The organism is Gemmiger sp. An50, assembly GCF_002161595.1.
GTDB lineage: Bacteria > Bacillota > Clostridia > Oscillospirales > Ruminococcaceae > Allofournierella.
Window position 1 is genome coordinate 1 of sequence record NZ_NFID01000017.1, and the last position, 100,698, is coordinate 100,698.

Genomic DNA, 100,698 nt, shown 5'->3' on the forward strand with positions numbered 1-100,698 from the left:
CTGGGCGCCGAGAACGTTTACATCGTGTACCGCCGCGGCATGGAAGAGCTGCCCGCCCGTAAGGAAGAGGTGGAGCATGCCGAGGAAGAGGGCATCATCTTCAAGCTGCTCACCAACCCCGTACGCGTTCTGGGCGACGAGAACGGCTGCGTAGCCGGTATGGAATGCGTGGAGATGGAGCTGGGCGAGCCCGATGACAGCGGCCGCCGCCGTCCCGTGGAGAAGAAGGACAGCAACTTCGTGCTGGATGTGGACACCATGATCATGTCCATCGGTACCAGCCCGAACCCGCTGATCCGCTCCACCACTCCCGGCCTGGAGACCAACCGCCACGGCTGCATTGTGACCAACGGCGACGACGGTCTGACCAGCCGCGAGGGCGTGTACGCCGGCGGTGACGCCGTGACCGGTGCTGCTACTGTTATCCTGGCCATGGGCGCTGGCAAACATGCGGCAAAAGCCATTGACAAATACATTAAAAACAAGTAAGAGCGGCGGTTGTATGAAAACCGTAAATCTTTTTTCTTCGCTTTGCTTTTGGCAAAGCGAGGCCCGCTCCGGGGCGTTTTTGCCTGCGCAAAAACGCTGATCCCTCCGCTAAGCATGCTGCCAAGGCCATCGACGAGTACATCAAGAGCAAGAACAAGTAAGATATCCCCAAAAAAGCCATTGTAATAGAAGCCAAAGGCCCCGCGGTTCCAGTTGGAACCCAGGGCCTTTGGCGTTTGTTTTATTAGAAAAGAAGGTTCAGCGGTTCAAAAACCACACCGCACCGTTCAGGTAGCCTGCAAAGAGCAGCCACAGCAGGTAGGGCACCTGTAACCAGGAGGCAGCGGGGCTTACGGAGTAAAACCGCAGTGTCATGAGAAGCACTACCAGGAAGAGTGCGACCAGGCAGATCAGCGCCCCCAGCGGATTGTTCCAGCCAAAGAACAGGATGCTCCAGAAGAAATTCAGAATCAGCTGGAAGCCCCAAAGCCGAAGCGTGGGCACCCGGTCCTGAGGGCTTTTGTTCCAGACCAGCGCCATGCCGATGCCCATCAGAATGTACAGAATGGTCCAGGTGATGGGAAATACGTAGCCGGGAGGGGTGAGGGCGGATTTGAGCAAAGTGGGATAGACATTTTCCAGCCCATACCGGGTGAGTGTGCTGGAAAGCCAGCCAGTGCCAAGGGCAATGGCCGGAAAAAGTGCGAAGGGAAGGGCGCGGGAAAGCCGCTGTTTCATAACGATACCGCCTTTCAGTGGAGGATGTCCGGGCAGAATGCAGCGCCGGTATTCCTAGTATATGCGGAAAAATCCCCCGGGGCGATCTTGCTTTTGGAGGTTACTTTTATCATACAGCGTTTGGGCGAAAAGAGCGGTTGTGCGAACAACGGGGCAAAAGAAAACGTGCCGCTCTGTGGGAAAAGCAGCACGTTTTGAAAATGTTATTTTCCGGAAACCGAGTCCATCAGCTGGAACACCTCTTCCGGGGTCTCGGTGAAGTCGTTCTCGATCATGGTGCGCACCAGGCCGTAGATCAGAAACGCCATGCCGTTGCGGTGGTAGCGCAGGCTGGGCGGAGTACCCTCGTCTGGTCCCAGTACCTCCAGAAACATCTCCTCCAATACGCCCAGCATCTGTTTTTGCCGCAGGCTGCGCAGCAGGGGCCGCTGGCCGTAGATGTAGATGATCAGATACCGGCCGGGGGAGTCCAGCAGGTCCCGCCGGTCCGGCAGGGAAGATGCGTAGCGAATCCAGCGGGAGCGCAGATAATACCCGACTACTTCTTCAATGGAATCAAAATTCCGGTAAAAGGCATTGCGGGAAACTCCGGCCTGGCGGCACAAAAGACTCACCGAAAGGTCGGCATCCAGCAACAGAAGGTCCACCGCCGCGTTGGCGATGGAATCCTTGGTCTGCTGGCAGATTTCACTGTTGCGAGCATTGGGCATAATTGGCCTCCATAAGCATAGCAAGCTCCGGGCCAACCTGGTGGTTTGCCCTGCTTGTCTATTCTATAACGTAACAACTGTTACGTCAAGTGTTGAAAAGTTGTTTATCTTGTTAAAGTATTGGGGAAAAATGGAAATTATGCGGCAGAGACTTAAAAAAGAGACAAGTCTGTAAAGAAGCGGTAAGCTAAAAGTCAAAACGGTTCGGTGGTTTTGCAGCAGAAAAAGAGCCAGGTTGACAGCCGCAGGCCCATAGGGCATACTTAAAGCAAACAGCCGGGCGTGTTTCCCGGCAAATCATCAGCCGCCAAAAGCTGGGCGGCGGAATGGAGCGTATCATCATGACAAAACGTGTGTTGGACCTGCTTCCGGCAGAGCTTGCCTCTCTGACCGCAAAGGAGTTGCTGCAGGCAGTGGCAGGCAGCGAGGGCCGAGTGCTTGCAGCCGAGACCATCGGCATCACCCCGCCGCTGCTCAGCGATGTGACCAATGCGGAGTTCGCCGCCTCCATGGGTGCGGACCTGCTGCTTTTGAATATGTTCGATGTATGGGAGCCCCGCATCGTGGGCCTGCCTGAGACCCGCCCCGAAGACGTGGTGCGCCGGGTGAAGGAGCTCACCGGCCGGATGATCGGCATCAATCTGGAGCCGGTGGACCCGGCCGTGTGCGCCCAGAATGGGGAGAGCATCTGGGCGATGAGCCGCGGCCGTTACGCCACAGCGGAGAACGCCCAGCGAGCCATGGAGATGGGGGTGGACCTGATCGTGCTCACCGGCAACCCGGGCAATGGAGTGAGCAACGAAGCCATTGTGCATTCGCTGGAAAGCATCCGCGCCCAGGTGGGCGACGGCATCGTGCTGGCGGCGGGTAAGATGCATGCCTCCGGCGTTGTGGGCGAGGGCGGCGAGAACATCATCACCAAAGCGGATGTGGAAGCCTTCAGCAAGGCAGGGGCGGACATCATCCTGCTGCCTGCACCCGGCACCGTGCCCGGCATCACCACCGAGTATGTGCGCGGTCTGGTCAGCTATGCCCACAGCCTGGGCTGCCTGACCATCACCGCCATCGGCACCTCCCAGGAGGGAGCAGACACCGCCACCATCCGCCAGATTGCTCTGGAGTGCAAGATGACCGGCACCGATATCCACCACATCGGCGATTCCGGCTATGTGGGTATGGCCCTGCCGGAGAATATCATGGCCTACAGTGTGGCCATTCGAGGCATCCGCCACACCTACCGGCGCATGGCGGCCTCGCTGGCCCGCAAGCCCAGGAACTGAACAGGAGAAGGGAAGGTGAAACAGCCCGTTGAAGATCGAAAAGCTGCCCTATTTCATTGATCTGTACGAGACCCGCAGCTATACAAAGACCGCCCGTAACAATTATATCTCCCAGACTTCGGTGACCCAGTTCATCAACAGTCTGGAAGAGGAGCTGCAGGTCAAGCTTTTTGACCGCACAACTCTGCCCATCCAGCCCACCGCCGCCGGGACCCGCTTTTACCAGGATGCCAAGGCACTGCTGCGGCAGTACCAGCGCATCAAAGAGGGACTGGCGGTCCTGGACCGGAACGCGGCGCTGCCGGTGCGCCTTTGCTATACCTCCAAGATTGATCTGCAGATTCTGCTGCCCTTTGTGACCGGCTTCAAGACCCGGCACCCGGACGTAGCCGTGGATGTGGAGCAGGCCACCTTCAAGGAGGCTTCCAAGGCGCTTTGGGTCCGCCGGTGCGATGCGGTTATAGGCATCGACTTTGAACCGGAATATACCGGTCAACTGGAATCGCTGACCATGTATCAGGGTGGGTATCAGGCGCTGGTGCCCGAGGGGCATCCGCTGTTCGGCCGGGACGCCATCCGGACCGACGAGCTGTATCACTATCCGCTGGTGATGCTGTCGCCCCATGTGATCGGCCGCTCTTATGAGGGGATGCTGGAGCACGCCCGGCAGGACGGCTACTACCCCAACATCCAGCGCACCGCCAATGATATGGATGGAGAGCTGTTTCTCATTCTCACCGAGGGCCTCATCGGTTTTGTGCCGGACAATTATTTCCCTCAGGAGTATGCCGGGCGGATGCGGCGCATTCCCATTGAAGGCTCGCACCACCGGTTCCAGCTGGAAATGAAATACCGCTCGGGCGAGAACCCCTCGCTTGACCTGTTTGTGGAGGAGCTTGCCGCCTATTTGAAAAGCGAATAACCCATTGCGTTTTTGTCTTTGTAACCGGTGAGAATGTGGTGTTAAAATAAAAACAAATCGAACGCCCGGGTCATTCGGGCGGCAAACACTTATATTCTCAAGGAGGCAGATTCTTATGGGCAAACTGTTACTGACCGGTGTGGACGGCAATCTGGGCGGCTATGCGGCGGAGGTTCTTCTCACGCTGGAAGAGCCCTCTCAGCTGATTTTCTGCGGCTACAGCCAGCAGACACTGGACAAATACGCCGCCATGGGCGTTGAGACCCGTGTGACCAACTTCAACAGCCCGGACGGCCTGGCCGAGGCCTTCGCCGGTGCTGAGCGTCTGGCGCTGATCTCCATGCCCTTCGTGGGCGCCAAGCGGCAGAATGCCCACAAGAACGTGGTGGACGCTGCCAAGCAGGCCGGTGTGAAGCAGATTGTTTACACCTCTCTGGTGAACGCGGGCGACGAGACCAACCCCAGCGTGGAAAAGAAGGACCACATCTACACCGAGGAGTACATCAAGCAGGCCGGTCTGGATTACATCTTCCTGCGCAACTCCCAGTACGCCGAGGCCATGATCACCAACTACTTCACCTATGTGAAGCTGGACGGCGTGCTCAAGAACAGCCAGGGCGACGGCAAGATGGCTTACATCTCCCGCAAGGACTGCGCCAAGGCTGTTGCTTATGCGCTGCATCGCGGTGCGGAATACAGCCACGCCACGCTGGACATCAACGGTCCCGAGCTGATGACCATTTCCCAGTTCATCGAATACGGCAACCAGGCCACCGGCAACAGCGTGCGTTATCAGGAGATCACCGACGAAGAGAACTACCAGATCTTCGACGCCATGGGCGTACCCCGCACCACCGACGGTGTGTTCAAAAAGGACAGCGAGGCTCCCTTCTCCTCGGACGGCATGGTCACCTTTGCCCAGGCCATCCGGGAAGGCAAGATGGACACCTTCACCGACGACTACAAGAAGCTGACCGGCCAGGACCCCATGACGGTGCTGTACATGTTCCAGCATTCCGATGAGTTCCAGATCGGCGAGCGTCATTCCAAGGACAACTGATCGGTTCCCAATAACCACAAATGCCCCGGCTCTTTGCGAAGAGCCGGGGCATTTTTTATGGAAATGCGGGTTTATTCTTCAAATAGATCCAGCAGATAGCCGTAGCCTTCCGCTTCCATCTTTGCGTAGGGGACAAAGCGCAGTGATGCGCTGTTGATGCAGTACCGTACCCCGTTGGGAGACTCGGGGTCCCCGGTGAACACGTGGCCCAGATGAGAGTCGCCGGAGCGGCTGCGCACCTCGGTGCGGTGCATGCCGTGGCTGTCGTCCGGCAGCTCCACCACAGCGGGCTCCTCAATGGGCTTGGAAAAAGCGGGCCAGCCGCAGCCGCTCTCAAATTTGTCGGTGGAGGAGAACAGCGGCTCGCCGGTGACCACGTCCACATAAATGCCCTTTTCAAACTGGTCCCAGAATTCGTTGGCAAAGGGGTGCTCGGTGCCGTTTTGCTGGGTGACTCGGTACTGCTCGCTGGTCAGCTTGTCCCGAATGGCTTCCGCCGCGGGTTTCTGGTAATCGCCCGGGTCGATGCGCAGGCTGGAAAACAGCTTCATCTCCGCAAGGGGGATGTGACAGTAGCCGTTGGGGTTCTTTGCCAGATAGTCCTGATGATATTCCTCAGCAGGGTAGAAGTTCACCAGCGGGCCGATCTCCACCTTGAACTGTCGGCTCCGGCTGCGCTCAATCTCCGCGATGCGCTCCACCGTTTCCTTGGCCTTGTCGTTTGTGTAGTAAACGCCGGTCTGGTACTGGGTGCCCACATCGTTGCCCTGCCGGTTTTCCACGGTGGGATCGATCACATAGAAGTAGGCCAGCAGCAGTGCGTCCAGGCTTACCTGCTCCGGGTCATATTCCACCCGAACCGTTTCCCGGAATCCGGTTTTGCCGGTGGATACGATGGGGTAGTTAGCTTCGGCTTCGCCGGAGCCGTTGGCGTAGCCGCTCTGGGCATCAATCACGCCGGGAATGGACTGCATCAGCTGTTCGATGCCCCAGAAGCAGCCCCCGGCCAGATAAATTACGTTTTCGGTGGATTCCATCTTCATAACCTCCTGTTCTGATTCGCTTTGCGGCGAACCGATTTCACTGCTTGCGGGTTGCGGCGCGGTGTCCATCGGACGGCTGCAGCCACTCAGCAGGATTGCTGCGGCAAGCAGGCTTGCCAATAACGTTCGGTGCATGGTAGAGTCTCCTTTCCTTCCGGTACGGCCGGGAGCGGAATGCACCGGCCGCAGTGCCGGGATGAATGGCTTAATTATACTATGCTGATAGGAAAAATAAAGACCCTTTCCGTGCTCTCCAGGGCAAAATCTGCGCTGAAAAGCAGGAAAAGGGGAGGTGTGTTTTCACGGGCCCCAGAAGCCTTGCAGCTGATCGGCCAGCTGGTCCGGGCCGTAGAGCCAGCGGCAGTGAGCCCAGTGGCTGGGGAAGAGATGGCGGTATTCCGCCCGGGAAAAGCGGCTGTCGATGAGCAGCACCACGCCCTTGTCCTTCGGGGTGCGGATGACCCGCCCCGCCGCCTGCAGCACCTTGTTGAAGCCCGGGTACTGGTAGGCGTAGGCAAAGCCGCTGCCCCGGCTCTCTTCAAAGTAATCCCGCAGGATTTCCTGCCGGGGATTCACCTGGGGCAGCCCCACGCCCACGATGGCAGTGCCGATCAGCCGCTCGCCCGCCAGGTCCACGCCCTCGCCGAACACGCCGCCCATCACACCGAAGCCCAGAAGAGTCTCGGTGGCGTCCGGCTGGAAGGCGTCCAGAAAATCCTTACGGGCCTGCTCATCCATGCCCGGCTGCTGCACCAGGGTTCGAACGCCGGGAAACAGTTCCTCGAAGCGCTCCAGTACCTGGGTCAGATAGCTGTAGCTGGGGAAAAAGGCCATGTAATTGCCGGTACGGCCCCGGCACATTTCGTAGAGATACTGGGCTACTGGTTCGATGCTCTGTTGCCGGTCCTTGTAGCGGGTGCTCACGTCCGCGGCACAGAACAGGCCCAGGTTTTCGGTGGGGAAGGGGCTGGGCAGCGCGGCGCAGCGGGCTTCGGCGCAGCCCAGAATGTCCCGGTAATAATCCATGGGGGACAGGGTGGCGCTGAACAGCACCGCGCCCCGCCCGCTGGAAAAGCTCTGGTCCAGAAAGGCGCTGGGGTCCAGGCAGAGCTGACTGATGCGCACGTCGGTGCCGAAGGCTGCCATCTGGGTCACATAGTGGTCATCGTACCGTTCGGCCACCCGCAGGTATCCCCGCAGCTCGAAGTAAAGAGCCAGGATCAGGTCATGAGCGGTGCCTTCCCGGTGCTCAGTGAGCCATTCCTCCATGGGGCCGGTGACCCGGCTGATTACCCGGTTCAACCCGGTGCGGGCTTCCTTTTCAAAGAAGGTGCGGTTTTCCGCCTCGTCGCACTGACGGCGCAGCTCCACGAATTCGTCATTCAGTTTGCCCAGAGCGGTTTTCAGCTTGCTTTTGCCCTTGCCCAGGGCCTTGCGGGCCTCCAATACTTGGCTTTTTAAAAGGCTGGCCGAGTGCATCTCCCGGGCCCGGTCCGGCAGGTTGTGGGCCTCGTCCACCAGGAACAGATAGTCGCCGCCGCTCTCAAAAAAGCGCTTCAGGCTGACCACCGGGTCGAACAGGTAGTTGTAATCTCCCACGATCACATCGCACCAGAGCGAGAGGTCCAGCCCCAGCTCGAAGGGGCAGACGGTGAAGCGCCGGGCCAGGTTCTCCAGAGCGGCGCGGGTGAACTCGTTTTCGTCCAGCGCCTGCCACAGGGCATCCCGGATGCGGTCGTAGTAGCCGTTGGCGTAGGGGCAGGCCTCGGGAGTGCATTCCCGCTGCTCCAGCAGGCAGATGGTGTCCTTGGCGGTGAGAGTAATGCTTTTCAGCGAAAGGCAGGGCTGGCTTTTGCGCAGCAAGGCCAGCGCATCCTCCGCCGCCTGCCGGGTGGTGGTGCGGGCGGTGAGATAAAATACCCGCTCGCCGCAGCCCTCGCCCATGGCCTTGAGAGCGGGAAACAGGGTGCTCATGGTTTTGCCGATGCCGGTGGGCGCCTGGCAGAGCAGACGGCCCTTGTCCCGCAGGGTCCGGTACACCGCCCCTGCCAGAGCGTACTGGCCCGCCCGGTATTCCTCAAAGGGGAACCGCAGCGTTTGCAGCGCCTCGCCTCGGGTCACCTGCCAGGCGGCGGCCCGCTTGGCCCAGGGGGCATACCGGGCCAGCAGATCCAGCACAAAGTCCTCCAGCTGGCGGGCGGTGAATTCCCGGCGGAAATCCACCACCACCTCGTCGTCTACCTGAAAATAGGTCAGCCGCACCGCGATGGCATCCAGCCCGTGCTGCCGGGCGTAGATGGCCGCGTATACCTGCCCCTGGGCCCAGTGCACCGGGTTCATGTCCTCGTGGATCTGGTCGGTGGGAGTGGTCACAGTCTTGATCTCATCCACCACGGTCAGGCCGTCCTCATCGGTGAAGATGCCATCCGCCCGGCCATCCACCAGATAGTCCACCTCTTCCACAGTGTATTCCTGCTTCAGGTAGACCTCGGCCTCGTAGCCGGGCCCGGCCTGCTTTTGCAGCCGCCGGTGGATGCGCGCGCCCTCATTGGCACGGTCAAAGCCGGTGAACCGGCTGTCGATGCTGCCGGTCTGCAATAGAAACTCCACCAGCTGCCGCACCGATAGATGGATTTGTTCCATGGAAAAAGCCCCTCCTGCGATACACATTGAAACCATTGTATCACAAAAGGGGCGCTCGGTCACGCAAACAGGGTTTTGGTCAGCTGTGCGGCGATTTCGTCCAGCTGGGAGAAATCCGCCGCTGTGCGGTAGTAGCCCTCCAGCTCGTCGTGGCTAGCCTTGGCCTGCCGCTGGGCCTCGCTGGCAAGCTCCAGCAGCTCGGCTGCCGCTTTTCGGTCAAACCGCAGCCGGGCACGCAGGCTGCGCAACCCACCCTTTTCCAGAAAACGGGTGCAGTGTATGTTCTGCCGGTTTGTCAGATCCATGGGATGCCAGGAATTTCCGGTCAAAAAGGCAAGGCGCAGCTCCGGGATAAACAGATGGTCGATCACGTTCTCCCGCAGCGGGCAGGGGCAGGTGATGATGGCATAGCCCCGTTCCAGCGCGATCTGGCGCAGTAGGGCCAGCGCCAGCGGGGCCGCCGCACCCTGCTCGTCGTGCAGTACGATGCATTCGCTGGCCAGGGTCTCCACCGTGTTCAAAAAGACCATCCGACCCTTGGGGGTTACGGCGCTCAGCAGACGGATGCTCTCGCTGCCGGAGTGGCCGGTGCGGGGCAACCTGCGGGAACCCAGCCGCCGGGCCCAGCCCAGAAGCTTTTCCTCGTTCACCAGCGGTGCAACCAGACGGCGGCTGTCCTCCAAAAGGGCGGCGGCTGCCCGGATGGACCGGCCTGCCTGTTCCTGCAAAGCGGAGCAGCGGCGGAACAGGGCCACGATCTCGCCCCGGTGGGTGGTCAGGTAATCCGTGTCCAGCACATGGTGCAGGTCCACCACCTGCTGCACCGCGCCGGGATAAGCAGGCTCCACCACATGGGGGGCGGTGGCGTCAATGATGGCCGCCCGGGGCTTGGAGAAGATCACCCCGTCCAGACTGTCCGGGTCGGAGGAGCAGTGAATGCGCTCCACCGGCAGGGGGCTGGCCTGGGCCAGACGGTTCATCAGGGTGCTTTTGCCGCAGCCGGGGCCCGCTTTGATCAGATACAGAGGTACCTGTTCCTGGGTGTCCAGCCAGTCAAAGTACCCTTGGAACCCCTTCGGCCCCAGAGCGCCCATAAAGAAATCCGCGTTGTTTGCCATGGTATTTGAAAGTTTTTTCATCCCGCAACACCTCACTTTTGGCCCATCCTATGCGGAGCGGTGTGAGGGTGTGCGGCGGGCGGTGTTGCAAAGTGACTGACGGACTGGTATAATCAGAAGAAATGATTTGTCGAACCAGCCCGAAACCGGCCGGTTTTCAACATGAGGTGGATTTATGGATCGAAAAGCAACGAATATTGTGGCATATCTCACGCTGGTGGGCTGGTTTCTGGCCTACTTTGTGGGCGACCGGTATAATTCCCGGTTCCATCTGAATCAGGCACTGGTGCTGAACCTGTTTTTCCTGGTGCTGCGGGTAGTCTCCTCGGTGGCAAGCTGGGTTCTGGGCTGGATTCCGCTGGTGGGCTGGATCGTGATGCTGGCGTTGAATCTGGTAAGCCTGCTGGGTCTGGTGCTCTGGATTCTGGGCCTGGTCTACGCCGTACAGGACAAGGAGCAGCCGGTTCCCCTGGTGGGCTACATCCGTCTGCTGCGCTGATACGGGCGAAAAAATTCCGCAAATTTCCACTTGACAAGCAGCCGGGCGGGGTGCTATTATAATACCCGCCGAAACGCCGGGGATTTGTGACCGGCAATTTAATATGCGAAAAACCGCAGGGCTATAAATTTTCCTGTTTCTGATTCACAAACAGGGGATTGTAGCCCTGTTTTTTTGTGCCAAGGAGGAACCGGAATGACCGAACGAATCAACCAGAACCCCATGGGCAGCCGGCCGGTACTGCCGTTGCTGGTGAGCATGTCGCTGCCGCCCATTTTATCCATGCTGAGCCAGTCGCTGTACAACGTGGTGGACAGCATCTTCGTCGCCCGCCTGAGCAGCGATGCCCTCACCGCCGTTTCGCTGGCCTATCCGCTGCAGAATCTGGTGCTGGCGGTAGCGGTGGGCTACGGCGTGGGCTCCAATGCCTTTGTTGCCCGTAGCCTGGGCCAGGGGGATCAGCGCAGCGTGGACAAAGCCGCCTCTATGGGTATGGTGTTCACCGGCATTCACGCGCTGGCGTTTTTGCTGATCGGCCTGTTTGGCAGTGAGCCCTTCCTGCGGCTGTTCACCACCGATGAGCAGGTGCTGGCCATGAGCCTGGTGTACACCCGCATCGTTATCTGTCTTGCTTTCGGCAGCCTGTTCCACATCTACATTGAGAAACTGCTGCAGTCGGTGGGCAACATGTTCGTGCCCATGATTTTGCAGGGCGTGGGCGCAATTGTGAACATCGTGCTGGACCCCATCCTGATCTTCGGCCTGCTGGGTGCGCCCCGCATGGGCGTGGCGGGTGCTGCGGTGGCCACCGTGGCCGGGCAGATGACCGCCTGCACCATGGCGATGATCTATTTCTTCCGGGCCAAAACCGGTATGCATATTACCCGCAAGGACATGAAGGTGGACTGGAACATCGCCTGCAAGATCTACGGCGTGGGCGTGCCCTCCTGCCTGATGACCGCCATGCCCAGCCTGCTGGTGGGTGTGCTGAACGCTCTGCTGGTGGAGCTGCACGCGCTGGCCGTGGCAGTGTTCGGCCTGTACTTCAAGCTGCAGACCTTTGTGTACATGCCTGCCAACGGTCTGATCCAGGGGATGCGCCCCATCGTGAGCTACAACTACGGCGCGCGTCAGAAGCACCGGATGCATTCCACCATCCGCTGGAGCCTGACTCTCACCGCCGCGATCATGGCGCTGGGCACCCTGATCGCCTGGCTGCTGCCGGAACAGATCATGGCCCTCTTCGACGCGGACAGCGCCATGGTGGCCATCGGTGTGCCCATGCTGCGCATCACCAGTCTGGGCTTCCTGGTCTCCACCTTCGGTACCGTGCTGGCCGGATGTTTTGAGGCTTTGGGCAAGGGAATGCAGTCGCTGGCGGTGTCGCTCATCCGGCAGCTGGTGGTCATTCCGCCGCTGGCACTGGTGTTTTCCCGCTTCTGGGAGCTGAATGGCGTGTGGGCGTCTTTCCCGGTGGCCGAGACTCTGGCCGCGCTGGCTGCGGTGGTGCTCTACCGAAGCATGATGCGCCGCATCGACGGGACCATGGAATAAAAAAGAAAGAGATGGAAAAAGCGCCCGCGCGGCTGCCGGTCCGGCAGCTTGTGTGGGCGCTTTTGTGCGCGTTAAAATCAGTGCTTGGCAGGCAGAATCTCCAGCCAGTAGCCGTCCGGGTCCTGGATGAAGTAGATGCCCATGGCTTTGTTCTCAAAGCAGATGCAGCCCATCTCCTTGTGCAGGACGTGGGCGGCCTCGAAATCGTCGGTGCGGAAGGCCAGGTGGAACTCGCAGTCGCCCAGGTTGTAGGGGCGGTCCATGTCCCGCATCCAGGTGAGCTCCAGTTGGAAGTCGCTCTCCTCGTTGGCCAGGTAGACGATGATGAAGGAATCGTCCTTGGCAGTGATGCGCCGCACTTCCTTCAGGCCCAGAGCCTTTTCGTAGAACTCCATTGAGCGGCCCAGGTCATAGACGTTGTAGTTTTCGTGGATCATTTTGAATTTCATTGCAAAAATTCCTTTCTGGAATGGATTGATAAAAGTGGGTGCCGCCTTAGCCCTGCCACACCTCTTCCGCGCGAATGCGGGCAAGATAGGGCGCAAGCTCCGGCCGCTTCAGGTAGGCCAGCATCCCGGCCCGGTTGTCGAAGCAATGCATGGGGAACACATTGTCGCAGCGGCAGGCCTTTAAAAAGTCCACGAAACCCCACCAGGCGTTTTCCTCCTGCCGGGGGTCCAGCGGAACAAAAGCCGCGTCGAAAAAGCGGCCCCGGATGCGGTCCAGCTCCTCGTGGAAAGCCTTGTCGTGCCAGGCGTTCTGCTGGTCCGGTTCGCCCTCCCAGTGCCACCAGTTCAGATCGCCCGCATGGTAGAACCATAACCCCTCGGCCCGCACCAGAAAGGCGCAGCCCTCATCGGTGGAGCGCAGGGTCTCAATGTGAAGGCCCTGCCAGTCGTACCGGCTGCGGGGCGCGGCGGGCAGCACATTGGCCGAGCGCCGGGCGGGAATGTTCTCGTCCAGCACATAAAATACGTTGGGATGGCTCTCGTTCAGCTCCCACACAGCGGGGGAGTAGTGGTCGTGGTGCCGGTGGGAGGAAAAGACGAACAAGGTCTTTTCTGCATCCAGCGGGGGCAGCGGGCCCTGGAAGTAGTCAAACAGCAGCAGAGTGTGGTCCAGCTCCACCAGAAAGCAGCTGTGGCAGATGTGAGTGATCTTCATAAAATCTCCTTGGGGATGAATGTTGCGCTCCGGCTTACAGCAGCTGACGGCGCAGTTCCTCGCCGCTCAGAGGGCTGAGCAGGGCAGGCGGAACGTCCAGAATGGTCTTGCAGCCGGTCTGCCCGGCGGTGTGCATCCGGTGTACCGCACGGGCGCAGGCTGCCAGCACGCTGGCGGTGAATTCCGGATTGGAGTCCAGCTTCAGGCTGTATTCCACCGTGGCGGTGTGTTCCTCATTCCAGCCGGTCAGGCCGCTGCGCAGTACGCTGCCGCCATGGGGCAGACCGCTGTGCTCAGCGCGCAGCTGCTCCAGGCTCACAAAGGTGACGGTGGTGTCGTAGTCCGCAAAATAGTTGGGCATGGTCTTGATCTCCTGCTCAATGCGAGCAAGATCTGCCCCGGGCTTCGCGGCCACATAGCATTCCCGAGTGTGCTTTTGCCGGGTGGTCAGGGTGGGCCGCTGACCGGCGCGTACCTGCTCCAAAGCCTCGGGCACCGGTACGGTGTACTGGCGGGCATCCTCCACGCCCTCAATGCGGCGGATGGCGTCGGAGTGGCCCTGGCTCACGCCCTTGCCCCAGAAGGTATAGGTGCCGCCCTGGGGCAGGATGGCCTCGGCGTATACCCGGTTCAGCGAGAACAGGCCCGGGTCCCAGCCGCCGCTGATCAGGGCAGTGGTGCCCGCAGCTTTTGCGGCGGCGTCCACCGCGGCAAAGTGCTCGGGAATTTTGGCATGGGTGTCAAAGCTGTCCACCAGATTGAACCAGCGGGCCAGCTCAGGGGTCTGTACCGGCAGGTCGGTGGCGCTGCCGCCGCACAGAATCATCACGTCGATCTTACCGGCCCAGTCGGCCGCGTCGCTTGCCGCTACCACCGGTACGCCCTCAGTCAGGGGAGAAATGCTGGCCGGGTCCCGCCGGGTGAAGATCGCCGCCAGCTCCAGGTCCGGGTTCTGGCGCACCGCGCACTCGGTGCCCCGGCCCAGATTGCCGTAACCAAAAATACCAATCCGAATCGCCATAAGTAAGCTCCCTCCATTGGTTTTTTATAAAATATTTGTTCTATTATAGCATGAATGAAAGGCGATTGAGAAGTGAGAGAAAGCGGGAACAAAAAAGAACTGCATTGGGAAAAGAAACGCCCTGGGTGCCAGAGTGCGGCACACAGGGCGTTTTGAAATAGGGCAGATGCAATTTGTTATGATCACAGCGGCTGAAAGCGGCTGTCCTCGCTGTACAGCAGAGAAAACCGCTGCTCGCTCAGGCTGCGGGCGCCGGTTGCGGGGGAAGCATCCGCCACAGCAGGTGAGGTCTGCCCGTTCTGCGTGATGCGTTTCTGCAGCAGTGCCACCAGCGCGTCGAAGCTGCCCGGTTCCGGGGTGGTGCTCTCTGCTGCGGTTTCGCTGTCGGTTTCTTCCCCAGCGGCATTTTCTTCTGGCAGCTGGTCCGGAATGGCTTCGGCGGGTACATCCAGCAGCAGCCAGGTGGTATTCCGGCCATAGATGGTGGCGGAGTAGTAATCGTATGCCAGCCCCTGGTTGGCGGCAGCCTGTTTCAGCGCAACCAGATAGGCGGCAGCTTCCTCCAGATTGACCTCAGGCGGCTCCCGGTCTGCGCTGTGAAAGCCTGTATACAGCACAGTAGGCAGGGGCAAATCATCGGCGAAAAACTCCATCCCCACCCGGAACAGAGGATTCTGTGACTCGAACACCTGGTCGTTGTTCTCCGGGTAGAAGGTGAGGGTGGTCTCATAAGGGGAGCGGCCCTTCAGATCTCGGCACAGCTGGCTGGTATCCAGCTGTCTGGCCAGTTCATTGCGCAGCCGGTTGAAAGTGTTCAGACCGCTGTCCACTGTCAGGGAGCGGTTGGTGTAGACCTGACCGCTGCTCAGGTAGGCGGAAAAGCCCACATCATCTTCACCAGTTTGGTACACCGGGCAGACGTAGCGATGCTTGCCGTCCGCGTAGGTGTAACGGGCGTTGCCCACCACATAACCCTCGCCGGGGTATGTGGCCTGCAATGCGTCGTTGATGGCGTGTACCGTCCACCGGGCGGAGAACGGGTTGCCCACCTGTTGGCCTACGATCAGTACCAGGCCGACGATGAGTACCAGCGCGACCAGAGCGGCGGCAATTCGGGTGAGGGGAGTGCGCCGGATTTGGGGCAGGTCAGGCCATTTGATCTTATTCATCCAAAGATTCCTCCTTTGGGTCGGATTTGCCCCGGCGAAGCCCGCCGAAGGCGAAGTGCAGCAGCTTTGCGATGAGCGCGCCCACCAGCAATGCTGCCAGATACAGCCCGGCCTGCATCAGAGAATTGCGGTCCGGGGTGATGAACAGGAGTACCAGGGCCATGGGAATGGCGCTGATGACGGCCGCAAACCAGACGCTGCGGCGCAGAAATACATAGCCCAGCGCGCCCAGTGCGGGCAGGCCCCAGGTCAGGAACGGCCCGTTTGCCAGGGCCAGGCACACCGCAAACCCGGCCACGGCCATCACGGCACTTTGGACCAGCAGTTTGCGCTGGATGCGCCCCAGCACTCGGGCGGCATCTGGTTCCGGCGGGGGCAGCTGCATGCCGCCGGAATCCAGATAGGCTTGGCAGGCAGGGCAGTGGGCCACATGCCCGCGCACCAGGGTTTCGCTGTCCTCACTGGCGACGCCGTCAGCCACCAGCGGGATCAGGTCCCTGCACACATCGCAGGAAATGTCTGACACGATGCCTTTGCTCATTGCATCGATCCCTCCTCTAGGTTCAGTTGTTCCCGCAGCCAGTTGCGGGTGCGAAAGTTCAGCATACGAGCGGAATTCTCAGTGATGCCGCATGCCTGGGCGATCTCGGCGAAGGAGTAACCCTGGGCCCGCATCAGAAGAACGGTGCGGGCGTTGGGCTTGCAGTCCTCCAGCAGCAGCCGGGCCCGGCGGGCCAGATCCCGGGTGTCGCATTCTTCCTCCAGACCCCGGGGGTCCGGCATATCCTGTTCCAGATACCCGGCCAGCATATCGTCGAAGGAAAGCGTGGGCCGTTTGCGGCGCAGTGCGTCCACCCACACGTTGCGGGCGATGGCGAACAGCCAGGTCTTCACGCTGCTGCGGCCCTCGAAGCGGCCGAAGGCGCGCACCGCCTTCAAAAAGGTCTCGCTGAGCAGGTCCTCCGCCCAGACAGGGTCGTGGGTGAGCCCGCAGAGATAGCGGTAGATGTCCGGGCTGTAAAGCTGATACAATTCTTCCAGGGCCTGCAAGCGCACCCCTCCTTTCCGTCTGTCCGGGGCAGTATCCCGGACCATGATGTAAAACAGCCGTTTCGCTCTATTAGACGGCGGGCACTGCCATCCGTTACAAAAAACACAAAAAAATTCCGCCGGGCCCCGAAAGCTCGGCGGAATGGGTTTATGCGGTGGGTTTTGTCTTACTGGTCAGCTGCTGCAGCAGCTGGGGCAAAAAGTAAGCGGCCTGCTTTGCCCACCAGGGCCAGTCGTGGCTCACATCCTCGCCCCAGTAGTCTACAAAGGCGGGCATGCGCCGGTCGGTCAGAGCCTGCGCCATGGCCCGGGTGTCGGCCAGAAAATCCTCCTCATAGGGGCCGCGGCCGCAGCACAGGAACAGGGGCGCCAGCCGGGTGGAGGGCAGACCTTCGGTGTGCAGCAGGGGCAGATACTCCAGCGGGCTGTTGCGCAGGGTCAGATCGTCGTGATAGGGACCAAACCAGGGGGCGGCGGAATAGCTGCCGGACAGGCAGATCGCGCCGCACACAAGCTCCGGCCGGCGCAGATACAGGTTCAGCGCGTGGCCCGCGCCCAGGCTGCAGCCCAGCAGAGCCACTCGTTCCCGGGTGCCGCCGTTCAAAGTCAATACCCGGGGAATCAGCTCGCCCGTCAGATAGTTGAACCAGCGCTCCTGCATCTCGCTGCGGGCCCGGCCCTCGCCGCTGCCCAGCCAGCTCTCGGCATCCACACTGTCGGCGCAGAACAGCTGAATTTTGCCCGCGTCGATCAGCGGGGCCAGCGCGGCCACCATGCCGTGGTCCTCCCAATCGTAAAAGCGGCCTCCCTCGCAGGCGAATGCCAGGCAGGGCAGGCCGGAATGGCCGAACACCTTGAACTCCATCTCACGCTTTAAAAAGCGGCTGGGTTCCTTGTAATACTGGATCTCCACGCAAAATCCCTCCCGAAGCGGTGAAGCTTCACCGCGAATTGCATTACCTTCATTATAGAATGGCAGGGCGGACCGGTCAAGCGGGCAGGAGAGCAGAACGCAAAAAAGCCGGTCATCCGAAGATGACCGGCAGTTTTTGCGTTGAAAAATCAAACAGCGCGGGTAACCTTGCCCGAGCGCAGGCAGCGGGTGCAGGCGTAGATGTACTTGGGAGAACCGTCTACAATAGCCTTAACACGCTTCACGTTCGCCTTCCAGGTGCGGTTAGACCGACGATGAGAGTGGGAAACCTGGATGCCGAAGGAAACGCCCTTGCCACAACAATTGCACTTTGCCATTTGCTGCACCTCCTCGATTTAATTTAAGTCGCTAGAATATAATAGCAAGCCGGAAGGGAAAAATCAAGGGTTTTTTAAAAATATCTTTGAAAAACTCTGAAAAAGTCCCATTTTGCTTGTGAACGGCCCCAAAAAACGCTATAATAAAAAGCAAACTGCCAGATATGCCCTGTGTTTGCGCCGGGCATCATGCAGTGTTTTCAGAATGTCTATTTTACCTTATTTTATATAAGGCGTCAAACCAAGGAAAAGGGAGAATTTTATGGGTCTGATCAGTCCTGCCCAGCTGCTTGTCTGGGTGATGCGCGGGCTTGCAATGCTGCTGGCCATTCCGGTGCACGAGTCCGCCCACGCCTGGGCCAGCGCCAAGCTTGGCGATCCCACCGCAAAAAATATGGGGCGGCTTTCGCTCAATCCCATGGCGCACTTCGACCTGCTGGGCGCAGTGTGCATGATCGTGGTGGGCATCGGCTGGGCCAAACCGGTGCCGGTGTACCCCCAGCGGTATAAAAATCCCAAAACGGGCATGGCCCTCAGCGCAGCGGCGGGGCCGATTTCCAACCTGCTGCTGGCGTATCTGTCTATGATGCTGTATAAGCTGGCATACTATTTCCTGCCGGCAGGTATGGCGGCGGAGCTGGTACTCTACTTCCTTTATTATATGGTAGCCATCAATGTGTCGCTGGCGGTGTTCAACCTGCTGCCGGTGCCGCCCTTCGACGGCAGCCGAATCCTGCTGCTGGTTCTGCCCCGGCGGCTGTATTTCCAGGTGATGCAGTACGAGCGTCAGATCTTCATCGGCATGTTCCTTCTGCTGATGTTTGGCGTGTTCGATACGCCCCTCTACTGGCTGAACAACGGCATGTGGAGCATCCTGAACCACGCTACCGCCTTCATCGACCGGGCAGTCTATATGGCTGCGGGCATCGCGGTGTAAGGAGGGACAGGTATGGAGACTTTGACCTTCCACCTGGAAGAATTCGACGGCCCGCTGGATGTGCTGCTCTATCTTGTGAGCAAAAACAAGATGAACATTTACGACATCCCCATTCTGGAGCTGATCGACCAGTACACCAGCCTGATCAACGGCTTGCAGGAAAACCGGATGGAGGTGGCTAGCGAGTTCATCGAGATGGCCGCCCGTCTGGTGCAGATGAAGAGCTTCTTGCTTCTGCCCCGCAGCGAGGAAGCGGAACGGATGAAGGAAGAGCTCACCGGCCAGCTGATCGAATACAGCGCCTGCAAGGAGGTGGCCCGCCAGCTGGGCGAACAGGCCGCCAGCCATTGCAGCTTTGTGCGCCCGCCCATGGAATTGGAGCAGGACAACACCTACCGCCTGACCCATGAAGCCGCCTTGCTGGCCCAGGCCATGGAGCTGCTTTTAGGCCGGGGCAAGCGCCGCAAGGCCGCGCCTAACCAGCAGAGCTTTGAACCGCTGGTCACTGCGCCCTTTGTATCGGTGGCAAGCCGGGTAGTGCACGTGCTGCGCAGCATCGTCACCGGCCGGGTGGCAAGCCTGCGGGCACTGTTTAATCGGGGCGGCAGCCGCAGCCAGACGGTGGCAACCTTTCTGGCGGTGCTGGAACTGATCCGTGCGGGGCGTATTGAGATCGACGATCAGGAAACCCTCACCGTGCGCCGGGGCCGGATGAAGAAACAGGAGAGTTGACAAAAGGCATGACACAAAAGGAAAAGGAATACAAGGCGGCTGTGGAGGCCATTTTGTTCGCCCATGGCGATGCCATCGGAGCGGACAAGATCGCCGAGGCGCTGGAGATCCCGAAGGATCAGACGGTGGCCATTCTGGAACAGCTGCAGAAGGAATACGAAAAGGCGGACCGGGGTCTGTGCATCCTGCCCCTGGGCGACAAGTGGCAGATGGCCACCAAAACCGCCGTGCAGGAGCCGGTCAAGCGGGTGCTGGACAACCGGCGCAACACGCCCCTTTCCCAGGCAGCGCTGGAGGTGCTGGCGATCATTGCCTACAACCAGCCGGTGTCCCGCGGATTTGTGGAGCAGGTGCGCGGCGTGGACTCCTCGTCCACCATCGCAAAGCTGATGGAAAAGGGCCTGGTGGAGGAGGCCGGACGGCTGGATCTGCCCGGCCGGCCCATCAGCCTGTGCACCACCGAGGTGTTTCTGCGCACCTTTGGTCTGGCCACTCTGGAACAGCTGCCCCCGCTGCACGAGGGCGACGGCGTCCAGCTGGAGATGGCGGGCGGAGCGGGCGAGGCCCAGGCCTGACGCATCAATACGCAACAATGGGTAAGGAGGCGAGCCGATGGCCGTTGCATGGCTGATCCTGAAGGGGATCGGGTGGCTTTTGCTGGTGATTTTGGCGCTGCTCATCGCTGCGCTTCTGGTTCCGGTGACTGCCGAGCTCTGCTATGAGCAGGGCAAATTCACCGCCGCACTTCGGGTGCTGGCGGTGCGAGTGAAGCTGTATCCCCGCCCGGAAAAACCGGCAAAGCCCAAAAAAAAGAAGAAGCCCCGAAAGCGCAAAAAGGGAAAACCTGCGGTAGCACAGTCGCAGCCCGCGCAAACGGTAATGAAGGAGACGGAGAAAAAAACGGCGGAACCGGCCGCGCCGCCTGCACAAAAGGCGCAAACAGAAGGGCCCGAATCGAAAAAGGCAGCGCCTCAGCCTGCCGCCCGGCCGGCCGGCAAAGCCACTGCCCGGCCGCCGCAGAAAAAGGCGGGCAAGGCGCAGCCGCAACCGGAAAAAACGCTGCAGGAAACCGTGGATTGGGTGCTCAGCTGGGTGCGCACCGGCGGGCAGATCCTGCGCCGCTTGCTGGAAGGGTTCAAGATCCACCACATACAAATCTATCTGCCCGTACACCGGGAGACCGCCGCATCCACTGCACTGGCGGTGGGCGCGGTGCACGCGGGCCTGGGCGCCAGTTTTGGCATGCTGCAAAATTTTCTGGACCTGCGCATGGAGCAGCTGGTCATCGAGCCGGATTACACCGGCGAGCACCAGGGGCAGGAACATTTCTCTTGTAAAATCACGTCGCATCTGATTATAATGGTAATAACAGGAGTCTGGGCGCTGCTTCGCCTGCGCAGGGAAAAGCTGATTTGACTGCCGCCCGGCCCATATCGGAACAAACGAAACACCCCGGCTTTGCAAAGGCCGGTTGCATCACAGGAGGAAAACGACTATGGCTGAACGTCCGCTTGAGGGTATGATGAGCGTCACCCTGGACAAGATCCGCGAGATGGTTGGCTCCAACACCATCATCGGCGAACCCATCACACTGGAGGGTACCACCATTCTGCCGGTGTCCAAGGTCACCTTTGGCTTTGCGTCCGGCGGTTCCGACTTCGGCGCCAAGACCACCAAGGAGCTGTTCGGCGGCGGAAGTGGCGCGGGTGTGTCGGTCACCCCGGTGGCCTTCCTGGTCATTAAGGACGGCAACGTGCGCACCATCCAGCTGGCGGACCACAACAGCACCGTGGACCGGGCGCTGAACATGGTGCCCGAGCTGGTGGACAAGCTCACCGGCCTGCTGAACAAGGGCGAGGCCGCAGCGGCCGACCCGGCACAGAAACAGTAAACCAAGCCGGGCGGCATGTTTCATCTGCCGCCCGCTTTTTCTGCAATCAACCAACAGAGAATATGAGGAACGGATTATGGCATTGGAACGAGTACAAAAGGTAATGGCCGAGCAGGGCATGTGCTCCCGCCGCGCAGCGGAGCAGATCATTTTGGAGGGCCGGGTGAAGGTGAACGGTCACCCGGTGAACCTGGGCGATAAGATGGACGTGAACCGGGACACCCTGAGCATCGACGGCCAGCGTGTGCGCCTGGAGAAAAAGCAGGAATATCACTACCTGATGCTGCACAAGCCCCGGGGCTTTGTGACCACCACCAGTGACGAGCGCGGCCGCAAGACCGTGATGGACCTGCTGGCCGACTACCAGGTGCGGGTATTCCCGGTGGGCCGTCTGGATAAGGACAGCGAGGGCCTGCTGCTGCTCACCAACGACGGCGGCTTTGCCAACCTGATGATGCACCCCTCCCACGGCGTGAGCAAGCTCTACCGGGTGACCGTGCGTCCCCGCGCGGAGGAAAGCCAGATCATCGCTCTGAGCAAGGGTGTCACCCTGGACGACGGCAGCGTCACCCAGCCCGCGGTGATCAACGTGGTGGTGGATGAGCCGGGCCGCACCGTGATGGAAATGACCATCAAGGAGGGTAAGAACCGGCAGATTCGCCGCATGTGCGAGGCGGTAGGTCTGGAGGTTATCCGCCTGCGCCGCAGCGCCATGGGCGCGGTAAAGCTGGGTATGCTCCAGCCCGGCCAGTACCGGGAGCTGACCAAGAGCGAGGTGGCCGCACTGCGCGCCGCCGCCCAGAAGGGCAAGGCCCGCTCTCAGACCCAGCGTGCCCAGGAGGCCGCTGAGCAGCGCCGTGAGCACCAGAAAAAGCGCAGCACCGCCCCCTCCCGGCCCAGCCGGCCCCGGCGCGGCTGATCGCACCCGAATCAAATGAAACAGGCCCCCGGCCCGCCGCATGTTGCGGCAGGCCGGGGGCCTTGCTGTGCTTAAAACCTTATTCGCCACAAACAGGCTGGCCCTTCAACAGGATGCTGCAATCCCGGTAGCTGGTGTGCAGCATCTGCTCGGCCATCTCGCTGAGGGGCTGGCCGTAGAACTCCTCGTAGACCTGTTTGATCTCCGGGTTCTCATGGCTGGTGCGCAGCTTCATGGAGCCGTCCCGCCGGTAAAGGGCGGCAATGCGCTGCATGCGGGTCTCGTCCGCGTCCCGCATGACATTTTTAGGCTGACCGCCGCCGCCGATGCAGCCGCCGGGGCAGGCCATGACCTCCACAAAATGGTACTGCTTGCCGCTTTCCTTCATACGCTGCAAAAAGGCGCGTGCGTTGGCGGTGCCGAAAACCACCGCGACCTGGAGCGTCTGATCGCCGATTTCCACCTGCGCCTCCCGCACGCCCTCGTAACCGCGAACCGGGGTCAGATTCAGCAGGCTCTGGGGAGCGCTTTCGCCGGTCAGGTAGGCATAGGCGGTGCGCAGGGCGGCTTCCATTACGCCGCCGGTGTTGCCGAAAATCACACCCGCGCCCGAAGCTTGACCCATCAGGGAGTCGTAGGCGGAATCCGCCAGTGCGTTCCAATCCACGCCTTCGGCCTTGGCCCAGCGGGCCAGCTCCCGGGTGGTGATCACCTGGTCGGTGTCCCGCAGGCCGGGAATGCCCAGATGGTCCGCAGCACCGTGCAGCTCCTGGCGGCGAATTTCAAACTTCTTGGCAGTGCAGGGGGTGAGGGCCACATGCACGATCTTTTCCGGGTCCAGCCCCATCTTTTTGGCAAAATAGGTTTTCACCGTGGGTCCCTGCATGCCGATGGGGCTTTTTACGGTGGACAGGTGGGGCAGCAGCTCGGGGGCGTACATCTCGGCAAAGTGGACCCAGCCGGGGCAGCAGCTGGTGAACTGGGGAAGGGGCCGGTCCTTTTCGGTGATGCGGCGGATCAGCTCGCTGGCTTCCTCTACAATGGTCAGATCGGCGGCAAAGTTGGTGTCCAGCACGTAGTCGGCGCCCAGAGCACGCAGCAGCGCCACCATCTTACCTTCCACAAAGGCGCCGGGCTCCATGCCGAATTCCTCGCCCAGCGCAGCGCGCACCGAGGGCGAGGTGCTGACCACCAGCACCCGGTCGGGGTCGGCGGCTGCTTGGCGGACCTGGGGGCATTCATCCCGCTCCACAATGCTGTCCACCGGGCAGACGTTGGCGCACTGGCCGCAGTAGATACAAATGGCTCGGTTGCCGGTGTCCTCCAGTGTGTAGCTGCCATGCACCCCCATCAGGTTGGTGCATGCTTCCTTGCACATGCCGCACCGGATGCAGGCCTGCTCATGGCGCAGGATGCTGGGATTGTCCTCTTCAATGGGGACGCGGACGGATAAGGGCAGGTGGTTCAGTTTCCTCACATTCCTTTCTTCTGCAATAGAGTATGTATTCTTCCTTCCAAAATCCAAAAACAGTTGGGGTCTCAATTATAGTAATTGTTATCATTAATATCAACTGACAAAGCAACCAAAATGTTTATCTATATTTTGGCAGGTTCGCCCACAGGCAGGCTGAAACCGAAACGGAAAACAAAAAAGCGACGCCCTTTTTTCGAAAAGAGCGCCGCGGAAAGAAAAAGCAGGATTCAATTCACAAGGCAAAGGGGCGAAGCAGGCGAGAGAAAAGCAACACACAGCGCCATGCACAAGGGCTGGTGCACCAGATAGACCGGAAGGCTTTTTCGTCCCAGCCAGTCAAGCAGCGGCAGCCGCAGCCGGGCGGCCTGCTTCACCTGCTCGATGGCAAACAGCAGCGGCCGGGCAAAGTAGCCTGCCAGGAAAAGAAAATACCAGGGCAGAATGGAAAAATAATCGCTGGAGAAAAAGCCCGGGAAGGGGAAACCCAACACCGTGAGCAGACGGGAGCGGTAAAGTGCGTCCGGCAACTGCCAGAGCCGCCATGTGCCAAGGCCCAGCCAGCCCTGGTTCACCGGCCAGAATACCACCAGCAGTACAAGATTCACCGCAAGGCCGGCCGCCGTCCACCGGCCGTTCAGCAGCCGATCCACCGGAATGGTGAGTAAGGTCGCGCAGCCCAGGAAGGTGAGCACCCCGCACCACACCGCTTGATCCGGCACCGCGATCAAGGTCACGGCGGTGATCAGCAGCCCGAAGCCGTTGAGCAGAAGGCCCCGGCGCAGTGCGTGCCGCCTGCCCCAGTGCCAGCATAGGCCGCTGATGAAGATGAAGGAGCAGCAGATGCACCGCTCCCATACCCGCACCGGCCACCGGGCAGGCCACAGCGGATCAAAGCCCCAGATCACGTATACATCAAATAAAAGATGATACAGCACCATGTTGGCCAGTGCCAGGCCCCGCAGCCCGTCGATCAGATGCCAGCGTTCCCTCGTCTGCATGAAAAATCCTCCCCAAAGCCGGAAAATCAACGCATTCATTGTAATATAAGGCGGCGGGCAAAACAAGGGCAGCCGGGTGCCGGACGATAAAAAACTTGCAATGAAGCGCCAAACCGAGTAGAATAATAGCATGTATATTTAAATGGGGAAATGTGTCCGCAGCCGGTTTCAGGCTGGGCAAACCCCGGCGATTTCAATAACGATCCTAAGGGAACGAGGTGCCTTTATCAATGGCTTTGAGCATGACCGGCTACGGCCGCGGCGAAGCAATCCTGAACGGACGGGACATCACCGTCGAGATCAAAAGCGTAAACTCCCGTTATTTTGAGTATTCCTCCCGCATCCCTCGCAGCTGTGCCTATCTGGACGACAAGCTGAAAAAGCTGCTCAGTGCGAGTATCAGCCGGGGCAAGGTGGAGCTGAGCCTGCAGATGCAGAGCGTGGGCAGCCAGGACGTGGCGGTGGAAGTGGATCTGCCGCTGGCCAAGAGCTATGCCGACGCGCTGGCCGCTCTGTCTGAGCAGCTGGGCGTGAAGAACGACGCCACCGCCGGGCTCATCGCCCGCTACCCGGACGTGCTGAGTGTGCACCATGCAGATGTGGACGAGGAGCAGCTGTGGCAGGATGTGAGCCAGGTGTGCACCATCGCGCTGGAAAACTTCGTGGCCATGCGGGCCGTGGAGGGCGAGAAGCTGAAGGCGGACGTGCTGGGCCGCCTTGCCACCATCGAGGCCAATGTGGGCAAGGTGGAGGAGGGCAGCGCCGAGCGGGTGCAGGCCTACACCCAGAAGCTGTACACCCGTCTGCAGACCATCCTGCAGGACCAGAACATCGACGAGGCACGCATCCTCACCGAGGCTGCGATCTTCGGCGACAAGACCGCCGTGGACGAAGAAACGGTGCGCCTGCGCAGCCACATCGCCCAGTACCGCGAGATTCTGGAAAGCGACGGCCCGGTGGGCCGCAAGCTGGACTTTTTGACCCAGGAGCTGAACCGGGAGACCAACACCATCGGCTCCAAGTGCCAGGACATCGCCATCACCCGCATCGTGGTGGATACCAAGGCCGAGATCGAGAAGATCCGCGAGCAGATCCAGAACATCGAATAAGGAGAGCCAAGCATGAAACTGATCAACATCGGCTTTGGCAACATGGTCAGCGCCAACCGGCTGATCGCCATTGTGAGCCCGGAATCCGCGCCCATCAAGCGCATCGTGCAGGAAGCGCGGGACAAGGGCTCGCTCATCGACGCAACCTACGGCCGCCGCACCCGCGCGGTCATCATCATGGACTCGGACCACGTAATCCTGTCTGCCGTGCAGCCGGAGACCGTGGCCAACCGCCTGAACGACAGCGACGACGTTGAGGACGAAATGGAGGACGAACTGGACAATGAATAAGGAACGCCATCTGATCGTGATTTCCGGGCCTTCCGGCTCCGGCAAGGATACGGTGGTCAAGCGGCTGATGGAGCTGCACCCGGAGATCGAGGTTTCGGTTTCCGCCACCACCCGCCCCATGCGCTCCGGCGAAAAGGAAGGGGTAAACTACTTCTACCTGACCCGCGAGGAGTTTGAACGCCGCATTCAGGCGGGCGAGATCCTGGAGTACGCGGAATACTGCGAAAACTACTACGGTACCCCCAAGTCCGAGGTGGACAGGCGCATTGAAAACGGCATCACCGTGATTCTGGTCATCGAGGTGATCGGCGCGGGCAACATCAAGAAGATTTATCCCAATGCGGTGACCATCTTTGTCCGTCCGCCCAGCTACGGCGAGCTGGAGGAGCGGCTGCGCGGCCGCGGCACCGAGACCGAGGAATCCATCAAAAAGCGCCTTGCCCGTGCGGTGGAGGAGATGGAATACGCGGTGGACTACAACGAGGTCGTGGTTAACGACACCGTGGACGAGTGCGCCGAGGAGATTTATAACCTGATTCAGAAATATCAGCAGGAAGAAGAGTGACCCGCCCCCGGCGGGCGGAAGGGAGCGCGGCGCGGTGCTGCAAACAGTCCAGGTGGCAGTAAGCGGCGCCACGTTTCATTTTGACAAGCTCTATACCTATCTGGTGCCCCCCACACTGGCCCATCCGGTGGTTCCGGGGGGCATGGTGCTGGTGCCCTTTGGCCGGGGAAACAAGCCCCGCATGGGCGTTGTGCTGGCTGTGGGCCAGCAGGAGGAGGCGGGCCGCTGCAAGGAGTTGTTCGACGCAGCGCCGGAAAATGCCCGCCTCACCGACGAGCTGCTGGGTCTGGTGCGCTTTTTGAAGGAGCGCACCTTCTGCACCTGGTACGAGGCGGTGAAGGCCATCATCCCCTATGGGGCACAATATAAACCGGTGGAAACCGAGAATGGCCCCCGACTGCAAAAGCAGCTGGTGCGTCACACCGAGCCGGAATATTCTCTTGTGGGCACTCTGCCCGAAAAACCAAAGCCCACCGCCAAGCAGCAGGCGGCGGTGGCGGCGCTGCAAAACGGCCCTCTGCCCCAAAACGCATTGGCTCAGCTGGGCCTGAGCCGCGCCGTGCTGGATAACCTGTGCGAAAAGGGCGTGCTGGAAAAGCGCCAGGTGGATAAGGTCCTGGACCTGTTCAGCCACATTCCCCAGACAAGCGACCCCATCCTCCTCAGCGAGGAGCAGCAGCAGGTGTACGACGGGCTTTGCGCCCAGATGGAGCAAGGCAAGCCCAGCGCCGCACTGCTGTACGGGGTGACCGCCAGCGGTAAAACGCTGGTGTTTTTAAAGCTGATTCAGCGCACGCTGGAGCGGGGCAAGACCGCCCTGGTACTGGTGCCGGAGATCAGCCTGACGCCTCAGATGATCCGCCGCCTGAAGCAGACCTTCGGCGGACGGGTGGCAGTGCAGCACTCGGCCCTCAACCACACCGAACGGCTTCTGCAATGGCAGATGATCCAGGCCGGTGGGGCCGACATCGTGGTGGGAACCCGCAGCGCGGTGTTTGCGCCGCTGAAAAACATCGGCCTCATCGTGCTGGACGAGGAGCAGGAGCACACCTACCGGTCGGAAAGCGCACCCCGCTTCGATGCCCGGGAGGTGGCCAAGCGCCGGGCTGTGGACCACGGCGCGCTGGTGCTGTTTGCCTCGGCCACTCCCAGTGTGGAGAGCTACCAGGCCGCACTGGAGGGGCGTTATACCCTGTATAAACTCACCCGGCGCTATGCGGGCCAGCCGCTGCCCGCGGTGGAAATGGTGGATATGCGCGCCGAGCTGGCTGCCGGAAACTCCGGCAGCATCAGCGCCGCGCTGGCCGGGCGCATCCGACAGACCCTGGCCCGGGGCGAGCAGGCAATTCTGCTGCTCAACCGGCGGGGGTACAAGACCGTGGGCATGTGCTCTGGCTGCGGGCAGGTGATCAAATGCTCCAGCTGCAGCGTCCCTATGGTGTATCATAAATCCGAAAACAAGCTGCTTTGCCACTATTGCGGCAAGGCGATTTCCCCGGTGCCTACCGTCTGCCCGGAATGCGGCGGAAAGGTGCGTTACACCGGCTTCGGCACCCAGCGGGTGGAGGAGGAGCTGGCCGAGCTGTTTCCCGATGCTCGGGTGCTTCGCATGGACCAGGACTCCACCAGCCAAAAGAACGCCCACGAGAACATGCTGGCCGCCTTCGCTCGGGGCGAATACGACATCATGCTGGGCACCCAGATGGTGGCCAAGGGCCTGGATTTTGAAAAGGTGACCCTGGTGGGCGTGCTGGGCATCGACTCGCTGCTCTTTTCCCAGGGGTTCCGGGCGGTGGAGAACGTGTTCTCGCTGGTGACCCAGGTGATCGGCCGCTCCGGCCGGGCCGGGGCCGCGGGCCGGGCGCTGATCCAGACCATGGACCCGGAGAATTCCACCCTGAATCTGGCGGCCGCTCAGAACTACGAGGCCTTTTTCGATCAGGAGATCATGTTCCGCAAGATCTGCCTGTACCCGCCCTTCTGCAGCGTCTGTATCGCTGCCTTCAGCGGCGCGGACGAAAACCGTACCATGCAGGCGGCCGCCCGCTTTGCCCGGCTGCTGGGCACCGAGGCAAGCGCCCATCCGGGCATGCCGCTGCGGATCTTGGGTCCCGCACCCATGAACATCGTCATGGTCAAGGACCGTTACCGCTATAAACTCACCATCAAATGCCGCAATGACCGGGCCTTCCGCCAGGTGCTGGGCCAGGTGCTGGCGGCTTACAGCGACGAGGGTCTGCCGTCCAAAGCGTCGGTGACGCTGGATTTCAATTCCGACGGCGACTGACCTCTCGGGCATCTTTCATCAACCAATCTCGCCGGCCTTCCCGCCGGCTCATTTTAAGGAGGATAAACTTCTATGGCTCTGCGTACCATTGTGCAGGACGGCGATCCCATTCTGAAAAAGGTCTGCCGCCCGGTGACCAATTTTGACGACCGTCTGGCGACTCTGCTGGACGACATGAAAGAAACCCTGATCGACGCAGGCGGTCTGGGCCTGGCCGGCCCCCAGGTGGGCGTGATGCGCCGCCTGTTCATCGCGCTGGATGAGCGCGATCTGCCTGAGGATGGCACCATGCCCGAGGGCTACGAGCCCAAGTTCATCGAGTGCATCAACCCGGAGATTCTGGAGGAGTCCGAGGATGAGGTGACCCTGTACGAGGGCTGCCTGTCCTTCCCGGGCCACAACGGCGCCATCAGCCGCCCCCGCAAGGTGAAGATCCGCGCCCAGGACCGCCACGGCGAGACCTTCGAGATGGAGGCCGAGGAGATGCTGGCCCGCTGTTTCTGCCATGAGACCAACCATCTGGACGGCATCACCATCATGGACCTGGCCGACCATTTCTATGAGGACGACTACCCGGACGAGATCGAAGAGGACGAGGAATAATGCGCATTCTGTTTATGGGCACGCCGGACATTGCCGCCGCCAGCCTGGCTGCCGTTCTGGAGGCGGAGCATGAGGTGTGCGGCGTGTTCACCCGCGAGGATAAGCCGGTGGGCCGCAAGCAGATTCTCACCGCCCCGCCGGTGAAGCAGCTGGCGCTGGAGCATAATCTACCGGTCTACCAGCCCAAGACCCTGCGCACCGAAGAGGTGCAGCAGCAGATCCGGGAGCTGGCTCCCGAGCTGATCGTGGTGGTGGCCTATGGCCGCATTCTGCCGCCGGAGGTGCTGTGCGTGCCGCCCAAGGGCTGCATCAACCTGCACGTTTCGCTGCTGCCCAAGTACCGGGGCGCCGCACCGGTGCAGTGGTCGGTGATCAACGGCGACAAGGAGACCGGCGTTTCCATTATGTATCTGGACGAGGGCCTGGACACTGGCGATATCCTGAACGTCGCCCCGGTGACCATCGGCCCCGAGGAAACCAGCGGCGAGCTGTTCGAGCGGATTACCGCCCAGGGTGCCAAAACACTGGTGGAGACCATTGCCTCCATCGCCGAGGGCACTGCCGTGCGCACCCCGCAGGACCACAGCAAGGCCACGCTGGCCCCGCCCCTGACCAAGGAGATGGCCCGCTTTGCCTTTGACCAGCCCGCTCAGAAGCTGCACGACCTGGTGCGGGGCATGAACCCCTGGCCGGTGGCCTACTTTGAGCAGGAAGGCAAAAAGATCAAGGTGCGCAAAAGCCATGTGGCCGCCGGAAGCGGCGCGCCCGGCACTGTGCTGAGCATCAAACCCCTCACCATCGCCTGCGCCGAGGGCGCGCTGGAGCTGGATGAGGTGGTGCCGGAGGGCTCCAAGCCCATGGCGGGCTCCGCCTGGGCGGCGGGCCGCCGCCTGAAAGCAGGCGACCGGCTGTAATTTCACCATTGGAGGAACACGTTTATGGATAAAGCCCGCCGCATCGCGGTTCAGGCACTGGTCCGCCAGGAGGAGAGCGGCTTTGCCAATCTGGTATTGAACGCAGTCCTGGAGCATCAGGACCTGGCCGGCCGGGACCGGGCCTTCGTGAGCGCCCTGTTTTACGGCGTCACCGAGCGGCTGCTCACCCTGGACTGGGCGCTGGCGAACTGCCTGAGCCGTCCGCTGACCAAGCTGGACCCCCAGGTGCGGGCCATCCTGCGCAGCGGTCTGTATCAGGCCCGCTACATGCAGGTGCCCCGCGCGGTGGCGGTGAACGAGTCGGTGAGCCTGTGCCGTGCGCTGAAAAAATCCAGCGCCGCCGGTCTTGTGAATGCGGTGCTGCGCAAGGCCGTGACCCAGGACCCGACCGCGGCTTCTTTCAAAACCGAGGCCGAGCGGCTGAGCATCCAGTATTCTGTGGGCCTGCCGGTGGTCAAACTGCTGCAAAAAAATTATCCCGAAGAATGCGAGCAGATTTTGCAGGCATTCTTTGAAGCACCTCGGGTGGCCCTGCGGTGCAACCCGCTGAAAACTACGCCCGCTCAGCTGACCAAACTGCTGGAAGCGGAAGGCGTGGAGGTGGAGCCCGGCTGGCTGGGGAACACCCTGCTGGCCAAGTTCACCGGCAGCCCGGCGGCCACCGAGGCCTTTCAGAAAGGGCTTTACCATGTGCAGGGTCAGGCCTCCCAGTTGGCGGCTTATAGTCTGCAGGCAAGACCCGGAGAAAAGGTGCTGGACCTGTGCGCCGCGCCGGGTGGCAAGACCCTGACCATCGGCGAGGACATGGAGAACACCGGCACCCTCATCAGTTGTGACGCGGTGGAAAGTCGCCTGCCGCTGATCGAAAAGGCCGCCGCCCGTGCGGGCCTGACCAATGTGAAGGTGCTGCACAACGACGCCTCGGTCTACCGGGAAGAGTTTGCCGGGGCGGATCGGGTCTTATGCGACGTGCCCTGCTCCGGCCTTGGCATCATCGCCAAAAAGCCGGACATCCGCTACAAAACTATGGAGGGTGTGGAGCAGCTGCACGAGCTGCAGGCGAAGATTCTGGCCACCGCCGCTCGTTATGTGAAACAGGGCGGCCGCATCGTGTATTCCACCTGCACCATCGACCCGCGGGAGAACCAGAACATCGTGCAGGCCTTCCTGGAACAAAACGCTGGTTTCCGGCTGGTGCCGCCCCCCTTCGTGCCTGAAGGTGCACGAGTGGAGAACGGCATGCTGACCCTTTTGCCGGGCAAGGCCGGGCCGGACGGATTTTTCATTGCCATTATGGAGAAGTTGTGAACCATGCAGAAAACCTGTATTTCATCCTATACCCTTGAGCAGCTGGCCGAACAGCTGAAAGCCATGGGCCAGCCCGCCTTCCGGGCAAAGCAGATCTTTCACTGGCTGCACCAGAAGCTGGTCACCGAGTTTTCGGCCATGACCGACCAGCCCAAGGCGCTGCTGGCGAAGCTGGAAGAGGAGTACTACATCGCGGCTCCCGTCATCCAGCGGCGGCAGCAGTCCAAGGACGGCACGGTGAAATATCTTTTCCGCCTGGCAGACGGCAACTGCATCGAGACGGTGGTAATGCGCTATAATTATGGTAACACCGTGTGCGTGTCCACCCAGGTGGGCTGCCGCATGGGCTGCCGGTTCTGCGCCTCTACCCAGGCGGGCCGGGTGCGCAACCTGGAAGCCGGAGAGATCGCGGCGGAAATCTACGCCGCCCAGAAAGACATCGGCGAGCGCATTTCCCACATCGTGCTCATGGGCATTGGCGAACCGCTGGACAACTTCGACAATGTGATGGATTTTCTCACCATCATTTCCAGCCCTGAGGGCGTGAACATCGGCATGCGGAACATCAGCCTGTCCACCTGCGGCATTGTGCCCCAGATCGACAAGCTGGCGGAAAAGAAGCTGCAGCTCACCCTGTCCATCTCGCTGCATGCGCCCAACAACGCTATGCGCAGCCAGATGATGCCGGTGAACGACGCATATCCGGTGGAGGAGCTCATCGCCGCCTGCCGCCGCTACCAGAAGGTCACCGGCCGGCGCATCAGCTTTGAATATTCCATGGTGCGGGGCGTGAACGACAGCCCTGCCACCGCCAAGGAGCTGGCAAAGCTCATCCGGGGCATGGGGGCCCATGTGAACCTGATCCCCATCAACCCGGTGGACGGCAGCCCCTACTCTGCCACCGACGCGGAGAACGTGAAGCGCTTCCAGAATATGCTCACCGATTTAGGGGTGAACGCCACCGTGCGCCGCCGCCTGGGCAGCGACATCAGCGCCGCCTGCGGCCAGCTGCGGCGGGAGGCAGCAAAGGAGGAACAGCCATGAAACTGGCCGGCAAAACCGATATCGGCAGCTGCCGCAATGAAAATCAGGACAATTACCGGGCCGCCCGCCTGCCAGACGACACCGTCTGGGCCGTTGTGTGTGACGGTATGGGCGGCGCGGCAGCGGGTCAGCTGGCGGCACAGATCGCCACCGACACCATGGAGTCCTGCTTTGAAAGCGGCCTGAAAAACCTGCCCAAGGGCCAGGAACGGGCCTTCCTGATGCACTGTGTCACTCAGGCCAACCGGGCCATTTACAATGAGGCCCAGGCCCACCCGGAAAACAAGGGGATGGGCACCACCGCCGTGTGCTGCCTGGTGCGGCACGATACCCTGCATGTGGCTCACGTGGGCGATTCCCGTGCCTACCTCTGCCGGGATGGGCAGATCAGCCAGCTCACCCGGGACCATTCCATGGTGCAGGAGCTGGTGGAAGCGGGGCGGCTGACCACCGAGGAGGCCGAGAACTACCCCCACAAAAACCTCATCACCAAGGCGCTGGGCGTGGAGCCCGGTGTGCAGGCGGATTATTCCAGCATGCCTGCTCAGCCCGGCGACGTGATCCTCATGTGCAGCGACGGGCTTTCCGGTGTGGTACCGGACGGCCAGCTGCTTGCCATCATCCAGCACAACCCGTTTTTCACGGTGCCGCGGCGGCTGGTGGAGCAGGCGCTCCAGGCAGGCGGGCAGGACAACATCACCGCCCTGCTGATCGAGGTAGAGCAAACGGAGGACTGAGATGGATCAACTGATAGGCAAAAAGCTGGACGGCCGCTACCTGCTGGAGGAGCTGGTGGGTGTGGGCGGCATGGCCAATGTTTATAAAGGTGTGGACCTGAAAAACCAGCGTGTGGTGGCAGTAAAGGTCCTGCGGGAGGAATTTCTGGAAAACCCGGAGCTGGTCTACCGGTTCAAGAATGAATCCAAGGCCATCTCCATTCTGGACCATCCGGGCATCGTGAAGGTGTTCGACGTGTCGGTCACCGACAAGCTCCAGTACATCGTGATGGAATACATCGACGGCATTACCCTGAAGGAGTACATGACCCGCCGGGGCGAGCCCCTCACCTGGAAAGAGGTGGTGCATTTCACCGAGCAGATTCTGGATGCATTGGACCATGCCCACCGGAAGGGCGTGGTCCACCGGGACATCAAGCCCCAGAACATCATGCTGCTGGCCGACGGCAAGGTCAAGATCATGGACTTCGGCATCGCCCGTTTCTCCCGCGCCGAGAGCCAGATGGTAAGCAATAAGGCCATCGGTTCGGTGCATTACATCAGCCCCGAGCAGGCCAAGGGCGACGTGACTGACGCAAAGGCAGACATCTATTCCGTGGGCATCATGCTGTACGAGATGCTGTCCGGCAAGCTGCCCTTTGAATCGGATGACGCGGTCTCGGTGGCCATCAAGCAGATTTCAGACAAGGCTGTCCCTCTGGGGCAGATCGCACCGGATGTGCCCCAGGCACTGCAGGACATCACCGCCCGGGCCATGGCGAAGGACCCGAACCGGCGATATCCCAGCGCCCGCGCCATGCTGGAGGACATTGAGGAATTCAAGCGCAACCCCAGCATCCGGTTTGAGTATGAGTATTTAACTGAGGATTCGCCGTCGAGGTATATTGACAAGGTGGTTAAACAAAGCAGATCCGGCTCCGGCCAGAACGATCCGCGGCGCACCGGTCAGCGTTCCACACGCACCGGCAGCCAGCAGACTTCCCGCAGCGGTCAGAGCCGCACCACGGGTACCCAAAGCCGGAAAAAGAAGAAAAAGCGCATCGGCCTGCTGCCGGTGCTGGCGGGTATGGCCACAGCCTTCGCTCTGGGCTCCGCCATCCTGTGCTTCATGATCTTCGCGAACTCCACCAACCCCCTGTTCAGCAGCAAGGAGGACGTGGAGCTGCCCGACTTCACCGGTATGAACTGGGAGGAAGTAAAAGCCCAGTACAACGACAAGCTCAGCCTGACCGCTGAAATGGTGAACAGCAGCGAGACCGAAGAAGGCATCATCATCAGCCAGTCTCCCCGCGGTCCCCGTACCGTGAAGGAGGGCCAGAAGGTCACCCTGAAGGTGAGCATCGGCACGCTGTATGTGAACATCCCGTCGGTAAACGGCTGGACTGCATCCGAAGCGGAAGAAGCTTTGAAGAACGAGGGCCTGCAGGTACGCCGGGTCAATGAGGCGGACGACACCGTGCCGGAGGGCAGCGTAATCCGCACCGATCCCGCCAACGGTGAGCAGGTGGCCAGCGGTTCCACCGTGACCATGTATGTGAGCCAGAAGAAGGTGGACCTGGAACGCTCGGTGCCCCAGCTGCTTGGTCTGACCGAGGCGGACGCCCAGAAGGCGCTGACCGCCAGCAATCTGCGCACCGGTACCCGTACCGAGGCTTACAGCAGCGAGTACGAGGCGGGCCGCGTGATTGGCCAGACCTATGAAGCGGGCAGCCTGGTCCGCATCAACACCACGGTGGGCTACACCGTGTCGCTGGGACCGGAGCCTACGCCGGAACCGACTCCTGAACCCACTCCGGAGCCCACTCCGGAACCCACGCCCAGCCCCACCCCGACCGCGACCCAGCCGCCGGTGGTGGTGACCCCGGGCGAGGACGACTCTAGTAAGGGCGATTCGGATAAGGGAAACTCGAATAAAGAAGACAGCAACAAGCAGGAACAGCAGGACGATTGATCCTGCGGCACGCTGCTCGTGAAGCAATGGGGCCGGGCCGTGGTATCAGCGGCCCGGCTCTTTCCAATAAGGAAAAGCAAAACTGGGAAAGGAATTCACTATGCCGGAAGGATACATCAAAAAAGGGATCGGCGGTTTTTACTATGTGCAGTGCGGCGACGAGCTGCTGGAATGCAAGGCAAAGGGCATCTTCCGCAAGCGGGGCATCACCCCGGTGGCGGGTGACCGGGTCACGGTGGAGGTGGAGAACGGCGGCAATGTGATTGCCGAGATCGCACCCCGCCGCAATGTGTTTGTACGGCCGCCCATTGCCAATCTGGATGTGCTGTTCATCGTGGCCAGCACCACCCAGCCGGTGCCCAGCACCCTGGTGCTGGATAAACTCACCGCCATCGCGGTGGACAAGGAGGTGCAGCCGGTGTTGGTGTTCACCAAGGGCGATTTGGCCAGCACCGAAAAGCTGACCGGGGCCTATGCGCTGTCCACCTTGCCGGTGGTGATCGTGGATCACGCCACCGGCGGCGGATTGGACGAGATCAAGAGCATGATCCAGGGCAAGCTCTGTGCCTTCTGCGGCAACTCCGGCGTGGGCAAGAGCACCCTGCTCAATGCCCTGCTGCCCGACCTTGCCCAGCAGACCGGCTCCATCAGCCAGAAGCTGGGCCGCGGCCGCCACACCACCCGCGAGGTGGAAATCTTCGAGGCCTTCGGCGGCTACGTGGCCGACACCCCGGGCTTCGCCAGCCTGGACACCGGCAAGGCCTGTTACATCCCCAAGGAAAACCTGCAATACGCCTTCCCGGAATTTGCGCCCTATGTGCATGAGTGCAAGTTCACCGGCTGCGCCCACCGGGCAGAGAAGGGATGCGCGGTGCTGGAAGCCCTCAAGGAGGGCAAGATCAGCCAGAGCCGTTACGACAGCTACGCCGCCATGTACGACGAAGTGAAGGATATCAAGGACTGGGAGCTGCGCTGAGATGGCTGAGAGAAAAGAAACAAGATGCGTGATCGTGTCGGCCGCGCCGCTGGCAGCCTCCATGAAAAAGCTGCTGCGGCCCGGCGACTATCTGATCGCCTGTGATGGAGGCTACCGGAGTACCCGGCAGCTACTGGAACGGGAACCGGATGTGATTCTGGGAGATTTCGACAGCGCACCCGAGCCGGAGGGGACCGGTGCTGTGGTGCTGCCCCGGGTCAAGGACGATACAGATACCCACTATGCCGCCAAGCTGGCAGTGGAAAAGGGCTTTTCCCAGGTGCTCATGCTGGGGGCGCTGGGCGGCCACCGGCTGGAGCACACGCTGGCCAACATCGGCACCGGCCTGTGGCTGGCAAAGCAGGGCGTACAGGTAACACTGGCCGACGAGGACAGTCTGCTTTGCTATCTGATGCCCGGCGAGACCATGGAGCTGCCCTACGAGCCGGAGGAATACTTTTCGGTGCTGCCGCTGGAGGGCAGAGCCGAGGGAGTGTGTGAGCGGGGTGCAAAATACACCCTGGAGGACGCCACCCTCACCACAGTGGATTTTCCGCTGGGGGTAAGTAATGAGACCCTGCCCGGCGGCGCAACCATCACGGTGCGAACGGGCGCTTTGCTGGTGATCCGCACCAAAAAGGACCACCAACTGGACCGCTGATGCACAAATCCCGGGGCGGATGGATATACTGAAGCAAAACCATCAGCCACAAGGGAGGGAAGCGGCAATGCAAGTGATCGTGGTCAAAAGCCCCAAATGCCTGGCAGGAGTTCTGCGGGCGCTGTTTAAGATCAAGAAGGAAAACTGAGTCCGACTCAAAGCAAAGGGCCCGCTGCCTGAAAAAACCAGGCGGCGGGCCCTTTGCCTGCAAAAAAGGGGTATGGCTTGCCCACCGCGCGCATATACATGGGACTAGAAACGCGCGAAAGGGGCGAAAAAATGGAATTGAAGGTATTCAGGGACTCGCTGTCCGCCATGGGGAGCCTGTGCGAGACCAAGGCAGAGCTTCCGGTGGAGGCGGAGATCCTTATTCCGGATTATCTGCCGCAGGTGTTCAAGATCATAAAATGCTTCGTCTACCTGGTGCCGCTGCAAAAACAGATCACAGCCGGCCGCCTGACTGTGGACGGCTACCTGCGGTGTGTGGTGTATTACCAGGCCGAGGAGGACCAAAGCCTGTGCCAGACCGAACAGAAGCTGCCCTTCACCCGGGCTATGGATCTGCCGGAGGGGGATTATTCCGGCTACAGCGTCCAGGTGGGCGGTCAGCTGGAATATCTGAACTGCCGGGCGGTGAACCAGCGCCGGGTGGATCTGCGGGGGGCTTATGCCCTCAGTGCCCGGGTGGCCTGCCGCACCGACCAGGAGGTGATCACCGCTCTGGCGGACTGCGGCATCGAGCAGCGGATGGAATCGGTGGAGGGCGTCAAGTGCCTGGCCAGCCTGGATAAGATGATTACCGCGGAGGAGCAGCTGCAGTTTGCCCAGCCGCCTCAGGCCATTCTGGACGTAGCCGGAGTGGGCCAGGTGGAGGATGTGAAGCTGATTTCCGGCAAGGCGGTGGTCAAAGGCGCCATCCAGGTGAACCTGTTGTATCGCACCGGCCCCGGCTATCAGATGGAACAGACCCAGCAGCGGGTAGCATTCAATCAAATTTTGGACCTGGAGGGCGTGCCGGAGGACAGCGAGTGCTTTGCATCCGCCGAGCTCACCGGCTGCACCGTGATGGCCGCGGCCCAGGAGGGCGGCCACACCATCACCGCCACCGCGGCGCTGCATCTGCGGGTGTGGCGCAAAAACGAGTGCTATCTGGTCAGCGACGCCTTCTCCACCCAGTTCGAGACCCAGGTGAGCAGCCAGCGTATCCTCACCGAGCAGCTGTTCCAGACCCTCGGACAGGAGTGTGAGGCCCAGACCGGCGGTGCGCTGCCGGACGAGGAGGCCCAGATCATCCACTGCTTTGTGCTGCCCGGCCTGCCGGAGCTCACCGCCGTGGGGCAGGGGGTCCAGCTGAGCGGCCGGGCCAGCGCCCATGTGTTCTGCATGAACTCGCTGGGCGAGATCGACTGCTACGACAAGAGCTTTGAATATACCCTGAGTCCGCCCTGGCCGGGCAGCCCGGAGGAATACCGCTGCGAGTGCTGGCCCACCGTCACCGACATCGACGTGCGAAAGAATGGGGCCGAGATGACCCTGAGCGCCCGCATCCGGCTGGACGGCTTGGTGTTCAAGCGCAGCTGGCAGACGGCGCTGGCGCAGGTGGAATGCGGCGAAGCGCTGGAGCAGCCGGAGCCGGACATCGCGCTGCGCATCTATTACGCGGCCCCCGGCGAGGACGTGTTCGAAATCGCCAAGCGGTACCATGTGTCACCGTCGGCCATGCTGAAAAGCAACCAGCTGGAGGACACCCGCATCACCCAGGCGGCCCGGCTGCTGGTGCCGGCCAGCATGTGAAAGGAGGGGAGGAATTCAATGGAAACCCAGGGCGTTTATAAGGACATCGCAGCCCGTACCGGCGGCGATATTTACATCGGCGTGGTGGGCCCGGTGCGCACCGGCAAGAGCACCTTCATCAAAAAATTTATGGAGGAGCTGGTGCTGCCTCAGCTCACCAGCCCGGCGGTGAAGAACCGGGCGCGGGACGAACTGCCCCAGTCCGCCGCAGGGCGCACCATCATGACCACCGAGCCCAAATTCATCCCGGAGGCCGCCGTCACCATCGAGCTGGAAGGAGGCGGCAGCTTCAAGACCCGGCTGATCGATTGTGTGGGCTACATGGTGGAGGGAGCCATGGGCCACGAGGAGGACGAAAAGCCCCGCATGGTGAAGAGCCCCTGGTTTGAGGAGGAGATTCCCTTCGATCAGGCGGCCCAGACCGGCACCCGCAAGGTGATCCGGGAGCATTCCACCATCGGACTGGTCATCACCACCGACGGCTCCATCAGCGACATTCCCCGGGAAAAATACCAGGCGGCGGAGGCTCAGGTCATCGCCGAGCTGGACGAGATCAACAAGCCCTTTGTAATTCTGCTCAACTGTGTGGACCCCCATAAGCCGGATGTGTACCAGCTGGCCCAGCAGATGGAGCAGGAATACGGCCACACCGTGATTCCGGTCAGTTGCCTGGACCTGGACCGGGCGGCCATCGGCAAGATTTTGCAGAGCGTGCTCTATGAGTTTGAGGTGAAGGAAATCGCCTTCGCCATGCCCAAGTGGATCACCATGCTGGAGCCGGACCACTGGCTGCAGCAGCAGGTCTACGCGGCGGCCCGGGAATACGCGGACTCGGTGGCCCAGATGAAGGACGTGGCTTGCCGGGAAGGCCCGGTGCAGTGTGAGGCGCTGAAAGCCTCCCGCATCCGTTCGCTGGAGCTGGCCACCGGCCGGGTGGTACTGGAGCTGGAGCTGCGGCCGGAGATTTTCTATCAGGTGCTGGGCGAGACCACCGGCCTGGAAATCTGCGACGAGGCCAGCCTGATGCCCTGCATCATCGGCCTTGCCCGTGCCAAGCGGGAATATGAGAAGATTCGCAGCGCGCTGGAACAGGTGGAGGCCACCGGCTACGGCATCGTGATGCCCACCATCAGCGAGCTGCGGCTGGAGGAGCCGGAGATCGTGCACCAGGGCGGCCGCTACGGGGTGCGGCTGCGGGCCAGCGCCCCGTCCATCCATCTGCTCAAAGCCACCATCAACACCGAGATTTCTCCCATCGTGGGCTCGGAAAAGCAGTCGGAGGAGCTGGTGGTCAGCCTGCTGCACGACTTCGAGCAGGACCCGCTGAAGATCTGGCAGTCCAACATCTTTGGCAAGAGCCTGCACGAGCTGGTAAACGAGGGGCTGCAGAACAAGCTGCTGCACATGCCCCAGGAGGCCCGCGCCCGCCTGCAGGAGACCCTGGAGCGGGTGATCAACGAGGGCTGTACCGGCCTGATCTGCATTATTTTGTAACAAAAAATCCCAAAGCAAAAAGCCGCCGTATCGGCAAAATACGGCGGCTTTTTTGTGTAAAAACGGTGCAAACTAACCCCAATGAGGCGGACCAGGCGCAAAAACATTGATTCTTTGGTGAAAATAGTGTAAAATTACAAGAAAACACAAGGGGTAGCACTGCGCCTTTTGCACCGCCCGGCCAAGGCGGCGCCGTGCCGGATGTCCGGCGTTTTATTTTCTCACGGCTGCAGCGCTATTCGGAACAATGGGGCATGGTGTCCTGTGGATCGCCGGCAGGGCACTATTTGTCGCGCCCGGAGTCCGGCTGAAAACAAAAACAAAGTTTGGTGATAGAATTTGTCAATGAAGATCGGTGCGATCCTGAGCAGATTCCGCAAGCAGATCCTGATGCTGTTCGACGTCTGCGCTCTTACGGTCTGCTATCTGGCGCCCTGGGTGCTGATCAGCGGCCGCGCGCCCTACGCGCAGTATTCCAGCCTGCTGGTGGCCAGCTGTTTCCTGTTTGTCTGCTGCTTCGAGATCGTCTATGGCCTGATGGGCATGTACGACAGCCTGTGGCGCTACGCCGAGGTGGTGGAGTTCTTCCGGCTGTGTACCGGCTCGGCCATCGCGATTTTCCTGTTCGTGGCCAGCTCGCTGCTCATCTTCCAGGGAACGGGCAGCCAGGTGCCCATTTCGGTCTACTTCCTCAGCGCCATGTTCTCGGCGGGCGTGACCATGTATTCCCGCCTGGTGTACCGGATGTACCGGAATGTGAAGCTGGGCAAAAAAGGCGGCCAGAAGGCCCGCCGTACCCTGCTTATCGGCGCAGGCGATGCGGCCAGCACCCTTCTGCATGAGCAGTTCAAAAAGCCCAGCCCGGACATGAACATCATCTGCTGCGTGGACGACGCGCCGGAAAAGCAGGGCCGATACATCATGGGCATCCAGATCATGGGCACCACCGAAGATATCCCCGAGATCGTGGAGCAGTGCGAGATCGAGAGCATCCTGCTGGCCATCCCCACCATGGACGAGGAAAACAAGCGTCGGGTGCTGTCCATCTGCAACAAGACCAAGTGCAACATCAAGATTCTGCCGGATATTGTGAAGATGATCACCGACGGTCAGGACCTTGCCTCCCGCATCCGTGACGTTAAAGTGGAAGACCTGCTGGGCCGGGAAGAGGTGCAGCTGTCGGTCCGGATCGCGGAATTTCTGCGGGGTAAGCGGGTCATGGTCACCGGCGGCGGCGGTTCCATCGGTTCCGAGCTGTGCCGTCAGATCGCGTCCTGCGAGCCCAAGGAGCTGCTTCTGGTGGACATCTACGAGAACAGTGCCTACGAGATTCAGCAGGAGCTTCGCCGCAAATACGGCGACAAGCTGGATTTGCAGGTGCAGATCGCCTCGGTGCGCGATTCCAAAAAGATGGATGCCCTGTTCGAGCACTACCGTCCCGAAATTGTATTTCATGCCGCCGCCCATAAGCATGTGCCCCTGATGGAGGACAGCCCGGAGGAAGCGGTAAAGAATAATGTGTTCGGCACCTTCAACGTGGCAAGCTCGGCGGACCGGTACGGGGCCGAGCGGTTCGTGCTGATCTCCACCGACAAGGCAGTGAACCCCACCAACGTGATGGGCGCCACCAAGCGTGTGTGCGAAATGATCGTGCAGGCCATGGCCCAGAGAAGCAAGACCCGGTTTGCGGCGGTGCGCTTCGGCAACGTGCTGGGTTCCAACGGTTCGGTGATTCCTCTGTTCAAGGACCAGATTGCCTGCGGCGGCCCGGTCACGGTGACCCACCCGGACATCGTCCGCTATTTCATGACCATTTCCGAGGCGGTAAGCCTGGTTCTGGAGGCTGGTTCCATGGCCACCGGCGGCGAGATCTTCGTGCTGGACATGGGCAAGCCCATGCGCATTCTGGATTTGGCCGAGAACCTAATCAAGCTTTCCGGCTTCATTCCATACAAGGACATTCAGATCGTGTTCACCGGCCTGCGCCCCGGCGAAAAGCTGTTTGAGGAGCTGCTGATGGACGAGGAGGGCCTGCGCAAGACCGAAAACCGGAAGATCTACATCGGCGCGCCCCTCAAGCTGAACAACCAGACCTTCTTCGATCACCTGATGACCCTGAAGCAGATTGCCTACACCAATAACAGCGACAACCTGGTGCAGGCGCTTATCGACATGGTGCCCACCTTCCACCACAAGACCAACTGTGGGCAGGAACCCGCCTGATGAAGCGAGACCAGCTAGGAGGAATGTTTCATGTATCGCAATGTGATCAAGCGTGTGATTGACTGGGTGCTGTCGCTCTGCGCCATCGTTGTGCTGTCGCCGCTGCTGGCCATACTGGCGCTGTGCATCAAGGCTTCGTCTCCGGGGCCGGTGCTTTTCTGCCAGAAGCGGGTGGGCAAAGGCAAGACCTACTTCCAGATCTACAAGTTCCGCAGTATGCGCACGGATACCCCCAAGGACATGCCCACGCATCTGTTGGAAAACCCGGACGCCTTCATCACACCCATTGGCCGCTTCCTGCGCAAGACCAGCCTGGACGAGCTGCCCCAGCTGTTCAATATTTTTAAAGGGGAAATGAGCATCATCGGTCCGCGCCCCGCCCTCTGGAACCAGGACGACCTGATCGCCGAGCGGGACAAATACGGCGCCAATGACTGCGTGCCCGGCCTGACCGGTTATGCCCAGATTCACGGCCGCGACGAGCTGCCCATCCCCAAGAAAGCGGAACTGGACGGCTACTACGTTCAGCATCTGAGCTTCGGGCTGGATGTGAAGATCTTCTTCGGCACCATCCGCAGCGTGCTGCACCACGAGGGCATCGTGGAAGGCAAGCAGCCCTGAGGTTACAAAAACAAAGAAAACCGCCGCTGTGCAAAACCAAATGCACGGCGGCGGTTTTATTATTTGTATTTCGTTCAAAAGGGGGTAGGTCAGCACTTGGTGGAACTGTCCGGCTCCTCCTGGCGGGCGGAATCGGTGGTCATCGTCTCCAGAAGCAGAGCGTAGATCTCGCTGCCCTTTTCGATGAAGGCGTTTTTCACCATTTCGGCGGTCAGCGGGTCCGGCAGGGTGAAGGAAAGGCCGAACACCTCGCTGCCCAGCTCGTTGATGGAGCAGTGCACCACATAGCCCTGATCGGTTTTGGTTACCTGGGTCTGGTGCTGGGCCGCTTTGCGTACCCACTGCTGTGCCCGAATCACTGCCCGGATGGCGGTTTCCCGCACGCTGCGGGGCAGCAGGTCGAAACCCAGCTCGTCGGTCACCGAAATGCCCTTGGGGGTGATGTGATAACCGCCATTCTCGTCCACGGTCACAAGGCCCTGATCCTCCAGGTCGGCCAGGCTTCCGGCCAGTTCAAAATAATTCACCAGCTGCTCGCCCAGCAGCGCGTTTTCTATATCCTGTCGGCATAAAGGCGCGGCGGTGCGGATCAGGTAGCACAAAAGGATGCTCACCTGGGATCGGTCGGTCAGGCCGCCCGGCTTTACGCCAAAGGTAAATGCATTTCCGGCCACAGCAAACACTTCCTTTTCTTAGGTGTACTGTTACTATTATAAAAGGATTTGTTCGCCCGCGCAAGGCCCGGCAGCTGCCTTGGCCTCGGATTCAAATTCCGTCTCGATGTGTTTGCGGCTGAAGGGGGTGGAATAGACCCAGCGGTCGATGTGGCCTTCGGTTTGGGTGTAGGGCAGGGCAAAGCGCAGCGGTTCGCTCAGCTCCCGGTTTACGATCACCAGCTTCAGCTTCATCTTGTCCGGTAAAATGCTCTTGATGTAAACGCTCACCGGCTGGCCCAGCCGCAGTCCCTCGGTGCGCTCGGCAAGGCCCGCCAGATTGGGGGCAATCTCGATGAATACGCCGTAATCCTCAATGCTCCGCACAATGCCCACCACCGTTTCACCCACGGCGAACCGGTCGGCGTTCTCCTGCCAGGTGCCCAGCAGCTCCCGCAGGCTCAGCACCAGCCGGCCCTGGTCGTCCCGGCTTCTGATCACGCAGAACAGGTCCTCTTCCAGCTGTACCCGGTCGGCCGGGCTCTGGATGCGTGAGACCGAAAGGCAGTCGATGGGCAAGAGCGCGCTGATGCCGCAGCCCACGTCGCAAAACGCCCCGAAGGGCTCGATGTGAGTCACCCGGCAGGGAAGGATGTCCCCCGGGCGAAGCCGGTCCAGATATTCCTCCCGGCAGCGTCGCTGAGCCAGCCGTCGGGAAAGCCGCCAGGCCCCGTCCCCTCCGGGGGCTTCCAGAATCACAAAGCAGGTGGGCCGCCCCACCCGGGTGAGCACCGCGATCTCCCGCACCTGGCCGGAGTCGATGCCGTCGGCGCAGTCGTCATGCTCCATATAGGCGGGCTGCCCGTTTAAATCCAGCCGCAGCCGCTGCTGGCGGTCGAAGGCAAGGGCTGTGGCCTGCAGTACCTCGCCCTGGGCTTGTGCCTGGGTCAGCTGGGCCGGGCTTAGTTCACACGCGGGGCGGCACAGCCCCTCCGGTTTATATTCCACCATGAATCCTCATCCTCATTTCTACTGGTTTCAGATTGCGGCCGCGGCCGCTTAAAAAAATATATGCACCCCTTGGGCGGGATATTTGCAAATTCCGCAAGATGGGGTATAATGTATTAGTTAATGGCTTGTATGCCCCAAAAACACAAAAGGAGGCCGCCTATGGACGTTCGCGTTGGGGATCAGATCCTCACCAAAAAGCCCCATCCCTGCGGAGCAAGCTGCTTCGACGTGCTGCGGGTGGGCATGGATTTCAAGATCCGCTGCACCGGCTGCGGCCGCGAGGTCATGGTACCCCGGGCCAAGATCGAAAAGAACATCAAAAAGATCCTGCGCGGCGAAGAGTAGCGGCGGGCGTTTCTTTTTTACTTTCACAAAAAGGAGAAACTGCCCATGCTGGATAAACTGCGCGATGTGCGCCTTCGTTACGACGAGGTGAACCGCCGATTGCAGGACCCCGCCACCGTCAGCGACAACAAGCTGTTCCGGGATCTGATGCGGGAATATAAGAATCTCACGCCTTTGATCGAGGCGATGGACGAATACGAGCAGGCCCAGGAGGCCTGCCGCGAGGCGAAGGAGCTGCTGGACGAAGGCGGTCTGGAGCCGGACTTTAAAGAAATGGTACAGCAGCAGCTGACCGAAAACAAGGAAAAGCTGGAGCCTCTGGAGCAAAAACTCAAGCTGCTTTTGCTGCCGAAGGACGAAAACGACGGAAAAAACGTGATCGTGGAGATTCGCGGCGGCGCGGGCGGCGAGGAAGCGGCCCTGTTTGCCCACAGTCTGTTCCGGATGTACAGCATGTATGCCGCCTCCAAGGGCTGGACCTACGAGGTGCTGAGCCTGAACGAGACCGAGCTGGGCGGCATCAAGGAGATTGTGTTCTCGCTGCAGGGCGAGGGCGCCTATAGCCGCCTGAAATTCGAGAGCGGTGTGCACCGGGTGCAGCGGGTGCCGGAAACCGAAACCCAGGGCCGCATCCACACCTCCACCGTTACCGTGGCAGTCATGCCCGAAGCGGAAGAGGTGGACTTGGAGCTGGACATGAACGATCTGAAGATCGACACCTTCCGTTCCTCCGGTGCGGGCGGCCAGCACATCAACAAGACCTCCAGCGCCATCCGGGTGACCCACCTGCCCACCGGCATGGTGGTGGAATGCCAGGACGAGCGCAGCCAGTACAAAAACAAGGATAAAGCCCTGAAGGTACTGCGCAGCCGCCTGCTGCAGCAAAAGCAGCAGGCCCAAAAGGACGCCATCGACGCGGACCGTCGCAGCCAGGTTGGCACCGGCGACCGCTCCGAGCGCATCCGCACCTATAACTTTCCCCAGGGGCGGCTCACCGATCACCGCATCGGGCTGACCCTGTACAAGCTGGACAGCATCATGGACGGCGCGTTGGACGAGGTTCTGGATGCGCTGATCACCGCCGACCAGGCGGAAAAGCTGAAAGCGGCAGAAAAGGAATGAGTTCCATGGAAACCTTATTGGAAAAAGCAACCGAAGCCTCCATCGCCAAGGCGGCGGAGCTTCTGAAACAGGGCGAGATCGTGGCGATCCCCACCGAAACGGTGTACGGCATCGCTGCCAGCGCCTTCGACGGCAATGCCGTCAAAAAGATTTTTGAAGCCAAGGGCCGCCCCCAGGACAACCCCCTCATCGTCCACATCGACCGGCTGGAAATGCTGGATGGTCTGGTGAGCCGGGTACCGAAGGGCGCCAAGAAACTGGCCGAAGCCTTCTGGCCCGGCCCGCTCACCATCATCATGCCCCGGGGCGATAAGGTGGCCGACGAGGTCTGTGCCGGGCTGGATACCGTGGCCATCCGTATGCCCAGCCATCCGGTGGCCCGGGCAGTCATCGCTGCCAGCGGTCTGCCTCTGGCAGCGCCCTCGGCAAACCTTTCCGGCAGCCCCAGCCCCACCTGTGCCCACTATGTGATGAGCGATATGGACGGCCGCCTGCCCCTGATCCTGGACGGTGGCGACTGCCAGGTGGGTGTGGAATCCACCGTTATCACGCTGGCGGGAGAGACCCCCGTGCTGCTGCGCCCCGGCTACATCACGAAAGAGCAGATGGAGCAGGTACTGGGCGAAGAGGTTGTTTTGTCCGGCGCGATTCTGGCAAAACTGAAGGAAGGGGAGACGGCCCGTTCTCCCGGAATGAAGTATAAGCACTACGCCCCCAAGGCGGAGGTGACCATCGTCAAGGGCGATCTGGCCGCCTTTGCCGCCTATGTGGAGCAGCACAAGGCCGAGCATACCCTCTGCCTGTGCTTTACCGGCGAGGCGGAGCAGCTGCCGGTACCCTGTGTGGAATACGGCGCGCAGGACAGCGGTGCCGAACAGGCGCACGCCCTGTTCACCGCTCTGCGCCGGCTGGATGAGCTGGGCGCAAAGCAGGTGTTTGCCCGCTGCCCGGCGGATACCGGCGTATCCCTGGCGGTGTATAACCGGCTGCTGCGTGCCGCCGCCTTCCGGGTGGTGGAAGCATGAGGACCATCGGCATCACCGGCCGGTCCGGCTGCGGAAAATCCACCGTGTCGGCCCATTACAGGGCTTTGGGTTACCGGGTAGCGGATGCGGACCTGGTGGCCCGGCAGGTACTGGAACCGGGCTCTGCCTGCATCCCTTTGCTGGTGGAGCAGTTCGGCGCGGACATTCTGGATGAAGCGGGCGGCATTCAGCGCCGCCTGCTGGCAGACCGGGCCTTTGCCCGGCCGGATGGCTCCCAGCGTCTGGTGAGCATCACACACCCGGAGATCATCCGCCGTCTACTGCAGGAGGGCCAACAGGCCCGGCAGGCAGGGCAGGAAGTATTCTTTGTGGATGGTGCGGTCATTGTGGGCGCACCTTTTGAGCCTTACTGCGACGGGATCATCCTGGTGAGCGCGCCGCTGGAGGAATCCGTCAAGCGCATCTGCGCCCGGGACGGCATTTCCGAAGAATCCGCCCGCCGTCGGCTGGATGCCCAGCTGAGCGAGGAGACCCTGCGGGCCGCCTGCGCCTGGGAGATCCGGAACGACGGCACACTGGCCGGCCTGCTGGAGCAGGCGGACCAGGTGCTGGAACACCTGAAAGGTGGGATGTGATTGTTGAAACGATACGGCAAGGCCCTGCTTGCACTGGTGCTGGGCCTTGCGGCAGCCGTTTTGCTGGCGCTGCCGCTGATTCGCGCCGGGCTTCATAAGCTGGATCTGGCGCGCTACCCCCAAAAATATCAGGAGCTGGTGGAGCAGTACGCCCGGGAAAATCAGGTGGACCCGCTGGTGATCTACAGCGTGATACGCACGGAAAGCGGGTTTGATCCGAGGGCGGAATCCAACGTGGGTGCCCGTGGCCTGATGCAGATCACCGAGGAGACCTTCTGGTGGATCAAAAGCAAGATCGCACCCGGAGAGGAACTGGAATTTGAGGATCTGTATGACCCGGAGACCAACATCCGCTTCGGCTCTTATTACTTTGCTTCCTGTCTCAAGCGGTACGAAAACGATCTGGCCACCGCGGCAGCCGCTTATCACAGTGGCTGGGGAACCGTGGACGGCCTGCTGGAGCAGGAGGACTATTCGGCTGACGGGGAGATCCTGCATACCTTCCCCTATGAACAGATGAAACTGTATGTGTACAAGATCACACATGCGTTCCAAAAATATCAAACGCTGTATTCCAGCGTGGAAATCGAGGGATGACCAATGAGCAAAGAAAAGACCAAGGGCCAGCAGCTGGCCGACGAGCTGTTCTACGAAGCGCCTCTGGCGGCGGACAGCGCTGCCGATGCCTTTGAAAAGGCGAACGCCTTCTGCGAGGGCTACAAGACCTTCCTGGACGAGGGCAAGACCGAGCGCGAGTGCACCAGCTATGCAGAGAAAATGCTGGTGGAGGCGGGCTACAAGCCCTTTGAGCCCGGCGTGGCTTACCAGCCCGGCGACAAGATCTACACTGTGAACCGTGCCAAGAGCATCCTGGCCGCCACCATCGGCACCAAGAGCATGGCCGAGGGCATGCACCTGAACATTGCTCACGTGGATGCGCCCCGTCTGGACCTGAAGCCCAACCCCCTGTACCAGAGCGCCGACCTGGCCCTGCTGCAGACCCACTACTACGGCGGCATCCGCAAGTATCAGTGGCCCACCCTGCCTCTGGCCCTGCATGGCGTTGTGTTCAAGAAGAACGGCGAGAAGGTGGAGATCAACATCGGCGAGAAGCCCGGCGATCCCGTCTTCTGCATCACCGACCTGCTGCCTCATCTGGGTGCGGATCAGAATGCCCGCAAGCTGAGCGAGGGCATCACCGGCGAGGAGCTGAACATCGTGGTCGGCTCTCTGCCCTACGAGGACGAGGAAGTGAAGGACCGGGTCAAGCTGCTGACCATGAAGCTGCTGAACGACATGTACGGCATCACCGAGCGGGACTTCAACCGTGCCGAGATCGAGGCTGTGCCCGCTCAGAAGGCCTGCGACGTGGGCTTTGACCGCGGTCTGGTGGGCGCTTACGGTCAGGACGACCGCATCGACGCTTACCCGGCTCTGGTGGCGGAGATCGAGACCAAGAGCCCCGCTTTCACCACTGTTTGTGTACTGACCGATAAGGAAGAGATCGGTTCCGACGGCCCCACCGGCCTGGCCAGCATGTATGTGTTCCACTTCATGCAGCAGCTGTGCGCTGCCCATGGTGTGGACAGCATCACCTGCTTCAAGGCTTCCAAGTGCCTGTCTGCCGACGTGACTGCGGCTTATGATCCCACCTTCTCCAGCGCCTTCGAGCCCCAGAACAGTACATACGCCGGCAAGGGCGTGGCTCTGGCCAAGTACACCGGTTCTCGCGGCAAGGGCGGCGCCAACGACGCCAGCGCCGAGCTGGTGAGCTACTTCACCCGCATCTTTGACGATGCCGGCGTGGTGTGGCAGCTGGGCGAGATGGGTAAGGTCGACCAGGGCGGCGGCGGCACCGTTGCCAAGTATGTGGCGGCCCACGACATCGACACTCTGGACGTGGGCGTGCCGGTGCTGAGCATGCACTCTCCCTTCGAGCTGGCCTCCAAGGTGGATATCTACATGGCTTACAAGGCCTTCAAGGCCTTCAATGAGGCGCAGGAGTAATTTTCTCTTTTGCGCAGTAGAACAAAATGAGCAAGGGCGCTTCCCTGTTTGGGAAGCGCCCTTGCTTTTTTGTTTGGAAAGCGCGGCGAAAGCTTGCCGCGGAATGTTTTATTTCAGATTATTTCAGAGTGTAGGTGCTGATGCAGCGGCACAGCGCGCCCACATCGGTTTTGGCAGTGAACTCGAATTTCACTTTGCCCAGACCGCTGAACCAGAGCTCCAGCTCGCTGTCGATGTCCAGCACACCGGCAGTTTCCACCGAGAAGGCCTGGATTTTGCTGTAGGGCAGGGAAGAGATGTCCTTCTTCTTGCCGGTCAGGCCCTGAATGTTGATGGCGAAGATGCGGCGATTGGTGAACACGATGCCGTCCCGCACGGTTTTGTACGCCTGAACGATCTCCTCGTCAGGGATCATCATGGGCTGCAGCATTGCCAGGTAGGCAGAAGGATCGGCAGGAGCCAGCTTATAGGCGGTGGGGTTTTTAAAATCGATCATGACCAGGACCTCCAATGTGTGAAAAGATTATGGGAAGAAGTTTCCCTTTTTCTCTTGATTACCATATTTTCCCGATTTCGTCAAGAGGAAATCAACGGAAGGCTGCGCCAGTAAGTTCATTGGTCGGTGAGCACGCCGTCCCGCAGATGCAGGATACGGCTTGCAGCGGAGGCTACCGTCAGGTCATGGGTGATCTGGATGATGGTGTGCCCCTGCCGGTTCAGCTGGCGGAACAATTCCAGAATCTCCTGCCCGGTGCGGGTGTCCAGTGCGCCGGTGGGTTCGTCGGCCAGAAGGAGGGCAGGCTTGCCCACCAGTGCACGGGCAATGGCTACCCGCTGCTGCTGGCCGCCGGAAAGCTGATTGGGCCGGTGACGAAGCCGATCCCCAAGCCCCATGGCGGTCAGACTTTCCACGGCCAGCGGGGCTGCCTGCTGATGGGAAAAGCCCTGCAGCAGCAGTGGCATCATCACATTTTGCAGCACATCATATTGAGCCAGAAGATGATACCGCTGAAAGATAAAGCCGATTTTCCGGTTGCGCAGCGCAGCCAGCTGTCGGGTGTCCAGGCGGAACACGTCTTCTCCGTCCAGCGAATAGCTGCCCCGGTCGGCGGTGTCCATGCACCCGATGATATTCATCAGTGTGGATTTGCCGCTGCCGGATGCACCCAGAATCGAGATGAATTCGCCGGCCTGAACGGTAAGGCTCGCCTGCTTGAGCACCTGTACCCGCTCTTCACCCATGGGGTAGCTTTTGTTGATATCCTGCAGCCGCAGCATATCACTCATACAGGACCACCTCGGTGACCTGCTCGTTCTCGTTGACGAATACGCCCAGAATGCTGCCCTTCTGGATATCGGTGAGCTGCTTTCCCTCGCCGCTTGCACCGGTGATCTTCAGACCGCCGGGAATTACCACAGATTTGCTTTCGCCGGTATAGTCCAGCTCGGTGCGCTCGCTGGCGCCGGCCTGACCACCGGCCTCCATGGCGAGAGCCATAACTGCAGCCGCCACTTCGCCGTCTGCGTTTTCCGGTGCGCTGGTAGCCTCGTCCTCGCCGGGCAGCTTGGACAGATCCAGTGTTAATTCATCAGCTTTACCGCCACCGGTGCGAACTGTCCCTATTGCTGAGAACGGATGGTGCCGCTGGCGTCCACGCCCACGGTGATGGTCTGACGGCTGACCGGGAATTCCCGTCGCAGGGGCGGTTCCTTCTCCGGTTGCGGGAGTAAGAACCACAGGGCGGCCAGCGCACCGGCAATCAAGATGCATCCGGCTGCGATCAGCTTCCCGCGAGAGAGTGATTTCGAATGGGTCGCGCCCTCACCGTCGCCCGCCAGCATTTTGCACAGCTGCATGGTCACGGTGTTCAGGGCCTTCATAAAGACGGCGAAGTCCTTGTCCTCCTGGGTGATGGGGGCATTGTCCGCCATGCCGTTGACCAGAATGACCACCATGTCGTTGGTGGAGGTGTCGCCGTCCACGCTCACCATGTTGAAGGTGCTCTGCACGTCGGTGCTCAGCGCCTTCCGCAGCAGCTCGCTGCTGATGGCCGCGTCAGTGGTCAGAAACACCAGCATGGTGGCCATGTTGGGATGGATCATGCCGCTGCCCTTGGCGATGCCGCCCAGATGGCACACCTTTCCGTCCAGCTCGAACTCCACCGCCGCTTCCTTGGGAATGGTATCGGTGGTCATGATGGCGGTGGCTGCGTGCAGGCTGTTGTGGTAGGCGAGGTCTTCTACCGGCGGAGCCATGCCCGCCTGGATCACCTCCAGATTCAGCGGCTGGCCGATCACACCGGTGGAGGCGATGGCCACATCCTCGGGGGCGAGGCCCAGCTGGTCCGCTGCCAGCTGGCACATGGCGTTGGCAATCTGAGGACCGTCCGCGTTGCAGGTGTTGGCATTGCCGCTGTTGCAGAGAATGGCCTGTGCGGTGCCGTCTGCCAGATGCTCCTTGGTCACCAGCAGGGGGGCACCCTTCACCAGATTGGTGGTGTATACTGCTGCGGCGCTGGCCTTGCAGTCACTCACGATCAGCCCCAGGTCCCGTTTGGACTGGTTTTCCGGATGCCGCAGTGAACCCCCGCGGCCTTGAATCCCGCTGCGGCGCAAACGCCGCCTTCAATCTGTTTCATGTTCGTTTTCCCTTCCCTTTATGTAATGAAATAAAATGACAAATGATTGTTTAAAGGCTCAGTCCGGTTTCCGGGGCAAGACTCAGGACCAGATTCATGCACTCCACTGCCGCGCCGCTGGCGCCCTTGCCCAGGTTGTCGTATTGGGCAGTGAGCAGGATACGGTCGCCGTTGCCCGCCACAGAAATCTCCATTCCGTCCAAACCGGAGAGAGCTGCGGCGGAGAAGAATCCTTCCTCCCCACAGATTTCTTTCCAATGCACCACCGGACCGGTGTAAAGGCTTCGGTACAGCTGGCGCACATCCTCCATGCTGCCCTTCAGCTGGCTTACAAACAGAGGAACGGTCACCGCCATGCTGCTGTAGAAATCCGCCACGATGGGGCAGAAGATGGGCGGCGCTTCCAGCCCGGTGATGGCCCGCATCTCCGGCAGATGCTTGTGCTGCTGGCCCAGGCCATACTGGCGGGGGGCGTCCAGCAGCGGACTGCGGGACGGGTCCTCATACTGGGCGATCATCGCTTTGCCGCCGCCGCTGTAGCCGGTGACGGAGTGGCAGGTGAGCAGGGCATTCTTTGCCAGAAGTCCTGAGCTGACCAGCGGCTGCACCAGTGCGATAAAGCCGCTGGCGTGGCAGCCGGGCACCGCGATGCGCTTTCCTATTTTTACCGCCTGGGCGAAGCCGTCTCCCAGTTCAGGAAAACCATACGCCCAGCCCGGTGCGGTCCGGTGCGCGGTGGAGGCGTCAATGATCACCGTGTCCGGACTGGTCACAAGGGCAACGGCCTGTTTTGCCGCCGCGTCCGGCAGGCAGAGAAACGCAATGTCGCATTCGTTCAAAGCAGCCTGTCGGGCTACATCGTTCTTTCGCAGCTCCTCGGGCAGGGTGAGCAGGGTGATGTCCTGCCGCTGTGCCAGTCGCTGGTGGATGCGCAGTCCGGTGGTCCCGGCACTGCCGTCGATAAATACCTTGGTCATGGTGTTGACCCTCCTTGCTTGCGGGGGATGTTTGCGTGAGAAGTGAATAAATGTATTTTGTATCTTTATGTATATATATACAATAGATTTTGGAAGAAAATTCCTTCTATGAAACTTTTCTACGGAATAAATAACGGAATATCCAATATATTTGCTAAAATATAGCCAAAATAACGAATAATAATACGCGATATAGAATAAATATGCAAATTGAATTAAGACCTGCCCGTGAATGGGAAACATATTGTTTGATGTAAAATACAAAATAAAAAGCAGCCCGGGCGGCTCCATCCCTGCATGGTGCAGGAGAAGAGCCGCCCGGGCTGCTTTGTGAAAGATAGGGGAAAGGTCTTGAAAAAGGCGTTAATCAGAATCAGGAGAGAGTCAGTTCAAAGCCTTCGGCATAGAATGCCCCGCCCATGGGCAGGCAGTCCAGGTCCAGGGTTACTTCACCGTCGCCCTGGCGGAAGTGCAGGGTCTGGCCGGTGCGCATGCAGCGAACGGATGCAATCGGCTGAGGCAGATGTAGTGTGAGCTTACCCGGCAGAGCGGGAACCTCATCATAAGTGTAGAAGGCATAGGCACGCTCGTCAGTACGGGTGTAGAACAGCCGATCTTCGAAGTAGGGCGCACAAATGCGGGTGTTGTAGATGCCTTGGCCGAACAGTTTGAGCCAGGCACCCATTTCCCGCAGAGAACGCTCGCCGGGTGCGGGGAGCAGACCATCCGGCTGCGGCGCGATGTTCAGCGCCAGGTTGCCGCCCTTGCTGACCACGTCCAGCAACAGATGCACCAGCTGGCGGCCGCTCTTAAAATGATCGGTGTAATGGAAGGAGAACTTCTGCCCCACGGTGGTGCAGGTTTCCCAGGGTACGGTGAGGGCAGTGTCCGGCACGGTTTTTTCCGGGGTGATAAAGTTCTCATACTCGCCGCCGCAGGTGCGCTCGCACACGATCATCTGGGGCTGGGTGGTGGCGCGCATCTCCTCCACGATCTGGCCCAGACGGATATCCTGGCCCAGATTGTCCGGCCGAACCCAGCCGCCGTCCAGCCAGAGCACGTCGATCTGGCCGTAGTTGGTGCAAAGTTCTCGAATTTGCTCATGGGTGAACTGTACATACTTTTCCCACAGCTCGGGGTGTTCGTTTACATCGTAGTTCACGTTGCGGGTGGGGGCGGTGCCGAACTGAGGTGCCCAGTAGTAGGGGCTGTGCCAGTCAGGCTTGGAGAAATAAGTGGAGATGGCAAGCCCCTTGCGGCGGAACTCCCGGTAAAGTGCGCCCACCACGTCCGCGTCCGGATGGGTGTGGAAGGGGCAGTCCGGGCCGGTGATCTTGTAGTCGGTGGTCTTGGTGTCGTACATGCAGAAGCCGTCGTGATGCTTGGTGGTGAACAGCAGGTATTTGAAGCCGCATTCACTGGCCAGCTCTGCCCAGGCGGCGGCATCGAACTTCACCGGGTTGAAGGTCTTGTTGGCGTCCCAGTACTGCTGCTTGCACACCTCGGCGGGTGCCCAGGTGAAGTCCTCCTGACTCCAGGCGGCATCGCCGTCGCTTAAGGGCCAGCTCTCGTAGGTGCCCAGTTGGCAGCCGGGGGCCCAGTGCATCATAAAGCCCAGCTTCAGACCCATGAACCATTCCAGATGCTTTTGTACCTGGGGAGATTTGGGCGGAACATACTCTTCCGGCGGGGTGTAATTATGAATGCCGTTGGCAACGATCTCTTTTTTCATGGCATGTGGTTCCTTTCGCAAAACGGGCGCTCAGCAGACGCCCTTTTCTTATGCCGCCCCGGCAGTTGGGGCCCTTTGGTTCCACTATAAAAGAATTTTCACTGCAGCGAAAGGGGCAATTCTTTTTCTGGTGTGCACTTTTTTTGGCTGCGGCGTTCCGAGGGAACCAGTTAAGGTAAAATCCCGACTCAAAGCAAGAAAAAAGACACATGAACCGAAATAATTCCACTTTTCCAGTGGGAAAATGGCGGTTATCATGAAAACATACTTCCGCCATTCCGGGGCCACGGTGGCCTGCGGAGAAAATAGCAAGGAGGAACGAGAATGAAGCAAACGCAAAACAAGCCCGTATCGCTTTGGCGAACGGGACTGGGCAGGCGGGCGGTCAGCCTGCTGTGCGCCGGCGCGCTGGCCTTGACCGGGGTATTGCCCCTGTCGCTGGGGGCCAGGGCGCAGGCAGAACCGCCCCGGCTGAACAACCTGATTCTGGATCGGGTGTATGAACTTCAACCCGTGAATGGGTATCCGGAGGGGGTGAAGCCCAATGATATCGGCTTTGCACCCCAGGTCACCGACTACACCGGAACTGCCTATGCCTCGGTGGATTCCATTCAGGTGTACCCGTTTGCCGCTTCCGATACCGCTCAGGTCACGGTGAACGGCACAAAGTTAAACGATAAGGGCTATGTGGAGATGGATGTTTCCAAGCCCGGTGAACATCCTTTGAAGGTACAGGTGAGCGATGGCGGCGCCACCAATACCTATACCGTGACCGTAAACAAAACCGAAAGTGACTACCGGGGCCGTGTACCGGTAGTGAACGATGAGAAAATCAGCAGCGCACTTTCGGTCAAGACGGACCTGGGCGGCCAGGATAAGCTGCTGGAGATCCTGAAAAAGGACTACGAGGTGGTCCTGCCGGAAAGCAGCAAAGCAGACGGCAGCTATGTGGACACCAAGGAAAGCTACTGGAACGTTCCCGGCGGCAAGCTGCCGGATGCGAACGGGAGCAAAGCTCCGGTGACGCTGTTTACAGTAGACCTGGGCGCGCTGTATAGCGTCAGCCGCATCCGGGCGGCGTTTGGTCCCTCCAATATGGGTCTGGGCAACAACAAGGCCCGGATCTCGGTAAGCACCGACGGCGAACACTGGCAGACTCCCATCACCAAGGGCAACATGAACACCGGTGTGCAGTATCACCAGAATGTGACCCGGTACGAGTTCGGCGTTTCCTACGATGCCCGGTATATCCGGTTTGAGGTCACCCACTGGCAGCGGCCGGAAAAGGAGCTGCGGCTGTATCAGTTCATGATCTTCACCGACTCCGGCACTGTGCCGGAGAAGCAGCCCGCCCCGGAGGGTGGCAGCGTGCCTTATCAGCACGAAGAGCGCCACCAGTATCTGGCCAGCGGCCAGGCCACTGTGGTGGAGCGGGGCCTGCCCATGCTGGGCTGGACCCCCAGCAGCGGTTATGGTCGCGGCACTCCCACTGTGGAGGAGGCCAGACAGTTCGGCTACGACGGCCCGCTGTTCTACGACCCGGACTTTGCCAACGCGGACTACATGCTCTATAATCCGGATTCGCTGTGGGGCATTGCAAAGGCGCCCTTCGGCGGAAACAACATGGGTGGTGCAGGTGATCCCAGAGAGTTTGTGCCGGAGTCCATGAAGCCGTATATCCATAACGCCATCAGCTTCTGCTTCGGTGACGAGGGCGGCTACAGCACCGGCGAAGCCGAGGCCTTCGGCAAATGGTTTGCCTGGACCCGCCAGCATTACCCCGGCGTGATCCTGCATACCAACCAGTTCCCCAACCAGTGGGGCGAGACCAACGTGAAGGAATACCTGCGCATTGCCCAGCCGGACCTGCTCACCTGGGACGACTACTACGGCGATGCGAGTTGGGCCAATCCCTCCAGCATCAACCTCTCCAACGGGGATGTACAGAAGAATGCGGCCCGCAAGCTGCTGAATCTGCCCACCTGGGAAAGCTACCGCAAGCTGGCTTACGGCGGTGTGGATGGTACCGGCAGCATGCCCATCATGTTCGGCCAGTATCTGGATGCCTTCGCCTTCAACCACTCCCAGTCCAACAAGAATCTGGTGGTAAACACCTCTATTCTGTCCGGCATGAAGTGGCTGAATTTCTTCCGGGTGGAGTACCAGTTCGACCGCAGCTATCTGTGGGATGAGGACGGCACCCCCACCCGCGGCTTGCTGGAATGGGGCCAGCTGATCGACCGGGTTCACGCCATTGACGATCAGCTCACCCGCCTGAACAACGACTGGATCATGTTCAAGGTGGGCCAGATCGGCAGTGAAAACGGCGCGTCGGCCAGTGGATTCCGCCGCGGCAACTTCGACAGTGAGCAGAGCGCTGCCAAGAATCGGGAATTCGGCCTTTCCGCCGTGCAGGTGCAGAGCCTGTCCAAAGCCCATGGCGGCAAAACCGGCGACGTGGTGTTGGGCTACTTCAACACCCTGCCCGGCCTGTACGAGAGCGAGATCGCCGAGTATTTTGCCGGCGCCACCGCGCCCAAGGCATTCATGGTGATGAATAGCCTGGTGGCGGGCACTGCCGAGCGCTACAATCAGTTCAACATCCCCCAGCGTGAGGCGGGCAGTGCCGAGAATACCCGCCAGCAGATCACTCTCACCGCAGACCCGGCTTTTGTGAAGGCCGGTTATACCCTGTATGAGGTGCAGAAGGACAATGGCGGTAAACTGAGCCCGGTAACGCTGGACGAGAACGGCAGCTTTACCGTCACCCTGGGCGGCGGCGAAGCCAACCTCTATTTCTGGAACACCAATACCACCGCTTTGGCCAGCTCTCAGGCGGAGGGTACCTATGCGTCCTTTGCCTTCGACGGCCACCCCGCCACCTACTGGCAGCCCCAGCAGGCCGCGGAGCAGTATACGCTGGAAAATACCTTCGCCCAGAGCTCGGTGAGCCAGCTGACCGTGGTGGAAAAGGGAAGCGCCATCCAGGTCATGAAGGCGGAATATAAAGATACCGCCGGTGAATGGCAATCCCTGGGCGAGCTGACCAAAAACGAGGGCGTGTGGACTGTTTCCGCCGCTTCTCCCGTGGAGGCGGAGGGCGTCCGACTCACTGTTTCCCAAGCAGAGGGCATGCCCGCCATCTATGAAGTGAAAATGGAGCGCACCGAGCTGGACCCCAGCCGGGTCAATACCATCACCGTGAACGATAACACCATGGGCAGCGGCCTGTTCCGTTTTGACTATGACGGCCTGTGGTCCTATCGGGAAACCGAGACCAACGGCAGCAGCATGACCCAGTATCCCCTGGAAAACGACGGCCATTTCTCCAACTGGAGCGGAGCCCGGGCCACCTTCACCTTCTACGGCAACAAGGTGGAGCTGCTGCTGCGGGCAGACCAGGCCGGGAACATCCGGGCGGCCATCACCGACGAAGGCACGGAGCCCCAGTGGAAGACCGGTTCCGGCCGCAGTCTGGTGTTCGAGAATCTGGAACAGGGCGTCCACACCCTGACCATTGAAAAGCTGAACGACAGTCAGGCGGGCATCGACGGCGCAAAGGTGAGCTATCAGGGCAGCCTGCCCGCCGACATCACCGCCCAGTACAGCGCCGGTGCGAACGCGGTACAGGAGTATCTGGACCAGCGCACCACCGATGCGTCGGCAAAAAATCACTTTGCCTATCAGCCGGAATCCGTGGCCTCCAAGCCCATGGGCGATAACAACAACGGCTTCAAGCCAGATGGTGACGAGGCAAACGGATGGGTGCAGCACGTGCAGAATGCCCAGTATCAGAACCTGGGCTTCACCCGGACCACCAAAGAGGATGCGGCCTACAGCATCCAGTTCTATGGCACCGGTGTGCAGCTGTATGCCGGTGTTACCCCGCTGGGCGAGGCGGACCCCTCCGCGCAGTATGGCGCGCTGACCTTCCAGCTGGACGGCAAGGAGGTGCAGCCCACTCAGTTGGATGCTTCCAAGCTGGGCGGGAACGGTAAGGTGTCTGCCCGCATGTGGGCGGTGTCTGTCCCGGAGGCAAAGCAGAATGAAAACCATCTGCTCACCGTGTCGGTAAAGGGCGGCTACAGCCGCATTGACTACGCCGTGGTGGAGCGCATGTGGGAAAATGAGCCCGAAGCGGAGAACTTCTCTGTGAGTGTGGTGGCCAGTGAAAACGGCAAGGCCGAGCTGCTTACCGCCGACCGGGTAACTGCCGGCGGCAGTGCGGTGGTCAAGATCACCCCGAACGAGGGCTATCAGGTCTATCGAGTTGTGGTGAACGGCGTTGCTCAGAACATCCCGGAGGATGGCCGTCTGGTGCTGACCAACATTCAGGAGAACAAAACCGTACAGGTCACCTTTGCCCCGGCGGCTTATCAAATCCAGCTTTCACCCGGCGAGGGCGGCGTGATCGTTCCCTCGGCGCTGAAGGCGCAGGCGGGCAGCAAGGTGACAGTGAAGACGCAGGCGTTTACCGGCTATCAGCTGCGTGCGGACTCGCTGAAAGCCGCCGCGGCAGACGGTACGCCCATCCCGCTGGAAACAGCAGAGGATGGAACAATTTCCTTTGTCATGCCTGCCCAGGAAGTGACCCTGAGCGCGGCCTTTGATGCACAGCAGTATCCGGTGACCCTGGCTGAGGGCATCACCGGCGGTAGTCTGGAGCTCTCGGTGCAGGGCACGGCGGCTTACCGCCAGACGGTTACCGTGACGGTACATCCCCAGGATGGAATGCGCCTGGTGGAAGGCAGCCTGAAGGCCCTTCTTGCCGATGGCGGCACTCTGGCCCTGGATGCAGTAGACGGCGAACGGTATGAATTTGTCATGCCTGCCCAGGCGGTAACCCTGCAGGCAGCCTTTGAGGCTGTTCCGGATCACACCGTAACGGTGGAAAGCACCGGTTCCGGCACCGCTCAGGCCGAGGCCTCCGGCGTGCAGGATGGCGGCTCGGTCCGCATTCAGATGCAGCCGGAAGAGGGCAGCATCGTGGGAAGTATCACCGTGAACGGCCAGCCCTGGCCAGTTCCCGCACAGGGCAATGAGCTGACCATCGAAAACGTGACCAGCGATCTGGCGGTGGCGGTAGAATTTGTGAGCGCCGATACCCGGATGCACACCGTTTCCGCAGCCACAGGCGAAGGCGGTACCGTCGTGCCGGAACGCCAGCTGGTCAAAGACGGCGGCAGCGCCGTTGTGATTCCCAAGGCTCAGACCGGCTATACAGTGGAAACGGTCAAAGCAGGGGAGCAGAGCGCGGAATATAACGCGACCAACGGCACCTGGCTGCTGAACGGTGTAACGGCTGATCTGGAGGTACAGGTAAGCTTTGCAAAGAATCAGTATGCCATCACCCTGACGCAGCCGGAGCACGGCACTTTGTCGTCTTCTGCGTCCACGGCAGGCCTGGGCGATACCGTCACTGTGACGGTGCAGCCCGTCGAAGGTTATCGCTTTGAGGACGGTAGCCTGCGTGTTACCGGAGAAAACGGTGCGCAGCAGAGCGTGACCGTCCAGGAAGCGGGCAAGAGTTATTCCTTCCGTATGCCCAGCCAGCCGGTGCAGGTGAGCGGTACCTTCGTACAGGTGGAAGCTCCCTCGCCCAGCCCGGACCCGAATCCGGACCCGGAACCCACTGTGAAGCCCCAACCCAGCCCGGCTCCCACTCAGGCGCCGGACAAAAATCCCAGTCCGGACCCCACCGCAGCACCTGCGCCTGCGCCCACTGCCGCGCCTACGGCAGCTCCCGCACCCACGGCGGTCCCCCCGGTGAACACATCGAATACGGAGAAGAAGCCCGTGAAGGCGACTCCCGCCCCGGAAAGTGAGAGCCAGTCGGAGCAGAGCGATGTGGTCAAATCCACTGCCGAGCCTACCCAAGCGCCGGAAAACAGCACCTCTCAGCCGGATTCCAGCACGGCATCCGTTCCGCTGGCAGAGGCAAACGCCAATAAAAACCCCGTGCCGGTCATTTTGGCAGCGGGCGGTGCAGTACTTCTGGCCGCGGTGCTCGGAATTGTTCTTTGGAAGATGAAAGCAAAGCGTGGGGAGTAACCGGCCCGACTGCGGCAAATAAATTTCCTGTTGCAAAAAGCACCTCTGTGTCTGTTGACACAGAGGTGCTTTTTATGGTATGAAAAGAGCTCATTCTGCAAAGCAGGAGGGCGGAGAATCGGGATTCTTGGGCAGAGTGATCCGGGCCAGCAGCCGCTGCCCGTCGTAATTGAAGTATTTCAAACCGCCCTGATCGCCGAACCGCAGCATCAGTCGTTCGTTCACATTGCGGATGCCGAAACCGTGGGTCACCTTCAGCGGTACGTCCTGATAGTCCAGATAGGCGTTCAAAAGTTCTGCATCCGCGCCGCAGCCGGTGTCGGTGACTTCGATGATATGCATGCCGTTTTCCTCCCGGGCGCTGATTCGGATGGTGATGCCCGGCTCCTGCCGGGTGATGCCGTGGCGGATGGAGTTCTCCACCAGCGGCTGCAGGGTGAATTTGGGAATGACCACCTGAGAGGGCGGCAGACCGGGCAGGATCTCCAGCCGGATGTCCTGCCCAAAGCGGAGCACATACACCGCGATGTATTCCCGAATGTTGTCCAGCTCGGTGGCGATGGTCACCATCCGGTCCGGTTCGGTGATGCTGTAACGCATCAGACTGGCGATGGAATCCACGGTGGCGGCAATGTCGTCCTCTTCCCGCTCCAGCGCCATGTAGTTCACCGCGTTCATGGCATTGAGCATGAAGTGGGGGTTGATCTGGGCCTGCAGGGCCCGCAGCTCGCTTTCCCGGCGCATGTTTTCCTTGGCAGTGAGTTCCTGAATCAGCGTGTTGACACGGTCGATCAGACTGCCGAAGCTGCGGCTCAGCTGCTGAATCTCCCGCGGGCCGCGGATGGAAGAAGCATCCCACTGTACACCACGGGGGTCGTGAATGGCTTCGATTTTTTTGGTGAGCTGTACCACGGGGCGCGAGATGCTGGCCGACAGCACCAGCGACAGCAGAATGCCCAGCACCACAAAGGCGATGGAACACAAAAGGTAGGGCGACATCATGGCCCTTACCTGGGTGATGATGTCCTGATAGGGGGTCAGGAAGACCAGCTGCAATCCCCATTGCAGCTCCTGCGAAGTGCAGAGATACCGCTCGCCCTCGATCTCCAGCAGGGAGCTGACCGAGTTGGGGATCAGCAGGGTTTCAGTAATGGCCAGATCGCTCAGATTGGGGCTTCGGTATACCTGAGTTCCCTGGTCGTTCAGCAGCAGAAAACCGCTGTTTTGGGTCACCGGAACCAGCGAGAGCAGATGGGGCAGCTGGGTCACCGGCAGGCTGCCCCGCAGCACCCCCACGCCATTTTGCAGGTGCGCACCGGTAAAGGTGCTGCTTTGCAGCCGGCAGGCAAAGCACAGCCGGGTCTGATCCTCGCTCAGAAAGATGTGCTGCCCGCTGCGGCGGCTCAGAGCCGCCTGATACCAATCCTCATTGGCAACGGTGGCGCCGCTGAATACCCGGCTCACGTTGGGAATGGTGCTGGAGGGCAGGAACAGCTGACTGACCTCCAGCTCCGGATTCACAAACAGCTCGGTCTTGAAGCCGTTGTTCAGCAAAAGTGCTACGGCATTCAGTTGATAGGAAAGGCGGCTGTTCAGATTGAATTTGGTGTTCAGGTCCTGCAATTCATCCTGGCCGATCTTCCGGCTGAGCAGCTCGCCCAGCTGCTGGTCGCTGGTATATTGGTAGACCAGCTGATCCACTGCCTGGGTGAAGATGCCACTCAGACGCACGTTTGCTTCGATCACCGCCTCCTGGGAAGCGATCAGCTGACGGGAAATGGAACACCGGAACAGCAGATAGGTTGCGCCGTTCAGGGTGAGCAGAATGGCCGAGATGATGCAGCAGATAATGAGAAAGGTCCGTTTTTTGATGCTCATGGCGCAGCCTCCCCGCTGGCAGCGCTCGGGCATCCGGCATACAGGTTGCGGAACTCGCTGGGAGTCATGCCGGTGTGCTTTTTAAAGAACTTGGCAAAATAGCGGGGGTCATCATAGCCGGAGGAGAAGCACACGTCCTTGATGGGGATGGAGGCGTCCCGCAAAAGCACCTGGGCCTGCTCCAGCCGCTTGGCGGAAAGATAGTTGCTGATGTTCTGGCCGGTAGCATTCTTGAAAACCGTGCTCAGATAAGACAGGGAAAGGTGCAGCGTATCCGCCAGATTGGAGATATTGAAGTTGGAATCGGAGTAGTTGTCCTGAATGGCCTGCAGGCAATAGGAGACGATGGGGTTTGCATATTCGCTCTTGCGGTTTTCCGCGTATTCCATCAAATCGTAATACTGAGCGGCCAGGTAGGCCAGACGCTCCTGCTGGGTGGTGAGCTTCCAGTATTCTTCCATGGCCTTCTGGCGCATGGCATCCAGGCTGGCCCGGTCCTTGCCCAGCTCCTCCTGATATAAGAAGAGGTAATTCAGCAGCTGGATGCCCAGCACGTCCCGCCGGTCGGAGAGGGAGCGGAACACATCGTTGCTGATGAGCAATTCGCCCATGGCTGCCATATCGCCTTTGTGGAGCGCCTGGCTCACTTGGGTGCGCAGGGCTTCGTCGCAGGCATACCAGGGCGGAACGTCTGCTGTGAGTTCGGCGTTGATCGCCGCCAGCCGTTCCTCCAGGCTGTTCAGCTTTGCCCGGGTGATGGGCTTCAGAATATAATCCGTCACCTGATATTGCAAAGCTCGCTGAGCGTATTCAAATTCGCCGTGGCCGCTGATCAGGATCATGCGGGTGTTCGGACAATGCTCGTATAAGTATCGGGCAAGATCAAGGCCGTCCATACCGGGCATGCGGATATCGGAAATGACCACATCCGGGTGATGCTCCTCAAGCAGGGCCACCGCCTCGTCGCCGCTGGTGGCACAGCCCATGAGCTGGCCGCCGAACCGGTCCCAGTGCAGCATGCGGGAAATTCCGTCCAGGGCCATGCGGTCATCGTCCACAAGAATGATCTTCATAAAACAGGTGCTCCTTTCAGATAAAAAGGGGAACGAATACAAAAGAACTGTTCTCCAGTATAGCACACTTTTTGCCTGCGTGGTTGTAGATGTTGCAAAAAAATATGAGAGAAAGAGAACTTTTCTTGTGGAAGCAGCTGTGCCTAAAAAAAGTGCACCCCACTTAAAATTAGTATCGTTGTTGGCGAACAGAGGGGCGTTTATAATTAAGGCAGACGGAAAAACGGCCACCGCGCTGTAAGGAGGAAATGCAATGAAACAATCGGCAAAGTACGCGGGCGGAGCGTACAACAAGGCTGGCTTTTTAAAAACCTTCAAAAAGAATCTTCCGCTCACGCTGATGGCGCTGCCTGCGCTGATCGTGATGTTCCTGTTCCGGTATCTGCCCATGTCCGGCCTGCTGCTGGCCTTCAAGCGATTCAGTGTTCGCAAGGGCATCTTCGGCAGCGACTGGGTGGGGCTGAATAACTTCCAGTTCCTGTTCCAGACCTCCGATGCCTGGGTCATCACCCGCAACACCATCTGCTACAACGTGCTGTTCATCCTGATGGACCTGATCCTGGCGGTGGCCATGGCGATCGGCCTCAGCGAGCTGCTTCGCAAGCGGCGGGCCAAGATTTACCAGACCATCTTCATGGCGCCGTACTTCCTGTCCTGGGTGGTTGTTTCCTTCATGGCTTTCTCGCTGTTCAGCGTGGACGATGGCCTGTTTAACCACCTTCTGGCCTACTTCGGCTTCCAGGGCGTGGACTGGTACTCCGAGCCGGGCAAATGGCCCTTCATCCTCACCTTCTTCCAGATCTGGAAGACCATCGGCTACTCCACGGTCATGTACATCAGCAGTCTGACCGGTATCTCCAACGACTACTACGAGGCAGCCATCATCGACGGCGCGACCAAATGGCAGCAGATCAAGCGAATCACGCTGCCCTGCCTGAAGCCCATGATGATCGTACTTACCATCCTGGCCATCGGCCGCATCTTTTACGCGGACTTCGGTTTGTTCTTCCAGCTGCCCCGCAACTCCGGCCCCCTGTACCCGGCAACTCAGGTCATCGACACCTACGTATACCGGGCCCTGAAGGAAACCGGCAACGTGGGCATGGCGGCAGCTGCAAGCCTGTACCAGTCCATTGTGGGCTTTGTGATGGTGGTGGGCGCCAACCTGGTGGTGCGCCGAATCGAGCCGGACAGCGCCCTGTTCTAATGGTCTAAGGGAGGAAATCAACCGATGAAACTCTTTAAAAAAGTACCGGAGATGCCGAGCGACGATCTGTCCATCAACCGCATCTCCAAAAAGACAAATGCAGTGCTGAACCTGGTGTTTCTGCTCTGGTCTCTGGCCTGCGTGCTGCCTCTGGCACTGGTGGTCATTGTGTCCTTCAGCAGCGAACAAAGTATCTTCCAAAATGGCTACAGCTTTTTCCCCAGCGAATGGAGTCTGGATGCCTACCGCTTCTTCTTTAAACTGGGCGATCAGCTGATCCGCTCCTACGGCATCACCATCTTTGTGACCGTGGTGGGCACCCTGTTCAGCCTGGCCATCACCGCCATGTTCGCCTATGTGCTCAGCCGCAGCGACTACGCCTACAACCGGCTGTTCACCCTGCTCATGCTCTTCACCATGCTGTTCAACGGCGGCATCGTGGCCACCTACATGGTGAACACCCAGATGCTGGGCCTGGGCGACAGTGTGTGGGCACTGATCCTTCCCATGTCGCTGAATGCCTTTTATGTGATCGTGCTCCGCACCTTCTATAAGAGCATTCCGCTGGAGATCATCGAAGCCGCCCGCATCGACGGTGCAGGCGAATTCAAAACCTTCTTCAGCATCGTGCTGCCCCTGTCCAAGCCCGGCCTTGCCACCATCGGCATGTTCACCACCATCGCCTACTGGAACGACTGGTTCCTCGGCATGCTGTACATCGTGGACCAGAAAAAGTACCCGGTGCAGACTTTGCTGTGGAGCATGCAGAACAGCCTGGAATTCATGAAGCAGTCCTCGGCCAATGCACTGGAATACGCCGAAATGGCGGCCAATGCTCCCACCGACAGCGGCCGCATGGCACTCACCGTTCTGGTGGTGCTGCCCATCCTGCTGGCCTACCCCTTCTTCCAGAAGTATTTCGTAAAGGGCCTGACCGTGGGCGGCGTAAAGGGCTGACCGTATCGCAATAAAATATGGAACGACCGCGTTTTCCAAGCAGGAAAATGCGTTGATAGAATCAATTTTCAAGGAGGAACATTATGAAGAACATCTCCAAGCGCGCTGCGGCGCTGGCCATGACCGCAGCCATGACTGCCGGCCTTCTGACCGGCTGCGGCGGCGCGGGCTCCGCTTCCGGCAGCGCGGCTTCCGGCGGCGACGACGTGACCACCCTGACCTGGTACATGTCCATCAACCCTGTTGCGGCGGATACCGAAAAGGTGATTGCCAAGCTGAACGAGTACACCCGTGAGAAGATCGGCGTGGAGATCGACTACAAGGTCATCGCCAACCCGGACTACAAGGAGAAGATGCCCAACCTGATCAATGCAGGCGAGTACTTCGACATCTGCTTCACCTCCAACTGGACCACCGACTACCTGCAGTTTACCGGTAAGGATGCCTTTATGGACATTACCGAGCTGCTGCCCCAGTACGCTAAGGAGACCTACGACTTCATTCCCCAGGCGGTTTGGGACGCGGTCAAGGTAAACGGTTCCATTTACGGTGTGCCCTCCTATAAGGAGATGGGCTGGCAGGGCGGTATTGTGTACAACAGCGATATGGCAGAAGCCTATGGCATTGACATGAGCACCGTCAAAACCCTGGAGGATTACACCAAGGTGCTGGAGGTCGTGGCTGAGAAGTCCAAGGCCGAAGGCAAGAACGTGGTGGGCGTTTCCGGCCTGACCAACGCATGGCCCATGGCTGCTCCCTATGAGTCTCTGACCGGTAACCCCAAGCTGCCTGCCGCTGCTGCTGTGCCTGAGTTCGGCAACTTCCAGGACGTGGCCAGCAAGACCGTATTCAACCAGTACGCCAGCGAAGAGTATATGAACTACTGCCAGACCGTTCGCGGCTGGAACAAGGCCGGCTACCTGGGCGGCGACCCCGTGAACTATGACAGCGACATCGCCAACCGCGACAACGACTTCAACAACGGCGCACTGTTCTCCTACTTCATCCAGTACGCTCCCGGCACCTCCGAGTCCATGAGCGCTTCCAGCGGCCACGGCGTTGGCTTCGTTGCCCTGATGGACCCCCTGTTCGAGACCCGCAGCGCCATGGGCGGCCTGCTGGCCATCTCTTCCGCCAGTGAGCATCCCGACAAGGCTCTGGAGTTCATCAACCTGCTGAACACCGATGAATACGTGGGCACCCTGATCCGCCACGGCATCGAGGGCGAGCACTACACCGCAGTGGGCGACAAGCAGGTGGACAAGACTATGGGCGGCACCCTGACCGAAAACGGCTACGACTACACCTACGGCTGGCAGTTCGGCACTCCCTTCAACCAGAAGTGGGATATCAGCTACCCCGATAACATCGAGCAGCTGTTCCAGGAGTACAACGACTCCGCTGTGATCTCTTCCAACAACGGCTTCACCTTTGACGCGGTTCCTGTGGAAACTCAGGTTGCGGCCCTCACCAACGTGATCTCCGAGTACACCCCCTCGCTGGAGACCGGTTCCGTGGACCCTGCTGAGTACATTCCCAAGTTCCTGGAGGCCATGCAGGCCAACGGTGTGGACGATCTGATGAAAGAGGTCGAGAACCAGCTGACCACCTTCAAGTCCGCAAAATAAACATGTTTGCATCCGGGCTGGCGAGGCACAGCCGAGCCAGCGCACGCAGAGAAAAGGCCGGCAGCCCCGAGGCGGGGGCTGCCGGCTTCTTTTTGAAATGAGGCAGAATTTCATGAAAAAGAGACCCAATCTTCTGTTTATTCTCACCGACGACCAGGGCGCCTGGGCCATGCACTGCGCAGGCAATGCGGACATCCAGACCCCCAATCTGGACCGGCTTGCCGCCCAGGGCACCCGGTTCGACAACTTCTTCTGCGCCTCCCCGGTGTGCAGCCCGGCCCGCGCTTCCATCCTCACCGGACGTATTCCTTCCCAGCATGGTGTGCACGACTGGATTCGCAGTGGCAGCCTGGACAAAAAAGCCCTGGGGGAACATGCGGATCATCCCTATTTTGCCAGTGAGGATGTGCCCATCCAGTATCTGCAGGGGCTCACCACCTATCCGGATCTGCTGGCGCAGAACGGTTACACCTGTGCACTGGCGGGCAAGTGGCATCTGGGCGACAGCATGCAGCCTCAGAACGGCTTCTCCCATTGGTACACCATCGGCCGGGGCGGCTGCCTGTACAATCAGGCGGACGTGATCGAGGACGGCAAGCTGCATTTTGAAAGCCGCTACATCACCGACCTGATCACCGAGCACGCGCTGGATTACCTGGACGCCTTCGCCGGGCAGGAAAACCCCTTCTATGTGAGCGTGCATTACACCGCCCCCCACGATCCCTGGGACGAGGATCAGCACCCGGCGGAGTATATCGATCTGTATCGGAACTGTGAATTCACCGCAACGCCGGATGAACCCCTTCATCCGAATCAAATTCCCACCGCTCCCGGCGGCACCGGCGAGGAGCGCAAGCGGCTGCTGCGGGGCTATTATGCGGCAGTGAGCGCCATGGATGCCGGTGTGGGCCGTTTGCTGGACAAATTGGAGCAGCTGGGCATCGCGGAGGACACTCTGGTGATCTTTACCGCCGACAACGGCATGAACATGGGTCATCACGGCATCTGGGGCAAGGGCAACGGTACCTTCCCGTTCAACCTGTTCGATACCGCGGTGAAGGTGCCGTTCATTGCACGCTGGCCGGGCCACATCCTGGCCGACCGGGTGACCCCCAGCATGTGCAGTCATTACGATATCATCCAGACCCTGAACGAACTGCTGGATCTGGGCGCACAGCTGCCGGAGGATCTGCCAGGCCACAGCTTTGCCAATGTGTTGGTACAGGGTGAGGACACCGACAACCATGTGGTGATCCTGGACGAGTACGGCAACAGCCGGATGATCCGCAATCAGGAATGGAAGTACATCCATCGCTATCCCTATGGCCCCCACGAGCTGTATCACCTGACCACAGACCCGGGCGAGAAGGAAAACCTGGTGGAGAAACCGGAATACGCCCCCATCCGGGAGCAGCTGCTGAGCCAGCTGCAGAACTGGTACTACACCTATGCGGACCCGGCCATGGACGGCAGCAGGGAAGCGGTGACCGGTTTCGGCCAGATGCGCCGCCCGGGTATTTACTCTGAGGGTAAGCCGGTTTATGAGAACAGCCCCAAATATCAGAAATAACCATCCTGTTTATATAAGGAAGAAACGAGGCAAAAACAATGGAATTGCAGGCTTTGAAAGAACAGATTTGCGACGTTTGCCACAAGATGTGGCAGCTGGGCTGGGTTGCCGCCAACGACGGCAACGTGTCCGCCCGTCTGGAGGATGGCACCTTCCTGTGCACCCCCACCGGCATGAGCAAGAGCTTCATCACTCCGGAAAAGCTCATCCGCATCAATGCGAAGGGCGAGGTGCTGGAAGGCGCCGAGGGTCTGCGCCCCTCCAGCGAGATCAAGATGCATCTGCGCTGCTACGAAAAGCGCCCGGATATCTGGAGCGTGATCCATGCCCATCCTCCCGGCGCCACCGGTTTTGCCGTGGCCCACAAGGCGATGGACATGTACAACATGATTGAGGACGTGGCGGTGATCGGCAGCGTACCCCTGACCCCTTACGGCACCCCCAGCACCACCGAGGTGCCGGACGCCATCGAGCCCTATCTGGAAGAGCATGACGTGATGCTTCTGGAAAACCATGGCGCATTGGCCGTGGGCAGCGACATCATCACCGCCTTCTACCGGATGGAAAGCCTGGAGCTGTGGGCCAAGATCACCATCAACGCGGTGATTCTGGGCGGCAGCATCGACATCAGCCGGGAGAACATCCAGAAGCTGATCGACCTGCGCGGCTTCTATCAGGTCACTGGCCGTCACCCCGGCTACAAGAAATTCGACAACGGCCTGCGCTGACCGGGAAAGGAAACGCCCATGAAACGAGTTCTGGCCTTTGATTTCGGCGCATCCAGCGGGAGGGCCATTCTGGCGCAATACAGCGATGGAACACTGACCTATCGGGAAGTGCACCGCTTTGAAAACCGCCCCCGACAGGCGGACGGCCATTTCCGCTGGGATTTTGCCGACCTGATGGAAAACGTGTACAAGGGCATTGAAAAGGCAGGCGAGTTCGACAGCATCGGCTTCGACACCTGGGGCGTGGACTTCGGCCTGCTGGACGAAAACGGCAAGCTGCTGGGCGACCCGGTCCATTACCGGGACGGTCGCACCACAGGTATGGTGGAGCAGGCCGAGAAAATCATGCCGCAGGCGGAGCTCTACGGGGCCACCGGCAGCCAGATCATGGCCATCAACACCCTGTTCCAACTGCTGGCGCTGCAAAAAGAGCAGCCGGAGCTGCTGAAACAGGCAAAGCGGCTGCTCTTTATGCCGGACCTGTTCGCCCACGCCCTGTGCGGGAGCGAAGTCTGCGAGACTACCATCGCCTCCACAAGTCAGATGCTGGATGCCAAGAGCGGCGGCTGGAGCAAGCCGGTGCTGGAGGCATTCAATATCCCCGAGCAGCTGCTGGCTCCGCTGGTGCCCAGCGGCAGCGTGGTGGGAGAGTACAAGGGCGCCAAGGTCATCGCGGTGGCCGGGCACGATACCCAGTGCGCGGTGGCGGCTATGCCTGACCCGCGGCCCGGCGCGGCCTTCCTCTCCTGCGGCACCTGGAGCCTGATCGGCTGCGAGCTGGACGAGCCGGTGCTCACCGAGCAAAGCCGGGAGCTGGCCCTCTCCAACGAGCGGGGAGCCAACGGCAAGGTCAATTATCTGAAAAACATCATCGGCCTGTGGCTCATTCAGGAAAGCCGCCGTCAGTGGCAGCGGGAGGGAATGGACTACTCCTTTGCCCAGCTGGCTCAGATGGCCCTGGAAGCCGAGCCGCTGCAAAGCTTTATCGACCCGGACGCGCCCGAATTTACCCCGCCCGGCGATATCCCCGCCCGGGTGAGGGAGTTCTGCCGCCGCACCGGTCAGCTGGTGCCGGAGACGGTGGGGCAGGTGATGTGCTGCGTGTACCAGAGCCTTGCTCTCAAGTACCGCTTCGCACTGGAGCAGCTGAGCCGTTCCACCGGCCAGACCTTCACCGCTCTGCACATCATGGGCGGCGGAGCACAGGCAGAGCTTCTCTGCCAGATGACGGCCAACAGCATCGGCCTGCCGGTGATTACCGGGCCCATAGAAGCCACTGCGCTGGGCAATATTCTCATCCAGCTTGTGGCTCTGGGCGAACTGAAGAATCTGGATGAGGGCCGGGCCCTCATTGCCCGCACCGAGCCGGTGCAGCGGTATCAGCCGGAGGATACGGCGCTCTGGAAAAGCGCCTTTGAACGCTACAAAACCATTTTGAAAGAATCCTGAACGGAGGAATAAGATATGCTTTATCCGAAAATCGGTATTCGTCCCACCATCGACGGCCGCTGGGGCGGCGTGCGGGAAAGCCTGGAAGTTCAGACCATGACCATGGCCAAGAATGCCAAGGCTCTGATCGAAGAAAACCTGCGTTACCCGGACGGTACCCCCGTCCAGTGCGTGATCGCGGACTCCACCATCGGCGGCGGTGCCGAAGCGGCCGCCTGCGCCGACAAATTCACCACCGAAAACGTGGTGGCAACCCTCACCGTGACCCCCTGCTGGTGCTACGGCAGCGAGACCTTTGATATGGACCCCCGCACCATCAAGGCGGTCTGGGGCTTCAACGGCACCGAGCGCCCCGGCGCGGTGTACCTGGCCGCGGTGCTGGCCGCTCATGCCCAGAAGGGCCTGCCTGCCTTCTCCATCTATGGTCATGATGTGCAGGACGCCACGGATACCACCGTCCCCGCCGATGTGGCCGAAAAGATCCTGCGGTTTGCCCGCTGCGCGGTGGCCGTGGGCTGGATGAAGAACAAGGCCTATGTGAACCTGGGCGGTGTGGCCATGGGCATCGCCGGCAGCTACTGCGACGCTTCCATGTTCCAGAAGTATCTGGGTATCCGGGCCGAGTGGGTGGACATGACCGAGATCATCCGCCGCATCACCCTGGAGATCTACGACCACGAGGAATACGACCGGGCGCTGGCCTGGGTGAAGGCTAACTGCAAGGAAGGCTTTGACTGCAACGCGGGCAAGAATCTGCCTGAGGTCATCACCAAGTCCAAGGTGGTTCCCGCCGACAAGGACTGGGAGTTCGTGACCAAGATGACCATGGTCATGCGGGACATCCTGTACGGCAACCCCAAGCTGGCCGAGATGGGCTGGCACGAGGAAGCGTTAGGCAAGAATGCGGTTGCAGGCGGCTTCCAGGGCCAGCGCAACTGGACCGACTGGCTGCCCAATGCGGACTTCTCCGAGGCGATCATGGCCTCCACCTTCGACTGGAACGGCCCTAAGCAGCCCACCCCCTTTGCCACCGAGAATGACACCCTGAACGGCGTGGCCATGATGCTGGGCACTCTGGTCACCGGCACCGCCCCCTGCTTCCATGACGTGCGCACCTACTGGAGTCCGGAGGCCTGCGAGCGTGTCACTGGCCATAAGCCCGAAGGCGTGGCCAAGGACGGCTTCATCCACCTGATCAATTCCGGCGCCACCGCGCTGGACGGCTCCGGCGCTGCCACCAACGAAAAGGGCGAGCCTGTGATGAAGCCCTTCTGGCAGATGACCGAGCAGGACATGACCGCCTGCCTCAAAGCCACCGACTGGTGCCGTGCCAACTATGAATACTTCCGGGGCGGCGGATTCTCCAGCCACTTCCGCTGTGCCGCCGAGATGCCTGTCACCCTGCTGCGCGTAAACATCGTGGAGGGCGTGGGCCCTGTGCTGCAACTGGCCGAAGGCTGGACCGCCAACCTGCCGGACGATGTGCACACCCCCATCGACCTGCGCACCGACCGCACCTGGCCCACCACCTGGTTCGTGCCCCGCCTCACCGGCAAGGGCGCGTTCACCGATGTGTACAGTGTGATGGCCAACTGGGGTGCAAACCACGGCGTGACCGTTTACGGCCATGTGGGCGCGGATCTGATCACCCTGGCCTCCATGCTGCGCATCCCCGTGGCGCTGCACAACCTGCCGGAAGAGAAGGTCTACCGGCCTCATTCCTGGGCCGCCTTTGGCACACAGGATACCGAGGCTGCGGACTTCGCCGCCTGCAAGCACTATGGCCCGCTGTACCGCTGATATACATACATAATAGTAAAACAAAAGCCGGGGCAGACTTTGCCCCGGCTCCTTGTGCCGGTGCGGCTGCACCGAATAAAAACAGGAGGAATCCTATGAAACACCGCCATGAATTTGAAGATTGGGCCCGCCCTCATGAAGGCGTCATGCCCAACCGGGCGTACTACATCCCCTTTGCACCTGGTCAGGACCCGGTACAAGCGATGCGAGAGAGTTCGGAGCGCTTCGTTTTGCTGAACGGAACCTGGCAGATGCAGCTTTATGATAAAATCAGCGCCGTACCGGAGGAGTTCTGCCAGCCGGAGTTCGACGCCAGCGGCTACCCGCCGATGCCGGTGCCTTCCTGCTGGCAGACGCAAGGCTTGGATCAGAATCAGTACAGCAATGTGCGCTACCCCATCCCGTTTGACCCTCCCTTTGTGCCCCATCAAAATCCCTGCGGGGCTTACCGCACCCATTTCACGGTGGATGCCGCCATGCTCAGCCAGCAGGTCTATCTGAATTTTGAAGGTGTGGACAGCTTTTTCTATGTATGGGTAAACGGCCACCGGGTCGGCTACAGCCAGGTGAGTCACTCCACCAGTGAGTTTGATGTGACCCCCTATCTGGTGGAGGGTGAAAACCTGCTGGCGGTGCTGGTAATGAAATGGAGTGTGGGTACCTATCTGGAATGTCAGGATAAGTTCCGCATGTCCGGCATCTTCCGGGATGTGTACCTGCTGGTGCGTCCCCGGCAGCATATCCGGGACTTCGGCGTGCGCACCTGGGGCCGGGAGAATTACACCCGTGCGGTAATCCAGGTGGGCGTGGAATGGAACGGCGGCGAAGGGGAGCTGGAGTGGGAGCTGTATGACCCGCAGGGCAGCCTTGTCTGCCGGGGTGAAGCAGCCACCGAGTTCACCATCCATCTGGAGGAGCCCCACTTCTGGACGGCCGAAACGCCGGAGCTCTACCAGCTGCTGTTGCGCACCGAAGAGGAGGTCATCTGCCAGCCGGTGGGCGTGCGGGACATTACCACAAAGGGCCGCCAGGTGCTGCTGAACGGCAAGCCGCTGCGGCTGAAAGGCGTAAACCGGCACGATTCCGACCCGGTGACCGGCTTTACCATCAGTTACGAGCAGGCCCTCAAGGATCTGGCTCTGATGAAGCAGCATAACGTGAACGCCATCCGCAGCAGCCATTACCCCAATGCGCCCTGGTTCGTACAGATGTGCGACCGCTACGGCTTTTACATGATCGACGAAGCGGACATCGAGTGCCATGGCGTAACGGAGCTGTTCGGCGGCGGCGACGAGACCACCTTTGGACTGATCGCTCAGTGGAAGGAGTTCGAGCCGCTGATTCTGGACCGGGTACAGCGCTGCATCATCCGGGATAAAAACAGCCCGGCGGTGATCATCTGGTCGCTGGGCAACGAGTCCGGCCACGGACCCGGATTCGAGAAGGCAGGCATCTGGGGCCGGGACTATGACCCCACCCGCCTGATGCATTACGAGGGCTCCTGGCACCAGACCGGCGGTCATATCAACGACACCAGCATGTTCGACCTTTACAGCCGGATGTACAATGAACCCGCCTTTGTGCGCCAGTGGCTGGCAAACTCCGCCAACACCAAGCCCTTCCTGCTGGTGGAATACTGCCATGCCATGGGCAACGGCCCCGGCGATCTGGAAGACTATGAGAAGCTGTTCCTGGAAGAGCCCGGCGTGCTGGGCGGCTTCGTGTGGGAATGGTGTGACCATGCGGTGGACGGCGGCGTCACGGCAGATGGCCGCCGTAAATTCCTCTATGGCGGCGACAGCGGCGAATTCCCCCACGACATCAACTTCTGCGTAGACGGCCTGGTCTCGCCGGATCGGATTCCCCATACCGGCTTAAAAGAGCTGAAAAACGTCTGGCGGCCGGTGCGCGCCTATCTGAACGACGGCGAGATTCAGCTGCGCAGTACCCTGGATTTTGCCGATGTGAGCCAGCTGGCGGAATATCGCTGGGAGCTGCAGCTGGACGGCGTAGTGGTGGAACAGGGCAGAGGAGAACTGCCCGCCATCTCCGCCCGTCAGACCGCCTGCATGCCTCTGCCCTGTGGGCTGCCTCAGCAGCCCGGCCGGGTGGATCTGCGGCTGGTGTATCTGGCCCGCACCGATGGGGATTTCGTGAAGGCTGGCGATGAGCTGGGCTTCGATCAGCTCACCCTGCGTCAGTCCGAGAAGCAGGAGCTTCGCTTGCAGCCTGCCGCGCTGGCTGTGGAGGAGGACGACGAGGAGATTCGGGTAAGCGGCGAAAACTTTGCCTATGTGCTGGACCGCTTCACCGGCTGCTTCAAGAGCCTTGTGTGGAATGGAGCTGAGCGGCTGGCCGGACCAATGGGCTTCAATGTGTGGCGCGCCCCCACCGATAACGACCGAAAAATCCGCCGGGTCTGGGAGCAGGCTGGCTATGACCGCGCCCAGGTGCGGGTGGCCGACTGCCAGGTTCTTGCGGAAGAGGGGACGGCCATCCGCTGCGAGCTGGTGTTTGCAGCCTCCATCCGGCAGCCCTTCCTGCGCTGCACCGCTGTTTGGCGAATTGGCGCCGACGGAACCATTGCCTTGAAGCTGGAAGGCAAGCGGGATGAAGTGTTCCCCTTCCTGCCTCGGTTCGGCGTGCGCATGATGCTGCCCGCCGGTTTTGAACAGCTGGACTACACCGGCTACGGCCCGCAGGAAAGCTATCTGGACAAAAAGAATGCCTGCTGGTTCGGCCATTTTGCGGGCACAGTCAGCGACGAATATGTGGACACCATCAAGCCCCAGGAGCACGGCAGCCATGTGGGCTGTGAGCAGATGCGGCTGCGCTGCGCCGATGCGGCTCTGTGGGCTGCCGGGGATCAGCCCTTCAGCTTCCGGGCGTCCCATTATCCACAGGAGCTGCTGACCTCCACCGCCCATAACTTTGAACTGAAAAAGAGTGATGAAGTGGAGCTGTGCCTGGACTACAAGAACAGCGGCATCGGCTCCAACAGCTGCGGGCCGGTGCTGGCCGACGAATATGCCCTGAAGGAAACCGAATTTCGCATGCAGCTGTTCTTCGGGTTCGCAGCTGTAACTACGGAATAAAGAACCGGCGACGACTCTTTTTCTGGCCTATTATAATACAATATAATATAAAGCCGCCCTCCGGTGAATGATCCGGAGGGCGGCCTCGTTATAAAGAAAATGGTAGGATTATGGAGTATGCCTTTGATTGAGTGAAAATCACCTGGCCGCAGAACGGCACAGGCAGTGCCTGAGGGGCAGAGCATTGCCTGCGGGCGGATTCTGCGACCGGGAAAACCAGCGCTCATTCCTGCGGGAGTAAGGCTCAGCTGAGGAAATCCTCGTTCAGCTTCACGCCGAAGTCCCGGGCGATGGCGCGCAGGTTATCGTCCTCGATGGTCTGACGAATCAGACCGCCGCCCATGGACAGCACCTTCACATAGATCTCGGCACTCTTCTCGATGGTGTGAGCCAGGCCGAAGGTGGTGTCGTAGTCCGGGCCGGAGGCGAACAGGCCGTGCTGTGCCCAAACGGCGGCCTGGTAGCTTTTCATCTTCTCGCTGGTGGCCATGGCAATGTCAGCACCGCCGGGAACCATCCAGGGGCAGACGCCCACGCCCTCGGGGAAGACCACGGGGCACTCAGTGGCGGACTGCCACAGAGCACGGCTGAAATCCCGGTCGGTCAGGGGCAGGATGTAGGTCAGAGCGATCACGTTGGTGGCATGGCAGTGGTAGATGACACGGTTGGCGCCATCGGTAGCAGCCTTGCGCACGCTGTGGTTCATGAAATGGCTGGGGAACTCACTGGTGGGCTTGGCACCCTCGGCCAGACCCCAAACGATGCGCCAGCTGTCGCCGGTTTCGTTGATCTCCACGATGCCGATGCTGTGGATGGGATCGGGCTCCACGTTCCGGAAGTATTTGCCGGAACCGGTGGTGATAAAGTATTCACCGGCCAGGTTCTCGGCCTGAACACCCATGTTCACCCACTCGCGGGGAGTCTCGTCAAAGAAGGGACGGCAGGCGGCCACGTCCTCCTCGGTCATGCGGTAGGTCAGGTTGCCGCCGTTGCGCTCGTGCCAGCCCTGCAGCCAGCCGTCGTTGCACATACGGATGAAGCCTTTTACACAGCTGATCTCATAAATCTCCATTTGAACTCTTCCTTTCTTTTCTTAACACCGCTTTTGCGGGATGACTCAACGGGTGATGACGTCCACAGACACATTGAAGATCTCGGCAACCTTCAGGATGGTGTCAATGTGGCGGCCGGAGGCGGCGGCCATGTGATGGGTGGGGCCGGCCTCGCTCCAGCGGTTCACGAACTCGCGGGCGCCGCAGGCAAAGCGGGTGCGCATGTTGGTGTCGCCGAAGGTGAAGATGGGGCCTTCCTCGTTCACGCCCTCAGCCACAACGAACTTGAAGTGGCCGTCCTTGTCCTGGGTGATGCCCAGGTAGGTCACGGGGCCCAGATGGGGGTAGAACTGGGTCAGGTAGCCGCCGCCGGTCTTGCCGTGGAAGACAGGAACGATCTTCATGGTGGGCTTCTTGGCGGAGATGTCCGCGTCGCCGGAGCCGGAATGGCCGATGATGCAGATGTCCTCGTCGAAGTCGATGGAATACATCTCGGACAGCTGGCCCTGGCCGGAAATGGTTTTCAGGATGGACATGGCCATGGAGACCTTGATGTCGCCCTCAACAGCGCAGGCAACGCCCTGCTTGATGAGCATGGAGAAGGCGGGGATCAGCATGGAGTCCAGCACGCCAGCCTTGCCCTGAGCAAAGCCATCGTAGTGGGAGGCGATGAAGGCGATCTTCTCGTCCTTGACCCACTGCTCGAAGGCCACCACGTAGCGGGCCATCTCCCAGACCTTTTCCACGGTGCCGCCGCCCTCAATGTCGAAGGTGTCCAGAATCTCCTCGGCCTTGGCGCGGATGGCGGCCTCGTCGGTGATGTTGTCGGCAATGGCCCACATCTTCTCCCAGTCGAACTGTTTGGTGTACAGCCACATCCGGTGGTAGAGATTGGTCTCGTCGATGTACAGGTCCATCATGCCGGGGTAGGGACGGCCGATCTGGGCCAGGTTGGTATCCCGGAAGCGGCGGCGCACCTGGGCAGCCTTGCACCAGTCGTTGATTTCAGCCTCAACAACCGGGTCGCCGCCCTCCACAACGCCGGTGATGACCGCATGGCGCTTGCCGGTGCGCTCTAGGTCGGCAACCATCTCGCCCACAGCGCCGCAGGCGTACAGCTCGCCCAGCCATTTGGCGGTGTCGGTGTTCTCGTAGTCGGGAGCGCGCAGCTTCTGCACGTTCACCAGCACCACAGGCACATCCAGATCCCGCACGGCGGGCAGCATGTTGTAGGAGGTGGCATAGGTCAGCAGCTGCAGAATTACCAGATCCACATCGGCAGCGCGGAACTTGTCACCGGCCTCCTGGCTCAGCTCCTTGGTGGTGACGATGCCGCCGTCCACCAGCTCCACCGTGTCGGGAATCATGGTTTTGAACTGCTCATACTGGGCCTGGAACTCGGGCACCAGGCTGGGGAACTGGGGCAGATAAGCACCCAGGGCGATGGCGAACACGCCAACGCGGGCTTTGGTTTCCACTAACATGCTCATTGGGGAAGAACCTCCTTGATATCGAAACTTTCACGGATGCAACTGCGGGCCGCGGCCAGATCGGCGAAGTCACCGCCGCGGATTATCTGAATGACCAGGTTGCCGATGGCGGTGCCCTCCACGGGACCGGCCCACACCGGCAGACCGGTTACAGCAGCGGTCATGCGATTCAGGTAATTGTCCTGGCAGCCGCCGCCCACGATGTGGATGGTGGTGTATTCCTTTCCGGTCAGACGGGAAAGTCCGGCAATGGCGTTTTTGTAGCACAGCGTCAGGCTGCGGTAGACGCACTGCATCAGCTGGCCCACGGTGGCGGGAACCGGCTGACCGCTGCGCTCGCAGGCCTTCTGCACGGCGGCGATCATGCTGTCCGGTGCCAGGAAGGCGTCGTCGTTGGCATCCACGATGCTGGCGAAATCCGCCGCGCCCTCTGCGCTGGCAATCAGGTCAGGGAAGGTCCACTGGCGCTCCCCGGCGGCAACGTCCAGCGTCCACTCGGCCCTGGTCTTGCCCTCCACATAGTCCACGCCGTTCAGCTCCCGGCGGATGGACTGGATCATCCACAGACCCATGATGTTTTTCAGGTAGCGGTACCGATACCAGGCGCCGCCTTCGTTGGTGAAGTTCTGCAGGCGGCTGGCCTCATTGGTGATGGGCTCGGGGTTTTCCACGCCGAGCAGGCTCCAGGTGCCGCTGGACAGGTAAACCGCATTGTCATCCTCGGCGGGCACTGCCAGGAATGCGGAGCCGGTGTCGTGGGTGGCAGGAAGCACCACGGTGGTCTGGAAGCCGACAGCCTCGGCAATATCCGGCCGCAGCGGGCCCACCGTTTCGCCCGGCATGGAAAGTGCGCGGAACAGATGACCGGGCAGACCGAGCCGCTCCAGCAGCTCACGATCCCATTCCTTTGAGGCGGCATTGACCAGGCCGGTGCTGGTGGCATTGGTGTACTCCTGCTTTTGTACACCGGTCAGCAGGTAGTTGAAGTAGTCGGGGATCATCAGCAGACTCTGCGCGGCCTGCAGCTGCTCGGGATGCTCCTGCTGCAGGGCCACAAGCTGATAGATGGTGTTGAAGTTCTGCTTCTGGATTCCGGTGTGGGCATACAGCTCTCCGGCGGGGATCTTTGCCTCCACCAAGCGGTCCATACCGTCGGTGCGGTTGTCCCGATAAGCGACCGCGTCGCTGATACGATCGCCGCTTTCGCCCAGCAGCACAAAATCCACCGCCCAGGTGTCGATGCCCACGGAAGCGGGGATTTTGCCCAGCGTCTTGCAGACCTTCAGGCCGTCCAGAATGCCCTGCCAAAGGTGCTGAACATCCCAGCAGTCGTGACCGTTACAGCGGACCTGGCGGTTTTCAAAGCGGTGAATCTCCTCCAGGAGCATCCGCCCGTTTTCCACATGTCCCAGAATGTGGCGGCCGCTGGATGCGCCGATATCGATGGCCAGATAATAGGGTCCCATGGAAAGTCTCCTTTCTGTGTTTCTTTGCTTTTATTCTATTCGCTCCACCAGAAGGAAAAAAGGACCGCTTTTGAATAAAACAGGGACCTTATTTGCAGCTTTCGACCGATTGTGCTATGCTAAAGAAAAAGAGGAGGGACCGCCATGGACGAGCGCCTTTTGCGCCGGTTGAAGGAAATTACCGAGGAGGAGCGGGCCATTCTGGCCGGGCAGCAGGGCATCCAGCGGGAGCGCTACACTTCGGGCCGGGATTTTGTAGTGGACAGTGAGAAGATGCTGGAAAAGGGCAAGCTGATCGAGATTCGCCCGCACACCCGGTTTGTGCACTTTCCCCGCCACCGGCACAATTATGTGGAAGTGCTGTACATGTGCAGCGGCTCCACCACGCACATCCTGAACGGCACCCGGCGGATGGTGCTTCACACCGGCGATCTGTTGTTCCTGAATCAGGCAGTTTATCACGAGATTCTGCCTGCCTCCGAGGAGGATGTGGGGGTGAACTTCATCATCCTGCCCCAGTTTTTTGACCGGAGCTTCCGGATGCTGGAGCAGGAAAACGTGTTGCGGGATTTTCTGGTTTCCACCCTGTCCGAGACCTCTACCTTTGCGGGCTGGCTGCACATTGCGGCGGGGGATATCCTGCCGGTGGAGAATCTTTTGGAAAATATGATCTGGACTCTGCTGGAGAAAAAGCCCGGGGCGAACCTGCTGAATCAGACCACCATGGGGCTGCTGCTCCAGAATTTGACGCTGTTTGCGGAAAACATCAACCGCACCCTGCCGGAGAGCCGGGATGAAAACGCGGTGTTTTCCACCCTGCAATACATCGAGACCTCCTACCGGGACGGCACGCTGGAGGAGATTGCGGCCCGCCTTCACATGCCGGACTATGCCCTGAGCCGGTTGCTGAAGCATCACACCGGCGCAAATTTCAAGCAGCTGCTGCAGCAGCGCAAGCTGCAGCAGGCGGCCTATCTGCTGTCCAACACCGGCATGTCCACCGATGCGGTGATGGCGGCGGTGGGGTATGAAAACAGCAGCTATTTCTACCGGAAATTCCGGGAAAAATACGCCTGCTCCCCGGCACAGTTCCGTGACCGGCCACCCCAGGCGTAAAAAGTGCATGAGCCTCGCTTTTTCCACAATTTTGCTGGAAAAGAGGGGCTCATTGTATTGAGTGTGAAAATTTTTACACAATATAAAGCGGAAATTTTGCAAATCAGACAATCTTGCAAATCCTGAAAATTTTGGCTATGATAAAAAACGGCATAACACGGAAAGAAAGGATGGCACAAGGTGGTACGAATTGCACTAGTGGAAGACGATCTGCAATACCGCACACAGCTCCATGATTACATCATGCAATACGCCTCGCGCACAGGGGAACCAATCAGCGTGACGGAATTTTCGGACGGCGATGAAATTGCGCTGCATTACAAGGCGGACTACGACATCATCCTGATGGACATCGAAATGACGTTCATGGATGGAATGACTGCCGCGGAGGAGATCCGGCAAAAGGATCGGGACGTGGTGATTATCTTCATCACGAACTCCCCGCAATATGCCATTAAGGGCTATGCGGTGGACGCATTGGACTATGTTTTAAAGCCGGTGAGCTATTTTGCTTTTTCCCAGCGTCTTGAGCGCGCGCTTTCCCGCATGCGCCGCCGGGAGGAAAAATATATCACGGTTACCACCCGCGACGGAACGCACCGGGTTGCGTTCTCCCGTTTGTACTATGTGGAGTCCAGCGGTCACAACCTGCTGTACCACACGGCGGAGGGCGTTCTTCAGACCACCGGCTCCATGCGTGAGGCCGAAAGCCAGTTCGCCGGTGAACACTTCGCCCGCTGTAATCAATGCTATCTGGTCAACCTGCAGCACACGGAAGCGGTGGTGGAGGATGAGGTCATTGTTCATGGCGAACGGCTTCGCTTCAGCCGTTCCCGCAAAAAGGCCTTTTTGAGCGCGCTGAATGCTTATTTTGCGGGGGAAGGCAAATGAGCTGGACGAATGAAATACTCTCCCAGGATATTCCCCGTATCTGTACCGCCTTGGCCGACTGGCTTGCCTGTATGGTCTATCTGGCTCATATGCGGCATCGCCTTTCCGGTGTGCGGTTCTGGCTGGCCAGCGCTGCCGGTCTGGCGGTCATATCGACCTACATGGTGCTTACCGATGGCTTTGACGGCGCGCTTTTCAACCTGTTTTATGCGGGTTCGGCAGTACTGATGATTCTGTTCTTTCTGGCTCTGTGCCGGGAATCCTTCTGGAAGCTGGTCTATTATTGCGCCCGTGCGTTTTTGTGCGCGGGATTTGCCAGCTCACTGATGTGGCAGCTGTATATCTGGTCCGCATTTGCATACCCCGGGATGCGCAGTATCCCTGCGATGATTCTGTTCTGGGCACTGCTTTACGCCTTGACCTTCGGCCTTGTGTGGCGGCTGGAGATGCACGGCCAGCAGGATAACGGTCTGGACCCGGGGGCACGGGTGAGCCTGACGGTGGCATTTATGACATTCGTGTTCTATGTGCTCAGCAGCATCAGCTATGCACCCTTCGACACCCCATTTGGAGGGGGCAACCGGATGGATGTGTATAATTTTAGAACCTTGATTTACTTTTCCGGCATGGCGCTGCTGTATGGTTACCACCGGCAGCTGTGGGACCTGCAGGAAAAGCGGGAGATGGACGCCCTGCAGGATCTTTTGCATCTGCAATATGAGACCTACAAGCGCAGCCAGGAAAGCATCGATCTGGTCAACCGGAAATACCATGACCTGAAGCACCAGATTGCTTTGCTGCGCAGTCAGGGCAACGAGGGGCGCAACAGTGTGCTGGATCAGATGGAAAGTGAAATCCAGTCCTATGAGGCGCTGAACATCACCGGAAACAAGGTGCTGGACACCGTGCTCACCAGTAAAAGCCTGCATTGTCAGTCCCAGGGCATCCAGATGACCTGTGTGGCGGACGGAGCTGCTCTGAATTTTATGAGCGCCATGGACATCAGTTCGCTGTTCGGCAATGCACTGGACAATGCCATTGAGAGCGTCAGCAAGATCAGTAGCCCGGAAAAGCGGCTTATCCATGTGGTAATCTCTCAGAAAAAGAGCTTCCTGTGCATCAAGATCGAAAACTGCTACGAAGGGCAGCTGCATTTTTCCGGCGGAAGGCCGCAAACCACCAAGCGCAACACCCGGTATCATGGTTTTGGCCTGAAAAGCATTGAGGCCACTGCCGCAAAATACGGCGGTACCGTTCACATAAACGCAGAAAACGGATGGTTCGAGCTGCAGGTGATGATCCCCCTGACCGGCAAAACCGGAAACTCCTGATTTTCGAACATTCCATACAGCAGCATTTGCGCGTGGCTTCGGCCACGCGCATTTTCTTTGCCTTTTGTGCGACTCTCACAAACAATCTTTACATTGTGCGGGAAATTTGCACAATTCAATTTGCAAACTTTGCGTAAAATCGCGCCAATTTTGAAAAAAACGCGCATGAAAACCGCTTTTGCGGTAAAGTATCTATCGTCAACGGAAGAACACCTGCTGATCGCACCGCTCCGCCTGCTGCGCATAGACTGCGGCGGGCACGAAGGCTTTCTGCGGACGAAAGCCCAGACGAACCGCCCGGCGGAGCCTCGGACTCCCAGATGCAAGGACGGGCACTTGTGCATCAGCTTTTGTGTGTTTCCCTAAATGGAGGAGGTAAAACGCTATGCTGGAGATTCGGCATTTCACGGTGGAGAATCTGCCGGAGAGATGTGTGACTGACGCCGAACAGCCTCGCTTTGCCTGGGCGCTGGAGAGCGACGGGCAGGACGTATCCATGGAGCAGGCAACACTGGAGGTGAACGGCTGGAGCACCACCACCAAAGAGCAGGTGGCGGTGCCTTACAAGGGCAAACGGCTCAAACCCTTTACCTGCTACAGCGCCTGCCTGACCGTGAACGACAATCGCGGCCTGCAGGCCAGGGCGGAGGCTGCGTTTGAAACCGGCCGCATGGATACCCCCTGGGATGCGGACTGGATTACCGACGGCAGTTATAAATTCACCGAAAAAAAGGTTTCCCCCCGGCCCATGACCTTCCGCAAACAGATTGCGCTGGAGAAGAAGGTGGCAAAGGCCCGGATCTACGCCACTGCAATGGGTATTTACGAGCTGACGCTGAACGGGGAAAAGGTGGGCGCCGATTACTTCGCACCCGGCTTCACATCCTACAAAACCCACCTGCAGTACCAGACCTACGATGTGACGGACAAGCTGAAGAGCAGCAACGAGCTGCTGGCAGAGGTGGCCGGCGGCTGGGCAGTTGGCTCCTTCGTGTTTACCCGGCAGAACCGGGTATCCGCTGACCGGCAGGCTCTTCTTTTGGAGCTGCGGATCTGGTATGAGGACGGCACCAGCCAGGTGTTCGGTACCGACGAAAGCTGGCAGGTGGCCATGGACGGCCCGGTTCAGATGGCCGACTTCTACGACGGTGAAACCTACGACGCCACCGTGAAGCCGGAACGGATGAGCTGGCACAGCGCCGCCCGGGAAAGCCTCCGCTGTCATCCTCAGATTCGAGCAGCCTACGGTGCGATGGTGACCGCTCATGAATACATGGAGCCGGTCAGCTGCACAAAGCTTGCGGACGGCACGCTGGTTTACGATTTCGGCCAGAACTTTGCCGGTGTGATCGACCTTCGCATCCAGGGCAAAAAGGGCCAGACCATCACTGTGCGCCACGCCGAGATCCTGAACTCGGACGGCACATTGAACACCGCCTTCCTGCGCACTGCAAAGGCCACTGCTACCTACATCTGCACCGAGGGCGAACAGTACTATTCGCCCCGCTTCACCTACATGGGCTTCCGGTATGCGGCAATCACCGGTGCAGAGGAGAGCGAAATCCGAGTAGGAGCCTGGGCACTGTATTCCGAGCTGGAGCAGACAGGCAGCTTTGCCTGCTCCAACGGCATGCTGAACCGACTGCAGCAGAACATTATCTGGTCCGCCAAGTCCAATCTGATGGACATCCCCACCGACTGCCCCCAGCGGGATGAGCGGATGGGCTGGACCGGCGATATCGCGGTGTTTGCCCCCACCGCCTGCTATAACTTCGATATGAGTCGCTTCCTGGAAAAGTGGCTGGAGGACGTGAAGGCGGAGCAGCTGCCCACCGGCGGCATTCCCAACACCGTGCCGGTGCAGGGCTACGGCTTCCCGGCCACCATGCCGGTCATGGCCATCGACTTCTGGGGCGATGCCTGCGTGCTGGTTCCCTGGGCGGAGTACCAGGCCCGGGGCGACGTGGAGATCCTGCGCAAGATGTACCCGGCGATGAAAAAGTATGTGAACGCCTGCCGTTTCTGGGCTGGGTTCGGCTTTGGCAAGAACCGCTACATCTGGCACACTCCCGCCACCCTGCACTTCGGTGACTGGGTTGCCCCGGACGTGCCCAAGATGCAGCAGTGGCAGGCCCGCAGCAAGTGGACCGCCACCGCCAGTCTGAAAAACACCAGCGGCCTGCTGGCCCGAATCGCCCGCATCCTGGGTGAGAACGACGATGCCGAGTGTTACCAGGCCCTGAGCGACAAGGTGGCGGATGCCTATGTGTCGGTGTTCACCGACGGCAACGGCAAAATGAAGGAAGAATTCCAGACCGCCTATGTGCTGCCGCTCTACTTCGGAATGTTCCCGGAGAAGGTACGGAAGCAGGCGGCGGATAACCTGGCCCGCCTGGTGGAGGCAGGGGACTGGTGCATCGGCACCGGCTTCCCAGGCACGCCCTACATCCTGTTTGCGCTTGCGGACAACGGCCATCTGGATGAGGCCTACCGGATGCTGCTGAACACCAAGTGCCCCAGCTGGCTGTATGAGGTGCGCATGGGCGCCACCACCATCTGGGAGCGGTGGGACGGCCTGGACGAAAACGGCGTCTGCCCCATCGGTGATGACGGCACCGACCTGATGATCTCCTATAACCACTATGCGTCCGGTGCGGTGGGAGCCTTCTTCTACCAGCGAATTCTGGGCCTGGAGCCTGAGCAGCCCGGCTACAAGACCTTCCGCCTGAGCCCCAGGCCGGGCGGCGGCCTCACCTGGGCGAAGGGCAGCCTGCGCACCCCATATGGTGTGATTCATACCCAGTGGGCTATTCGAAACGGCGAATTTGCCTTAGAGGTGCAGGTACCGGTGGGCACCCGCTGCACCCTCACGCTGCCGGACGGCTCCACCCGGACCTGCGGCAGCGGACAGTATGCATACAGCTGCAAAATTTGACGAAAGGTGAGCAAACCCAATGAGTGAGAAAAAACAAGATTTCTGGAATACTCCATTGACCCGTTCCCTGGCAAAGCCCGGGGATGTGAAGCTGCCCGAGATGCTGCTGGGCTATTTCATCGGCCCCTTCGGCGCCCTGCTTTCCTCCGGCATCTTCACCAGCATCCTGCAGAACTACTTCACCGATGTTTTAAAGCTGAACCTGACCTTTTTGACCACCCTGCAGCTGTTCTCCACCATTCTGATTGTGGCGGCGAACCTGATTGTGGGCCAGCTGATCGAGCGCACCCGGGCCATGGCCGGCAAGGCCCGCCCCTGGATTCTGCTCTCCGCGCTGACGCTGTCGGTGGCCAGTGTGCTCATGTTCATTGTGCCCTTTGAGGGCGCGGCCAAGATGGTCTGGGTGGCCGTGGCCTACAACCTGTACTACGCGGTGGCCTACCCCATCTACAACACCGCAAACTCCACCCTGATCCCGGTTTCCACCCGGAACAGCCAGCAGCGCGGCGCGCTGGCCTCCTTCACCAACGTGGCCGGTCTGGGTGTTATGGGCTTCGGCTCCATGATTTTCCCCATGCTGGTTTCCTTCGCGCTGAAAGAGAATCAGGGCCTGTGGTTCATGGCGATGCTGGCGGTTGCCATCTTCACCGCGCTGACCATCTTCCTGCAGTTCAAGTTCACCCGTGAGCGCGTAACCGAGGAAAGCTTCGGCCAGGCAGGGGAGAGCGCTGCCCAGCGGCAGACCGTTTCCCTGGGCGAGCAGCTGAAGGCTGTGACCAGCGAAAAATGGTGGTGGATCATCATGCTGTTCTACCTGGCCTTCCAGTGGAGCGGCGCCATGAAGAACGGCTCCATGGCCTTCTTCTGCAAATGGGTGCTGGACAACACCTTCTTCGGCTCCGCCGATGCTTGGGGCGCTTCCCAGTCGCTGCTGAGCCTGCTGGGCGCCATTCCCATGGCGGTGGCCGCGGTGTTCGTGGTGCCCCTGTGCAACAAGTTCTCCAAGCGCACCGTGGTGTGCGCCGGTATGATCGTGGGCGCTCTGGGCGGCGTGATTGCCGGCCTGGGCAACGGCAGCATTGTTCCGGTGGCCGTGGGTGTGGCTCTGAAGTGCTTCGGCTCCTCTCCCGCCTGCTATGTGATCCTGGCCATGCTGGCCGATGTGATCGACCACATCGAATACAAGAGCGGCATCCGTACCGATGGTCTGACCATGTCCATCTACAGCTCGGTCATGGTGGCTGCTACTCCCATCTGCAACTCCATCTTCAGTGCAATGCTCAGCGCCAGCGGCTACGATCAGGCCGCGGACGTGGCCCTGGGCACCGCGGCTCAGAGCGCCGCGGTCAAGAGCACCATCTCCATCAGTTATATCTGGATCGAGACCGTGGCATACGCCATTTGTGCAGCCCTGATCTTCCTGTTCACGGTGGAAAAGAATCTGCCCCAGGAGCAGGAGGCCATCGCCAAGCGCAAAAAGACCGCCTGAGCGGCAAAGGCTTGTAAACGCAGTGGCTTTTCGCGGGCCGCTGTGCAGATAAGGCAACGCCGCGCAATTCCAGGTGGTGGAGCGCGCCGGAAAATTTTTTGTGAGATGAATTCAAAAAGCGCAGCCAATCCTTGATGGATTGGCGAGCATTTTTGGAAAATATCACGGAAAATTTTGGCGTGATACGCCGCCTGAGCCGTGAAGCGTGAATTGTGGGGCGTTGCCACAAAAAAGGAGGATACCAATGAAGAACACAAGTGCAAAACGCGCGCTGTGGCGGGGTCTCACATCCACCACAGCATCTCTGCTGGCACTGACCATCGCGGCAACACCGCTGGTCAACGGCTTCCGCACCGACATCGACAAGTTTCTGGGCACCCAGAGCCAGATGATCGTGACAAATGCGGAAGAGGACCCCAGCAGCCTGTACACCTATACCTCGGATTACGCCAATACCACCGAGCTGGTGCAGGCTATTGCGGATCTGGCCGAGCGGATGAGCGAAGAGGGCGTTGTGCTGCTGAAGAACAACGGCGCACTTCCTCTGAGCCAGGAGGAAACCCAGAAGCTCTCGCTGCTGGGCTTCTCCAGCTACTACCCGGTTATGGGCGGTGACATGGGCAGCAGCCTGACCGCAAACGAGGGTACCGACGCCGACACCGTGGATTTTGTGCAGGCGCTGGCCGCCAAGGGCTTCGCCATCAACCCCACACTCCAGGGCCTCTACACCAGCCTGGAGCCCATGTTCAAAACCGAGGTGAACAAGTGGGGCAACATCATTGAATACTACAACATCACAACCCCCAGCACCACCGGCTACTTCACCAGCAAGGAGCCCTCCCAGAGCGCAATGGAAGAGGCTCAGGCCGGTTGGAAGGACAGCATGAACGAATACAATGTGATGGTTGTCACTCTGGCCCGTTCCGCTTCCGAGAACGGCACCTATCTGCCCGGCGAGGCCGGCGTGGACCCCAGCCAGAATCTGAATCAGGCCGACGCGCTGGGTCTGTCTGACGATGAGCGGGATCTGGTACAGGCCGCCATCGACGCCAAGACTGCCAACGGCGGCAAGGTGATCGTGCTGCTGAACAACGCCAGCCCCATGGAAGTGGAGGAGCTGGAAGCCAACGAGGGCGTTGACGCCATCCTGCAGATCGGCCTGCCCGGCGGCTACGGCTTCTACGGCGTGGCGGATGTGCTGTCCGGTGCGGCCAACCCCTCCGGCCATCTGTCCGATACTTACGCGGTGGATAACTCCGCTGCTCCTTCCGCCCAAAACTTCGGCAACTACCCCTGGACCAACGCGGATGCCTCCATCAGCGCCAACTCCATCCTGGTGGAAGCTGAGGGCATTTATGTGGGCTATAAGTATTACGAGACCCGTTACATGGACAGCGTGCTGGGTCAGGGCAACGCCTCCAGCACCGTGGGCAGCTCCAACGGCAGCGCCTGGAGCTATGACAGCGAGGTCACCTATCCCTTCGGCTACGGCCTGAGTTACACCACCTTCACCCAGACGCTGGACAGCCTGAACGTGGATCTGGCCGCCGGTACCGTGACCGCGCAGGTCACTGTGACCAACACCGGCAGCGTGGCCGGTAAGGACGTGGTGCAGCTGTATACCAGCCTGCCCTACACCGATTACGACAAGCAGAATGGCGTGGAAAAGGCCGGCGTTCAGCTGCTGGACTACGCCAAGACCGGTGAGCTGGCTCCCGGTGAATCCGAGACCGTGACCATCACCGCTGACGCTCAGTACATGGCCAGCTGGGATTCCAGCCGCGACAACATCGCCGGTACCAAGGGCACCTATATTCTGGACGCGGGCACCTACTACTTCACCATCGGCAACGGCTCTCATGAGGCCGCCAACAACGTGCTGGCCGCTCAGGGCAAGACCGTGGCCGACGGCATGACCGTCGAGGGCAATGCTGCCAATGTGCAGACCTGGGAGCTGGCTGAGCTGGACGACGAGACCTTCGCCCGCTCCAAGAACGGCACCGTGGTGGAGAACCAGCTGGAAGATATGGATCTGAACTACTGGATGCCCGGCACCGCTACCTACATGACCCGCAGCGACTGGGAAGGCACCTTCCCCAAGACCTATGAAGGCCTGACCGCCACCGATGAGATGATGGAATACCTGGACTGCGATGTCTACGAGATTTCCGCTGACAATGGCGACCCCAGCTCTGTGATCTTCGGCGCTGACAACGGCCTGACCCTGGCCGACCTGAAGGGTGTTGCCGATCTGGAGGACCCCCGCTGGGAGGCTCTGATGGATCAGATCACTCTGGAGGACTGCATGATCCGCACCGCCTTCGGCGGCACCTCCACCAAGGACATCGAGTCCATCATGAGCCCTGAGGTAATCCAGAACGATGGCCCCAACGGCATCTACTCCTACCCCCTGGGCCAGTACGCCAACACCGATACCGAGAGCGGCGACCCCTGTGCCATTGAGGCCGACGATCCCAACGCAGCCTACAAGGCCGGCGTTATGCCCTCTCCTGTGGTCATCGGCCAGACCTTCAGCAAGCAGCTTGCCCGCGAATACGGCGAGACGATGGGCAACTATTCTCTGTGGAGCAACCTGACCATCTACTGGGGCTGCGGCAACAACATCCACCGCTCTCCCTACAATGCCCGTAACCACGAATACTATTCCGAGGACGCCATGCTCACCGCCTATCAGGGTGCTGCCTTTGTGGAAGGCGGTATGGAATACGGCCTGATCATCGCGCCCAAGCACTTTGCCTTCAACGACATCGAAATCAACCGTACCGGCATCAGCGTATTCATGACCGAGCAGCAGGCCCGTGAAAACGAGCTGCGCGGCACCCAGCCCATCATCGAGGATGCGGGCGCTCTGGGCATCATGACCGCTTATAACCGCGTGGGTGTTACCACCTCCAATGCGCACACCGGCCTGCTGCAGAACATTCTGCGCGGCGAGTGGGGCTTCAAGGGCCTGGCCACCGAGGACTTCATCCAGGATGCCCTGTACACCTCTTTGAAGGAGGCCGTGATGAACGGCATCACCATGAGCTGCAACACCGGCGACAGCACTCTGGAAGCAGTGGCTGAGAAGTTCGATTACTGGACCGTGGAGAACGTGAGCCAGGACGCCCAGCTGATGGCCGCCCTGAAGCAGGCCATGACCTGGCAGTACTATGCCATCGCCAACTCCAACGCGCTGGACGGCATGAGCAGCAGCAGTGAACTGGTAAGCGTCCGTACCTGGTACGACAATGCTCTGACCGGCGCTACCGTGGCCTTTGGTGTGCTCACTGTTCTGTGTGCCGTGATGTATGTGCGCGCCGCCAAGAAGAAGGAACAGTAAGGAGGTCCCTTTTATGAAACAGAACGGAATCGGTTTTTATACCACGGGCCTGTCCTTTGTGGCTGGCGTTGTCGCTCTGGTCTTTTACATGATCAATGCAAAGACCGATTATTTCGCCAACCTGGGCGTAAGCCCGGTGGTGGTGGGCTGCACGGTGGTCGCCGTTGTGGCCGAGCTGCTCCTGCTGGTGCTTTCCAAGCAGAATCAGCCCATCTGGATGGATCTGGCGGCTGTGGCTGCCCCGGTGCTGCTGATGGTTGCATTCATCAACCTGACCGGCTCCCGTGTCAATGGTATCGCGTCGATCATGACCTTCGAGAACAACGCGCAGACCATGTCGGATCTGACCAGTGCGATTGTTAGCATGGCGGCTTTGCTGATCGCTTGCTTGATCGGCATCGTTTCCTCCTATTTCAATATTCGTAAGGCCTGAGCCATGCAAACTCGAACCCCGGGAGTCCCATCTCTACTCCCGGGGTTTGGGTCTATCCAGAGTTCATTAGAAAAGAGGGGAAAAACGATGAAAGCCGCCCGTCTGCTGTCGCTTGCTGCGGCACTTTTGCTCACCGCTTGCAGTGCCGTGCAGGCTGAAAAGCCGGTCTGCCGCCTGGTGCTGGAGCAAAGCGAAAGCTACACCGCGCAGCAGTACCAGCTGGAAACGGAGGTGGGCGGCCGGGCGGAATTTCTGCTGAGCCCACAAGGGGGCTACACCCTTACCGGGACCGATACCCCCGGTGCACAGCTTACCCGCACTGCCGGGGGCTGGCTGCTCACCTTGGATGATGTGCGCTATTCCGCAGTGATCCGAATTGAAGCCAGCAAAAGTGACTGGAGCCTGACCTATTATGCCAACGGAGGGCAGAGGCTGGACGGCACCGACGCGAACGAGCCCGTCCAGCTGCCAGTAACGCAAAGTCACCTGCGGGTAAATACCGCTTTAGGCAGCGAGCTGTTCAGCCGCCCGGGGTACACACTGGAAAGCTGGAACACCCGGCCGGATGGAAGCGGTGAGCGGGTGGGTTTGGGCAGCCGCACCCAGCCGGATACCACGCTCTATGCCCAGTGGGCCGCCTGGACCCCGGAGGAGCAGTTCCAGTGGACCGAACAGAACGGGGAAGCGGTGATCACCGGCTATACCGGCAGCGAGGAATGTCTGGTGGTCCCTGGACAGCTGGACGGCATGCCGGTGGTGAGCATCGAAAGCGGAGCCTTCCGAAACGCAGACTGCACCCGCGTCATCCTGCCGGACAGCCTGCGCACCGTGGAGGTGGATGCCTTTGCGGACTGTGCCGTGGAGCAGCTGACCCTGTTCGATAATATTCAGAACATCACCGACCACAGCTTTTCCGGCTGTACGGCACTGACCACCCTCTACGTGAACGCCCGGGAAGACTCGGTGTACAGCGGGAGCTACTACGATACCTTTGCGGATAAATTTGACCGGTTGCTGTCCTTAAAAGACAGCAAAAAACTTGTGCTCTTCTCCGGTTCCTCCACCCGCTTTGGTTACGACAGCGCCCTGCTGGACCGGGAGCTGGAAGATTACGATGTGGTGAATATGGGAGTGTTTGCTTATACAAACGCCTATCCCCAGCTGATGCTGATTCAAAGCTGTATGCAGGAAGGGGATATCCTGCTGGTGGCGCCGGAATTTGATGCGGCCAAACGGCAGTTCTGCACCACCAACGAGCTGGACGAAGACTTCTTCTGCATGGTGGAATCCAATTATGATCTGGCCGCCGGGCTGGACCTGCGCCGGTGCAGCGGGACGCTGTCGGCGCTGCAGAGCTATCTGCAAACCAAGGCCGGGCTGACGCCCCGGTCCTACAGCATCAGCCCCTCCGATTACGACGAGGACGGCCAGCCGGTGGACACCCCCAGCTACAACGAGTACGGTGATTACATCCTGTACCGGCCCAATGCAGAAACCGATGACCCGATCTACGGCCTGAAGGTGGGCTACACGGTGGAGGATTTCCCCCAGTGGCTTTACATCGAACCGGCGAATCAGGTTTACCGGCAGTTTCAGCAGGCGGGCATTTATGTTTACATGACCTACAGCCCCCGTAACCGGCTGTGCATCTCGGACGAAAGTACTCCCGAAGCAAGGCAGGAGCTGGATGCCTATTTCCGCCGGACGCTGGTGATCCCCATCATTTCCCAGCTGGAGGATTCACTGGTACCGGGGCGGTATCTCTATGGTACCGACAATCACCTGTCCACCGAAGGGGTGGAGCTGCGTACCCGCCAGGTGCTGGAAGATCTAAAGACCCAGATGAGCAGGGACGGGCTGCTGCAATCATAAAAGAAACAATCAAACGAAAGGGGAGAGGGAGGATGCTGTGCTGTGCACTGGCCCTGGCGGCGGGGCTGCTTGGCTTTTTGAGCCGCTGCAGGGCAGGTCTTGTACTGGCCGCCATGCCGCTGGCCGCGCTGGCTGTGCTGGCAGGCCTTGTGCAGGGATTTGACTATGGAAGTCTGACACTGATTCTGGCCGCCGCCGCTGTTCCCGCTCTCTGGGGGAGGAGCCAGTCATGAACTTTACCGCAATGGAATTTGTGTGCTTCTTCCCGGTGGTACTGGTGCTTTACCGGCTGCTGCCGCCCCGCTGGCGCTGGGCGGAGCTGCTGGCCGCAAGCTACTTTTTCTACGGCATCTTCAATCCCTGGACGGTTCCGTTACTGGCGGGCACCACCCTGGTCACCTGGCTGTGTGCAAAGCGCATTGAGCAGTCGAAACGCCCGGCAGCGCGAAAGGCATGGCTGCTTCTGGCGGGGGCGGTGTGCCTGGGCTGTCTGGGACTGTTCAAATACGGTTCCTTTGTTGCAGGCTCGGTGAGCTGGCTGTTCACCGGCGCCCCGGTCAGTCTTTCGTTGCTGCTGCCGGTGGGCATCTCTTTTTATACCTTCCAGACCCTTTCCTATGTGATCGATGTGTACCGAGGCAGCTTCCCCTGCGAACACCATCTGGGCTACTATGCGCTGTTCATCAGCTTTTTTCCCCAGCTGGTGGCCGGACCCATCGAGCGGCCGGGGAATCTGCTGCCCCAGCTGCACCGGCTGAGCCTTCCCACCGGGGAAGACCTGCGGCAGGGCGGCTGGCGGTTGGCACGGGGCTATTTCAAAAAGGTTGCCCTGGCGGACCAGCTGGCTCCCATTGTGGATCAGGTCTATGCACTGGCGCAGCCGGGCGGCCCGGCCATTGTGCTGGCCACCGCCTGCTTTGCGCTGCAGATCTATTTTGATTTTTCCGCCTATTCCGAGATTGCCATCGGTGCGGCCCGCCTGCTGGGCGTCCGGCTGATGGAAAACTTCGATCATCCGTACAGCGCCGCCTCACTGCGGGAATTCTGGCGGCGCTGGCACATCAGCCTCACTGGTTGGTTTACCGATTATCTTTACATTCCCCTGGGGGGAAGCCGCTGTTCTGCACTGCGCCGCTGGCGGAATCTGCTGCTGGTCTTTCTGGCCAGCGGCCTGTGGCATGGCGCGGCCTGGCATTTTGTGCTGTGGGGCGCATTTCACGGCGCGTGCATGGTAATTGAGGACATTGGCCGCCGGCGCGGTCTGCGGCTGCCCCGCTCGCTGGCCCGGGCCGCAACGCTGGCGGTGGTCAGTGTTGGCTGGATGCTCTTCCGGGCGCAGAATATGACCCAGGCGGCAGAGCTTCTGACTGGTCTGTTCTCTGCATGGAGCCCGGCCGGGGTGAGTGTGGCCCTGCAAACAGTGGGTGCGGCAGGTCTGGTGCAGCTGGTGCTGACCCTGCTGGTCTATCGGCTGCTGCCGGAGCAATGGCCGGAATGCCGCTCCGAGCGCACCGCGCCGGTGCTGTTTTACACCCTGCTGCTTACCGGCATTGCCTGGCTGGGCCTTGCGGCCAGCGGCCAGCAGAGTGCATTTTTGTATTTTCAGTTTTGAGGAACACCATGAAACGATACGTGATTGCGGCCCTTGCCAGCCTGGCCCTGATTCCGCTGACGCTGCTGGCCTGGGGCTTCGGGCTGCCCAGCCAGTACGGGGAGTCCTTTCTGGGCGAGCTGCGGGAAAAATATGCACTTCTCTGCCAGCCGTCGGAAAAGCCCCGGTTGATTCTGGTGGGCGGCAGTGCTGTTACCTTTGGGGTGGACGGCACCCTGCTGGAGGAGCTGCTGCCTCAGTATGAGGTGGTCAACTTCGGCATGTATGCCGCTCTGGGTATCCGCCCCATGCTGGACCTTTCCCGGGAGCAGCTGCGTCAGGACGATCTGGTGCTCCTGATGCCTGAGCAGCAGGAGCAGAGCCTTTCCGGCTATCTGGGAAGCGAAGCGCTGTGGCAGGCGGCAGATGGCGCCTTTGGTCTATTGTTCTGCGCCCGATGGGAGGATCTGGGCGCGCTGATCGGCCAGTTCCCGCGCTTTGCGGCAAGCAAAGCGGCATATTTTGTGCAGGGTGGACCCCAGTTGCCAGAAGTATACCGGAAGGCATCTTTTGACGAAACGGGAAACCTGCGTACCGGGCTTTGCGAGGCAAACACCATGCCCGGCGGGGTAGACCCCACCATGCCCATCTCCTTTGACCCGGGGTTGCTGAGCGAGGAGTTTTGCACCCTGGTAAACGAATACACCCGCCAGGCAGAGCTGGCGGGTGCGACGGTGTGGTATCATTTTCCGCCCATGAATCAGGCGGCAGTGGAGTCGGGTAGCGACCCGGATGTCTTCTGTGACCGGCTGCGGGAAACGCTGGACTGTGAACTGGCAGGCAGCCCTCATACCAGCATGATGGAAGCAGGCTGGTTTTACGACACTAACTTCCATTTAAACGAAAAAGGCAGTCAGGTGTTCACCTGCCTGCTGGCACGGGATATCAAGGCCATGCTGGGGGACTCCAGCCCCACTCCGGAAGCTGCGGTGGAGATGCCCGCACTGGAGCAGCCCCAAAGCGTACAGGGCGACGACCGGGACGCAAACTGCTTTGTTTATGAGGCGGTCTCCGGCGGCTGGCAAATCACCGGCCTCAGCGAATCGGCGGGAGAACAGCAGGAACTGATTCTCCCGGCCTCCTGGCAGGGGCAGCTGGTCACCGGGCTTTCGGCGGATGCACTGAATGGTGCACAAGCGCTGAAAACGCTGGTGATCCAGCAAAACATCACAGCTCTGCCGGACGGCGCATTCGCAGGCTGCCCGGCGCTGGAAACAGTGGTGCTGCTCCAGACTGATCCTGCCGCCCTGCTGGTGGGTCAGAATCTGCTGGAAGGCTCGTCCTGCACCATCGCGGTGCCGTCTGAGTCTTACGACCGCTACTGCCTGAGCTACAACTGGTCCCCCTATGCGGGCCGACTTACTCGTTGGGAAGACAGCCCGTTGTGAGCAGCTGCTCCAGAACCTGGGGTACGCTGGTGCACTGCCGGGGCAGCTTTTCTGCCAACCGGGGGTCGGCGCTGGCCATCAGGTAAGGATGCCCGGCGGCTTCCAGCATGGGCAGATCGTTCCAGTTGTCGCCGAAGGCCATCACGTTTTCCAGCGGAATGTTCAGTGCGCTGCACAGCTGCCGCAGGCCGATGCCCTTGTCCGCCAGCGTGAAGTCCAGCCACTCAGCGCCGGCTACAGCCATATTGAATACACCGGACCATTTTTCACCCAGAGCCTTTTCCGGCACGGCGGCACCTGCCCGGCAGCAGGCGGAGATCTTGATGATATCCTCCTCGATCTCCTCCGGGTCGCGCACCACCTGCACATGGTTGCCGGTGCCGTCCCGCATGCGGGTCACAAAGGAGTCATCGCACTGGCACAGATAGCTGCAGTTTGCGCCGGAGATCAGCACCTCGCTGCCGTCCAGAGCTATAATGTCCCGGATCAGACCCATGGCGGAGGTACGCTCCATCACGGTCTTGCCCAGAACCGGGGCGGATTCCTCGGTGCCGGAACCATACAGAATCGCTCCGTTTTCACACACATAGCACAGCTCGTCCTGCACCGGGCCAAACAGCCTGCGCAGTGAGTGAAACTGCCGCCCGGAAGCAGGGCAGAAGCGAATGCCCTGCTGGGAAAGACGATGAATGAGCGAAAAAACCGACGAGTCCAGCTGCTTGGTCCCATAGGGCAGCAGTGTGCCGTCAATGTCGCTTACGATCAATTGAATCATACAAATACCCCTCCTCACACATGCGCCCGCTAGCGGGCGCTCCTCAATGGTTATACCACATTTGATGCGGCCCGTAAATGCCAAAGCGGTGCCCAAGGAAAGGACAATACAGATGAAAGCATTGAATTTTAACACCGGCTGGACCTGGCGCCGGCTGACCGAAGAAGGCCCCGGTACCCCGGTAACCCTGCCTCACGACGCCATGCTAAGCGAAGCCCGCAGCGAGACCTCGGCCGGCGGCATCAACACTGGCTGGTACGAGGGCTGCGATTATATATACAGTAAGCAGTTTTATGTTCCCGCCGAATGGAGAGGCCGTGCGCTGGTGCTGGAATTCGAGGGCGTTTACCACAATGCCGAGGTCTGGGTCAATGGGGTCAAGCGGCTGTTTCGTCCCTATGGCTACACCAATTTCTATCTGGACCTTTCCGAGCTGCTGAACTATGGCGAGGAGAACCGGCTGGAAGTAATTGCCCGCAATGCGGACCAGCCCAACAGCCGGTGGTATTCCGGCGCGGGCATCTACCGGCCGGTTACCCTGTGGACCGCGCCCTACCGCCACATTCCGCAGAACGGAGTGAAGCTGCGCACCGTGTCACTGGACCCGCCCACGGTGGAGGCACAGGTGCGCACGGTGGGCACTGGACTGGTGACCATCGCGCTGCAGAACGCCGATGGCACGGCAGCAGCAGAGACCACCGTGCACAGCGACGGCACGGCCAGTACCACCCTGACCGTACCCGATGCCAGGCTGTGGAGTCTGGAGGAGCCAAATCTCTATACCTGCCGGGTGACCTTCGGGGAGGATGAAGAGAAGTTTTCCTTTGGCCTGCGCACCCTGGAATGGGGCGAGCAGGGAATGCTGCTCAACGGCAAGCGGGTGATTTTGAAGGGAGCCTGCATCCATCACGATCACGGCATCCTGGGCGCCTGCTGCTATCCGGATGCGGAGGAGCGCCGGGTGCGGCTGCTGAAGGAAAATGGCTACAATGCCCTGCGCAGTGCCCACAATCCCTGCTCCAAGGCGCTTCTGGATGCCTGCGACCGGCAGGGCGTGCTGATGATGGATGAGTACATCGACCACTGGTACATCCACAAAACTGAACACGATTATGTGGATTATTTCAAGGACTGGTGGAAGCAGGATCTGGCAGACATGGTGGACAAGGACTATAACCACCCTTGTGTGGTGCTTTATTCCACCGGCAACGAGGTGTCCGAAACTGCCCAGCCCAAGGGCATCGCCCTCACCGGTGAGATGACCGAATACCTGCACCGTCTGGATTCCGGCCGCCCGGTCACCTGTGGTGTGAACATCTTCTTCAACTTCCTCAGCTCCATCGGCTTTGGCGTGTACAGCGATGAAAAAGCAAAAAAAGAAGCAGCCCAGGCGGAAAAGCGCCGCCAGGCCGGAGAGAAGGCGAAAAAGACTGCCTCGGTGGGCAGCAAATTCTTCAATGATCTGGCTGGTCTGATGGGCGCGGGCTTCATGAAGCGGGGCGCAACGCTGCACAGCTGCGACGTGAAGACCCGGGATGCTTTTGCCAACATGGATGTGGCGGGCTATAACTATGGTATTCTGCGCTACCGGCATGATCTGAAGAAATATCCCCAGCGTCTGATTCTGGGCAGCGAGACCTTCTGCAGCGATGCCTATCAGTTCATGGAGCTGGCCAAACAGGAGCCCCGCATTCTGGGCGACTTTGTGTGGGCCGGCATGGACTATCTGGGTGAGGTGGCCATCGGTTCCTGGGAATACAGCGACTATGCACCCCGGTTTGACGGCGGCGTGGGCTGGGTTTCCGCCGGTTCCGGGCGCATCGATCTGACCGGCAAGCCGCTGGGCGAAGCGCTTTATACCCGGGTAGCGCTGGAGCAGGACCTCGGTCCCTACATTGCGGTGCGTCCGGTAAACCATACCGGCGACAAGCACTCGCCCTCGGCCTGGAAGATGAGCAACGCCACCGACAGCTGGAGCTGGCGGGGCTGTGCGGGCAATAAGGCGGATGTGGAGGTTTATGCCCGTGCCACCCGGGTGGAGCTGCAGATCAACGGCAAAACCGTGGGGGAAAAGCGGCTGAAAAATGACTGCCTGGCCCGCTTTACCTGCCGTTATGAGGATGGTACCATCACTGCGGTTGCCTACGATGAGGCAGGCCGGGAGCTGGGCCGCCGCAGCCTGACCACAGCGGGGGCGGATACCGAGCTTTGTCTGGAGGCGGAGCAGATGCAGGTGCAGCCCGGCGGACTGTGTTACCTGCGGCTGCGCTACACCGACAAGGCAGGCATCACGAAGCCGCTGGAGCGGGGTGTGGTGCGTATTTCGGTGGAGGGCGGCAGACTGCTGGGTACCGGCAGTGGCTGCCCCTATCAGGAGCACAGCTTCCTGAGCGCGGAGACCGACACCTATTACGGCGAGGCGCTGGCAGTAGTACAGGCAGGCGAGAACGGAGTTCTGACCGTTCGCGCTGAGGATGGCCGATTCCGGGTGCAGACGAGCGTACAGATTCTTTAAAAACAACAAGCGCGCGGCAGTGTGGAGGACCACAAGCTATGCTTGTGGACGAGAAGAGCACGAGCGTTGAAACGGTAAAAAAAGAACCTCCTTTTGCTACAATAGAAGCGGGTAACGCCAACCGCACTAAAGCAAAAGGAGGTTCAT

General features: G+C 60.1%; 84 protein-coding genes. 55 read left to right on the forward strand and 29 right to left on the reverse strand.

Annotated features, from left to right (window positions below):
- Positions 1-489, forward strand: a 489-nt coding sequence (locus tag B5G03_RS13560) for an FAD-dependent oxidoreductase (protein ID WP_162613415.1), incomplete at its 5' end; no start/stop codon positions are given.
- 258 nt (positions 490-747) lie between these two features.
- Here the strand turns inward: B5G03_RS13560 and B5G03_RS13565 are convergent.
- Both B5G03_RS13565 and B5G03_RS13570 read right to left on the reverse strand, forming a co-directional pair.
- A complete protein-coding gene (locus tag B5G03_RS13565) occupies positions 748-1,227 on the reverse strand; it encodes a TspO/MBR family protein (protein ID WP_087182225.1) in 480 nt (159 codons plus the stop codon).
- Between the two features lie 203 nt (positions 1,228-1,430).
- On the reverse strand, positions 1,431-1,937 hold the full coding sequence (locus tag B5G03_RS13570; protein WP_087182226.1) for a TetR family transcriptional regulator: 507 nt from the start codon (positions 1,935-1,937) through the stop codon (positions 1,431-1,433).
- A 341-nt stretch (positions 1,938-2,278) separates the two neighbouring features.
- Between B5G03_RS13570 and B5G03_RS13575 the strand changes: the two genes are divergently transcribed.
- The 3 genes from B5G03_RS13575 to B5G03_RS13585 all read left to right on the forward strand — a co-directional run bounded on the left by B5G03_RS13575 (position 2,279) and on the right by B5G03_RS13585 (position 5,199).
- Positions 2,279-3,217: a DUF7916 family protein gene (locus B5G03_RS13575; protein WP_087182227.1), complete on the forward strand. Its 939-nt coding sequence runs from the start codon at positions 2,279-2,281 to the stop codon at positions 3,215-3,217.
- A 28-nt stretch (positions 3,218-3,245) separates the two neighbouring features.
- Positions 3,246-4,139, forward strand: coding sequence for a LysR family transcriptional regulator (locus B5G03_RS13580; protein WP_087182228.1), 894 nt, complete (start codon positions 3,246-3,248; stop codon positions 4,137-4,139).
- 115 nt (positions 4,140-4,254) lie between these two features.
- Positions 4,255-5,199 (forward strand): NmrA family NAD(P)-binding protein, encoded by a 945-nt coding sequence (locus B5G03_RS13585; RefSeq protein WP_087182229.1) that lies wholly within the window; start codon positions 4,255-4,257, stop codon positions 5,197-5,199.
- 71 nt (positions 5,200-5,270) lie between these two features.
- On the opposite strand, the gene msrB is transcribed toward B5G03_RS13585, so the two are convergent.
- The 3 genes from msrB to B5G03_RS13600 all read right to left on the reverse strand — a co-directional run bounded on the left by msrB (position 5,271) and on the right by B5G03_RS13600 (position 10,024).
- Complete coding sequence (gene msrB / locus B5G03_RS13590; protein WP_481808419.1) at positions 5,271-6,236, reverse strand: peptide-methionine (R)-S-oxide reductase MsrB; 966 nt, start codon at positions 6,234-6,236, stop codon at positions 5,271-5,273.
- A 306-nt stretch (positions 6,237-6,542) separates the two neighbouring features.
- On the reverse strand, positions 6,543-8,885 hold the full coding sequence (locus B5G03_RS13595) for an ATP-dependent DNA helicase (RefSeq protein WP_087182231.1): 2,343 nt from the start codon (positions 8,883-8,885) through the stop codon (positions 6,543-6,545).
- A gap of 59 nt (positions 8,886-8,944) precedes the next feature.
- The gene (locus tag B5G03_RS13600; RefSeq protein ID WP_087182232.1) at positions 8,945-10,024 is read right to left on the reverse strand and encodes a hypothetical protein; all 1,080 of its coding nucleotides are present in this window, start codon (positions 10,022-10,024) and stop codon (positions 8,945-8,947) included.
- A gap of 154 nt (positions 10,025-10,178) precedes the next feature.
- Between B5G03_RS13600 and B5G03_RS13605 the strand changes: the two genes are divergently transcribed.
- Together B5G03_RS13605 and B5G03_RS13610 are read left to right on the forward strand one after the other, a co-directional pair.
- Positions 10,179-10,502, forward strand: a complete 324-nt coding sequence (locus tag B5G03_RS13605; protein ID WP_140401708.1) for a hypothetical protein — start codon at positions 10,179-10,181, stop codon at positions 10,500-10,502.
- 195 nt (positions 10,503-10,697) lie between these two features.
- Entirely contained in the window at positions 10,698-12,056 is a 1,359-nt protein-coding gene (locus B5G03_RS13610) for an MATE family efflux transporter (RefSeq protein ID WP_087182234.1), read from the forward strand.
- Between the two features lie 77 nt (positions 12,057-12,133).
- Here B5G03_RS13610 and B5G03_RS13615 read toward each other — a convergent pair whose 3' ends face one another.
- The 8 genes from B5G03_RS13615 to rpmB form a co-directional block, all read right to left on the reverse strand.
- Positions 12,134-12,505, reverse strand: a complete 372-nt coding sequence (locus B5G03_RS13615; protein WP_087182235.1) for a VOC family protein — start codon at positions 12,503-12,505, stop codon at positions 12,134-12,136.
- 46 nt (positions 12,506-12,551) lie between these two features.
- Entirely contained in the window at positions 12,552-13,220 is a 669-nt protein-coding gene (locus B5G03_RS13620) for an MBL fold metallo-hydrolase (RefSeq protein ID WP_087182236.1), read from the reverse strand.
- 34 nt (positions 13,221-13,254) lie between these two features.
- Positions 13,255-14,241 carry a diaminopimelate dehydrogenase gene (locus tag B5G03_RS13625; protein WP_087182237.1) on the reverse strand — a complete coding sequence of 329 codons (987 nt, stop codon included), beginning with the start codon at positions 14,239-14,241 and terminating at the stop codon, positions 13,255-13,257.
- Positions 14,242-14,423: 182 nt separating this feature from the next.
- Positions 14,424-15,410: a YfjL-like protein gene (locus B5G03_RS13630; protein ID WP_087182238.1), complete on the reverse strand. Its 987-nt coding sequence runs from the start codon at positions 15,408-15,410 to the stop codon at positions 14,424-14,426.
- On the reverse strand, positions 15,403-15,951 hold the full coding sequence (locus B5G03_RS13635; protein ID WP_140401709.1) for a zf-HC2 domain-containing protein: 549 nt from the start codon (positions 15,949-15,951) through the stop codon (positions 15,403-15,405). Before B5G03_RS13635 ends, B5G03_RS13630 begins: the two co-directional genes overlap by 8 nt.
- A complete protein-coding gene (locus tag B5G03_RS13640) occupies positions 15,948-16,460 on the reverse strand; it encodes an RNA polymerase sigma factor (protein WP_162613416.1) in 513 nt (170 codons plus the stop codon). The genes B5G03_RS13635 and B5G03_RS13640 overlap by 4 nt, the downstream gene beginning before the upstream one ends.
- A 148-nt stretch (positions 16,461-16,608) precedes the next feature.
- Entirely contained in the window at positions 16,609-17,373 is a 765-nt protein-coding gene (locus B5G03_RS13645; protein ID WP_242962461.1) for an esterase family protein, read from the reverse strand.
- Positions 17,374-17,522: 149 nt separating this feature from the next.
- Complete coding sequence (gene rpmB, locus B5G03_RS13650) at positions 17,523-17,711, reverse strand: 50S ribosomal protein L28 (protein WP_077138557.1); 189 nt, start codon at positions 17,709-17,711, stop codon at positions 17,523-17,525.
- 262 nt (positions 17,712-17,973) lie between these two features.
- On the opposite strand from rpmB, the gene B5G03_RS13655 reads away from it, so the two are divergent.
- The 6 genes from B5G03_RS13655 (at position 17,974) to B5G03_RS13680 (ending at position 22,190) form a co-directional block, all read left to right on the forward strand.
- Positions 17,974-18,648: a site-2 protease family protein gene (locus tag B5G03_RS13655; RefSeq protein WP_087182240.1), complete on the forward strand. Its 675-nt coding sequence runs from the start codon at positions 17,974-17,976 to the stop codon at positions 18,646-18,648.
- Between the two features lie 12 nt (positions 18,649-18,660).
- On the forward strand, positions 18,661-19,380 hold the full coding sequence (locus B5G03_RS13660) for a segregation and condensation protein A (RefSeq protein WP_087182241.1): 720 nt from the start codon (positions 18,661-18,663) through the stop codon (positions 19,378-19,380).
- Between the two features lie 8 nt (positions 19,381-19,388).
- Positions 19,389-19,955: an SMC-Scp complex subunit ScpB gene (gene scpB / locus B5G03_RS13665; protein ID WP_087182242.1), complete on the forward strand. Its 567-nt coding sequence runs from the start codon at positions 19,389-19,391 to the stop codon at positions 19,953-19,955.
- Positions 19,956-19,992: 37 nt separating this feature from the next.
- Positions 19,993-20,796 (forward strand): DUF2953 domain-containing protein, encoded by an 804-nt coding sequence (locus B5G03_RS13670; protein WP_087182243.1) that lies wholly within the window; start codon positions 19,993-19,995, stop codon positions 20,794-20,796.
- Between the two features lie 79 nt (positions 20,797-20,875).
- Positions 20,876-21,271, forward strand: a complete 396-nt coding sequence (gene ytfJ / locus B5G03_RS13675; RefSeq protein WP_087182244.1) for a GerW family sporulation protein — start codon at positions 20,876-20,878, stop codon at positions 21,269-21,271.
- Positions 21,272-21,347: 76 nt separating this feature from the next.
- Complete coding sequence (locus B5G03_RS13680; RefSeq protein ID WP_087182245.1) at positions 21,348-22,190, forward strand: pseudouridine synthase; 843 nt, start codon at positions 21,348-21,350, stop codon at positions 22,188-22,190.
- Between the two features lie 79 nt (positions 22,191-22,269).
- Here B5G03_RS13680 and B5G03_RS13685 read toward each other — a convergent pair whose 3' ends face one another.
- Positions 22,270-23,667, reverse strand: coding sequence for a [FeFe] hydrogenase, group A (locus B5G03_RS13685; RefSeq protein ID WP_242962463.1), 1,398 nt, complete (start codon positions 23,665-23,667; stop codon positions 22,270-22,272).
- 224 nt (positions 23,668-23,891) lie between these two features.
- Complete coding sequence (locus B5G03_RS13690; protein ID WP_162613417.1) at positions 23,892-24,662, reverse strand: heparan-alpha-glucosaminide N-acetyltransferase domain-containing protein; 771 nt, start codon at positions 24,660-24,662, stop codon at positions 23,892-23,894.
- Between the two features lie 230 nt (positions 24,663-24,892).
- On the opposite strand from B5G03_RS13690, the gene B5G03_RS13695 reads away from it, so the two are divergent.
- The 16 genes from B5G03_RS13695 (at position 24,893) to B5G03_RS13770 (ending at position 43,261) form a co-directional block, all read left to right on the forward strand.
- Positions 24,893-25,771, forward strand: coding sequence for a YicC/YloC family endoribonuclease (locus B5G03_RS13695; protein WP_087182247.1), 879 nt, complete (start codon positions 24,893-24,895; stop codon positions 25,769-25,771).
- Positions 25,772-25,783: 12 nt separating this feature from the next.
- Positions 25,784-26,062: an extracellular matrix/biofilm regulator RemA gene (gene remA / locus B5G03_RS13700; protein ID WP_087182248.1), complete on the forward strand. Its 279-nt coding sequence runs from the start codon at positions 25,784-25,786 to the stop codon at positions 26,060-26,062.
- A complete protein-coding gene (gene gmk, locus B5G03_RS13705; RefSeq protein WP_087182249.1) occupies positions 26,055-26,627 on the forward strand; it encodes a guanylate kinase in 573 nt (190 codons plus the stop codon). The genes remA and gmk overlap by 8 nt, the downstream gene beginning before the upstream one ends.
- 34 nt (positions 26,628-26,661) lie before the next feature.
- Positions 26,662-28,914, forward strand: coding sequence for a replication restart helicase PriA (gene priA / locus B5G03_RS13710; RefSeq protein WP_087182250.1), 2,253 nt, complete (start codon positions 26,662-26,664; stop codon positions 28,912-28,914).
- Between the two features lie 72 nt (positions 28,915-28,986).
- Positions 28,987-29,517: a peptide deformylase gene (def, locus tag B5G03_RS13715; protein ID WP_058965140.1), complete on the forward strand. Its 531-nt coding sequence runs from the start codon at positions 28,987-28,989 to the stop codon at positions 29,515-29,517.
- On the forward strand, positions 29,517-30,431 hold the full coding sequence (fmt, locus tag B5G03_RS13720; protein WP_087182251.1) for a methionyl-tRNA formyltransferase: 915 nt from the start codon (positions 29,517-29,519) through the stop codon (positions 30,429-30,431). Before def ends, fmt begins: the two co-directional genes overlap by 1 nt.
- A 24-nt stretch (positions 30,432-30,455) precedes the next feature.
- Positions 30,456-31,760, forward strand: coding sequence for a 16S rRNA (cytosine(967)-C(5))-methyltransferase RsmB (rsmB, locus tag B5G03_RS13725; RefSeq protein WP_087182252.1), 1,305 nt, complete (start codon positions 30,456-30,458; stop codon positions 31,758-31,760).
- Positions 31,761-31,763: 3 nt separating this feature from the next.
- On the forward strand, positions 31,764-32,804 hold the full coding sequence (gene rlmN / locus B5G03_RS13730) for a dual-specificity RNA methyltransferase RlmN (protein ID WP_087182253.1): 1,041 nt from the start codon (positions 31,764-31,766) through the stop codon (positions 32,802-32,804).
- Positions 32,801-33,541, forward strand: a complete 741-nt coding sequence (locus B5G03_RS13735) for a Stp1/IreP family PP2C-type Ser/Thr phosphatase (RefSeq protein ID WP_087182254.1) — start codon at positions 32,801-32,803, stop codon at positions 33,539-33,541. Before rlmN ends, B5G03_RS13735 begins: the two co-directional genes overlap by 4 nt.
- Position 33,542: 1 nt before the next feature.
- Positions 33,543-35,492: a Stk1 family PASTA domain-containing Ser/Thr kinase gene (gene pknB, locus B5G03_RS13740; protein WP_087182255.1), complete on the forward strand. Its 1,950-nt coding sequence runs from the start codon at positions 33,543-33,545 to the stop codon at positions 35,490-35,492.
- 100 nt (positions 35,493-35,592) lie between these two features.
- Positions 35,593-36,468 carry a ribosome small subunit-dependent GTPase A gene (gene rsgA / locus B5G03_RS13745; protein ID WP_087182256.1) on the forward strand — a complete coding sequence of 292 codons (876 nt, stop codon included), beginning with the start codon at positions 35,593-35,595 and terminating at the stop codon, positions 36,466-36,468.
- Between the two features lies 1 nt (position 36,469).
- Positions 36,470-37,129, forward strand: coding sequence for a thiamine diphosphokinase (locus B5G03_RS13750; RefSeq protein WP_087182257.1), 660 nt, complete (start codon positions 36,470-36,472; stop codon positions 37,127-37,129).
- A gap of 279 nt (positions 37,130-37,408) precedes the next feature.
- A complete protein-coding gene (locus tag B5G03_RS13755; RefSeq protein WP_162613418.1) occupies positions 37,409-38,923 on the forward strand; it encodes a DUF3794 and LysM peptidoglycan-binding domain-containing protein in 1,515 nt (504 codons plus the stop codon).
- Between the two features lie 18 nt (positions 38,924-38,941).
- Positions 38,942-40,417 carry a stage IV sporulation protein A gene (gene spoIVA, locus B5G03_RS13760; RefSeq protein WP_087182259.1) on the forward strand — a complete coding sequence of 492 codons (1,476 nt, stop codon included), beginning with the start codon at positions 38,942-38,944 and terminating at the stop codon, positions 40,415-40,417.
- Positions 40,418-40,762: 345 nt separating this feature from the next.
- A complete protein-coding gene (locus B5G03_RS13765; protein WP_087182260.1) occupies positions 40,763-42,640 on the forward strand; it encodes a polysaccharide biosynthesis protein in 1,878 nt (625 codons plus the stop codon).
- Positions 42,641-42,670: 30 nt separating this feature from the next.
- Positions 42,671-43,261, forward strand: coding sequence for a sugar transferase (locus tag B5G03_RS13770; RefSeq protein ID WP_087182261.1), 591 nt, complete (start codon positions 42,671-42,673; stop codon positions 43,259-43,261).
- An 89-nt stretch (positions 43,262-43,350) separates the two neighbouring features.
- Here the strand turns inward: B5G03_RS13770 and B5G03_RS13775 are convergent, their stop codons facing one another.
- A complete protein-coding gene (locus B5G03_RS13775; protein ID WP_087182262.1) occupies positions 43,351-43,935 on the reverse strand; it encodes a DUF4364 family protein in 585 nt (194 codons plus the stop codon).
- A 36-nt stretch (positions 43,936-43,971) separates the two neighbouring features.
- Positions 43,972-44,925 (reverse strand): S1 RNA-binding domain-containing protein, encoded by a 954-nt coding sequence (locus B5G03_RS13780; protein ID WP_087182263.1) that lies wholly within the window; start codon positions 44,923-44,925, stop codon positions 43,972-43,974.
- A 159-nt stretch (positions 44,926-45,084) separates the two neighbouring features.
- Here B5G03_RS13780 and B5G03_RS13785 point away from each other — a divergent pair, with 159 nt between their 5' ends.
- The 6 genes from B5G03_RS13785 to B5G03_RS13810 are packed head-to-tail and all read left to right on the forward strand — an operon-like array spanning position 45,085 to position 50,020.
- A complete protein-coding gene (locus B5G03_RS13785; RefSeq protein WP_058965125.1) occupies positions 45,085-45,270 on the forward strand; it encodes a DUF951 domain-containing protein in 186 nt (61 codons plus the stop codon).
- 45 nt (positions 45,271-45,315) lie between these two features.
- On the forward strand, positions 45,316-46,392 hold the full coding sequence (prfA, locus tag B5G03_RS13790; protein WP_087182264.1) for a peptide chain release factor 1: 1,077 nt from the start codon (positions 45,316-45,318) through the stop codon (positions 46,390-46,392).
- Positions 46,393-46,397: 5 nt separating this feature from the next.
- Entirely contained in the window at positions 46,398-47,417 is a 1,020-nt protein-coding gene (locus B5G03_RS13795; RefSeq protein WP_087182265.1) for an L-threonylcarbamoyladenylate synthase, read from the forward strand.
- A complete protein-coding gene (gene coaE / locus B5G03_RS13800) occupies positions 47,414-48,013 on the forward strand; it encodes a dephospho-CoA kinase (RefSeq protein ID WP_087182266.1) in 600 nt (199 codons plus the stop codon). Before B5G03_RS13795 ends, coaE begins: the two co-directional genes overlap by 4 nt.
- Positions 48,014-48,610 (forward strand): lytic transglycosylase domain-containing protein, encoded by a 597-nt coding sequence (locus B5G03_RS13805; protein ID WP_343286906.1) that lies wholly within the window; start codon positions 48,014-48,016, stop codon positions 48,608-48,610. It begins immediately after the preceding gene.
- Positions 48,611-48,613: 3 nt separating this feature from the next.
- Positions 48,614-50,020, forward strand: a complete 1,407-nt coding sequence (locus tag B5G03_RS13810; RefSeq protein WP_087182267.1) for an aminopeptidase — start codon at positions 48,614-48,616, stop codon at positions 50,018-50,020.
- 118 nt (positions 50,021-50,138) lie between these two features.
- Here B5G03_RS13810 and B5G03_RS13815 read toward each other — a convergent pair whose 3' ends face one another.
- The 6 genes from B5G03_RS13815 to B5G03_RS13840 all read right to left on the reverse strand — a co-directional run bounded on the left by B5G03_RS13815 (position 50,139) and on the right by B5G03_RS13840 (position 55,368).
- On the reverse strand, positions 50,139-50,516 hold the full coding sequence (locus B5G03_RS13815) for a PH domain-containing protein (RefSeq protein ID WP_087182268.1): 378 nt from the start codon (positions 50,514-50,516) through the stop codon (positions 50,139-50,141).
- A gap of 116 nt (positions 50,517-50,632) precedes the next feature.
- The gene (locus tag B5G03_RS13820; protein WP_087182269.1) at positions 50,633-51,307 is read right to left on the reverse strand and encodes an ABC transporter ATP-binding protein; all 675 of its coding nucleotides are present in this window, start codon (positions 51,305-51,307) and stop codon (positions 50,633-50,635) included.
- Positions 51,300-51,518, reverse strand: a complete 219-nt coding sequence (locus B5G03_RS13825; protein WP_087182270.1) for a hypothetical protein — start codon at positions 51,516-51,518, stop codon at positions 51,300-51,302. The genes B5G03_RS13820 and B5G03_RS13825 overlap by 8 nt, the downstream gene beginning before the upstream one ends.
- Positions 51,519-51,640: 122 nt before the next feature.
- Complete coding sequence (locus tag B5G03_RS13830; RefSeq protein WP_242962465.1) at positions 51,641-52,555, reverse strand: bifunctional ornithine acetyltransferase/N-acetylglutamate synthase; 915 nt, start codon at positions 52,553-52,555, stop codon at positions 51,641-51,643.
- A 154-nt stretch (positions 52,556-52,709) separates the two neighbouring features.
- Positions 52,710-53,636 (reverse strand): N-acetyl-gamma-glutamyl-phosphate reductase, encoded by a 927-nt coding sequence (gene argC / locus B5G03_RS13835; RefSeq protein ID WP_087182271.1) that lies wholly within the window; start codon positions 53,634-53,636, stop codon positions 52,710-52,712.
- A gap of 373 nt (positions 53,637-54,009) precedes the next feature.
- Positions 54,010-55,368, reverse strand: a complete 1,359-nt coding sequence (locus B5G03_RS13840; protein WP_087182272.1) for an alpha-L-fucosidase — start codon at positions 55,366-55,368, stop codon at positions 54,010-54,012.
- A 324-nt stretch (positions 55,369-55,692) separates the two neighbouring features.
- Between B5G03_RS13840 and B5G03_RS13845 the strand changes: the two genes are divergently transcribed.
- A complete protein-coding gene (locus B5G03_RS13845; protein ID WP_087182273.1) occupies positions 55,693-61,419 on the forward strand; it encodes an InlB B-repeat-containing protein in 5,727 nt (1,908 codons plus the stop codon).
- Positions 61,420-61,509: 90 nt separating this feature from the next.
- On the opposite strand, the gene B5G03_RS13850 is transcribed toward B5G03_RS13845, so the two are convergent.
- Both B5G03_RS13850 and B5G03_RS13855 read right to left on the reverse strand, forming a co-directional pair.
- Positions 61,510-63,297, reverse strand: coding sequence for a sensor histidine kinase (locus B5G03_RS13850; RefSeq protein WP_162613419.1), 1,788 nt, complete (start codon positions 63,295-63,297; stop codon positions 61,510-61,512).
- Positions 63,294-64,370 carry a response regulator transcription factor gene (locus B5G03_RS13855; protein WP_087182275.1) on the reverse strand — a complete coding sequence of 359 codons (1,077 nt, stop codon included), beginning with the start codon at positions 64,368-64,370 and terminating at the stop codon, positions 63,294-63,296. The genes B5G03_RS13850 and B5G03_RS13855 overlap by 4 nt, the downstream gene beginning before the upstream one ends.
- A 253-nt stretch (positions 64,371-64,623) precedes the next feature.
- Between B5G03_RS13855 and B5G03_RS13860 the strand changes: the two genes are divergently transcribed.
- The 8 genes from B5G03_RS13860 (at position 64,624) to B5G03_RS13895 (ending at position 76,804) form a co-directional block, all read left to right on the forward strand.
- Complete coding sequence (locus B5G03_RS13860) at positions 64,624-65,577, forward strand: ABC transporter permease (RefSeq protein WP_087182276.1); 954 nt, start codon at positions 64,624-64,626, stop codon at positions 65,575-65,577.
- A 24-nt stretch (positions 65,578-65,601) separates the two neighbouring features.
- A complete protein-coding gene (locus B5G03_RS13865) occupies positions 65,602-66,534 on the forward strand; it encodes a carbohydrate ABC transporter permease (RefSeq protein ID WP_242962467.1) in 933 nt (310 codons plus the stop codon).
- A gap of 83 nt (positions 66,535-66,617) precedes the next feature.
- Positions 66,618-68,162, forward strand: coding sequence for an ABC transporter substrate-binding protein (locus B5G03_RS13870; RefSeq protein ID WP_242962469.1), 1,545 nt, complete (start codon positions 66,618-66,620; stop codon positions 68,160-68,162).
- Between the two features lie 112 nt (positions 68,163-68,274).
- Positions 68,275-69,732 carry a sulfatase family protein gene (locus B5G03_RS13875; protein ID WP_087182277.1) on the forward strand — a complete coding sequence of 486 codons (1,458 nt, stop codon included), beginning with the start codon at positions 68,275-68,277 and terminating at the stop codon, positions 69,730-69,732.
- A gap of 38 nt (positions 69,733-69,770) precedes the next feature.
- Complete coding sequence (locus B5G03_RS13880; RefSeq protein ID WP_087182278.1) at positions 69,771-70,460, forward strand: class II aldolase/adducin family protein; 690 nt, start codon at positions 69,771-69,773, stop codon at positions 70,458-70,460.
- 18 nt (positions 70,461-70,478) lie between these two features.
- Positions 70,479-71,909 carry a rhamnulokinase gene (locus tag B5G03_RS13885; RefSeq protein WP_087182279.1) on the forward strand — a complete coding sequence of 477 codons (1,431 nt, stop codon included), beginning with the start codon at positions 70,479-70,481 and terminating at the stop codon, positions 71,907-71,909.
- Between the two features lie 15 nt (positions 71,910-71,924).
- Entirely contained in the window at positions 71,925-73,709 is a 1,785-nt protein-coding gene (locus tag B5G03_RS13890) for an L-fucose isomerase (RefSeq protein ID WP_087182280.1), read from the forward strand.
- A 95-nt stretch (positions 73,710-73,804) separates the two neighbouring features.
- Positions 73,805-76,804: a glycoside hydrolase family 2 TIM barrel-domain containing protein gene (locus tag B5G03_RS13895; protein WP_087182281.1), complete on the forward strand. Its 3,000-nt coding sequence runs from the start codon at positions 73,805-73,807 to the stop codon at positions 76,802-76,804.
- 244 nt (positions 76,805-77,048) lie between these two features.
- Here the strand turns inward: B5G03_RS13895 and rhaD are convergent, their stop codons facing one another.
- From rhaD to B5G03_RS13910, 3 genes are read right to left on the reverse strand one after another with little or no spacing between them, the layout of a single operon-like run.
- A complete protein-coding gene (gene rhaD / locus B5G03_RS13900) occupies positions 77,049-77,876 on the reverse strand; it encodes a rhamnulose-1-phosphate aldolase (RefSeq protein ID WP_087182282.1) in 828 nt (275 codons plus the stop codon).
- A gap of 45 nt (positions 77,877-77,921) precedes the next feature.
- Entirely contained in the window at positions 77,922-79,346 is a 1,425-nt protein-coding gene (locus B5G03_RS13905; protein WP_242962470.1) for an arabinose isomerase, read from the reverse strand.
- Positions 79,343-80,812, reverse strand: a complete 1,470-nt coding sequence (locus tag B5G03_RS13910) for a rhamnulokinase (RefSeq protein WP_087182283.1) — start codon at positions 80,810-80,812, stop codon at positions 79,343-79,345. The genes B5G03_RS13905 and B5G03_RS13910 overlap by 4 nt, the downstream gene beginning before the upstream one ends.
- Before the next feature lie 144 nt (positions 80,813-80,956).
- On the opposite strand from B5G03_RS13910, the gene B5G03_RS13915 reads away from it, so the two are divergent.
- The 11 genes from B5G03_RS13915 to B5G03_RS13965 all read left to right on the forward strand — a co-directional run bounded on the left by B5G03_RS13915 (position 80,957) and on the right by B5G03_RS13965 (position 97,261).
- Positions 80,957-81,928: an AraC family transcriptional regulator gene (locus B5G03_RS13915; protein ID WP_087182284.1), complete on the forward strand. Its 972-nt coding sequence runs from the start codon at positions 80,957-80,959 to the stop codon at positions 81,926-81,928.
- Between the two features lie 180 nt (positions 81,929-82,108).
- Positions 82,109-82,819 (forward strand): LytR/AlgR family response regulator transcription factor, encoded by a 711-nt coding sequence (locus tag B5G03_RS13920; protein ID WP_087182285.1) that lies wholly within the window; start codon positions 82,109-82,111, stop codon positions 82,817-82,819.
- Positions 82,816-84,150: an ATP-binding protein gene (locus tag B5G03_RS13925; protein WP_087182286.1), complete on the forward strand. Its 1,335-nt coding sequence runs from the start codon at positions 82,816-82,818 to the stop codon at positions 84,148-84,150. Before B5G03_RS13920 ends, B5G03_RS13925 begins: the two co-directional genes overlap by 4 nt.
- Positions 84,151-84,535: 385 nt before the next feature.
- A complete protein-coding gene (locus B5G03_RS13930) occupies positions 84,536-87,085 on the forward strand; it encodes a family 78 glycoside hydrolase catalytic domain (RefSeq protein WP_087182287.1) in 2,550 nt (849 codons plus the stop codon).
- Between the two features lie 19 nt (positions 87,086-87,104).
- Positions 87,105-88,574 (forward strand): MFS transporter, encoded by a 1,470-nt coding sequence (locus B5G03_RS13935; protein ID WP_087182288.1) that lies wholly within the window; start codon positions 87,105-87,107, stop codon positions 88,572-88,574.
- A 244-nt stretch (positions 88,575-88,818) separates the two neighbouring features.
- A complete protein-coding gene (locus B5G03_RS13940; RefSeq protein WP_087182289.1) occupies positions 88,819-91,917 on the forward strand; it encodes a glycoside hydrolase family 3 C-terminal domain-containing protein in 3,099 nt (1,032 codons plus the stop codon).
- A gap of 13 nt (positions 91,918-91,930) precedes the next feature.
- Positions 91,931-92,350, forward strand: a complete 420-nt coding sequence (locus B5G03_RS13945; RefSeq protein ID WP_087182290.1) for a hypothetical protein — start codon at positions 91,931-91,933, stop codon at positions 92,348-92,350.
- A gap of 87 nt (positions 92,351-92,437) precedes the next feature.
- On the forward strand, positions 92,438-94,222 hold the full coding sequence (locus B5G03_RS13950) for a leucine-rich repeat protein (protein WP_162613420.1): 1,785 nt from the start codon (positions 92,438-92,440) through the stop codon (positions 94,220-94,222).
- A 32-nt stretch (positions 94,223-94,254) separates the two neighbouring features.
- Complete coding sequence (locus B5G03_RS13955; protein WP_087182292.1) at positions 94,255-94,455, forward strand: hypothetical protein; 201 nt, start codon at positions 94,255-94,257, stop codon at positions 94,453-94,455.
- On the forward strand, positions 94,452-95,834 hold the full coding sequence (locus tag B5G03_RS13960) for an MBOAT family O-acyltransferase (RefSeq protein ID WP_087182293.1): 1,383 nt from the start codon (positions 94,452-94,454) through the stop codon (positions 95,832-95,834). The genes B5G03_RS13955 and B5G03_RS13960 overlap by 4 nt, the downstream gene beginning before the upstream one ends.
- Positions 95,835-95,842: 8 nt before the next feature.
- Positions 95,843-97,261, forward strand: coding sequence for a leucine-rich repeat domain-containing protein (locus B5G03_RS13965; RefSeq protein ID WP_087182294.1), 1,419 nt, complete (start codon positions 95,843-95,845; stop codon positions 97,259-97,261).
- On the opposite strand, the gene B5G03_RS13970 is transcribed toward B5G03_RS13965, so the two are convergent.
- A complete protein-coding gene (locus B5G03_RS13970; protein WP_087182295.1) occupies positions 97,233-98,036 on the reverse strand; it encodes an HAD family hydrolase in 804 nt (267 codons plus the stop codon). The genes B5G03_RS13965 and B5G03_RS13970 overlap by 29 nt on opposite strands.
- Positions 98,037-98,148: 112 nt before the next feature.
- Here B5G03_RS13970 and B5G03_RS13975 point away from each other — a divergent pair, with 112 nt between their 5' ends.
- Entirely contained in the window at positions 98,149-100,551 is a 2,403-nt protein-coding gene (locus tag B5G03_RS13975; protein WP_087182296.1) for a glycoside hydrolase family 2 TIM barrel-domain containing protein, read from the forward strand.
- The last annotated feature ends 147 nt before the right edge of the window (positions 100,552-100,698 follow it).

Excerpts from the sequence above, each read along its gene's own strand:
- B5G03_RS13860 (WP_087182276.1), top strand. The coding sequence starts at position 64,624 with ATGAAACAATCGGCAAAGTACGCGGGCGGAGCGTACAACAAGGCTGGC.
- B5G03_RS13765 (WP_087182260.1), top strand. The coding sequence starts at position 40,763 with ATGAAGATCGGTGCGATCCTGAGCAGATTCCGCAAGCAGATCCTGATG.
- B5G03_RS13815 (WP_087182268.1), bottom strand. The coding sequence starts at position 50,516 with ATGATCGATTTTAAAAACCCCACCGCCTATAAGCTGGCTCCTGCCGAT.
- rsmB (WP_087182252.1), top strand. The coding sequence starts at position 30,456 with ATGGATAAAGCCCGCCGCATCGCGGTTCAGGCACTGGTCCGCCAGGAG.
- B5G03_RS13970 (WP_087182295.1), bottom strand. The coding sequence starts at position 98,036 with ATGATTCAATTGATCGTAAGCGACATTGACGGCACACTGCTGCCCTAT.
- B5G03_RS13680 (WP_087182245.1), top strand. The coding sequence starts at position 21,348 with ATGGCATTGGAACGAGTACAAAAGGTAATGGCCGAGCAGGGCATGTGC.
- def (WP_058965140.1), top strand. The coding sequence starts at position 28,987 with ATGGCTCTGCGTACCATTGTGCAGGACGGCGATCCCATTCTGAAAAAG.
- gmk (WP_087182249.1), top strand. The coding sequence starts at position 26,055 with ATGAATAAGGAACGCCATCTGATCGTGATTTCCGGGCCTTCCGGCTCC.
- B5G03_RS13605 (WP_140401708.1), top strand. The coding sequence starts at position 10,179 with ATGGATCGAAAAGCAACGAATATTGTGGCATATCTCACGCTGGTGGGC.
- B5G03_RS13885 (WP_087182279.1), top strand. The coding sequence starts at position 70,479 with ATGAAACGAGTTCTGGCCTTTGATTTCGGCGCATCCAGCGGGAGGGCC.
- rsgA (WP_087182256.1), top strand. The coding sequence starts at position 35,593 with ATGCCGGAAGGATACATCAAAAAAGGGATCGGCGGTTTTTACTATGTG.
- B5G03_RS13750 (WP_087182257.1), top strand. The coding sequence starts at position 36,470 with ATGGCTGAGAGAAAAGAAACAAGATGCGTGATCGTGTCGGCCGCGCCG.
- B5G03_RS13570 (WP_087182226.1), bottom strand. The coding sequence starts at position 1,937 with ATGCCCAATGCTCGCAACAGTGAAATCTGCCAGCAGACCAAGGATTCC.
- B5G03_RS13610 (WP_087182234.1), top strand. The coding sequence starts at position 10,698 with ATGACCGAACGAATCAACCAGAACCCCATGGGCAGCCGGCCGGTACTG.
- B5G03_RS13855 (WP_087182275.1), bottom strand. The coding sequence starts at position 64,370 with ATGAAGATCATTCTTGTGGACGATGACCGCATGGCCCTGGACGGAATT.
- ytfJ (WP_087182244.1), top strand. The coding sequence starts at position 20,876 with ATGGCTGAACGTCCGCTTGAGGGTATGATGAGCGTCACCCTGGACAAG.
- coaE (WP_087182266.1), top strand. The coding sequence starts at position 47,414 with ATGAGGACCATCGGCATCACCGGCCGGTCCGGCTGCGGAAAATCCACC.
- B5G03_RS13585 (WP_087182229.1), top strand. The coding sequence starts at position 4,255 with ATGGGCAAACTGTTACTGACCGGTGTGGACGGCAATCTGGGCGGCTAT.
- rhaD (WP_087182282.1), bottom strand. The coding sequence starts at position 77,876 with ATGGAGATTTATGAGATCAGCTGTGTAAAAGGCTTCATCCGTATGTGC.
- B5G03_RS13655 (WP_087182240.1), top strand. The coding sequence starts at position 17,974 with ATGGGTCTGATCAGTCCTGCCCAGCTGCTTGTCTGGGTGATGCGCGGG.
- B5G03_RS13880 (WP_087182278.1), top strand. The coding sequence starts at position 69,771 with ATGGAATTGCAGGCTTTGAAAGAACAGATTTGCGACGTTTGCCACAAG.
- B5G03_RS13625 (WP_087182237.1), bottom strand. The coding sequence starts at position 14,241 with ATGGCGATTCGGATTGGTATTTTTGGTTACGGCAATCTGGGCCGGGGC.
- spoIVA (WP_087182259.1), top strand. The coding sequence starts at position 38,942 with ATGGAAACCCAGGGCGTTTATAAGGACATCGCAGCCCGTACCGGCGGC.
- B5G03_RS13975 (WP_087182296.1), top strand. The coding sequence starts at position 98,149 with ATGAAAGCATTGAATTTTAACACCGGCTGGACCTGGCGCCGGCTGACC.
- B5G03_RS13930 (WP_087182287.1), top strand. The coding sequence starts at position 84,536 with ATGCTGGAGATTCGGCATTTCACGGTGGAGAATCTGCCGGAGAGATGT.
- B5G03_RS13890 (WP_087182280.1), top strand. The coding sequence starts at position 71,925 with ATGCTTTATCCGAAAATCGGTATTCGTCCCACCATCGACGGCCGCTGG.
- scpB (WP_087182242.1), top strand. The coding sequence starts at position 19,389 with ATGACACAAAAGGAAAAGGAATACAAGGCGGCTGTGGAGGCCATTTTG.
- B5G03_RS13935 (WP_087182288.1), top strand. The coding sequence starts at position 87,105 with ATGAGTGAGAAAAAACAAGATTTCTGGAATACTCCATTGACCCGTTCC.
- B5G03_RS13945 (WP_087182290.1), top strand. The coding sequence starts at position 91,931 with ATGAAACAGAACGGAATCGGTTTTTATACCACGGGCCTGTCCTTTGTG.
- B5G03_RS13840 (WP_087182272.1), bottom strand. The coding sequence starts at position 55,368 with ATGAAAAAAGAGATCGTTGCCAACGGCATTCATAATTACACCCCGCCG.
- B5G03_RS13735 (WP_087182254.1), top strand. The coding sequence starts at position 32,801 with ATGAAACTGGCCGGCAAAACCGATATCGGCAGCTGCCGCAATGAAAAT.
- B5G03_RS13965 (WP_087182294.1), top strand. The coding sequence starts at position 95,843 with ATGAAACGATACGTGATTGCGGCCCTTGCCAGCCTGGCCCTGATTCCG.
- B5G03_RS13595 (WP_087182231.1), bottom strand. The coding sequence starts at position 8,885 with ATGGAACAAATCCATCTATCGGTGCGGCAGCTGGTGGAGTTTCTATTG.
- rpmB (WP_077138557.1), bottom strand. The coding sequence starts at position 17,711 with ATGGCAAAGTGCAATTGTTGTGGCAAGGGCGTTTCCTTCGGCATCCAG.
- B5G03_RS13845 (WP_087182273.1), top strand. The coding sequence starts at position 55,693 with ATGAAGCAAACGCAAAACAAGCCCGTATCGCTTTGGCGAACGGGACTG.
- B5G03_RS13865 (WP_242962467.1), top strand. The coding sequence starts at position 65,602 with ATGAAACTCTTTAAAAAAGTACCGGAGATGCCGAGCGACGATCTGTCC.
- fmt (WP_087182251.1), top strand. The coding sequence starts at position 29,517 with ATGCGCATTCTGTTTATGGGCACGCCGGACATTGCCGCCGCCAGCCTG.
- B5G03_RS13600 (WP_087182232.1), bottom strand. The coding sequence starts at position 10,024 with ATGAAAAAACTTTCAAATACCATGGCAAACAACGCGGATTTCTTTATG.
- B5G03_RS13870 (WP_242962469.1), top strand. The coding sequence starts at position 66,618 with ATGAAGAACATCTCCAAGCGCGCTGCGGCGCTGGCCATGACCGCAGCC.
- B5G03_RS13620 (WP_087182236.1), bottom strand. The coding sequence starts at position 13,220 with ATGAAGATCACTCACATCTGCCACAGCTGCTTTCTGGTGGAGCTGGAC.
- B5G03_RS13820 (WP_087182269.1), bottom strand. The coding sequence starts at position 51,307 with ATGAGTGATATGCTGCGGCTGCAGGATATCAACAAAAGCTACCCCATG.
- B5G03_RS13940 (WP_087182289.1), top strand. The coding sequence starts at position 88,819 with ATGAAGAACACAAGTGCAAAACGCGCGCTGTGGCGGGGTCTCACATCC.
- remA (WP_087182248.1), top strand. The coding sequence starts at position 25,784 with ATGAAACTGATCAACATCGGCTTTGGCAACATGGTCAGCGCCAACCGG.
- B5G03_RS13635 (WP_140401709.1), bottom strand. The coding sequence starts at position 15,951 with ATGAGCAAAGGCATCGTGTCAGACATTTCCTGCGATGTGTGCAGGGAC.
- B5G03_RS13770 (WP_087182261.1), top strand. The coding sequence starts at position 42,671 with ATGTATCGCAATGTGATCAAGCGTGTGATTGACTGGGTGCTGTCGCTC.
- B5G03_RS13615 (WP_087182235.1), bottom strand. The coding sequence starts at position 12,505 with ATGAAATTCAAAATGATCCACGAAAACTACAACGTCTATGACCTGGGC.
- B5G03_RS13915 (WP_087182284.1), top strand. The coding sequence starts at position 80,957 with ATGGACGAGCGCCTTTTGCGCCGGTTGAAGGAAATTACCGAGGAGGAG.
- B5G03_RS13780 (WP_087182263.1), bottom strand. The coding sequence starts at position 44,925 with ATGGTGGAATATAAACCGGAGGGGCTGTGCCGCCCCGCGTGTGAACTA.
- B5G03_RS13950 (WP_162613420.1), top strand. The coding sequence starts at position 92,438 with ATGAAAGCCGCCCGTCTGCTGTCGCTTGCTGCGGCACTTTTGCTCACC.
- B5G03_RS13670 (WP_087182243.1), top strand. The coding sequence starts at position 19,993 with ATGGCCGTTGCATGGCTGATCCTGAAGGGGATCGGGTGGCTTTTGCTG.
- B5G03_RS13905 (WP_242962470.1), bottom strand. The coding sequence starts at position 79,346 with ATGAGCATGTTAGTGGAAACCAAAGCCCGCGTTGGCGTGTTCGCCATC.
- B5G03_RS13910 (WP_087182283.1), bottom strand. The coding sequence starts at position 80,812 with ATGGGACCCTATTATCTGGCCATCGATATCGGCGCATCCAGCGGCCGC.
- B5G03_RS13875 (WP_087182277.1), top strand. The coding sequence starts at position 68,275 with ATGAAAAAGAGACCCAATCTTCTGTTTATTCTCACCGACGACCAGGGC.
- B5G03_RS13565 (WP_087182225.1), bottom strand. The coding sequence starts at position 1,227 with ATGAAACAGCGGCTTTCCCGCGCCCTTCCCTTCGCACTTTTTCCGGCC.
- B5G03_RS13825 (WP_087182270.1), bottom strand. The coding sequence starts at position 51,518 with ATGGCTCTCGCCATGGAGGCCGGTGGTCAGGCCGGCGCCAGCGAGCGC.
- rlmN (WP_087182253.1), top strand. The coding sequence starts at position 31,764 with ATGCAGAAAACCTGTATTTCATCCTATACCCTTGAGCAGCTGGCCGAA.
- B5G03_RS13925 (WP_087182286.1), top strand. The coding sequence starts at position 82,816 with ATGAGCTGGACGAATGAAATACTCTCCCAGGATATTCCCCGTATCTGT.
- B5G03_RS13850 (WP_162613419.1), bottom strand. The coding sequence starts at position 63,297 with ATGAGCATCAAAAAACGGACCTTTCTCATTATCTGCTGCATCATCTCG.
- B5G03_RS13660 (WP_087182241.1), top strand. The coding sequence starts at position 18,661 with ATGGAGACTTTGACCTTCCACCTGGAAGAATTCGACGGCCCGCTGGAT.
- B5G03_RS13695 (WP_087182247.1), top strand. The coding sequence starts at position 24,893 with ATGGCTTTGAGCATGACCGGCTACGGCCGCGGCGAAGCAATCCTGAAC.
- argC (WP_087182271.1), bottom strand. The coding sequence starts at position 53,636 with ATGACCAAGGTATTTATCGACGGCAGTGCCGGGACCACCGGACTGCGC.
- B5G03_RS13785 (WP_058965125.1), top strand. The coding sequence starts at position 45,085 with ATGGACGTTCGCGTTGGGGATCAGATCCTCACCAAAAAGCCCCATCCC.
- pknB (WP_087182255.1), top strand. The coding sequence starts at position 33,543 with ATGGATCAACTGATAGGCAAAAAGCTGGACGGCCGCTACCTGCTGGAG.
- prfA (WP_087182264.1), top strand. The coding sequence starts at position 45,316 with ATGCTGGATAAACTGCGCGATGTGCGCCTTCGTTACGACGAGGTGAAC.
- B5G03_RS13755 (WP_162613418.1), top strand. The coding sequence starts at position 37,409 with ATGGAATTGAAGGTATTCAGGGACTCGCTGTCCGCCATGGGGAGCCTG.
- B5G03_RS13810 (WP_087182267.1), top strand. The coding sequence starts at position 48,614 with ATGAGCAAAGAAAAGACCAAGGGCCAGCAGCTGGCCGACGAGCTGTTC.
- msrB (WP_481808419.1), bottom strand. The coding sequence starts at position 6,236 with ATGGAATCCACCGAAAACGTAATTTATCTGGCCGGGGGCTGCTTCTGG.
- B5G03_RS13955 (WP_087182292.1), top strand. The coding sequence starts at position 94,255 with ATGCTGTGCTGTGCACTGGCCCTGGCGGCGGGGCTGCTTGGCTTTTTG.
- B5G03_RS13575 (WP_087182227.1), top strand. The coding sequence starts at position 2,279 with ATGACAAAACGTGTGTTGGACCTGCTTCCGGCAGAGCTTGCCTCTCTG.
- B5G03_RS13960 (WP_087182293.1), top strand. The coding sequence starts at position 94,452 with ATGAACTTTACCGCAATGGAATTTGTGTGCTTCTTCCCGGTGGTACTG.
- B5G03_RS13630 (WP_087182238.1), bottom strand. The coding sequence starts at position 15,410 with ATGAATAAGATCAAATGGCCTGACCTGCCCCAAATCCGGCGCACTCCC.
- B5G03_RS13690 (WP_162613417.1), bottom strand. The coding sequence starts at position 24,662 with ATGCAGACGAGGGAACGCTGGCATCTGATCGACGGGCTGCGGGGCCTG.
- B5G03_RS13795 (WP_087182265.1), top strand. The coding sequence starts at position 46,398 with ATGGAAACCTTATTGGAAAAAGCAACCGAAGCCTCCATCGCCAAGGCG.
- B5G03_RS13895 (WP_087182281.1), top strand. The coding sequence starts at position 73,805 with ATGAAACACCGCCATGAATTTGAAGATTGGGCCCGCCCTCATGAAGGC.